Genomic DNA, 115,343 nt, shown 5'->3' with positions numbered 1-115,343 from the left:
GGCAGACACCGTCTGCCCAATTTGAGGATATGCAAGATAGAATTGACGGAACAACTTCAGGTTACGAAAACTCAGTCCGTTTGTTGCTAACTTCTCAGCTAGAACCTCTAATAAGCGATCTCCGTAAGCAGCCCTATTCGATCCTTTCTGCTCAAATTCTATAATGTAAAAACCAATTAACCAATTCCGAACTGTTATATGTCTGTTGATTGCTTTCGCAGCGCTCTGTTCCATGACGCTGTGGAGGCCTTTGATTTCGTTGATCAATGAATCGAATTGTTGCATGGGTAGAAAAGTTTGTTGAATGAATGATACTGCCGGATAATATAGGGAGGCTGATTTGCAACTGGTCAATCCACTTTTCCAATGGCACGAATTTGTTAACTATCGGGAAATAGCTCAATGCCTTTATCCCCGTAAGCATGTTTGTTCGCTTTATACTATTTCTGGTTATCATAGCCTTCGCCGTTTCCTGTAAGCCGGTGCCGGTTTCGCATTGGTTTCCTGTAACGCCGCGGGAACATTATGAGAAGGAGCTATATAAGGCTAAAATGGAGAAGACTGCGTCTGGCCAGACGTGGTTCAGCGTTGGTGAAGCTGTGTTGAATGATTCGGTGTTTTCTAATGTGCCCTATCAGGAGCGTTTTTATCTGGGTGATTCTGTCCCGGCGCAGGCAATCCGTTTGAACATTCCGGAGGGAAGGAGATTAGTCATCACGCCTTCGCGGGAGCCGGGCGACACGTCTGCACATTTCTTCATGGAACTTTATAAAATCAAGCGTAACGGCAAGCCGCAGCGACTCGACTACATTAGTGACAAGACACAATCATTAACCTATACCAACAACGACTCCGACACTTTACTTCTGCGCTTGCAAACCGGCCTGAACGAGCAAACGGCCGTTTCGCTTTCACTAACCACTGAACCCGCATTAGGCTTCCCGGTTTCCGGGCATAGCATGTCGTCTGTAATCAGTTTCTGGGGAGCCGATCGCGACGGAGGTGTGCGGTCTCACGAGGGGATTGACATCCGGGCCAAACGCGGAACGCCGGTCGTTGCGGCGCAAAATGGCTTCGTAACACAAACAGGAACCAATAATCTCGGTGGTAAAGTCGTGTTTCTCTCTTCCATGAGCAGCCCATACTCCCTATATTATGCGCATTTAGACAGTCAGCTGGTTTCGTTTGGCGAGCGCGTTGTGGTTGGGGATACACTTGGATTGGTTGGAAACACGGGAAATGCGATTACCACTGCACCACATTTGCATTTCGGGATTTATGCACGTGGCTCCGGGGCCGTTAATCCGTTACCATTCATAGACAATCGGAAAGAAAAAATTGCCGGTCTGCCCCAGCGCTCACGCTGGCTTGGCGATACGGTCCGCATTCGGCGTAAAGCCAATTTATATGTTTCACCGCAGTTTGAAAAGTCCGGTCACATTGCTTCCCTGTCCGCTAATACATTGGTCAGGATATTGGGTGAAATGGCAAAAGGTTTCAGAGTCGAAACAGAAGACGGAACAAAAGGATATATCCCTAACGTGCCACTGGAAGCTTATTCGAAAGAAATCTCTTCAATTAAATAACAAATTCCGGCACAGATAACTGGTATATCTGTGCCGGATTTTTTATTTCATGGCTATACTAAATGATGGGGGGCACTATTGCTTGTCAGCGATCATTTCAATTTCCTGATTTTCAAAAACTACAAAAATGTTCAGCTTATTGGACTTTACACTGCCCACTTTTTCGGTGCCCTCGTAAATGTCGATTCCCGTGCTTCCGGAATTTTTAAGATTTAATGTTCCCAGATCCTCATCAGGTTCAGAAACGCCGTCAATCTTGGCTTTCATTTTTGCAGTTACCACTTCGGCAGAGAACTTGTCGAGCTGAACTGTTATTACTGCTCCATTCAAGGGCTTTTTGACCCCGTCCACATTCAGCTCAGTTACTTTATACGAGCCCGCAACCTGCGCGGCCAGTTCGGGTGCCGGATCTTTGTCTTTGTCCTTTTGGCAGGCAAAAAATAATGTACTCAGGAATAAAATCAGGAAAATCTTTTTCATGGCTGTTTTAATTAATGTTTGAATAAATAAATGTCATAAAATTTCCTTTTTGACCCGACAAAGGTAGATCGGTGCAAGCCCGCCAATCAATCCTCTGAAAGTAGGATTTTCGAAAAATCATGCTTTTAGAGGATATTATTGAAAGGTTTTATTTAGGAATTTTACACCCGTAATTTTCAAGTCAAAACTCCTCTACGATCGATGAAATTAGTTTTTACGACGGCTTTATTCATTCTTATTTATGCTCATGCAAGCGCGCAAAGCGGTGATGCAAATTCGATTTTAAAGAAGATCAGGGAGAGTAAGGAGGATACAAACCGCGTGCTGGCTTACATTGAATATGGTAATCTGCTCGAAAACCAGAACATCGACAGCGCCGGCAAATATTATCTCAAAGCAGAAGCATTAAGTCAAAAGCTGGATTATAACATTGGAAAATTCAAATTCCGCTCCAACTACACTTATATACTGAACCTGCAAGGCAAGTTTGAGCAAGGACTTAAATTGAATAAGGAGAGCCTGAAAATTGCAACAGACATGAAACATCAGGTGAACATTGGTAAAAGTATGGCCAATATTGCCACCAGTTACGTCTATATGGGCAATTTTACCGAAGCTATTAAATATTACCAACGCTCAGCGGATCAGTTTGAAAAGCTGGGAATGAAGGAATTTTTGCCCAGACTTTACATCAGCATCGGCTCCGCATTTGAGCACGCCAATCTTTTCAATAAATCATTGGTATACAAACAAAAAGCATTGCAGCTCGCCCGTCCAATGAAGGACAGCCTGCAACTGGCCGACATCCTGACCAACCTTGGCGGCAACTATTTCAACTTAAAGCGCTACAAAGAAGGTTTGGCAGTTTATACTGAGGGACTTGCTGTGGCTCAAAAAATCAAATCGGACATTTTCATCGTGCAAGCTTACGGCGGGCTTTGCCGGGTGAACCGGGGGCTGAAAAAGTTGGACATTGCCCGGGAATATGGAGAAAAAGGATTGGCCCTCGCCAGAAAAACGGGCAATGTGTTTCTGGAAATGGAGTGCCTGCGAGCGCTAATGTTCGTTGCAGAGGATTATAATGACACTGCCCTATCCGCCAAATACACCCGGGAGGCCCTCAAAATTGCAGAAGCTAATGAAATGACAGACCATTTGGTGGAGCTGTACGAGGATTACGCAACCGATCTGGCGCGGGAAAACAACTATAAAGGCGCCTATGATTATCTGATGAAATACAACCTCATGAATGATTCAATCCAGGGTCTTGACGTGCAAAAACAATTACAGGAACTGGACACAAAGTATCTGACGGCCCAAAAAGAAAAGCAGATCGTGACATTAGAAAAGGAAAAACAAACCCGCAACACACTAATTTACAGCCTCGTAGGAGGATTTATCGCATTCATTATTATAGCAGTTTTGATTTACAGGAACATTGCGATCCGCAAGCGGATCGCTGAGCAGGAGGTTTTACAATTACAACAGGAAAAACAGCTGGTAGCCACAAACTCGATTTTGAAGGGCCAGGAAGAGGAACGCACCCGCGTAGCCAGGGACTTGCACGACGGTCTCGGCGGATTATTATCTGGTATTAAATTAACTTTAAATTCCGTGAAAGGAAATGTAATTCTTCCCGAGGAAAGCGCTATGACCTTTACCCGGGCAATCACACAACTGGATGGCGCCATCAGCGAAATGCGCCGCGTAGCACACAGCATGATGCCTGAAACGCTGGTCAGGTTTGGCCTGATCGAAGCCCTCAGCGATTTCTGCGAAGGGATCAGCGCATCCGGACAGTTAAAAGTAACAATGCAGGACTTCGGCTTCGAAGAGCGCCTGGATTCATCCATCGAAATCGTGCTCTACCGCGTCGTACAGGAGCTTTTGAACAATGTTCTAAAATACGCCGAAGCAACCGAAGCGCAGGTGCAGCTTACCAGGATAGGCAGCAATGTAAGCCTTACCGTGGAAGATAATGGTAAAGGTTTTGATGTCAGAAGCCTGGAAACCAGCAAAGGCGCTGGATTCAGGAATGTTCAGGCACGGGTGGATTATCTCAATGGTAAGCTCGACATTCAATCCAAGCCCGAAGAAGGCACGTCGGTGCTGGTAGAAATTGAAGTATAAAGTGCTTTTAGCAAAAAGAACGTAACCCAAATTTGCCTCAACTTATGAGCACCAAAATCCTGATTGTAGATGACCACCCAATGGTGTTGGAAGGCCTGAAATCCCTTTTATCTGAAAGCGAGGGGATATCGGTCGTAGGCACCGCCTCTAATGCCATCGACGCCATTGCATTTCTGAAATCCAACGAAGTAGATATCGCTTTTCTGGACATTAACCTGCCCGATATCAGCGGTATTGAGCTTTGTAAGAAGGTTAAGGATCAATTCCCGGAAGTGAAGACGCTTGCATTGAGCACATTCAGTGAACGCGCTTACGTGTCGCGCATGATCCAGAACGGGGCTTCGGGATATCTCATTAAAAGTTCGAGCAAGGAAGAAATCCTGGAAGCGATTCAGCAAGTGCAAGCCGGTGGGTATTTTATGAATGTCAATTTCGATCAGGCCGCAGCAACACCAACGCCCAAAACAATCCCATTCCTGACCCGCCGCGAAAAAGAGGTCCTTCTCCTCATCGCCGAAGGTCTCACCAACCCCCAAATCGCCGACAAACTCTTCATCAGCGTAACCACCGTAAACAGCCACCGCCAAAATCTGCTAATGAAATTCGAAGTTTCCAACACAGCCTCGCTTATTAAGCTTGCAGCTGGGCTGGGGCTGATTTGAGGAAAAAGTCATTTTAGACGTATACTGGCAAGGATTTTTTATTCCTGTTAAGAATATTTATCCTATCCACATGATAAAAACGATTTACTACTTCTTCTTTGCACTAATTTTTTCAGCGACGAGCTCTTTTGCGCAGCTTACTATTTTTAATGTTTCCTCGTCTGAGATTACGGAAAAGAATAAGCTTAGTTTTCAGCAGCAATTTGAAATCCAGGACGTTATTAATTCCACAACCACTGCAACTTACGGGCTTGGGAAATTTTGGGAAGTGGGGGTCAATGTGTTTAATGTAAATTATGAACGGGCTTCACATCACTTTGTCCGCAACGATTCCAGTGTAGTTGAGCCTTATGCGCCTTTGCTTCTCGTCAATACGCAGAAGTTATTTAAGATTAACAAAGTGCTGGGAATCGGAATTGGGGGATTGATCGGGACAAATCTTGCCCATAAGAAGCATTTGGTTTATTTTACATATACCAATCTTGCGGCATCGCTTGCAGATGACCATTATAAATTAGCGGCGGGCGGCTATCTGGCAAACAATGGCTACCTGGGTGAAGGCCCGATCGAGGGTGTGCAGCTGGGACTTGACGCCGGCATTTGGTATGAAAAAATACATTTACTCGCCGACTGGCTTTCCGGCTCGCATTCCAAGGGGCAGCTTTCCACAGGCGTCGGCATCTATTTTCTGAAACATTTACCCGTATCCGTTGGCTGGCAACGCTCCAACGCCGACGGCTCCCAAGGCTGGGTCCTGCAAGTGACTTACGTTCCCTGAATTTATTTAGCGTAATGAAAACGGCATTGAATAATGCTCAGCTTGTCATTCATTCGTCACCAGGCTCCCAAACGGGAATAATGCAGATGACACGTGTGCTTTGTTCATGATCTGGCCTAGCTCTTTTGCTTTTTCCGGGAATTGAGGGGTTAGGTTTGTGGTTTCGCCTGGATCTTTGGAGAGGTCGTAGAGTTCCACCAATGCGTCCGGGTTCCCGGCAGCTTTTAACCTGATGGCTTTCCAGGTTCCTTGCCTCACAGCCTGCCTGCCGCCTTGCTCGTGGAATTCCCAATATAAATAATCGTGCTTTCTCTGGGTAGGCTTGCCTTTTAGTGCATCTGTGAAGGAAATGCCGTCAATGTTTCGCGGCGTTTGTGCCTGGGCGAGTTCGGTGAAGGTGGGCAGAATGTCCCAGAATGCGCCTATAAAATCACTTTTCGAACCGGGTTTGATTACGCCCGGCCAGCGTGCGGCGAACGGCTCCCTAACCCCACCCTCGTACAAATCACGCTTTACACCCCGGAAACCGCCACTGCTCCTGAAAAATTTGGGATCAGCACCGCCTTCTACATGCGGACCATTGTCGCTCGTGAATATGACAAGCGTATTCTTATCCAGTCCTTTTTCTTTTAATTTATCCAAAACCTGCCCCACATAAAGATCCAGACGCGTGACCATGGCAGCGAATGTGGCGCGGGGAAATTCCTGAGACGTATACCCGCCACTTTTTGCATTGGAGCCATAATCTGCTCCACGGTGAAATTTCTCTTCAAACTTGCCTTTATATGATTGAAAAATACTGTCGTCGGGCACAATCAGCTCTGCATGAGGCAGAATATATGGTAAGAACAGGAAAAACGGCTGTTTACCGTCTCTGGTATCCATAAAATCCAATGCCTTTTTCTGGATCAGATCGGGTGCGTATTCCTTATTATATAGCAGGTCTTTGTTTGCCTCAAGAACAATTTTTTTAGCATTGTCCCAAAGATGGTCCGGGTAGTAGCGATGCGCCAGACTTTGGCAATTATAGCCGTAGAACTGATTAAAACCCTGTTTGTTAGGATCTCCCTCGGAGCCGACTGGCCCAAGCCCCCACTTACCGAATGCACCGGTGACGTAACCGGCTTTTTGCAAAATTTCGGCTACGGTCAGTACGGAATCGGCGATGGGCTGCTGTCCTTCGGGTAAAACGGATTTGTTTCCTCTGATATAGGTATGCCCGGTATGCTGGCCGGTCAACAAGGAAGATCGGGAAGGTGCGCAGACGGAAGTTCCTGCATAAAATTGATTAAAAATCATCCCTTCGCGGGCCAGCCGGTCAATGTTCGGGGTTCGGATGAGTTTTTGTCCGTTAAACCCGACGTCGCCATAACCTAGGTCATCGGCGAGGATGAAAATGATATTTGGCCGAACTGTTTTTGTAGCTGGTGTCTGGGCTTGTAAATGCGCTCCCGGGAATAAAACTAGCAAGCAGCAAAACAGTGCAATAACGTTTTTCATTATTTACTCCTATATTTGATATACTCCAAAAGACATTGCAACCGCTGGAATACTTGAAAATCGGCGGCTATCTTTGCCCTGATACCCTACGACAGCACAGACGACTGGCATGAATTGACAACCACCGAAAATTCCGGCAAGTCGGACCTGAGCTGTCTCATAGGGTATCAGGGTTCAATAACATCTATCCTGAATGCGACCTTGAAAGTATAATCTACTTACTTGATAGACAAAATAAAGATATTAAAATCAAACAAACAACAGGCGAAAGCAATAATACTTAATCAACAGGTAGATTTTTTGAAATAAAACTTCTTTGCACATCTACCAATAGTTAACTTCCGGGATGGAGAAAGACAATACTTATTTCGGCGTGAAGGAAATCGCGCGGCGGGCCAATGTTTCGATTGCAACAGTAGACAGGGTCATTCACAACCGCACCGGCGTTTCTGAAAAAACCAAAAAGAAGATCAATGAGATCATTAAAGAACTTGATTATCAACCTAATATATTAGCAAGCCGCCTGGCTTCACGCAAAATCATTTCCCTGGCTGTGCTGCTTCCGAAGGTTTCTGCCGAGACAGACTTCTGGGAGGCGCCGCTTAAAGGGATCGTCCGGGCGCAGCAGGAGATCAAGAAATATGGCGTTCAGGTGAGCACATTTCTTTTTGATTTAAATGACCATAATTCTTTCAACGAACAGACGAAATTAATTCTGGCGGGCACTTTTCATGGTGTTTTGCTTGCTCCTTCCTTCGTAGACGAAGCGCGAGAGTTTGCCACTGAATGTACCAAACTGAAAATCCCGTTTGCCTTCATCGATTCCGACATTCCGGACCAGGATAACCTGACCTATATCGGCCCTCATTTATTCCAAAGTGGCTATGTAGGGGCCAAATTGCTGACTTACCGCTTAAAAGAAAATCACAAAGTGCTGGTTGTCAATATTTCGAAAGACACGGATACTTACAATTATTTGCAGATCGAAGAGGGTTTCAGGTCTTATTTCAAAGATCATAACTTGCCCGGTGAGATCATTCGGATGGACATTAAGGATACGGATAACCTTTCCGTGACAAGAGATCTGAAACGCATGCTGCACACGCACGAGCATATTGAGGCTATTTTTGTAACCAATTCGCGCGTTTCCGCCGTGGCTTCCTTTCTCGAAAAAGACAATCGAAAAGACATCTCTTTAATTGGCTATGATTTCCTTAAAGAGAATATTCGCTTTTTGAATGAAGGGTTGATTGATTTTCTGATCTGTCACAAACCTGAGGAGCAGGGTTACCGGGGGTTAATGGCCTTATACCAAACTTTGGTGCTCGGCGCGCCTGTTGAAAAAATGCATTTTATGCCCATTGACATCATTACAAAAGAGAACCAGGCATTTTATCAGAATTGATCGCTATTCAGCCAAACACAGTATAAAACCTTTCATTTTCTAACTTGTTCAAAATAATTTATAATCAAATTGAACAGTAAGTTGTTAATAAAAATATGTTTGTATATTTACGGGTACGTGCCCGAAATCACTTTTTCGGACTGACTATTCCTAAACACTTTATAATAAGTATATGCATTTGAGCAGAAGAAACTTCATTCTCAAATCCGTCGCGACCGGTGCGGGACTCGGATTACTGGAATATTTACCTGCCATTGCCAGGCCTGCTGATGGAAAACGGGTGGGTATTATCGGCCTGGACACCTCTCACAGCATTGCATTTACAAAGGCGCTAAATGCTGCCACGCCGGACCCAGTTTATGACGGCTACAAGGTCACAGCAGCCTATCCGCAAGGAAGTAAGGACATTGAATCCAGCACCAAACGCATCCCGGGTTACATTGAAGAAGTGAAAAAGCTCGGTGTCAAAATCACTGGCTCGATCCGGGAATTACTAGCAGAAACGGATGTGATCCTTCTGGAAACGAATGATGGCCGGTTGCACCTGGAACAAGCATTGGAAGTTTTCAAAGCTGGCAAAAGAATGTTCATCGACAAACCAGTAGCAGGCTCATTATCAGACACTATTGCGATTTATAATGCTGCTGAAAAATACAAGATCCCTGTTTTCTCGGCTTCTTCCCTACGTTATATCAAAGGACTTGAAAATATAGACAAAGCCAAGGTTTTGGGCGCTGACACTTACAGCCCTGCGGTTTTGGAAAAAACACACCCTGACTTTTTCTGGTATGGCGTTCATGGTGTCGAAACGCTTTACACCGTCATGGGACCAGGCTGCAAAAGCGTAACCCGCGTAAGCACACCCAACACCGACATTGTGGTAGGCATATGGGGCGATGGCCGCACCGGCACATTCCGGGGAACGCGGACTGGCAAACACGACTACGGCGGGACGGTTTTTACAGAAGACGGCAATAAGGTTTTAGGCCCATATGCAGGTTATGAGCCACTTTTGGTGGACATTATTAAGTATTTCAAAACGGGTGAAATGCCTGTTACACCTCAGGAAACCATTGAAATTTTCGCATTTATGGAAGCTGCGGATGAAAGCAAGCGCCAGGGTGGAAAAAGCGTTATGTTGGAAAGTGTGCTGAATAAAGCCCGGAAGTCTGCTAAGTAACCGAGCCAAATCCCCTAATCATCAATATGATATGAAAAATATTCCTAACGAAAGAAGAGATTTTTTGAAGAAAACACTCGCAGGAAGCGCATTACTGACCGTGGGTGGCATTCTGCCGGGTTTCAGCCCGAAAAGTTATGCAAAGATCATTGGCGCAAATGAGAAAGTTCGCGTGGGCGTTATGGGCGTAAACAGTCGTGGACTGGCGCTTGCTTCCAACTATGCATTGCAGCCAAACTGTGAGGTTGTCTCAATTTCGGATGTCGATTCGAGAGCCGCAGAAAAGTGCATCAACACGGTCAACGACATTCAAAAATCAAAGCCTGCGAACACGCCTGACTTCCGGAAAGCACTGGAAAATAAGGATATGGACGCATTGGTGATTGCTGCTCCCGACCATTGGCATGCGCCTGCGGCTATCCTAGCTTCCAAAGCGGGAAAGCATGTTTACCTCGAAAAACCTTGCAGCCACAATCCCCACGAAGGTGAAATGCTGATTAAGGCCGCAAAAAAATACAAGAATGTGATTCAAATGGGCAACCAGCGCCGTTCGTGGCCAAATGTGATGGCTGCGATTAAGGAAGTGCATAGCGGTGCGATTGGCCGTACGTATTTTGTGAAGGGTTGGTATACAAATAACAGGGCGTCCATTGGCGTAGGAAAAGAAACTGCCGTGCCGTCGTGGCTGGATTATGAGTTATGGCAAGGCCCTGCGCCGCGGCGCGCTTATAAGGATAATCTGATCCATTACAACTGGCACTGGCTTTGGAACTGGGGCACTGGCGAAGCGCTTAACAACGGCACCCATATGCTGGATTTGATGCGCTGGGGATTACAGGTTGAGTATCCTAATCGCGTAACATCCTCAGGCGGACGTTATCGTTACAAGGATGACTGGGAAACACCTGATACGCAGATTATTAACCTTCAATTTGACAATAACACTGCGATGTCGTGGGAAGGCAGAAGCTGCAATGGGCGAACCAACGAAGGTAGCAGCGTTGGAGTGATTTTCTATGGAGAAACGGGCTCATTGCAAATTGGGGAAGGCAACACTTACACCATTTACGGGCTGGATAACAAAGTAATTAAGGAAGTTAAAAATGACTTTGTAATTGATCCGAGAAATAAGATGAACCCGTCGCAGGGACTGGATGCATTGCACATTCAGAACTTCTTTGATGCCATTAAAAAAGGGACACCGCTGGCTTCCGAAATTGTTGGCGGCCACCAAAGCACATTGCTCGCGCAACTCGGCAACATTGCCTACCGCTCCGAAGGCACATTGCATATAGATTCCACAAACGGCCACATTAAAAATAACAAAGAAGCCGAAAAGCTTTGGAAAAGAGAATATCAAAAAGGCTGGGAACCAACTATTTAAGATCCCAGAACAAAATCTGAGATTATTAAGCCCCCAGATTAAAATGAGATTATTAAGCCCCCAAATTAAATCTAAGATTATTAAGCCCCCAGATTAAAATCTGGGGCAATCAAATAAAATCCCCTGACGGGGATAATGGCAATAATCCCCGTCAGGGGAGAAGCATAACTAGCCCCAGATTTCAATCTGGGGTTTAAAAGATCAAAATCAAGGAGAATAGAAAGGGTTCCCATCAGAAGATCAAGATTTTATTACCCCGGACCTCAGTCCAGGCCCTAACGCCAACGAACACATGAGCAGCGCCTCCGTAGCAATAAAGGTAGAGAACCTGACGAAGCGGGAAACGATGATCTCGATCTTTCTGATCGGGCTGATGTTTTTCATCTTTGGGTTTGTTTCCTGGGTGAATTCCATCCTTATTCCGTATTTCAAAATCGCTTGCGAACTGACTAGTTTCCAGGCTTACCTCGTCGCTTTTGCTTTTTACATTGCCTATTTTGTGATGTCGGTGCCTTCTTCTTATTTGCTCAGGTCGGTGGGTTTTAAGAAGGGAATGATGTTCGGATTTTGGGCGATGGCTTTGGGCGCATTCATTTTTGTGCCTGCGGCTATGTCGCGGACTTACGAAATATTTCTGCTGGGATTGTTTACGATTGGCATTGGGCTAGCTATTTTACAAACTGCTGCTAATCCCTACATTACCATTCTCGGAGCAAAAGAACGGGCAGCGCAGCGGATCAGCATCATGGGGATTTGTAACAAAGCGGCCGGGATTTTGTCTCCCATCGTTTTTGCAGCCGTTATCCTCCGTCCTACCGACACGGCGATGTTCCAGCAGCTGAGCTCGATGACCGACATTGAACGAAGCGCCGCATTGGACGAGTTGATCCGCCGGGTCATTAATCCTTACATTGGGCTGGGAAGTTTTCTTTTTATTCTTGGTTTTTTGGTTTACAAATCACCTTTGCCAGAGATTGACACCGAGCATGAAAGCGAACATTTGGCCACTGCGAATGCGGGTAAAACAAGCATTTTTCAGTTCCCACACCTCATTCTGGGCGCATTAGCGATTTTTTTGCACGTGGGAACGCAGGTGATCGCCATTGACACCATTATTGGTTATGCCAATTCAATGGGCATTGATCTGCTGGAAGCAAAGGTTTTCCCTTCCTACACGCTTTTTTGCACCATTTGCGGGTATCTGATCGGGATCACCGTCATTCCGAAATACATTAGTCAGGTTACGGCGCTTCGGATCTGCACATTGCTGGGAACCATTTTTACGCTACTGATCATTTTTGCCAAAGGTGAATTGGTATTCCTGGGGCATACGGTGGACATTTCCATCTGGTTTGTGGTGCTGCTAGGGTTGGCAAATTCGCTTGTTTGGGCAGGAATATGGCCGCTGGCGCTGGATGATCTGGGAAGATTTACCAAGCTCGGCGCTTCCATCATGATCATGGGATTGTGCGGAAACGCCATTATGCCCCTTTTCTACGGCTATTTTGCAGATATGCTGAATGTGCGTCAGGCTTACTGGGTGCTGCTGCCTTGCTATTTGTATCTCGTTTTTTATGCAGTCAAAGGGCATAAGCTGAGGAGATGGGGATTTTAAAATCTCCTGACAGGAAATAACACATTGCTTATGAAATTGAAAATAACAAACGGCCACATTATCACGCCATTCCGCTACATCCGGAACGGAACATTGCTGGTTGAAGATGGTGTGATACTAGGCATACAAGAAGGAAATGTCGATTTTCCGGATGCGGAGATCGTTGATGCGGGAGGAAATTACATTGCGCCGGGCTTCATTGACCTGCACATTCACGGCGGCGGCGGTTATGATTTTATGGATGGGACCGTGCATGCTTTTTTACGCATTGCCGAAACCCATGCCAAATACGGAACCACAGCGCTGGTTCCCACTACATTAACCAGTGAAAAAGAAGATCTGCTGCAAACGCTGGACAATTACGAAGAGGCCAATGCGACGAACTTGAAAGGCGCGCAATTTCTCGGAATGCATCTGGAAGGGCCATATTTCGCTTTAAGCCAGCGCGGTGCGCAGGACCCGCGTTACATCCGCAATCCCGACCCCAAGGAATATGAAGAAGTGCTGGCTTACTCCTCGTCGATCACGCGGTGGAGCGCTGCGCCGGAGCTTCCCGGAGCCATTGATTTTGGCAAAAGATTAAAACAAAAAGGCATTCTGGCAGCCGTAGCGCATACAGATGCTATTTATGAGGAAGTGCTGGATGCTTATGAAAACGGTTACACGTTAGCAACGCACTTATATTCAGCCATGTCCGGCGTGACACGCAAGAATGCGTTTCGTTATGCGGGCACCATTGAAAGCGCTTTTTTGCTCGATATGGACGTGGAGATCATTGCCGACGGCGTGCATTTGCCCGCACCGCTTTTGAAATTGATATACAAAATAAAAGGCCCTGACCGCATCGCATTAATCACCGACGCCATGCGCGCCGCCGGAATGCCTGAGGGCGATAGCACATTAGGCTCCCTGAAAAACGGCCTGAAAGTGATTGTAGAAGACGGCGTCGCCAAATTACCCGACCGCACCTCGTTCGCAGGAAGCGTATCCACGACGGACCGACTGGTTAGAAATATGGTGCAAATGGCCGATGTTTCGCTCCTCGATTCGGTGCGGATGATGACGGCCACGCCTGCACGAATCATGGGCGTGGATCACAAAAAAGGCACATTGGTGGCTGGCAAAGATGCGGATATCGTGATTTTCGACGGTGATATCAACATTCAAAAGACAATAGTAAGAGGCAGGGTTATATACGACAAGCAATTTTAACGAACACAGATTATGAAGGTTGACGATTTGGAAATAAAAATTTTCGACACCAGACAGGAAATGGGACTCAATGCGGCCAGAATGGTTGCTGATAAAATCCGTGAATTGCAACAAACCAAAGATTCGGTCAATATCATTTTTGCTTCTGCACCATCCCAAAATGAGTTTTTGGCAGCATTGAAAGAAGAAAAGGACATTACGTGGGAGAAAATTAATGCTTTTCACATGGACGAATATGTAGGCCTGCCGGACGATGCTCCCCAGAATTTCGGAAATTTCCTGAAAGTCATATTATTTGATTTTGTGCCGTTGAAATCGGTTAACTATCTGAACGGCAATGCTGAAAATATAGAAGCCGAGTGCAACCGCTATGCGCTGCTATTGGAAGAGAATCCGATTGACATTGTTTGCCTGGGCATTGGAGAGAATGGACATTTGGCATTTAATGATCCGCATGTGGCGTTTTTTGATGATCCGCTGATTGTAAAACAGGTGGACCTGGACCAGGCTTGTCGTCAGCAGCAAGTGAACGATGCTTGTTTCGAAACATTTGATGAAGTGCCGCAAACTGCATTAACATTAACAATCCCTACATTAATGAAGGCAAAATATGCTTATGCGATGGTTCCGGGCGAGAAAAAAGCGCAGGCCATTTATCACACCGTTGCCGAAGAAATTCAGGAAGAATATCCATCCACAATCCTCCGCAAGCATCCCCATGCGATTTTGTTTATTGATAAAGCCAGTTCAGGGAAGCTGAAAGAAATTTCGTCTTACAGTCAGGCGTAACATCATTTTTGGGCCTATCTTGCATTATTACCTCAATCCACCAACATGAGAAACAAACTCTTGACAATCGCTTTCATGAGCGCAATGGCATTAAATCAGGGATGTGATACGAAAAAAGAAGAAGCCAAAGACGAGACAACGAAAAAACCATTAAGCCTTATTGTGGTTGAACCGGGGCATTTTCATGCTGCTTTGGTTCAGAAATCCATGTATCCGGATGTCGATTCGGTCGTGCATGTGTATGCGTCCGAAGGCCCGGATGTGAAGGCGTATCTGGATAAAGTGGAGAAATACAATGCAAGCCCGAAAGACCCGACCCGCTGGAAAGAGGAAGTGTATACGGGTTCTGATTTTCTTGAAAAAATGCTTTCGGAAAAGAAGGGAAATGTGGTCATACTGGCTGGAAACAACCAAAAGAAGACCGATTATATCAAGCAATCGGTAGATGCGGGACTAAATGTGCTTGCGGACAAACCCATGGCCATCGACGCGGCTGGTTTTGAAAAACTAAAAGAAGCATTTGCAAGTGCAGAAAAGAACAAAGTGCTCCTTTACGACATCATGACCGAGCGTTATGAGATCACCAACGCATTACAGCGCGAACTGGCCAATATGCCCGACATTTTCGGAGAACTGCAAAAAGGAACAGCAGAAAACCCAGCCGTTGCCAAGGAAAGTGTGCACCATTTTTTCAAATACATTTCCGGCGAACCGCTCGTGCGCCCGACCTGGTTTTTCGATGTAAAACAACAAGGCGAAGGAATGGTTGACGTCACCACGCACTTGGTAGATCTCGTACAATGGAGCTGCTTTCCGAACACGGAATTGGATTACAAAAAAGACATTAAACTCCTCTCCGCAAAACGCACCGCGACGAAGCTCACCAAATCTCAATTCAAGCTCGTAACCAAAAGCGATAGCTTCCCCGACTTCCTCAGCAAAGACGTAAAGGACACAACATTAAGCGTTTATGCAAACGGCGCAATGAATTACACAGTGAAAGGTGTGCACGCAAAAGTATCAGTACTCTGGAATTTCCAAGCCCCCGAAGGCACCGGCGACACGCACTACTCAATCATGAAAGGCTCAAAAGCCAACCTCATCGTCCGCCAGGGCAAGGACCAGAAATACAAACCAGTCCTTTACATTGAAACCATCGATAAATCAAAAGCCTACGAAGATGCCGTAGCCGAAAGCTTCAAAAAAGTGCAGGGCAAATATCCCGGTATCGAGCTGAAAAAGAATGCCGCCGGCTGGGAACTATCCATCCCTGCAAAATATGATAATGGCCATGAGGCGCATTTCGCACAGGTTGCTAATAAGTATATGGAGTATTTGAAAGCCGGGCAGCTGCCTAGGTGGGAAGTTCCGAATATGATTGCGAAGTATTATTTGACAACGCTGGCTTTGAAGGAGGCTAAGTGATAGATGCTATTAAACACTGCCAAATGCATTCTAGCTGCAATGTTAACTAACCCTGTCAGCCTGAGCGGAGCCGAAGGCACGCTACTCCTTGGTAACGTGCCTTCGGCTCCGCTCAGGCTGACAGGGTTAGTTACGATTTGCTAGTTTTCTTTCGGAAGTAGGTAGTTACTAGTTACCAGCCCGAAACAACACAAAAGCCACCTTACCAACAGCACCCCTACTCGTTATCCCCGTTCCGGTCCTTTCTCGTTTCGCGGAAGTTAAGTCCTGCCGATACTCCACCGAAACACTCAGCCTTTGCCATTTCGCTCCTATTGAACCGGATGCAATCAATCTCTTCCATACTCTAACTGAATGCCTAATTCCCAACGTGCCTGTGCCTGGGTTTGTAGTGAAGTGCAAATGGTTAAAAGGAAAACAAAGGTTATCGATTTCATAACATTCGAGGGATTGGATTAACTAGGATGAAACAGCTTATGCTATGTAATCCTATTTCTCGAATAAAAGCATCCAGACTTTCCTGCCGGCGCAAGTGAATGAACGAATGGTTTATCACTACATCCCACCCCTAAACAAAGCAAAACCCACCTTCCCAAAGACACCCCTCCCCGAAACCTCACTCATTCCACCGATCCGTTTTGACACCGTCAAATCATCCCGATATTCTGCGGAGACGGTTAGCCGTGACCATTTAATTCCCAATGATGCAGATGCAACGGGCGCGACGCGTTGGAAGCCGAAGACATTGCCGCGAACGATTCTGCCGAGGGTGCGTTCATGCTGGACAACAGACATAAAAACAATTGCACCCAACTTTCCATCCACAAACAAGAGGATCTTGGACTGGGGATTGGGATACAGTCGGAAACCAGCGTCAACGGCACTCCTGTGATGCACTTCGCGTAACAAATGTTGCGATGCAGTTTGATTGTACTCATGAAAAAGCTGCGGAGGCACCTTCTTTTGCGCATAACCCACTTGGCCCAGCACAGACCACCGTGGATTCAACGATCGCTCAAAATAAAACCCCGCACCCCAAGAGCGGCTTGAAGAAAAATCAATGTTCGAACCCTCATAAGAGCCCATAGGTGCAGCTTCTTTATGATAATAATCCCGTCCATACTCGGCTTGAATACCAAATTCCCAGCTTGGAGCGTGTGTTTGGGCAAGTGCCGGAAAATAAGTCAGAATCGACCCCAGAAATAAAATTGCAATTCTCATAACATGTATTTGGTATAGTGATAGCAATACGTTACTCATTACTAACCAACAAGTTACTTAAATTTAATTTTTCAGAAAGAAAAATTATTCACCCCGCCCTAATCCTCTAAACCTTCTCAAAAAATTCCAGCAATTCCTTAAACGAAAAGAACGTATTACTCAAATTCTCCGCACGGCCCATTTCATTTTGGGCCAGCATGAAGCCGCTGAACATGGTCCAGAGCTCACGGTTCCAGCTTTCGGCGGTGCTGCTGCTGAGGAGGTCGCTTACTGCTTTTCCATAGGCGATCCATTTTGCGTCGGGCGACTCGCTAGAGTGCGTTTTTGTTTGCATTTTTATGTTTTTAATGTGTGATGAGCGCCGCGCTTTGCGGCTTCCCGTTTGTGTTGTGGCAAATCACGGAATTCCGGCTAACTTAATGCCATGCATCCAGCCCGTATCGTACGCCGAAATGCTTGTAAAATACTCGGAAACTTCCCGATAGATTTATCTAAATTGCCTTTTTAACCAACCACCTTCCCGCATGACACATACTACACCCAACCCCAAGATCCACGAAGGCCGCAATCTGAAACGCTTCCGCGAAATGCTCGGAATGAAACAAGACGTCCTCGCCATGGAGCTCGGCAGCGATTGGAACCAGCAAAAGGTTTCCTTACTAGAACAAAAAGAAAGGATCGATTCTGACATTTTGGAGCAGGTTTCAGCAATATTAAAGATGCCCGTCGAGGCGATAAGGAATTATGATGAAGAGCAGGCTGTGAATATTATTGCGAATACGTTTAATGACAGCTCAATGTTGAATGCTGTCAATAATAACCCGACATTTCATCCTATTGACAAACTCATTCAGCTTCATGAGGAGAAGATCGCTTTGTATGAGCGGATGTTGAAGGAGAAGGATGAGATGATGGGGCGATTGGAGCGGTTGATTGAGGGGAAGTAGCATTATAACAACCGTAATTCGTAAATTATAGTGGCTAGTAAAAACTTATACATCATTGCAGGTCCTAATGGAGCTGGTAAGACCTCAGCTTCATTTACTATCTTACCAGAAATTATTCAATGCAAAGAGTTTGTCAATGCAGATGAAATCGCAAAGGGGATATCACCGTTTCAACCTGAAAAAGTTGCAGTGGAGGCCGGGAGAATTATGTTGAAAAGGGTAAATGAGCTCCTGCACAATAATGAAAGTTTTGCATTTGAAACAACATTGTCTAGCAGAACATATAAGTCAAAAGTTGAAGAAGCAAAAAAGCAAGGATACACAGCAACATTGATTTTCTTGTGGCTCAAAAGTATTGACTTGGCAAAGCTGCGTGTCGAAACGAGAGTTGCTGAGGGTGGACACAACATAGAGCCTGATGTTATTGAACGCAGATACATAAAAGGAATAAAGAATCTGTTCGATATTTACATGCCAGTTGTACACGGTGCATTTATCTTTGATAACTCACTTGGAATACCTGAGATTATTGCACAAAAGACACTAGAATCTGAATTAGAAATTATTGATACAAATAAATATACTCAACTGAGAAAAATTTATGACAACAATTAAAGAACAGTTGGAACTTAGGGAAAAAATTATTTTTGGTCTGAAAAAGACTTACGAAAATGTCGTAGAATTTAAGAAGCAAAAGAATAGCGCGCTAGTTGTTATGAGGGATAACAAAATTGTAAAGATCAAACCTTGGGAAAAATAAAAATGCTTTTTTTAGCTTAAAGCTTCTAGCCATTTAAATAACTTAAATAGTTGGATTGGTTTAAATAATACAAATCTCTAATAGCAAAGCTTTATACGACCACAAAGTAAACACTGATATGCATTCGGCTGTGTCGTACACCGAAATGCATTTAAAGTACTCTGAAACGTCCCGATAGATTTATCTAAATTGCCTTTTTAACCAACCACCTTCCCGCATGACACATACTACACCCAACCCTAAGATCCACGAAGGCCGCAACCTGAAACGCTTCCGCGAAATGCTCGGAATGAAGCAAGACGTCCTCGCCATGGAACTGGGCAGCGATTGGAACCAGCAAAAGGTTTCCTTACTCGAACAAAAAGAAAGGATCGGTTCCGACATTTTAGAGCAGGTTTCAGCAATATTAAAGATACCCGTCGAGGCGATAAGGAATTTTGATGAGGATCTGGCTATTAACATTATTTCAAATACATTTAACGATCAAGCGTATTTAGGAAATCCGCATTCGACTTTTAATGTCAATCCAATAGCAGAAATTAACAGATTGCATGAAGAGAAAATGGGCCTTTATGAGCGAATGTTGAAGGAAAAGGATGAGATGATGGGGCGGTTGGAACGGATGATTGGAGATAGGTAGATGTCGAGCTTGAAATGGCTGGAAAACTATCGAGCCGAAATCGACACGCTTTGTAAAACTTACAAAGTTAAAAGCCTGTATACATTTGGATCAGTCTTGACCGAAAAATTCAACGACGAAAGTGACATCGATTTAATTGTTGACTTCTTAGATATGGAAGTTGAGGATTACGCGGATAATTATTTTGACTTCAAGTTTGCGTTGCAAGATGTATTTGGGCGGCAGATTGATTTGTTGGAGGAGCGAGGGATTAAAAATCATCGCTTTAAAGAAAGTGTGAGCTTACGCAAACGACTATTATTCGAAACCTAGTAAAATAGGTTGTATTGCCGTTAAATAAATTATTCGATCCAGCTAAGCAAACAATTAAAAAATTGACTTTTTTAGCTAGAATCTATAACTTATTCTATCCATGAGCTTTCAATTCAAAAATTTGACAGACGAAACAAGGGAACTGATGAAGTCAGAGGTATCATCAGACATTCAAAGCAAGCTACTCTATTATAGTAAAAGATTTTGTGAAGCAGGACACCTTCTCTATGCGGAATTACTGGTAGAATCAATCAAGAAAGGAAATGAACAAAGCTTGGCCGCCGCCTTAAAGGAGAAAAAGTGCTTTGCTGACACCGAACCTCGAAATACAAAAAAAGGGATCGTTCCTTAGAAAATAACGGAAGATGCCAATCAGATACTTGCAGAAAGCGAATTTAACAGATTCTATATGAGGGCTCTTGCCCTACAAGCTATCCAAACTAATCTTACCTTAACTGTCTATCATGCAAGAGCATCTGACAACCCCAGGCCGGAGTCTGAAATGTTAGGTGGAAAGCAAATCGATCCGTCTAAACTATTAGATGATTTGAGAAAGAATATAGGACTTGATACATTACTAGGACTACCTCCCGCGCCAAATAGCGGTTTATCAGTAAAATTTTGAATACCAATTACCTTAATATGTATTCCTCTCTATTGTAGACCATAGGCAATCTACTGTCTACAATAGTTACTATCTACTCTTAAATATCATGGTAAGCAAAATAAAAATTCATAAAGTAGCCAGCTTTAAAAACTTAGCTTTAATTGAATCAGACAAGAAAGTAAATCTTATCTATGGTTTGAATGGCACTGGAAAAAGCACCATATCCAATCTTTTCTATAAACCCAGCCATTTCAACTTTAAAGATTGTTCGATTGAAGGGATTGAAGATGTTGATGTTTTGGTCTACAATCAAACATTCATTCAGGAAAATTTTTTCGAAACAGAAAACTTAAATGGGATTTTTACACTGTCCCAAGCAAATAAGGATGCGGAATTAGAGATTACCAAATCGGAAAAAGCACTTGAAATACTGGAACAACAAAAAGCTGGTTCTGAGATTTATAAAATGGAATTAAAGACTCAGCTCGACATAAAAATAAATAATGCTAAAAGTAGAATCTGGGAAATTAAGACAAAATATAGCGGTGGTGATCGAGTACTTGAATTCTGTTTAGAAGGACTTAAAAGCGATGGAACTAAACTTTTAGCATATCTTGAATCAATCAAAAAGGGCGAAAATAGACCAAGCTCTACAATAGAATCTGTTAAGGAAGAGGTTAATTCTCTTATAGGTGATCAGGCTCAAAAATACGAAAAGATCGAACTTACAATGCCAATACCTGACAATTTAGAGATTAACCCAATTTTTAAAAAACAAATTGTTGGCAATAATAATAGCTCCGTTTCTGAATTTATTGCAAGATTAAATAATTCTGATTGGATTCTTGCTGGTTTAAATTATCTACCTGATACAATTAATGATGAAAATCAGATGTGCCCATTCTGTCAAGAGAAAACAATATCTAACAGATTAATTAACAGCATTAAAGATTATTTTGACGAAGAATATGAAAATGATGTCAATAATCTTAAAACTGCATTAAAAAAATACAGTGATGCTACTAGCTCAGTTTTAGATAAGACCGTTTTTGACGAAAATCCAAAATGCGAAAGCTTTAAAAAAGACATAGAACTAATTTTTAGCGAATTTTCAAGTATCGTAAGTGAAAATATCCGACTAATCGAACAGAAGGTACAATCTCCTAGTATAGTAATTAGCCTAACCTCAACCAGACCTGTATTTACAAAACTTGCCAAGATCGTCGAAGCTGTTAATGGGTTAGTAGAAGAACACAATGAGAAGATTGAAAGCAAAGGCAAAGCCCTTTCAAATTTAAAAAATACCTTCTGGCAAATAAATCGATGGGACTATGATAAAACTTTGTCTAATCTAACCGAAGAAAAAGAGGCATTTGATTCCAAGAATCTGGAAATTGAAAAATCAATCGACGATCTGATAAAAGGTATAATATTACATAAGAATAATATTTTAAACCAGCAAAAAAAGACAATCAATATAGAGCAAGCTATAACAAATATAAACAACTCCCTTGTTGATCTCGGTATTGACGGTTTTAGCATAGTCAAACATTCGGATATACTTTATAAAATCAAAAGGCAGGATGGAGATAGCAAAATCTTTCACTCTCTGAGTGAGGGAGAAAAAATGATAATAAGCTTCCTTTACTTTCTGGAATTATGTCGCGGAAGGCGAAACTCAACTGCCGTCGCTCGAAAAAAGATAGTTGTCATTGATGACCCTATATCTAGTCTATCGCATATTTATGTATTCAATATAGGCAGATTAATCCTTAACGAGTTTTTATTGAGCAGTAAATACGAACAGGTATTTATACTAACTCACAGCCTTTATTTCTTTTATGAACTTACTGATACAAAGAAAGAGCGACGTGATCAAAATCAAAAATTATTTAGACTCAGAAAAAATGAAAATGGAAGTGAAATTTTGGTGATGAAGTATGAAGAGATACAAAATGACTATCAATCATATTGGCATATAGTAAATGACAAAGATCAGCCGCCAGCCTTGATAGCAAATTGTATGAGAAATATTATTGAATATTTCTACAACTTCGTTGAAAAAAGCGATTTGAATGTCGTATTTCAGAAACGTGAAATGCAGGAAATTAGATTCCAGGCTTTCAACAGATATATCAATCGAGAATCGCATTCCCTAGGGCAAAACATATTTGATATTAAAGAATTTAATTATGATCATTTCCGTGAGGCCTTTGCTAACATATTTAAAATTAGCGGATATGAGGACCATTACAAAAAAATGGCAAGATAGATTACATCGATTATTTGAACATTATTCTGGCGGTGCGTTGTGCCTTGGATTTATACATCTTGCTCTCTTCGTATAAATCTTACAGCGCTGCTTAGATGGAGGTCGATGGGTATAGCCTACGCTGTCGTAAATTGGTTGGCGCTTACTTAGAAAAAGAAAAGAAACCTTCAAAGCTTAAATCTTCATCGAGTTTTTCCCAATGAATTCCGAACGGGGATAATTCGTAGCGTTCCCTTTCATCGTTAGACACATTTAATAATCTGGGAAACCACTTTAAAGGATGGCTACGCTCCTCGCCATTTACAGTTTGGATAAATATATTGTCGTCCTTGAACCAAATTTTTTTTACTTCAATTTCCATGATACTCTTTCCATTTAGCAATGATGATTTCCTTATTTTCTTCGATTAGGGATTAAAATGAACATGAATCGGAATTTACTTAATTCCTCTCACCGTTCCCATTCCAACTCAACCCCCTCCCCCACCAAAAACCCCTGAAACCCACTCAACAACTCCTTATCTTCTCTCACTCTTCGTGGAGTAACTTGCTTACTAGAAGCAAACTTCACCAACAACCCCACAGCCTCCCCAATGCTCCACTCAACCGGATGCAGGCGATAACAACCATTCGTAATGTGCGTAGTGCCAATGTTCTTGTTAGCCGGAAGCAGGTTTCCCATGCGCACGGGCAGCAGTGCGCCTAGCGGGATCTGGAATGGCAGTGAGGCGAAATCAATGTAGTTATCGCCCGTGTTGCTGGGGTGCAGGTCTATGTGGTAATAGCCTATGCCGACGCTGTCGTGGAAGTGGGCGGCTTTTTCTTTGGGGCCTGAGGCGCCGTTGGTGATGGCGCCGGTTGCGCCACGTTCCGCGGCTAGGGCGCGGTTTTCGGCTCCTACGTGTTCTTCTTTGATGGTGAAGAGAGCTTTGATGCGGCGGGATTCGCGGACGTAGGGATATTTGGCGAGGCCGTCTTCGGTTCCCATAATGTCTTTACGGAGGCGGATTTCGGGCCAGCCTTTGCCGCCGTCCGGGCGCGGGGCCTCGGTTTGAAGCCAGTATAGCAGGGATAGGCTGAGCTGTTTGGCTCTGTTGACGTGCTTTTGGAAATCCTTTTCGCTGGCTCCAATAAGATTGCCCAGGAAATAGTCGTTTTGGGGCCAGTTGACAATGGTAATGTCGCCTGCGTACGTTCCGGGTTTGAAATTGTCTTTGCTGATGATCCGGCGGTAATTCCAGAGATTCAGCATATCTCCCGTTTTGATGCCAGCCGGATGGAATCCCAGCTGTTTCGGTTCCAATGTTTTGGGATTGGAATAAGACAGATCCAGCAGCTTTCCAGACCAGGGTTTTGCCATTTTTGGAATAAAATCCTTCCAGAATGCATATTCAGTCGGCTTTTCGATCACGTGGTTTTCGCCCGGCCGGTAATCGATGGCGAAGCAGACTGTGAATGCCTGGTTATTGTCGGGATTGCCTTTTTCGGGTGCATGAAGCTCGTTGGTTTCGGCTTTGGATTCGGTGCCGGTTACGAATTCGGTTCCGGTTATGGGCAGCAGATCGCCCAGTTCGGTTGCATCGACGAAGTAGGGTGCTGAGAGTTGAGAGCGGGTTTTTGTTTTGACATGCACCACTTCCAGGGACTGGACTTTATTTCCTTTCACCTCGGCAGTAACGGCCTTATGCTCCATCAACAGCGTCAATTTGCCGGAGCTGATGTAAGGCATGAACATTTCAATGAGAACGGCTACCGCTACACGCGGCTCGTGGCAGAGGCGCGAAACGGCACCATCGCCAGGGTTCAAATGCTTCCTGCTTTTAGCTTCTTCGGTAAGCGGGTAATGTTTGATATAATATTGCCTGATCGCAGTCCGGAAATCGCGGTAAAGCTGTGTGGCACCATGGGTTTCGATCCATTGATGCTCATCCGGTGGAACGCCTTGCTGGGAAAGCTGGCCGCCGAGCCAGTCGGTTTCCTCGGTCAGGATTACGGACAAGCCGTTGCGCAATGCGGCCAATGCTGCCGCGCAACCGCCCAGCCCGCCACCGGCGACGACCAGATCAGCCTCAAAAAAAAGATTCTTTGCCATGTCTTTCGACTGCAAAGAATCTGTGTTTTGTATTTCTGCTTTATTCGTTAGCAAGCTGCCTGTGAAGGCAATGCTTCCGAGGAAGTTTCTACGCTTCATTTTGTTTAAACGACTTTCCCCATCACATACATTTCCTCCATGGTTGGAGTGGGATTACCGCCTTCTTTTTCTAATGTAATAGCGAAAGCGACTGCGCCTGGTTTCGTATTTTTCATTTTAAGGACCCTTCCAGCAAATTCATTGTCGATCATTCCCATGTCAACAGGCTTGTTGTCCACAATGCTCCAAAGCTGATATTGCTTCCCGGTAGGCGGTTTCGGCAGGTTTTGGATATCCAGCAAAACCTGATTCGTTGCGGTGTGCCAGAATGCTGAAACAGAGCTTTGCGGCGATTTTTCTAATCCCGCCAAATGCACGGTTTTGTACTCAGGATTGCGGTAAAGACTGGCGAGCGACTGGGCATATCCAAACTCTTTTTCCATCGTTCCCATTTTTGATGCCATTTCCTCATTGTCCTTTTTTGCTTTGGACATTTGGGTAGCAGACCAGCCTGCGAATAATGCCAGCAAAATAGATGCTGCAACGGCGAGTTTCGCCCATACGGGCGTCACAACTTTCGTTTCCACGCTATTGAAAGCATTATCAATCACACGTGGCTCATCCTGCGGAACAGGGCGCATTGTGCTGATCACGGTTGCTGGTTCGCTGTCTGTAATCTCTGATTGCTGTTCGTCGGCGTTTGTATCTTCTATTTCCTGTACGGAATCAAAATTCATTTTGGCAAAAAGCGATTCTTTCAAAGAAGCGGGCGGTGGTGTCTGATGTTTCAGTGCATATTCTTCCAATGCGCTTTCAGTCCGTAGCAGCTCTTCTTTTATCTCAGGGTAAATGTGAGACATGCACTCCACTTCCTGTTTTTCCTGAGGAGAAACAGTGCCCAATACATATTCCTCTAATATACCGGACTCTATGTAGGCTTGGATATTCATACTGCAAAGTATTGTTTTAACTCTTGTAATGCTGTTCGGATCCTTGATTTCACAGTTCCCAACGGGATACTCAGCTCCTCGGATATTTCTTCATGCGTGTATCCCTGAAAATAGGCCATGTCAATGAGGATCTTCCTTTCGGGCCTCAGCATATTCACAATGGCTTTCATCTCCGAACTTGATGTCAGCGAATCTTCATATACGTCCCTTTCATTCTGGACTGCCTTGTTGTCGATATCATCCATTGCTGGTTTTCTTCCCTCAACCCTTGCCGCATCGATCGCACCGTTCCGTGCAATGTTCATGATCCATGTAAACAGCCTTCCTTTTTCCGGATTATAAGAAGCTATATTCTTCCAGATTTTTAAAAAAGACTCTTGCAATACATCTGCGGCGCGCTCCTCATCCCTCAACGTTTTTGAAATGATATTAAACAAAGCTCCCGAGTAATGGTCGTACAGGAATTCAAAAGCTGTTCGCTCATTTCTTTTCAGAGCCAACACCAATTCCTCTTCCGAGTATTTTAACTTACTAGTCGCCAAGAGTTGCTTAACATTTAATTGTATGTTACTAAATGGCAATCTAACGAATTTTCGGAAGAACCGGTCACGGCTATTATAAATTATTGTGTCCTGGCTCCAGCCGTCAAAAACTGTGGTTAGCTGCGGTAATGAGGGTATCCCGATAGGGGCATAAGTTACATTCATGATAGTGTGTTTTTTCTTGATATACGAACAACACACCGGAAAAGATCAATGAAGGACTAACTCTTGCCGAAACCGCTTTAAAATCGTCTATTTCCTTATCTTTTCGATCCTTATATAGGCAAGAGACAGGAACAAAGCCATGAGGCTGAGGAGATAAATAATGTTTCGCGAATCGACAAGGCCTTTTCCCAACGCAAGATACTGCTGATCCAGTGCTCCCCAATTAAGTAACTCGGAGGCAATTCCTACTCCTGCAAGTTGTGCCAATGCAGTAAAACCTACATACCAGACGAATGCGATAAAGACACATGCAATGAATGCGACGATCTGATTATCGGTCAGCGAGGACGTCCAGATCCCCATGGAAACCAGCACGCCGCAGAACAGCAGAAGGCCGATATAGGAACCGAAAACGGCAGCAGAATCCACGTTGCCCTCGGGGTTGCCCAGCTTGTAAACGCTGTAATAATAAATGAGTGTAGGCAAAAGGGTGATGGCCACGAGAACCCAGTTTGCAAAAAACTTGCCCAGCACAAGCTCAATGTTGCGCAATGGCTTGGTTAGCAGCAGTTCCAATGTCCCGTTCCTGGCTTCTTCCGAAATCGAGCGCATCGTAATAGCGGGAATCAGAAAAAGCAGCACATACGGAGCCAGTTGGAAAAATGAGCCCAGATCGGCATAACCGTAATCAAGAATATTGGAATCAGGAAAAACCCAGACAATGAGACCAACCGCGGTCAGGAAAGCGGCCATCACAATGTAGGCGATCAGGGAATTGAAAAAGCTCCCTATTTCCTTTTGAAAAATTGCAAACACATTGAAAAAATTTAAACCGAAACTGCTGCGGATTATTCAAACACCGGCTTTTCCCTGCGGATAATGGCTGCCACGACCAATGAAATGATCAGTCCCATTACAATATAACCAAACACACCTATCGCAAAAACCACCCCGGGCGACATTACTTTCTGAGAAAGCTCCATAGCCTGGTCAATCTGCGAATCGTCCAGCCCTCTTCGTTCCATATCCTCACGCACCTGGTCCATTCCCTGCGTAAGCAGTGTATTATCAATAAACTGCATGTAAAACATCGAAAAAGCTGAACTCAACAAGCCCATTACGGCTGAGACCAACGTCCCCAGGCCCAACCCCTCGCCGTACGTCATGTAACCACGGTTTTTTTCCCTGAAGTTTTTCATCGCCAGCACAATGGCTACCACCATGAACACGAACGACAAAGAAGACAACATCTTGTTCTGGGACAACCCGGCAATATTGATGATTGTCGAGTAGATCATGATCACCACGGACGCCAGCACGCCATATTTCAGGGCCACACGAGCGGTTGACGCTTGTTCTTCCATTTTTTAAGATTGTTTAGGTAAGGCAAATACTTGGTGATCAAATTTAAGCTTTATTATGAAACACACCGTAATCCTGCTTTCTGAAAATAAGCGAAATAACGAGGATCGGGATGATCGCCATCACGGTTTTCTTGCTTACCTCATCCATAATGATCTCGGAACGCTCCATGCTCCCCACGCCATTGTACATTTTGGTAAATTCAGCTTCACCAATGTTCTTGACCAACTCCGCTTTGCCTTCGAGCATTAGAGTCTTCATTTCGGCCAGATAGTTGGTGAAAACGGATGGATCTGCATAGGTCACGAAGAAGTAAATCAGCCAGCCGGCTATCAGCGCGCCCAGGGTGTTCACTACATAACCGATCGTTAATGCTTCCCACAAATGCAAAAAGCCGTTTCCGACATATTTCCGGTAATACCAGCAAGCGCCGCCTATCAGGATAATGTGTATACCAAAATCGAGGATCTTGTTGTTTCCCAATGGCACAATGTCCATGAAGTAAAGTCCCAGAAAGAAAAGGAAAACGAGCACTCCGGTGATCAGCCCAAAGATCAGGGAGACTTTTAAAAGGGGTTTGTTAAAATATTCGATTATTGATTTCATAGATACCATTCCTGTTTTCCATTATTGACAACGCCTCTCACTTTTCCACGCAGCTCTTGTCCCAGAAATGGTGTATTTTTTGATTTCGAAAAGCTTTTATTAAATGTCCAGTTCGTGTCCTTTTCAAAGAAAGTGAGGTTCGCCAGCGCGCCTTCTTCCAGCAAAGGGTCCTGTAATCTCAAAACCCGGCGCGGTCCTGAAGTGAATTTTTCAATGATGTCCTCCACACCTAATCCGCTGTACATTAATGCAAGCGAAAAGGCAGTTTCCAGGCCGGTCATACCGAAATCCGCATGGTCAAATTCAAGATTCTTACTCTCCTCGTCATGTGGGTTATGATCCGAAACAATGGCGTCGATGGTCCCGTCAGCAAGTGCTTCCTTAATTGCCTCCACATCTGCCGCGGAACGGAATGGAGGGTTCACTTTCAGGTTTGTATCAAAATTAATCAGATCGCCGTCCGTAAAAGCGACCTGGTGCGCGGCGATGTCGCAGGAAACGGGCAAACCATTCTTTTTCGCTTCCCGGATCAGTTCTACGGCTCTTTTTGTAGAGATTAATGAGATGTGTAATGCGGGGGAATCAGATTTATACATGCTTTTTTCAAGCGCGTATTCCAGCAATTTCAGGTCCCGGTTCAGCATCATTTCTTCTGCCAGGGAAGGAATGCCTTTCATGCCGATCAATGTGCTTGTCAGGCCCTCATGCATCTGCCCGTAAAGCGTCAGTTGCCTGTCTTCCGGCCGGTTCATCAGCAACGCATTGAGCGGTTGCAGATATAATATGGTTTTCAAAAACAAGTCTGCATTCTGCACCGGATGTTCGCCGTCGGTAAACGCTATGGCGCCCGCCTCATGCAGATCGATCATTTCAGTGAAGTCAACGCCCTCGGCCTTCCGTGTTACCGACGCGGCCACATGCAGCTTCACCAGCCCGCCCGAGCCCGATTGGCGAATGTAATTCAATGTATCCTTGCTATGAACGACAGGTTCAGTATTGGGCAGCAGCACAATTTCCGTAAAACCGCCATGCGAAGCCGCAGCGCGTACAGATACGAGATCTTCTTTATGCTCAAACCCCGGATCACGCGAAGCCACGCGCATATCCACCCAGCCTGCGGACACATATAGTCCATTACCTTCAACCACCTCCGCACCATCTGCGTCCAGGTGGTCTCCTATCGATTTAATGTTTTTGCCTTCAATCAGAATGTCCTTAATCTGGCCGTTGAACGGAGATTTTTTATCAATGATCTGAACTGAACGGATTAATAATTTCATATATGAGTATTCAAAACAAAAAAAAAGCTCCAAAACGGAGCTTCAACCTTAATATCAGGCACCTATAAACTTTTCGTATTCTTCGGCGGACATTAAACCTTCCTGATCGTCGGGATTGGTCAAGCTGATTTTCACCATCCAGCCACGACCGTAAGGATCCGTATTTACAAGTTCAGGCTCTCCGTCCAATTCTTCATTCACTTCCAGCACTGTTCCTGCAACCGGGATAAACAGGTCAGAAACCGTCTTAACCGCTTCCACTGACCCAAAAACCTCTCCTTTTCCCACTGCATCTCCCACCGTGTTGATGTCGACGTACACAATGTCACCCAATTCATTCTGCGCATGGTCCGTAATGCCAATGGTCGCTGTATCGCCATCGATGCGAATCCATTCGTGATCCTCTGTATACTTAAGTTCTGCCGGGAAATTCATGGTTTAATCAGGTAAGTTGTAAACATCTTTAGTAACGCAAATTACAGGATGTCGGTCGTATTTTCCAAATCAAAAAGTTATTCAGCCAAATTGAATTTCAACTGCACACCACCGGACGTGCTTGCCCGGTAAAAGGAATTGGAAACCAATGGATCGTTAAATGTCCTGTCGAAATAAAACTGCACGCTCAAACGATTGTTAACCATGTAATTAACCGTGGGGCGGAGCTGGAAGTTGATGTTACCGGCAATGGGAATGTTCTCACCGTCAAACTTCCGCTGTATGGACCTCGTATCGCGGAAAGTAAGGCCCAGCTGCATCGTCATATCATTCTTCAGTTTCTTCTTAACCCCATTGATCTTGAACGGAATGGCCACATTGTTTTTGGTAAAACCAATATTCACCGTTACATCCTGGTTGAACAGTTCCGCCATCTGCGAATTGGACAGGTTCAACGCAATGGTGCGGTCCCGGTTGTATTCGATCCTGGCAGTAACCCTGCTCTGCGTCCTGAATTCAACTCCCACAAGCGGCTGGAACTTCTCCGACAATGTGATCGTGCTCATGGAAAACACCGGAATGTATTGTCCGAGCTCATTCAATCTTTGTGAAAGAGGGTAACCCGTTACCGACAAGTTCACATAAAGTGCCTCATAATCCAGCGAAGATGTAAAGTTCCCAACGCTGTACTGCGACATGTATTTATGCCGCAAAGTGAACGAGCTGAAAAGTCGCTTAAAGCCCGCAAGCTGCGAAAGGCCGTTGTAACTCAGATCCCAGTTCGGCATCGGGAATTTCAGGAACGGGTTTGTCCGCACGGTCTGCGGATCCTTGCCTGTATAAGCTGCAAAGAATGACGAAATCAAAACGTCCTGTGAAGTTTCATTATACTCTCCGCCACTCTGGTTTTCCGCATTCAGACGATCCCTCAAAATAGCACGGTAAGCTCTGAATTTATCAAAAACAGGAGAAGAATTATCCCGTTTCATTTTGGCAAAAGCCGTTCTGAACGACAAGAACGACATACTGAACTGTCCATTCCGCAACGGGCTTTGCGACACAAAGTTACCTGATGCATCGGGCCGGTAAAATTCCTGATAAGCATCCTGCCGCGTGAGCCGCGCTTCAACGATCAGCCTGAAATCCTTGAACGGTTCCAATGTGGTGTTGGCGGAAAAGGTCTTTGCAATGGTCTGCTGGAAAGGCATATTCTGCTGCTCACTTTTCGTGATCCAGCCTTTTTCAGCGGCCTTGATCTGGAAATTCCGGTCTTGCTGCCCAAGGACAAATGGCAGTCCGGGTGCATTGGTGTTATCGATTCCAAAATAGCTCGGTGCGCGCAGGTAACCCGGAAGCGCCGTTGTTTCCTGAATCGAATAACTTACATTAATCCCCCGAACGGTCATTAAGGCACGCGTAACGCTTTTCAGAATGTCCGTCGTACGCATATCGATTTCCTCAATATCACCGGGGCTTCTTGCAAAATTCTTGCGTCCCGCCGAAGGTGTGTTGGCAAATTTCAAATAGCGCAGTTTGTTATAAAGCAGCACAAAATCCACCTTACCGGTAACCCCACGGTCTTTACTGTTACGGATAATGTCCCCGAATGGCAAGCCTAATGTGTCTTTTAACCCAAATGCATTGGCTTGGTATTGATAGGCAACCGAATGTTTGTAATCGGCTGTCATCCAGTCCAGAAGCGGAATTTTATCCAGAGGCAAGCGATAAGTCAGATCAATCTTTTGGTCAAAATTCTTCATCCTGCCCAGTTTCTTGAAATTGGTCCAGAGCGAGTCTTTTTTCTCAGCAGAGTTAATGTCGCCCATCGGCTCGTCGATGATCGAGTTGGCCGTTGAGTTGTAGCTCAATGTCATATTCCGGGTCAGGTTCCAGCTCAGGTCATAATAGCGGTTGAACCAGAAATATTTTTCATACAAAGGCTGAATGCCGTCCGTCGTCAGATCCGCATTCCGAAGCTGTGTTTTAAGGAACCGCCGGTCAACATCTGTACGGATCGAGACCATGTTAGGCAGCAATGTCAGGTTTACATCCTTGATGATATCGGCCCAACGGCTGGTCGCTTTCCAGTTTTTGAATGGCTCCATAGGCTTCGGCTGACTGCTGTACACGTAAGAAATGCCGCCCCGGTAATTGCGTTGCGCATATTCCTGGGTAAGAATGTTCCTCCGCTTGTCATCACTGAATGCATATGTAAACGAGAAGTTCTCAAAATCATAGAAGTGATTCCGTGCTCCGGGCTTGGTCTTGATCTTCCTGACATTGGAAAAATTAATCCCGCGTTTGATGGCATTTTCCTCCACCATACGCCGGTAACCATCCCGTTCTTCATCCGATTGCAAATTTCCCAGCGAAGTTTCGAGCGGCGTATCCGGGTCGAGCGGATTAAAATGCGGCTTTACATTTCGCCGGTCATAGCTCAGGAACAGCGGAATGCTGAAACCCCAGCTTGCGGGCAGCAGTTTATCCAATGCCACGTTGGTAGACACGCCATATTCTGTCGTAAAATTACGGGAACGCTCGCCTATCCGCTGTTGCACGCTTCCAAAACCGAATGTTTCCAGCCTTCCGGAAGCAGTTAATGTTGCAAAATCTGCGAGTTTCGCATTCAATTGCGCAATGGCCGCAACGCCGCCTGTGTCGTCAAAGCCCTCTACGTGCATTTCATCCACCCAAATACAGAAGCTTTTCGGGCGTTCGTCCTGGGATTTGGGGTTGCGCATCCCGATCATCATGACGCGCACCGAACTTAGATCCGGGTTACCGACCACGGTTAATTTGTATCTGCCGTCGGCTGTCGTGATCGTGTAAGGCACGCTCAGGTTTCTGTCCAGCTGGCGGTTGCGTTGTGCTTTGGCTTCGATCAGATCAGCCAGGGCAATGTTCAGTTCGTTCTCTTCCGGCCAAACTTCCCGATCAGCTGACTGGCCCGGCAATGTTGCTTTCAGGCCGGAAAGGTCTATTTCGTAGTAATTTTGTGTAAGGTCTGTACCAATCCGCATAAATGCGCCCACCATACGATCTTCACTCAGCTCATTCTGCATGTGCACATACATGCGCAGCCTTTTGCGGAACAATAAATCCAGGTTCACATTTTTGAAAACCGCTCTGGAATCGCCATCGCGCAAATCTGTCACGCATAAGCTCATCGATTGTTCATTCAACAAGAGCGGGGGACGCTGCGTGTTATCCTGATCGCGCTTCCAGTCTGGCGGAATGGCGTAAACGTATTTATTTGTAGCGTCTGTCTGCTCCTGACCATTCTCTTCAATGCTAACCGTTCCGACAGTGAATTTAGCATCATAAGGTTCAGGAACTTCCTGTAAGCCAGGCGCGTCCAGGTTAGCTGTATATTTTCTGTATTGCTGACCAACCATTTGCAACTGCGCAAACCGCAATACGACAGGCTGCTGGAAATCAGTCAGATACATGCGCATAAAACGGATCGACTTAAAGCCGTTCATATTGCCTATCACTCCTGAAAACTCCTTGATAGGAACCCGGAAAAGATACCAGGTTTGCTGATCGGCTGTATTAACTGTTTTATCAACAATATATCCGTTTCCAACCGCCAGCTGGTTTGGTTTCAGGTCAATTTCGTATTCATAATAAGACTCGTTGTCATTGATCGTGTTATCCACGTTCATATCCTCGCCATCCGGCACATTGGTTGAAGCAGGCGTCACATCGGCGTTTCTGCCAAGGCTTTCGGGAGAGTTGTTCTCCATACCAATGTAATTCTTGTAACGCTGCAGAACTTTTAGATTGGCACTATCCAGACTTGCTCCCAGGAAGAACTGGAAATCATCCCCGGAAGGGTCACCCAAAATCTGCTCGCGTGCTTGGGCGGTCAGGTTAGCCGGTAATCGATCAATGAATGGTTTGAAAAAACGACGCTCCTCTTCATTATTCAATCCATCCAAACCCACATCCTGCCGCTCACGCGCACCGGATTCGTTACTGAATGCATTAATCAGATATTGCGACTTCGTTACGTAACCCCAGGCCGTAGAATCAACATTCACGCCAACTTGTTTGGGCACAATAGGAAGCCCGTTCTCAAAATTGTAACGCTCGTCAGGAATAACATCTTCTGAAATATCACCCAGGTTGAAAACCAGTTTCCCACCGGTTGTGTTGGGTTTTTCATCTCCGCTCCCATCCCGAACTTTCCCAAGTTCATTGTTAATGAAAGGGTCCAGCATCCAGAATTCGATGCTTTCAATGTTCGCATTATCAAAGTCATTATCCGAAGTGATCGCTCTGCTGATCGCACCAAAATTTTGTCTTGGGTTTTTCAAACGACCATTAGGCAGCAGGTCAACATTGTAGTTGTACATGCCGCGCTCGCTTGGGTAATAAGCAATGTCGAGGACATTTTGCGGATAAGATACCAGTCCGGCAATCGCACGACGCGGGAAAATTTCATTGGGTAAATAAAGTCTCTCGTAGTAGTAGCTGCGATCCTGGTCGTCCAGGTTGCCCGGCGGATCGTAGCCGCCGCCCAGCCCTTGAGCACCGCCGAATATGTTGTCCACTGTATAAGCAGAGATTTTCGCGCGCCTGTAAGCATAATCCAATGTCTTACCATCCGTTCCCTGCCTGAACTTTGGCGGAACACCTGCCAGCCGCCATTTCTGTGGTTGCCTTGAAAGGTCATAAATGGTTCTGGTCGCTTCAAAATCGTCCACCAGCGAACGGTTATTGACGTCTTTCGAAACACCGGGTAGAATTTTGGCAAATTCACCCTTGAACTGAATGCTCGATATTTCTTTGGTCTGGATCAAGGGTAATGCATCCAGCCATTTGGTCAGGAAAGGCACGTCTTTTCTGAAATTGATATCAAAACCGAGCATTGTATTGTTAACCGGTTCATTTCCGATGGACACCCTCGTTAAGAAACCAGCAGGACGTTCCCTGTATTTCATAATCGTGGCGCCAATGCTCATATCGCGGCTTACGACGTAATCCAGGCGCGTTCCCAGCAAGGACCGGATCTGGTTCTGGAACATATCGGGCCGTTCGTATTCAATAACGATCTCCCTGCCCGAGTTCATCACGCTGCCATTAAGGATACGGACCCGGCCGATTTGCGCTTCAACAATATAATCTGAGCCCGGTGAAAGAGGGACGCCGCCGGAAGTGACGGTAACCGAAGTTTCCAGAACACCGAACGGAAGCTGGACTTCTGCGCCACCGCTGGATTGATACGAACCTTTAATGAAAAATTTATTGCGCTCAGAAACCTGCTGCGCATCGATCATAGTCGTGGAATACAGCTCACCGAACACATATTTGTTTCTGAACTGCTCTTCGCCGGCACCAAATTTCTTGGATAGATTGCTTCCAAACGGCTCCAAAACCGGGAAGATAATGCGGCCCGATTTACTATCCACCGTAATCCCGTCCACAAAATCGAAGTTTCCGTCGGGCTGCAGATCATTAACCGGGTTCAGCCTGTCGAGGCCCATCAAGCGGATCAATGGAATGTTGGCAATGCTGCTTTCCTGCAAGTTTGGGTTATCAATTCCGGTTTGGTCATCCTTATAAATGATCCGTAACTGAAAACCCTGCTTATCCATCTGGCTGGTTCCCAGTGCATAAATGTTTTTCATCATCAGGTTCCACATAGGAAGCTTTGTGTTGTTCCTGATCGTGGATGATTTCAGCAGTTTTAATGCAATAACCTCATTATCCCGGCGTGCCTGATAATCCTCGGTAAGCTCACCCACTTTAAATGCCCTGCCGTTCAATGTATATTCGTAAGAAACGGCCAGCACTTCGTCGTTTCTCAATGCATTGGTTAAGGAGATGTAACCAAGCTGTGGGTGAAATGTGTAGTCACGATCAGCGATCAGCCTTTTGGCTCCTCTCAGCAATTCATAATCAACCGCTTTTTCCAGTCCCAGGCTCGTAATCGCACTATTGGTGTTATCAACCTGCCGGAACGACTCATTAGTTGTCAATGATTTATAAAGACCATTGGCCGCATTGTCAGCAGGCGAAGTAGAACGGATAGGCTGTAAACTTGGATTAGCCGACTTATAGGGAGCAGGTTCTCCCAAATCCGCGAAACCGACAACGTTTCTGAGCGATTCCGTTGTGGTGGTGCGGTTAGTAACATACACCTCCATACGCGTAACCGTCACGCCCGATGTAATGGTTGGCGTGTTCTTCAACGAGCTCTCGTAAATGTTCCGGAAATATTGCGACAGGAAGAAATTTCGGTTTTCGTCGTAAGTATCGGCACGTAACTCAAAATCCCTGCTTTGCGCCCCTCCTCTTAAAACAATTCTCTCTTTACTGGATTTCTGCTGCGAGGCTACAACAGTTGCGCTTAACCGGCCGAATTGAAGGTCCGTTTTCAAACCAAAAAGGTTCTGAACGCCGGGAATCAGCTGGCTGTTAATGGCCCAGTTGATGTTACCTGCTTCAATTTTCCGGATAAAACTTTCTTCCGGGTTCTTATAATTCAGCTTAATGGCATTTTCAAAGTTGAAATTAGCCTTTGTATCAAAGTTGGTTTGGAAACCAAGCTGATCACCTAGCCTTGCATCAAAATTAATGCTGATCTGCTCATTAAAAATGAACTGCGTATTCCTGCGTTGCCGTATCGGGATGGCCGGGTTATCAAGGAACTGGTGCATTAAGCCCAAATCCAGCGACACAAAACCGGTGGGTTTGAAATTGATAAAATCATCTCCCAGCAACTTGGAAAGTCCAGGCGGAATGTCCAGTTTAGGCAATAGCCCCCGCGAACCCATGGCACTTTTTCCATCCTGCCTGCCAGCATATTCGCGCAGCAGACTTTTGAATGCGCGATCTTCCTGAATCTTGTCATAAGTGGAAAGATCCATCCGTTCCGGCGCCCGGTAATTGAAGTTACCAGTCGGGGTTTGGATGCTTTCGGAAACGGCTACTTTACCAGCGCTGTCCAGTTGAATGGATACATTGGCCGGATCACGGAGATAAAACGGGGAGCGTGGCCTTGGTTCAGCAATGCGGTTGGAATAAAAATCTTTCCAACGCATAATAAGCTGACTACCAGACCTATCTATTTTCTTTTTGGAAGTATCTTCTCTTACAGTATCGGCAATAATTGCCCAGTCCTGCGCCTGCCCGGAATAAGGTTCGTCCATATCAACGGATACATTCGCTAACAGAACAGCGCCTGTTGATATGGTTAATGCCTTAAAAAGAAAGGAGTAAATCGTTGATGACAAGGTATTATACTTATTTAGAGAAGGTTGCAGCTACAATCAAATCCATCAAAACGACTTTACTATCGTAAATTTTTTTACCAAATATCATTACAGTTCGGTTATCGAAGTGCCAACTTAATAAGATTCTCAACGGTGACCGCCTGACCTTCACGCTTGATGATAGCGTCAAGACTTTTTTCTGCGGTGGCTTTGGGAATTCCCAATGTAACCAGTGCAGCAAGCGCCTCACTTTTCACAGTGCCGGAAGGATTGTCTATGGTCCTCGGACCGGTAGACACCAGATCTTCCTTGCGAATTTTATCCCTTAATTCAAGTATTACGCGCTGAGCAGTTTTGGACCCGATGCCTTTAATTGACTGGATCAATCGCAGGTCTTCATCTATTATTCCTTGTCGTATTTCCGATGAAGAAAGCGACGATAACATAACCAGGGCCGTTGATGGCCCTACACCCGAAATGCCTATCAGGTCTAGGAAAAGCTTTTTCTCATCACTTCCCCAAAACCCGTATAGTATGTGGGCGTCTTCCCGTATATTCAGGTACGTTACAAGTTTGCAACGCTCGCCCAGTTCAGGCAGTGAAGTATAGGTTTGTAATGAAATCCGAACTTCATAGCCTAAACCGTTTACATCAATAATGGCATAAGCCGGATCTTTGTAGACTACAGTTCCGTTAACGTAGGCAATCATATAAATAGTATGTGTAATTGACTCTTGTTCACTAGCTGGAAACGATCAGTTTTTGGCCTGGTTTTATCGCATTTCCTCTGATTCTGTTTTTCTTTTTCAATTGTCCTATTTCCAGTCCGTAACGTTGGGAAATAATCCAGAGCGTATCTCCTTTCTGAACTGTATGGTAACGCTTTTTAGTATGCCTGTCATTTCTTACAATTTCCTTTTTAACCGCAGGAGTCGAATTTGCTGCAACTCTCGAAGCGCGAACGGGCTCTTTCACTTCTTTCAGAATCACCAGACGCTGACCCCTGGCAATGTTGGTGCGGCGTAAATGATTCCATTTTTTAAGCTCGGAAACCGACACCCTGTATTTCTTTGAGATCGAGTTTAAACTCTCTCCTCTTCTAACGGTGTGTGTAGCTCTTTTTGTACGTGTCTTTTGTAAAACTATTTCGTCATGCTCTTCATCCAGATCTTCGTCGTACTCCGAAGTTGATTGCTGGCTAACCATTGTGGCATAAGGAAAAGCAGGATTTTTACCCATCGAGTCCAATGCAGTGCTATCCAGCTTTGCAACCATTACATTCGGTTGAAGAAGCAATCTGCGGGTGCAGGAATCCATGATGGAGTTCCGGTTGCTAACCAGGTAAGTATATTGCATACTTGGCACTTTGAGTACGAAATCCCGGGTCTGGTCCGGCAGGGACGTTTTGGTGATTTGCGGGTTTAATTTCTTAATGTCATCAAAATTAATGTTGCTGTTCTTGCAGAATGCCAGCAAATCAATATAGCCGTTGATATGAATGGTGTCGTTGGGGATCTGAAACTCGGTTTGGGCCGGGTAAATACCGTGGTCGTTACCATAGTTCATCATATAGTTCATCGCAACGTATTGCGGAACATATGAGCGGGTTTCGCGGGGAAGGACATTATAGATGGTCCAGAACGTGGTTCCGCGTGAGCGGCGCATGGCGCGTTTCACATTGCCCGGGCCTGTGTTATAGGAAGCCAATGCAAGCTCCCAGTCACCAAAAATATTGTAAAGTTGTTTCAGATAACGGCAGGCAGCCTCGGTCGCTTTCACAGGCTCGAAGCGTTCGTCAATGTATTTGTCCTGATAAAGACCAAATTCACGGCCGGTCGCCGGCATGAACTGCCACAAACCGCCTGCTCTTGCATGAGAGATCACGGTTGGGTTAAGCCCCGACTCGATCATTGACAGATATTTAAGTTCTGTCGGCAAACCGTGCTTGGCCAGCGTTTTTTCAAAAATGGGGAAGTAGAGCGGCATCTTCTCCATCATTGTCTGAGTGAATTCTGCCTTTTTGTAAATAAAATACTCTACAAACTCGTGGGAAGTTTTGTGGTAAGTAAGGGGAATTGATTTTTCCAGTTTGGCAAACCGCTCTTTCAACAGTTCTTCCGGAATTGCCGGTGTATTCCCAAATTCTTCAACAGCGGGCAGAGCGGGGATCGCCATTTCTTCTGCTGCAACTATTTTCTCCAGTGTATCCTGCTCGAATGCTAACTTCTCTTGTGGAATTATTGCCATAGCCGGCACGTATCCAAATCCTACACACATGGCTCCGAGCCACAATACTTTTTTCGAAATCCTCATCAATAAATGTTTTTTGAAGGTTAATCAATTCCCGGTTTTCAATGGCTACTATTTGTAAATCAACTGTTACAAATAAAATTTCCTTGTTAAGATTTCCAACGTTCTGAAAATCTGCCTGATGAACTAGAATAATCTCTAATACATTTTACGCTTTACTCACAAAATTCCGCTTCGGAACAACAAATCTCAAACCGCCTGTTATCCCGGCACGATTTTTTACTACTTAACATGGATACAGATACAAACACTGCTTAACAAATGTGAAAATAAAAAAAATGCAAAAGCATTTACTTGATTCTCAATGATTTGTATCCGATCTCAATGCCGAATTTTTATTCAAATCGGTTAAATAATTGGCAAAAGCCAGCATTTTCAACTCACCAAAATAAGGAGCCATTATCTGAATTCCAATAGGCATCCCGTTTTCGTCCAGCCCGTTAGGGATCGCAACAGCCGGATTCCCAACCACATTTGCCTGCACTGTAAAAATATCAGCGAGATACATTTGTAACGGATTTTCGGTTTTTTCACCAATTGTAAAAGCGGTAGTTGGCGTTACCGGTGTAATCAGAAAATCAAACTGATCGAAAAACCGGTTCGTTTCCTCCTGCACCAATCTTCTAACGCGTTGCGCTTTGGTATAGTATGCGTCATAATAATTTGCGCTCAGAACAAAAGTACCCAATAGTATCCTTCTCCTCACCTCTTCACCAAAAGCTTCCGTGCGTGTCTTTTTATACAAGCTTTCCAGATCCGTCGCTTCCGCACTTCTATGACCGTAACGGACACCGTCGAAGCGGGATAAATTGGAACTGGCTTCGGCCGTTGTCAATATATAATAAGTAGGCAGCAGCGAATCGAGCAATGGAATTTCTACCGGCGTTACTTCGTGCCCTTCGGCGCGCAGACGGTTCAACACTTCCAGCGTTTGCTGGCGGATTTCCAAAGAAATCGCCTCGCTCTCAACACTCTCCCGGATATAACCGACTTTGGCTTTGCCGGACCATTCCAGATTTTTAGAATATGCAGGCACTTCTTTGTTAGAAACCGTGCTGTCAAAATTATCCGGACCAGCCATGATTTCGATCAGCAACGCGGCGTCCTCAACACTTTTGGTAATGGGGCCGATGCAGTCGAAAGACGATGCATAGGCGATGAGACCGTATCTGGAAATCCGGCCGTAAGATGGCTTTACGCCCACAACACCGCAGAAAGCTGCGGGTTGCCTTACAGAACCGCCCGTATCACTTCCGAGAGACGCATGGCAAAGGCCAGCTTGCACCGCCACCGCAGAACCGCCTGAAGAACCGCCCGGAACTTTGGTGTTATCCGCAGCATTCAAAACCGGCCCGAATGATGAATTTTCATTGGACGAACCCATTGCGAATTCATCGCAGTTTTGCCGCCCGATCACAATAGCGTCTTCATCCAGCAATCGCTGAACCGCCGTTGCAGTATAAGGAGCAATGTATGTATTAAGGATTTGACTGGCGGCTTGTAAACCGTGTCCTTTGTGCGAAAGCACATCTTTGAGTCCGATCACCATTCCGGCTAGCCTTCCGGCAGTTCCGCTGGCCAATTTTTCATCAACGGCAATGGCTGCTTTCCTGGCTTCATCCGCATAAACTTCAACGAATGCATTCAGGTGTTGATTAGCCTCTATATTCTGCAAATAATGACTCACTAACTCGACGCACGTCAAATTGCCTCCACGCAAATCTTCCTGAATCCCGGCCAGCGTCAGATACTCTTTCAATGTAATTTCTTTGTGGGGTTGTAAATAAAGAATCAGAGCCAATAAGTATACCTTAGAGGCTCTGTGTTATAACTTTCAATAAGATGGAAGCGTTATTTGGGGTCTTCCATGCTTTTTTCAATATTTTCCTTAACGTCTTTAGTAGCGTTCTTGAATTCATTGATACCCTGCCCCAAACCGCGCATCAACTCAGGAATTTTCTTCGCACCGAAGAATAGTAAAACGAACAAGGCAACCAAAAAGATCTCTTGTCCACCTAATCCCATAAATGCCAAAACGGTTACTGATTCCATGTCTGTTTCTTTTTTAATGTTTACAAAAATAAAAATTCTTTTCTACAGAAACTACTAAACGGTTCTGTTTTATCCTATGTTAATCGTTTTTTCACTCTTTTCCCACTGGCTGAATTTTGCAATATCACTGCCCAGTGTCTTGATCAGCCAAGCGATCAATGCGACGTCGTCTGCGATGCCAATTACGGGCAGAAAGTCAGGAATCAGGTCAATAGGTGATACAAAATAGATCAGCACCGCAACCACCGAAATTAGACTTTTCCATGGCAAGCCCTTATATTCTCCGGAAGCATAAGCCCGAACCATCCGGATCAGGACTTGAACGCTGCCAGCCACTTCGGCCAGGCCGCCTTTGAACCCAACCTGATTCATTTTGCCCATTACATCCTTCGCAAGTTCAAACAGCCGCGCAGAATTGTGCACATAACGGCCGGCCTTTCCGGTTGCCTTCTTGAAAAAAATTGACTTTAATATTCTAGATATCATTGACTCGTTGCTCATCGTATACAGCAAGAAAAAGTGGTTAATAATGCCGATATAACTATTAAGATACGTAAAAAATTGCATTTCGGATCGAGCCCCGGACTTTTCCGGCAAAAAATTACATTCCGCTTGGTTTAAACAAATTATGTGTCCTACTTTTAGGAGAAAATTTAAAAAGCATTAATTTCTATACAATTAACCATATTTCTTTATGAAGATTACTGTTGTGGGAGCAGGCGCCGTTGGTGCAACTACTGCCGATAATATTATTCGTCGTGAGTTGGCTGAGGAGGTCGTTCTACTGGATATAAAAGAAGGTGTAAGCGAAGGAAAATCACTGGATATGTACCAAACAGCAGCTTTGCTGGGCTTCAATACCAAACCCGTAGGGTCAACCAACGACTATGAAAAAACCAAGGGTTCTGATGTCGTTGTAATCACTTCCGGTCTGCCGCGCAAGCCTGGTATGACACGTGAAGAGCTGATCGGAATCAATGCAGGAATCGTAAAAGGAGTTACTGAAAATATTCTAAAATATTCGCCTGATGCCATCATCATCGTTGTTTCCAACCCTATGGATACAATGACTTACCTGGCACTGAAAGAATCGGGCATAGCAAAAGAAAAACTAATCGGAATGGGCGGTGCCCTGGATAGCGCACGTTTCAAAACGTATCTGGCATTGGCTATGAACGTTTCTCCGCTGGATATCCACGGAATGGTGATCGGTGGTCACGGCGATACCACAATGATCCCGTTGACAAGGATGGCGACTTACAATGGTCTTCCGGTAAGCAATTTTCTTTCTACTGACGAACTGGAAAAAGTGGCAGCTGACACGATGGTAGGCGGCGCAACATTGACCAAACTGATCGGAACTTCGGCATGGTACGCGCCGGGTGCAGCAACATTGCTTTTGGTTGAAAGCATCGTGCGCGACCAAAAACGCATTGTTCCATGCAGCGTTTATCTGGAAGGCGAATATGGCCAGAATGATATCTGTATGGGCGTGCCTGTTGTTTTAGGTAGAAAAGGCTGGGAAAAGATCATCCCGCTCGAACTAACCGATTCAGAAAAAGCTGCTTTTGAAAAATCAGCAGAGGCAGTTAGATCCATGAATGGAGCATTAAATTTATAATGCCAAAAAATAAATAATATTTTTTGACATTTCCGCCATCTTAAGATGACGGGTAATTTTTTGGGGATGTCATCAATGCGGGGATTGGTTTCTGCATTGATGACATTTTTTTTATTTGAGACACATTAGATAGAGATCTGATATTGCAGCACGAATGTTCCTCTGCGCGTGTACGCAGCGAGCTCGTTGGCAACCGTGCTGGCTTGGTAAACCGGCCGGTTTTCGTAGTTGAGTGAGATTTTACCGGTGTGTCCTTTGATAAGCCAGTTTACACCAATATTATATACGTTCAAAGCATCCTGCAAACGTTCATAATCAGAATGTTGCAGGGAAGCATACGGCATTAATGTGCCCTGACTTCCCAGTAATCCATCCCTAAATTTATATCCTGCCTGCGCATACACGACGCTCCCTGTCCCAAACATCGGGTAAGCATTACCATGCGTAGCGCCCGCGCCCGGAATGGCCTGCGTTGTGCCCGTTGCAGGGTTCATAATCCCATTGTAACGCAGGTAACCTTTGCCATAATCCGTATTAAAATAGCCCAGATATGCCGAAACAGCCGTTCCTTTATCTTTATTCAAAGGCATATCCATAAATGCGGCCACAGACCACAGCGTCATGTTATTGTAAACTGTATCCGCATTTTCCCTGCGCCACGTCGCATTCTTTTGAGAAATAATACCCGCTTCAATGTTCAGAACTTTGCGCTTGCCGAGGTATGTCCCGGTCATATATCCCGGTGTGGTGTTGTCCTCTGTGTCAAAAATGTTATAAATTAATAAACCCTGGAACTGCTTGTGGTTTTTACGTTGTGCAAAAACGGAATTCAAGCCCGGAGCTGGCGGAACGGCACCATTGGTTTCGATAGGAAACGGATCCGCAACGTCTACGCGGTAATTCAACTTGCCGATCTGCCCTCGGCTGTAAACGCTAAGTTTCCTCGCAAACTGATCCGTTTGATCCACTGTTGCCTGTGCGAAAACAGGAACATCCATGGTCATGATGGTCCCGATGCTTGGCTGGGAAAAACGGGAAAGACCATTCACAACGGTCAGCCCGCCACCGAAACGGATGAAGTTGGTGCCCTTTCGCTGCACTTCATATTCTCCCAAAGCATCGTGGAAGAAAGCGGCAATTTTCCGGTTGCTGGGTGTTCCTGCATTATTATAGGCCGGGAATGCGCTCACTTTATTAAAATTGTTCATTCCAAACTGCGTGTAGAAAAATATCCGGTCGGTGACCTGGCCGAAAAGCTGCACACGCGTCCGGCGCAGGCCGATGTCGAATGTGTTGGATTTGGGATCGCCTAAAACGGTGGTTCCGGGGTTGCTTTCGTCGAACCGGAGCCAGGTTTGGTTGGTAAAAGTGAATTTGACGTAATGTGAGCCGGAATCATTAAGATTGTAGCGGATATCGTTCCTTGTATTGTCGTCGGTTGGCTTTACTTGCGCCGTGGTTACTGACGCGCTGAGCAAGATGAGAGAGAGTACTTTTTTCATTAATTGACGTTATAGTTTCCAATAGCGAATAGCACGTTAAAAAGATGACACACTACCCTTTTTTATATTTAACTAAAAATCATAAGGCTGCATTGTGGAAGGCTTTACTCCTTTTTTTTGCAATCATATTCGCCGCGAAGGCCCAGGAAACCCCGCCTCTGATCAATTATTCGTCGGCAATTTACAAGGCGCACAATCAGAATTGGGCCATTGACCAGACTTCCGATCAGATCATTTATGCGGCCAATTCGGATGGCCTTATGGAATACGATGGCGCTGCATGGAAGCTCTATCCGTTGCCCGACAGACAGATAGTGCGGACCGTACTCTGCGATGAAACCGTTCCGAACACGCTTATGGGCAAAGTTTTCAACCAAAATAGTCCCAAAGAACAACGGATCTATGTCGGTGGCTTTTCAGAGTTTGGTTATTGGAAAAAAGAATTCGATGGCCAGCTGAAATATCACTCCCTCAGCAAGAGCGCCAACTTCGCCAGCCTGAAAACAGAAGAGATCTGGCACATTACCAAAACGCCTACACACATTTACTTCCAATCCTTTTCAAGGATTTACCGGTACGATGGCCAGAACATTACGGAGTTGAGCACGCCGGGGAATTTTATGTTTTTAAGATTTGTACAAAACCGGCTGTTCCTGCCAACAATTGGTAAAGGGATTTATGAGTTAAAAGGCAAGAAATTTGAAAAGCTGGCCGGTACGGAACCACTTTCGGCTGTGATCGTTTCAGCCATATTACCATTCTCGAATGGCCAGATCCTGATCACAACATTCAAACACGGCTTGTTTTTTTGGAAAGATGGATTGCTTAGTCCCTGGAAAATACCGTTTTCGGAAGAACTTAAAACAAACATTATCAACAGGGCAGTAATGCTCAGACAGGACAGCAGCCTGGTTTTCGGCACGATTCAGTCGGGCGTTTATGTAATTGAGAAAAATGGCAAGCTGAAATATCATTTCAACAAAGAGACCGGCCTTCAAAACAACACCGTTCTGGCATTGACGGAGGACCGCCGCAATCAGCTCTGGATCGGTCTGGATCAGGGAATTGATATGCTCAAAATGTCGTCACCCGTCATTTCCTACCAGACCAATGATAATCCGCTCGGTTCGACGTATGCTGCTGCCATCTGGCGGGGTAAATTATATGTGGGCTCCAATAAGGGTGTTTTTGTAAAAAAATGGCTTTCTACCGAGCCTTTCCAGCCTGTTCCCGGCCTGGAAGGCCAGACCTGGAACCTGCAAGTTTTTGATGACCAGCTCCTTTGCGGGCATAACGATGCAACTTACCGCATTAATGAACAAGGCATTACGAAGCTTTCCAACATTACAGGAGGTTGGGTAATGCTGCCCATTCAATCTGGTCAGGAAACACTTTTATTGCAAGGTTCTTACAATGGATTGCATGTTTACAAAAAGAACAGTAGCCAGCAATGGGCCTATGCATATCCCATTAAAGGCATCTCCCCGATTCCCGTCAAGCAGATCGTCCGGGACGAAAAAGGCGCTTTCTGGCTCGGACATGCATACAGAGGTTTATTCATGGCTAAACTCACGCCCGCGCTGGATTCCGCTTACCAGTGTAAAGAATTCAAGGCGCCTGCCGATTTGCCCGGTGAATTCGCAGTGGAGATCATGAAATGGAGAAAGCGCTTATACGTTCGTTCAGGCTCCGTTTTCCTGCAACCTGATGCGAACGACAAATTGCAGGTCTCCACTGATTTCGCGCAGCATAGTGAAGACGAAGCATTCAAGATCCGTACGGGCGTGAATGGTGATTGGTTCAAAGTGTTCATTAACCGGATCACATATTACGCTTCGGATAACCAGGTCCACAACCTGCCGCTGGCGCTGATCCGCAACAGTGAAACCATTATTCCAGTCTCTAAGGACTATTATTTCTTCTGTCTGGACAATGGCTATGCCCTTTATAACAGAACTTCCGGCGCAAAAAACGTTGAGCCGCCAGCTTCGCCCATCGTCAGAAAGGTTGCTAACCTCAGGAATTTATCGCAATCATTCAGCATTTTGGGAAAGCCCGCGCTTCCTTCTAATGTGCGCTCGTTACGAATCAATTTTGCATTGCCGGTGTATGGGCAGAGCACACAATATAAATACCGCCTTCGCGGACTGTCGGATCAATGGTCGGAATGGACAGACCAGAATTTTGTGGAGTTTACAAATCTCGAATCCACGAGATACACATTTGAAGTAAAAAGCAACCTGAATGATCGTGTTACAGCATATCAGTTCAGTGTTCAGCCTTACTGGCGCGAGACATTAATCGCTAAGATCGTTTTCATAACATTGATAGGGCTCGTATTTGTAGGGCTGATCCTTTACCAGGAAGAACGCTTGCGCCGGCATCGGAACAGGCTTATGCGGGAGCAGGAAGAGAAACTCCGCCAGCAACAGCTTGCCAACGAAAGGCAAATCATGCAGATCCAGAATGAGAAATTGCAGAGCGACATTCAAGGTAAAAGCCAGCAGCTCAGCAACATTGCCATTAATGTTGTACGGAAAAATGAAATTCTGGAAGAAATACGGGATGAATTAAAGCAAGTTAAAGCCGAAATGGGCCAGCAGCTCCCGAATATTCATTATCAGAAACTATTGAATAGCATTGAGCGAAATGTGGCCGGAAAGGACGACTGGATGCTTTTCGAGCAAAATTTCGACGAGGTCCATGAACAATTCTTCAAACGCCTACGTCAAATCGCTCCCACAATTTCCCCCTCTGAGCTCCGCCTGGCGGCGTGCCTTCGTATGAATCTTTCGACCAAAGAGATGGCGCCTGTTCTGGGAATTTCAATCCGGGGTGTGGAAATAAAGCGCTACCGGCTACGCAAAAAATTGGGATTAGGTACGGATGGCAATCTCGTTCAGTTCATGATGGATATTTAGCCACATTGTACTAATCCTTCACAAACCTAAGTTACAGGCCTAAATCCTTGCATTATTCTCATTGATGTAGTGGTGATGTAGTGCTTTATTTGATTACTGGCTGTCTTGGAACTTAAATTTGAAGACAATTAAATCTTATAATAATTCAATCAACCAAATTATAACCTAAATGAAAACTATTGTACGATTACTGTACATGATGGTTTTCCTGTCCGTCAGCCTCATCAGCTATGGTCAGGAAATTAGTGTGTCAGGAAAAGTCACGTCAAGTTCTGACGGCTCCATTCTTCCCGGGGCCAGTGTTCTCATCAAAGGAACAACCACAGGAGTGCCGACCGATGCCGAGGGGAATTACGCTATTTCAGTTCCGTCTGCTCAGTCGGTCCTGGTCTTTTCAATGATTGGTATGACGGCGCAAGAAGTTACGGTTGGCACACAAACGACCATTAATGTGGCATTGGTAGAAGATGCAAAAGCACTGGGTGAAGTTGTTGTGATCGGATATGGTACAGCCAGTAAAAGGGACCTGACCGGATCCATTGTAACGATCAAAGGCGCTGAAATCGCCGATAAGCCTTCTGCTAACCCAATCACTTCACTGCAAGGAAAAGTGGCCGGTTTGTCCGTTGTGAATTCAGGCCGCCCCGGCGAAGAACCGGATGTGCGGATCAGGGGAACGAACTCTATTAATGGTGTAAAGCCTGTTTACATCGTGGACGGGATTTTGAATGATAACATTAACTTTATTAACCCTGCTGATATCGAGTCCATTGAGGTTCTAAAAGACCCGTCATCACTGGCTATTTTCGGGGTAAGGGGCGCTAACGGTGCCATTGCTGTAACCACGAAAAAAGCTAAGGCGGGGCAATTGAATGTTAATTTCAACTCATCCGTAGGCTTCAAGCAAGTTGCCGACCGCATTAGCATGACCAATGCGGCCCAATTCAAAGAGCTTTATAATGAACAGCTTGCAAATCAGGGCAGCGCGCCATACAACTACACAAACTGGACGGGCGACACCGATTGGCAGGATCAGATCTTCCAGAGCGGCTTTTTGAACTACAATAACATCAGCATATCCGGCGCGACAGAAAAGAACCGCTTCTATATGGGCATCGGAACGGTGCAGGAAGAAGGAAATATCAAGCACGAAAAATACGGAAAACTGACTCTGAACATCAACGACGAACTTCAAGTCAACAAAAACCTGAAATTCGGGCTAACGTTCAGCGGCTACCGCGCTACGCCATTTGGCGATAAAAAGAAGAATGTAGGCGGCGCGATCCTGGCTGCACCAATTGCACCGGTGTTCAACGACCAATACGGCCTGTATCACACATTGCCTGATTTTCAGCGTGCACAGGTGAATAACCCGCTTGTAGATGTTGAATTGCAGAAACGCACGGAGATTTTAAGAGAATATCGCGCAGTTGGAAGCATTTACGGCGAACTTACTTTCCTTAAAGATTTCACATTCAGGGCTTCTTTATATGCGGATTATGGCTTCAACACCATTCGCAACTACCAGCCGCTGGTGAACACATATAATCCCGAGATCGTAGGTGAGGACAAAACGGATGCCGTTGTCAGACAGACCGTTGTGAACCAGAAGCAAAACATTTTCCCAAAACTGCAACAAGACTATCTGCTAACCTACAAAAAAGCATTCGGCGACCACGACCTGACTGTTTTGGGTGGTATAACGACTTATTACCGAAGCTTTGAAGAAACTGCCTCCACAGTAAGACAAGGAAGCAGCTTTGCCATTCCGAATGATCCGCGTTTCTGGTATACGGATAATGTGGGTGATGCAGCAACCAGGACCGGTTCCGGTTCTGCCTGGGAATCAGCTACATTATCCTATCTGGGACGTATTCTTTACAACTACAAATCAAAATATCTGGTTAACGCCTCTTACCGGAGGGACGGAAGCTCCGCTTTTCTCGGCAAAGGCAGATGGCAGGATTTCGGCGCAGTTGGTTTAGGATGGGTTGTTAGTGAGGAGGATTTTTTCAAAAATCAAAGTGTTTTCGACTACTTGAAAGTGAAAGGTTCTTACGGGATTTTGGGTAATCAAAATATCGATGACAAGTATCGCTATCCCGCCTACCCTACGCTTACGGCGGCCAATTCGGGTGTTTTTGGAGAAAATATCGTAGCCGGGCTTCAAAACGAATACATTGCCGATCCGAACCTGCACTGGGAAAAAGTGCTTGCCTACGAAGGCGGCGTCGAGTTTAATATGCTGAAAAATCGCTTGACGGTTGAAGCAAATTACTACAACAAACTTACAAAAGACATTCTGGTGCTTGTGCCCGGAATCGCAGGCACAATTCCCGGTTTGAGTAACCTCGGCGAGGTTAGAAACCATGGATTTGAATTCGCTGCAACCTGGAACCAGGATGTAACAGACGACTTCTCCTACTCTATCAGTGGTAACCTAACCACCATTAACAACAAGGTACAGAAGCTTTCTACCAAAGGCTACGACATCATCAACGGTGCATCACGGACAACGGAAGGCTTCCCGATCGGTTATTTCTGGGGTTACGTGCATGACGGAATTTACCAGTCAGAAGCTGAATTCATCAAATCTCCTGTCAGTACAATCGGAGAAGTTTCACCCGGCGACATTAAATACAAGGATGTTAATGGTGACGGATCTATCACAGAAGCTGACCGAACATTGATCGGGAACCCAACGCCTGATTTCACCTATGGCGCTTCCGTTTCTGCTAAATACAAAGGTTTTGATGTGGGTATTGATTTGAATGGTGTTTATGGAAATGAAATTTTCCGTCAGTGGAACCGTGGCACATTCGCGCAATTCAATTACCAAACCGAAAGAATGGACCGTTGGAACGGGCCGGGTACTTCAAACTGGGAGCCTGTTTTGAACACGTCACGTGCCAATAACTATCTTCCTTCGTCATACTGGATCGAAGACGGCAGTTTCTTCCGCATCAGAAATGTGCAGCTTGGTTACAATTTCACCTCTCAGACATTGAAAAGTCTCCGTCTGAAATCCCTGCGCTTGTATGTGAATGCGCAAAACTTAAAAACGTTCACGAACAGCACTGGATTTACGCCCGAAATTGGCGGTAACACTACTGCTTTTGGTGTGGACAACGGAACCTATCCTGTGCCTGTCATTTATACATTCGGCATCAACCTGAATTTCTAAAAATCTTATCTCATTGAAATATGAAAAGTGAATTCATAAATAAAATCTCTATCCTGACGGTTTTCAGCCTGCTGGTTCTGTCCGGTTGCAGCGACTTCCTGGATCGCGAGCCGTTGGGAAGATATGTCGAAAAAGACATTCCCGCAGGTTCATTTGATAGCCAGGTTTTTGGTGTGTATGCCAAAATGCGTGCCTTCGGCGTTTCCTCTATGCCTTATCTTGCCATCCATAATTTCCGGTCAGATGACGCCGACAAAGGCAGCTCGACAACGGATGGCGTAGCACAGGAAAGTTTCTATGACAATTTCCAATATACACAGGATGAATGGCTTTTAAACAGCTATTGGTCAGACCACTATGCGTTGATCATTGCAGCAAACGCAGTTATTTCCGACATCGATTCAGTGGGTGCGCAAGATGCCGGAACCATGGTTAATAAGGCGGAAGCGAAATTCATGCGCGCATATGCCTACTTCAATCTGGCAAGAACCTACGGCGATGTTCCAAAAATTGACTTCAAAGTCCGGGAATCGTCCGAAGCGAATATCCCGAAGTCCCCGGTAAATGAAATTTTCGCGCTCATTGATGCTGATTTGACAGAAGCCTCTGCATTGCTGCCGGTGACGTGGGAATCTAAATACATTGGAAGACTTACCAGCGGTGCGGCGCATGCATTGCATGCCAAGACTCACCTTTGGCGAAGAAACTGGCCGGCTGCGCTGGCAGCTGCCAAACAGGTCATCACATCCGGCAAATATTCGCTGGTGAGTGATTATGCCAGCAATTTCAGGGAAACAGGAGAGAATAATTCGGAGTCGGTTTTTGAGCTGCAGGCATTTTATTCCATTACACAAACTTCGCTAGGAATAGATAACGCAATGCACCAGGGCGTGAGAGGTTCGGGAGCTTGGGATTTGGGCTGGGGCTGGAATACGCCGAACAAGTCACTAGCAGATGCATTTGAAAAAGGCGACCCAAGAAAAGACGCCACCCTGCTTTATTCAGGTCAGGTGAATACCCCTTATAATGAGAGTGTGCCACCTGCTACAACAAGCATTCCGAGAGCCTACTGGAACAAGAAAGCATACACCAATCCAGCAACGAGAGAAGCAACCGCAAGCCGCTTCGGACAATGGATGAATGTACGCGTTATCCGTTATGCTGACGTGTTACTGATGGCTGCCGAAGCTGCAAACGAAGTGGATGGCGAGCAAAACATCACGGATGCACTGGCTTGGCTGGAAATGGTTCGCGGCCGGGCTCGTGGAACGAATGCAGCGATTTTACCGAAAGTTGTTACCAGAAATCAGGCGCAGCTTAGAACGGCGATCCGTCAGGAAAGACGCGTGGAGCTGGGGATGGAAAATGAGCGGTTCTTTGACATTGTCCGCTGGGGAATTGCGGAAGACGTCTTGCATGCTGCCGGAAAAAATCTTTACCAAAACCGCCATCGCTACCTGCCGATCCCGCGCCCTGAAATTGACAAATCGGGTGGCGTGCTTGTGCAAAATCCTGAGTATTGATAGTCGAGCCATTATTTTTTGATCAACATTAAACGCATTGAAATGAAAAATATAACATCCCGGCTATGGATACTTGGTTTAGCCGTTTCAATTTTTTCCTGCCAAAATTTTGAAAGGCCGGAGCTGGTCTTGATTTCCGATGACGACCCGTCATTGAACGGTCCTTTACAGCGTCTGTGGGCTTTTGAAGGCGTTGCTACGGATAGCATCTGGGGCAGCCGGGGCGTCGCCAACGGGGTTTCCTATGTAGAGGGAATCAGCGGAAAAGCTTATCAGGGTTCTCCCACCGGGCAAATTGAATATTCATCTGCCGGCAAGCTGGCAACCATGGAAAGCTTTACCATTGCTTTTTGGATGAACACGGCCAAACATGACGGTGGCGCGCAAAGTGTCTTTATGCTGCCCAATACGGAAGACTTCTGGGGTAACACCTTCATGCTTATTGAAGGGAATACTTCCAAAAGCGACTCGATGCTGGTAAAATTCAACTTTGCAGGAAACTGGATCACATTTGATCAAACGAAAAATGCAAACGGCCTGAACAAATGGCCAAATGCTTATGGCAAATGGAAGCACGTTGCGTACACTTATGATGGAACGACCTCGAAATTCGCTGCTTATGTGGATGGGAAGAAATTACCGCTCGCTGAGTCTGTTACCAACATTGTGAAGGACAAAGCACCTTTGGGACCATTGAAAATGACCAATGCTTCAAAATTTGTTATCGGCGGATTTCAGCAACACATTGGCATAAAAGCACCTGCGGATGCGTGGATGCTGCATTATACCGGAAAGCTTGATCAGTTCAGGGTTTACACCAAAGCCCTGAACGACGCTGAGATCACGGAAATCTACAATAAGAAAATGTAATGTCGCCGGGAGTGAAGTCGACGACTTCACTCCCTTTTGTTTTCTCAACCGATGCTATTATGACCAAAGGCTTTTTGAAGCACGGATTTTTATTGCTTATACTTTTTGTATCCGGTTGCGATAAAAAGAATTCGTCCGGATCGGTAACCGCACCCGAATCAGTAGATTCGACCGATAAATTTCCAGTAATATCTGACGATGAGCTCCTTACCCTTGTTCAGAAGCAAACATTCAAGTATTTCTGGGATTTTGGACATCCCGTCAGCGGACTTGCCCGCGAGCGGAATTCTTCGGGCGATGTGGTCACTTCGGGCGGCAGCGGCTTCGGCATAATGACCATTCCAATCGCAATTGAGCGGCAGTTTATCACGCGGGAACAAGGATTGGAAAGAATCCGGAAAATCGTAACATTCCTGAAAGACAAGTCACAGAAATTCCATGGCGCATTTCCACATTGGCTCAATGGCGCAACGGGCGTTGCTGTGCCTTTCAGTCAAAAAGACAATGGGGCTGATCTGGTTGAAACTTCTTTCCTGATTCAGGGCTTGCTAACGGCGCGACAGTATTTTTCCGCGTCGACGCCTGCTGAAACGGCTTTGAGGAAAGACATTAACACAATTTGGGAAGGTGTGGAATGGGATTGGTTCAGGAAAGGCAGCGAAAATGTACTTTACTGGCATTGGAGCCCGGATTATCAGTGGGAAATGAACCATCAGATCAAAGGATGGAATGAATGCCTGATTACATATGCGCTCGCCGCCTCGTCGCCGACACATGCAATCCCTAAAATAGTTTATGACAAAGGATGGACCAATGACGGCAGTTTTGTGAATGGAAGCTCCTACTACGGACTCACTCTTCCGCTTGGCGAGCCGTCCGGCGGGCCGCTTTTCTTCTCGCATTATTCTTTTCTGGGATTGAACCCAACGGAGCTCACAGATCAATACACCAACTATTTTACCCAAAATAAGGCGCACGCCTTGATCAATTATAATTACTGTAAAGCAGATCCAAATGATTACGGATACAGTGACCGATGCTGGGGATTAACCGCATGCGACATTCCAAACGGCTATAATGCCAATTCCCCAACCAATGACAAAAGTGTTATAGCGCCCACAGCCGCACTTTCCTCGTTCCCCTACACGCCCGACGAGTCTATGCAGGCTTTGAAATACTTTTATTACAAACTGGGCGATCAGCTTTGGCGTGACTATGGATTTTATGATTCATTTTCAATAAAAGAGCAATGGGTAGCCGATTCCTATCTTGCTATCGATCAGGGGCCGATCATTATCATGATTGAAAACCATCGGAGTGGCCTTCCGTGGAAGCTTTTTATGAGCACGCCGGAAATTAAGTCCGGGATGAAAAAATTGGGGTTTAGCAGTCCAAACCTCAATTAGTAAATTATTTAATCAACGAAATCATGAAGATATCCTATTATTACCTTACCTGCGTGTGCCTTTTCCTCTTGCTTACAATAGACGGTTTTGGACAAAAGAAAAAAAGTAATGTTACCAAGCCTGCGGTTTTCAATCCGGCAGACAGACCTAAAAACTTGTCCGACACCGCATTGCTTGAATTAGTACAAAAACAAACATTTCGCTATTTCTGGGAATTCGGGCACCCGGTCAGCGGCATGTCACGCGAACGGAGCAACATTGCTTTCGATTATGGGGATGAAGTGGTAACGACCGGCGGAACAGGATTCGGCATTATGGCCATGATCGTTGCAGCGGAAAGAGGATGGCAGCCACGAGATTCCGTTTCGGCAAGACTTCTGAAAATGATGAAATTTTTAGCCAAAGCCGATCATTACCACGGCATTTTCCCGCACTGGCTCAATGGTGCAACGGGCAAAATTGTGCCGTTTGGCCGTAAGGATGACGGTGGCGATTTGGTGGAAAGCTCCTTCCTTTTCCAGGGAATGTTAGCCGCCAGGCAATATTTTGACCGGGATAACGATGTGGAAAGAGATCTCCGGAACCGCATTCAGTGGATATGGAATGAGGCAGAGTGGGATTGGTATACAAGAGGAAATCCCAACCAACTTTACTGGCATTGGAGCCCAAACAATGGTTGGGCCATGAATTTCGAGCTTAGGGGTTATAACGAGACATTGATCACATATGTGATGGCTGCCTCTTCGCCCCGTTACCCAATTACCGCGCAGGTTTACAATAAATGCTGGGCACAAAGCGATCATTTTAAAAATGGAAAGGAATACTATGGTGTGAAACTTCCGCTGGGTTTTGATTATGGGGGGCCGCTTTTCTTTGCACATTATTCATTCCTCGGCCTGGATCCAAGGAAATTAAAAGACCAGTATGCCGATTACTGGGAGCAGAATGTGAACCACTCGCTGATTAATTACAAACACTGCGTTGCCAATCCAGGCAAGTTCAGAGGTTACGGGGAAAACAGCTGGGGACTGACTGCGAGCGACACCTACAACGGCTATAATGCACATTCTCCGACCAACGATTTTGGCACCATTACACCGACCGCAGCGCTTTCTTCATTTCCTTACACGCCGGAGCAATCAATGAAAGCATTGCATCATTTCTATGACGATTTGGGTGACAAAATTTGGAGCGAATATGGGTTTACGGATGCATTCAATGAGAGTCAGAACTGGTATGCCAAATCACATCTGGCCATTGACCAGGGACCAATCATTGTGATGATCGAAAATTACAGGACGGGCTTGCTCTGGAAATTATTTATGAAAGATCCCGATGTTCAAAACGGGCTCAAAAAGCTGGGTTTTGAAAGTCCTGCACTAGAAATAAGCAGCAAAAATTAACCCCTTATTTACTAAAATTGACAGAAAGACCGGCCCTATGCTGGTCTTTCTGTTTTATAAAATATGTTTGTACCTTGATGCATATTTCCGACCAGGCATTTGTTCAGAAAATATCCCTTACCCACATCAAAAGCGAATAAAATGAGCTCAAAATTAAGAACCCCGATATTTCTGATTGCCTTAATCCTCCTTATCCTCCCTGCATATGCACAGATATGGAAGGTTTCCGAGCCCGAGAATCTTCCCGAAAAGAGGCACGAAAATGCAATGGCAACGGCGAATGGAAAACTCTATCTTTTGGGTGGCCGCGGCGTGAAGCCCGTTGACGAATATGACTTCAAAAAAGATTCCTGGTCACATTTGAAAGAGACACCGCTGGAAATGAGCCATTTTCAAGCTGTTACTTATAAGAATGAAATTTACGTTTTGGGCGCATTTACAGGCGGTTATCCACACGAAACGCCAATTCCTAACATTTACATCTTTAATCCCATCAAAAATGAATGGCGAAAAGGCGCTGCCATTCCGGAAAATCGTTTGCGCGGCGCCGCGGGGGCCTTTGTTTTAAATGATAAAATCTATCTCGTTTGCGGAATTCAGGATGGACATTGGGACGGACAGGTCACCTGGTTTGACGAATTCGACCCGGCTACAAACACCTGGAAAACACTCCCCGATGCGCCCCGGCCAAGAGATCATGTACAAGTGGCTGTTTATGAAAATAAATTATATGTTGCCGGCGGGCGATTGTCAACTGCGCGCATTAACCAGGTTTTGAACACGGTGATCAAGGAAGTGGATGTATATGATTTCAAAACGGGCAAATGGTCGACATTGGATGAGTCTAATAATTTGCCAACATTAAGAGCGGGCAACACGACCGTGGTTTACGGAAACAAAATCCTGATTATCGGCGGAGAAAGTGACGCGCATGTGGAGGCGCATAAGGAAGTCGAAGCTTTCAATACACAAACCCAAAAATGGGAAAAACTGCCATCCTTGCACCAGGGACGCCATGGAACGCAGGCTGTTTCGTTGAATAAGAAAATATTTATTGCGGCTGGATCAGCTAACAGGGGCGGCGGTCCGGAACTGAACGACATGGAAGTTCTGGACAAATAACATTGCAATTAAACTCGATAAGAAAACATTTTTAGATGCGGAAAATACTGGCTTGCTTCTTCCTGCTGGCTGCTAACATCAGTTGGGCCCAGAACACAAAATTCACCCACGCCGACACGTTAAGAGGCTCGATAACACCTGAAAGGGTTTGGTGGGATTTGACTTATTACCATTTAAGTGTGCGCCCCAACGCCCAGGACAGCACATTAACAGGCTCAACAAAAGTAGTCTACAAGGTTCTCAAACCGTATCAAACCCTGCAAATCGATTTGCAGGAACCGCTACAAATTACCAAGGTCACGCAGGATGGCGAGTCGCTCACTTACAAGCGCGATGGAGACGCTTTCTTCATTGCATTAGCCAAAAAGCAAGAAGCCGGCAAAACGGAATCGATTGAAGTGTTTTATTCAGGTAAGCCAAGATTAGCAAAACGCCCGCCGTGGGACGGAGGCGTGCAATGGGTGCCGGACGGAAAAGGAAACACCATCATTTCGACTTCCTGCCAGGGTCTGGGATCCAGCGTCTGGTGGCCTTGCAAGGACCACATGTATGACGAGCCCGACAGCATGCTCATCAGCATCACGGTCCCCAAAAACATGATGGACGTTTCAAATGGAAACCTGAGGTCGGTTATAGAGAACAATGATGATTCGCATACATTCAATTGGGCGGTCCAAAATCCGATCAACAATTATGGTGTAAATATGAATGTGGCCAATTATGTGAGTTGGAAAGAAACATTCAAAGGTGAAAAAGGAGATTTGGCACTGAGTTATTATGTGTTGCCCCAAAATCTGGAAAAAGCGAAGGAGCAATTTAAGCAAGCGCCTAAGATGTTGAAGGCTTTTGAACATTGGTTTGGGCCCTATCCATTTTATGAAGATGGTTACAAACTGGTGGAAGTGCCGTATCTGGGGATGGAACATCAGAGTTCCGTCACTTATGGCAATGGTTATAAGATGGGTTATCTGGGTAAGGACCTGTCCAACACGGGCTGGGGCTTGAAATGGGATTTTATTATTATTCATGAAAGCGGTCATGAATGGTTTGCCAACAACATTACTTATAAGGATGTGGCCGATATGTGGGTCCATGAAAGTTTCACAAACTATTCTGAAAACCTTTACACGGAATTCTATTTCGGGAAAGAAGCCGGTGCTGATTATGTGATTGGAACTCGGGCTTTAATTGCTAATGACAGTCCCATTATTGGCACCTATGGAGTGAATAAGGAAGGGTCAAGGGATATGTATTACAAAGGTGGCAACATGTTGCATACGATCCGGCAGGTTGTGAATGATGATGAAAAATGGCGTCAGATCCTCCGGGGTTTGAATAAAACATTTTATCACCAGACTGTCGACGGGTCACAAATTGAGGCTTATGTAAGTAATCATGCGGGTAGGAACATTAGCAAGATTTTCGATCAGTATCTGCGTGATACGCGGATCCCTGTTTTTGAATATTCATTTGGAAATAAAGGGCTTCAATATCGCTGGGCCAATGTTGTAGAAGGTTTTGACATGCCCGTTAAAGTAAAAATAGGCGGCAAAGACGAATTCCTTTACCCGACAGGCAATTGGCAAAGTTTCAAAGCAAAAGGGATAAAGACGCTGGTTGTCGATAAGAATTTTTATGTAGAATCAAAAGAAACGAAGCCGGCATCAATGTAGGTCCCAGCATTCCATAATCAAAAGGTCTCCCTTTTTGGCCGAAACCCTGACCATTCCATCCACCTCAGCCTCGTTGCTGTTTCCGGTGCGATGACCCAAAGTCAGGGTTTCGTTATGTAAATTGTATTTCAATCCGCTAGTTTCAATGCCTCCGACTGCACCGACCGGAATCAACGAAATGGGTGTTCCGGCAACATACCATTTTTCAAATGTGCCGGACAGCGGAAAAATCTTCGAATAATCATCAAACATGACTAACCTGATCTGGTCTTTGTAGCGGACCATATTAGTAATGTTAGTGATGGCATGATCTGCTCGGCGACCAGTTGCCCAAACAATGTTAGCAGCCGGGAAACCTCTGCCTATTAAGAAATCAATCGCTTTTTCAAGATCTGTCTTCTCCTGATCGGGTGTACTGATGATCTCAATCGGGTGTTGTCTTTCGGAGATTGCATCAAAGTCATGCTGCTGATCGAAGTCACCCATCCACACATCGACTTTAATCCCCAAATCAAGGACCCGGTAAATGGCATGATCCAAAACAACAATGAATGGGCTCCATTCGAGCAATTGGCCCAACAGTTCGGGAGAACAGGCTTCCCCGTTAGCAATAATTAAAGCAGGCTCCTGCTTCTCCCGAACGATGTGGTGAGATGACATTAATTACAATTTATTCTTAACAAGGGTTACAAGCTCCGCAAGGACGCCATGAAGTTGCACAAAATGCTGGTCAACCTGCTTAAAGCGCTGATCCACCTGCTCAAAACGCTGATCAATCTGTTCGAAACGCTGATCAATCTGTTCGAAACGCTCATCAATACGATCAAATCGTTTGTCGTGTTCAATAAGTTTTGTTTCGATACGTCCTACCCTGCCCTCTAGTTGTGAAAAACGGTGGTCGACTTTTCCAAATTCTTCCCTTACTTCCGAGAAACCGCGATCTACGCGGCTTGTCAATGTTGCTAATCCCTCTGCTACCATTTCGATTTGCTTTCCGTGCCCGCTAGTCACGTTTTCCAATTGTGCCAGTCTTTCTTCTACGTACATAAAAATCTCGTTATATGTTAAACAATGAATGCGACACTACAACTTATAGCGCGCCGTCTGTTTAGACGTCCATTAATTAAAAAAGTAACGAGAAACGTGAGTAAATTAAATCTTGATCGCCTTAGCTTCGTTCCAATATACATCCATTTCTTCCAATGTCATATCAGATAATGACTTGCCTTTTGCACGGGCTGTCTCTTCCAAATATTGAAAACGCCTGATAAACTTCTTATTCGTGCGTTCCAGCGCTGTTTCAGGGTTAATGTCGACGAATCTTGAATAGTTAACCAAAGAAAACAAAAGATCCCCAAACTCTCCTTCCGCTTCTTTCTGATCTATAACCTCGTCATTTTCAATGTTGAAATTTTCTTTGAATTCCTGCAACTCCTCCTGAACCTTATCCCAAACCTGCTGCTTTTCATCCCAGTCAAAACCAACACCTCTTGCTTTTTCCTGAATTCGCATGGCCTTAACCAATGCTGGCAAAGAAGCAGGCACACCTCCCAGAACAGACTTGTTGCCTTCTTTTAATTTCAACTTTTCCCAGTTTTGCTTCACAGCTTCCTCATCCTCCGCCACGAAATCTCCATAAATATGCGGATGCCGCGAGATCAGCTTGTCAGCAATGCCATCCAGGACATCCTTAATGTCGAACTGAATCCCCTCGTCTCTCTTTTCAGAACCGATTTTGGCATAAAAAACAATGTGCAGCAAAACATCCCCCAGCTCCTTTTTGATTTCCGGCAAATCATTTTCCAAAATTGCATCGGACAACTCGTAGGTTTCTTCGATAGTCAAATGGCGTAATGTGTCCATGGTTTGTTTCCGGTCCCATGGGCATTGTTCACGCAGCTCGTCCATAATGGTCAACAGCCGGTCGAAGGCCATTAATTGCTCCTGGCGGCGAACAGGCAGATCATTAAATTGCTTTTCCATAACACAAAGATATGTTGCCTGAACATTACCCGGCAGACGGGGACGGAATTTTAAAACCGGTTTGGATCATGTTACTCGTGCATTTGGCGACGATCCGGCCATCTTCTTTGAAAATCTTGCCCTCTACATGGATAATATTTTTCCCCTTGCGCACCACCGTTGACTTTGCTGTAAGCACGTCACCCGGGAAAGCCGGATTCAGGAAATCGCAATTCAGATTCACGGAAGTAAATGCAAATTCACCTCCCAGCGCATACACCATTGTGCCAACAATATCATCCAGAATAGTAGACGCGATTCCGCCATGCAGGGTGCGCATTGGGTTACACATATCCTCGCGGACTTCGTACTCGATTTCCAGGGCGCCCTCCGAAGCATCGATCAGTTTTCCGTTCAGCCACTTTGCAACAGGCGAAAAGTTGCCGGCCATGTGTTTTCCTTTCCACTGAAGTAATAGATCAATCCGACTTTCCGGCAGTAAGTTGGAAGGATTAGCTTGTGAATCCATTTAAATTTATAAGTTGACAGTTTGCAATGAAATATTTTAAAAATAGTAATTATCATAGAAAGATACATGGAAAAGACTCAATGATGTGGATTTTATTGCGACGTATCAAAGGTAATTGCTACCTTTGCCGAAGTTTTTGCCAGAGATAAAAGCATACCCATATATGAATTTTACGTTATCGCAAGTTCCTGCCCGTTCTGAAAAGCCCAGGAAAAAAGGGATCACCATGGTAATGGATAAAGGACTGAGTGTCAGGGAAACAGAAGATATGCTATCCATTGCATCCCCCTATATTGATATCGTAAAACTAGGTTGGGCGACCTCTTTCGTAAGCCCGAATCTCAACGAAAAACTGGCGGTCTATAAAAACGCAAACATTCCGGTCTACTTCGGCGGGACGCTTTTTGAGGCTTTTGTGGTAAGAAACCAGTTTGACGATTACCGGAAGCTGCTCGACAAGTATGACCTCAAATATGCAGAGGTTTCGGATGGTTCCATTGAAATGAACCAGGATGTAAAATGTGAGTTCATTCGCACGCTGGCCCAGCAGGTTACGGTCCTTTCTGAGGTGGGTTCAAAGGATGAGAATAAAATTATCCCTCCTTACAAATGGATCCAGCTGATCAAATCTGAATTGCAGGCGGGTGCGTGGAAAGTGATCGGAGAGGCGCGCGAGTCTGGTAATGTTGGTTTATTCCGTGCCAGTGGCGAAGTTCGCCAGGGTTTGGTAGAAGAGATCCTCACCGAGATTGCATTCGAAGATATGCTTTGGGAGGCGCCCCAAAAATCACAGCAGGTTTGGTTTGTGAAACTCCTGGGTGCCAATGTAAATTTAGGAAACATTGCTCCAAGCGAGCTAATTCCACTCGAAACAATCCGCCTTGGATTGCGTGGTGATACATTCAATCACTTTCTGAATGCAAAGACCAAACAGAAATGGAAAATTGATTCCAAGTAGTTTCTGCGCCTTTCAAAATATTTAGTCCACCAAAACATACCTATGGAATTTTTAACGCAATTCGTCGATTTCTTCCTGCATCTCGACAAGCATTTATTCAACATTGTTGAGGAATACGGAACATTAACTTACGTAATTCTTTTCCTCATTGTCTTCACAGAAACTGGCCTTGTAATTATGCCATTGCTGCCAGGTGATTCACTTTTATTTGCTGCGGGCGCCATTGCTGCCAACGAAGGGACCGGCCTGAATGTCTGGCTGATCATTATCATTCTAATCGTTGCGGCGCTTTTAGGAGACAATCTCAATTATTTCATGGGGAAAAAATTTGGGGGAGAAATCAAGAAGCGGGAACGCATTCTATTCCTGAAAAGGGAATATCTTGAAAAAACCGAAGCATTCTATGAAAAACATGGCGGAAGCACGGTGATCATGGCACGTTTCATCCCGATCGTTCGTACAGTAGCGCCTTTCGTGGCTGGTGCGGGAAGCATGAATTATTCAAAATACATCGTTTACTGCGTAATCGGAGCGATTCTTTGGGTTCCTTCACTTACATTGCTGGGCTATTTCTTCGGCAATATGGAGATTGTTAAAAAGAACTTCGAACTGGTTATCTTCGGAATTATCGGATTCTCAATCCTCCCAATGATATATCAATATCTGAAAAGCAGATTTGCAAAACCGAATGTAGCGTAACTAGCTTTCTCTTTTTTTGAGATAAAATAAACATAAAAAACGCCTCGTAACATTTTGTCACGAGGCGTTTTCATGTTATGTCAATCCTACTAAATGCTTACGATTTCGAGGAATAATTCGGTGCTTCTTTCTGGATCATCACATCGTGCGGATGGCTTTCTCTCACGCCGGCTGATGTGATTTTTACGAATTGTGCTTTTTGCAATGATGCAATGTCGCCCGCTCCGCAGTAACCCATTCCCGCTTTCAAGCCTCCAACCATTTGATATACAATCTCGGAAACCTTGCCTTTGAAAGGAACGCGACCCACAATGCCTTCCGGAACCAGTTTTTTCACATCATCCTCAGCATCCTGGAAATAACGGTCTTTCGATCCATCTTCCATGGCTTCCACTGATCCCATTCCGCGGTATGCTTTAAATTTCCGTCCCTCGTAAATCACGATTTCGCCCGGTGCTTCGTCGCTTCCTGCAAGCATGGAACCGATCATAATGGTGCTTGCGCCGCCTGCCAATGCTTTCGTCATATCCCCGGAGAAACGAATTCCGCCATCCGCGATAACGGGAACATCCGTGTCTTTCAATGCCTCAGCTGCCCACATAACCGCCGTAAGCTGCGGAACGCCGATTCCGGCAATGATACGGGTTGTGCAAATACTGCCAGGTCCAACGCCTACTTTCACCGCGTCTGCACCAGCGTCTGCAAGTGCCTTGGCAGCTGCGCCTGTGGCCACATTACCAGCAATTACATCCAGTTTAGGGAATTGTGCTTTCACAGATTTCAAAGCTTCGATTACGCCCAAGGAATGTCCGTGAGCCGTGTCGAGGCTGATCACATCCACACCGGCTTTAACCAATGCTTCGACGCGTTTCAACAAATCGGCCGTAACACCAACCGCAGCGCCTACGCGCAAACGACCATATTCGTCTTTACATGCATTCGGGTGCGATTTACGTTTCAGGATATCCTTATAAGTGATTAATCCCGTCAGTCTGTACTCTGAATCTACGATCGGCAGTTTTTCAATTTTGTATTCCTGAAGGATTTTTTCGGCGTCATCCAGTGACAGGCCATCCGAAGCGGTGATGAGCTTGTCTTTGGTCATAATCTCTGTCACAGGCTTGTTCATTTCTCTTTCGAAACGCAAGTCCCTGTTTGTCAGGATGCCGATAAGCTTATGGTCTTTGTCGATAACGGGAATCCCGCCGATCTTGAACTCGCGCATGATCTGGTGCGCGTCACCTAATGTCGCTGTGTCAGAAAGGGTGATCGGGTCGAGGATCATGCCGCTTTCGGAGCGTTTCACTTTCCTAACCTGCTCAGCCTGAGCTTCGAGAGACATATTTTTGTGAATAATCCCGATCCCTCCTTCTTGCGCCATGGCAATCGCCAGGTCGAATTCGGTAACGGTATCCATTGCAGCGGAAACAAGCGGAATGTTCAGCTCAATGTTACGGGTTAGCTTGGTTTTTGTTGTTGTGTTGCGAGGCAGAATTTCTGAATAACCAGGTATTAGAAGAACGTCGTCGTACGTTAGCGCCTCGAAGAGGACTTTGGATGGGTCTGTGCTCATAGCAAATAAACTATTGTTATTTGCCGGGCAAAATTAAGAATAAGTTTGATGCCGAGCAAACATTTTGTCAAATGCCAAATATTAATTTTTTAAGAATCCAAAATCCCCTTTTGCCCCAGGCGCCTTCCATTCCGGGAAACACCAATCTCACCATGTGAATAAAACGATCTGCGAAATGCGTATTTTTAAAAATTATTAAAAATATGATAAAATGGTTTAGGGATAATTGCAGGTTGCTTGACTATAACTTTGCAGCCACAAATCCAGGCCACATTAAAGGTTCAGATGAAGCCAACATTTACCGATGAACAACTGGTCGTTCAGCTTTCCGAAAGCAATAAACGCGCTTTTGAGGAGATCTATGACCGTTATTGGTATAAGTTGTACTGCATTTCATTTCACCAGACCGGATCTAAAGAAGAGGCAGAAGAACTGGTGCACGACTTGTTTGAAAGCCTTTGGAAGAGAAGGCTGGAAAGCAACATTAATCACCTGAGTTCCTATCTCGTGATCGCATTGAAATACTTGGTCGTTAATCACATCAAATCGCAGATTACCTGGCGGAAATACCAGGAATATGTGCTTCTGAACAAGATGCACGAGATTTCGACGACGGAGGAGAACATTGAATTCAATGATCTTTCCGAAGCCATTGATAAGGCGATGAAAAAATTGCCGGAGAAAACGAGCCGCGTGTTTCAGCTTAGCCGCTTTGAAAATCGGTCTGTTAAGAACATTGCCAAAGAACTCCACATTTCTGAAAAAGCTGTGGAATATCACATTACCAAGTCCCTGAAAGTCCTGAAAGACAATCTTTGGATTTATCAGACAGATAATTGAGACCTTACCCCTAAAAAATGAATCAATACGATTTCCAGAAAACCCTGAAAAAATATCTTGCCGGGCAACAAACCCAGGAAGAAGAGGATTTCATTCTGGAACATTTAAAAAATAACCCTTTGAACAAAACACCCGTTTTTGAGGACGAAAAGGCGGTTATAGGGAAGAGAATTAAGAAAAAACTGGTTGCTAACACGATCGCTGAGCCCATTTTTGTCCGTTTGAGGCCCTATCTGGCTGCTGCGGCTTCGGTGCTGGTTGTGATCGGGTTCTGGTATTTTTTTACAAATAAAAATACGCCTGAAACCACTGCTGCACTGGATTTCTTACCTGATGACAGCGTTATTGAAATTAAAAATACATCAGGCAAATCCCAAAATGTGCCGTTGGAAGATGGCAGCATTGTGATTTTGCAAAAGAACAGCAGCATTAGTTACCCCGAACATTTCGGCAAGAAAAACAGGCTTGTTTACTTACACGGTGAAGCTTTTTTTCAAATAAAACGAAATCCTGCAAAGCCATTTATCGTCTCGACGGGCACATTGGTTACGAAAGTGCTGGGAACCAGTTTTACGGTTAAATCCTATGACGAATCTGCGTCTGTGGAAGTGCAGGTGAAGACGGGCCGCGTGTCCGTTTACGAAGGAATGGCTAAGAATGTGGTTAATCGTAACGGCGTGATCCTGACACCAAATCAGCGCATTGTTTTTGATAAAAAATCGAAGAAAATAGAGTTGTCCATCATTGAAAACCCGATGCTGGTCATTCCGGTCAGCGAAACCGAACATGGCTTCACGTTCTCCGAAGTCCCGGTGAAAAATGTATTCTCAGCCCTCGAAAAATCTTACGGAATTGATATCGTGCTCGAAAACGATTCAACCGATTCCTGCCTTTTTACAGGCGATTTGAATGGCTTAACACTGTTCCAGCAGCTGGATCTGATCTGCCAGTCGGCCAACATTACTTACGAAAGACGCGGAACGGCCCTGTTTGTCCAGGGTGCGGGATGCGACATTTAGTAAGCAAAAAATGGCGATGATGCTCGAACATCACCGCCACCATTACGCTGTTGTTACCAACAGTTTCATTTGATTGTCTTTGCGTTTGCGTTCACAAAAACCTCTAAAAATATGCATAAAAAAATACCCCTCAAAAGGGTTGTTTACAAGGTCATGAGTACTACGGCTAAACAACTGATTATCGCCATATTATGCTGCGGCATGTCGTTCGCGCATACACTTCACGGGCAGGAATTGCTGAATAAGGAGATTTCACTGAAAGTGGAATCGCTGGAAGTGAAAAAGGTGCTCCAAATGATCGAAAAGCAGGCGGACGTGAAGTTCGTATATAGCACATCGAGTATTCAGAATTCGCAAAATACAAGTCTGAAAGAGGTTAAAGGAACCTTGAACAAGGTCTTGGATCAATTGCTGACGCCTTTGAATGTGTCCTATGAAGTGGTTGGCAACTCGCGGATCCTGCTCAGAAAAAAGCCCTTAGCTCCGACCGGGAACGAACAAACATTGCAAAACCAGGGGATCACAGCGGAGCGTAACATTACAGGAAAAGTGCTGGACGAAAAAGGCGCCGGTCTTCCGGGCGTAAACATCCTGCTTGTAGGCACGCAACAGGGAACTTCCACGGATGAAAATGGTGATTTTCGCATAGCAGTGCCCGATCAGAATGCCACTTTAAAATTCTCCTTCATCGGCTATGTAAGTCAGGAAGTGCCTGTGGATAAGGAGATTATCAACGTAACACTTGCTCCCGACGTAAGCGCGCTGAAAGAAGTGGTTGTGGTGGGTTATGGAACGCAGGAAAAGAAAGATGTGACTGGCGCGGTGTCATCTGTGAAAGGCGCGGATTTTCAAAATCTGCCTTCCGGCGGCGCACAGCAGGCATTGCAAGGCCGTGCTGCGGGTGTGAACATTGTCCGCAACGGCGGTGCTCCGGGTGATGCGGGTTCCATTCAGATCCGTGGTTTTGGAACGGTTAACAACTCTTCTCCATTGGTGGTGATCGACGGCGTTCCGGCTGGCACAATGAATGACGTGAACCCGAATGACATTGAATCCATTGAAATTCTGAAAGATGCATCTGCTTCCGCTATCTATGGAACGAGGGCGGCAAATGGCGTTATCCTGATCACGACCAAACGTGGGAAATTCGATAATCCACTGTCTGTCACCGTGAATGCTTATGTAGGCGTTACGAACCGGATCAAATCCCTGGATGTGCTTACCGCGCCTCAATTAGCTGAAATGAAGCAAAAAGCATACACCAATGACAAGCTGGACATTCCGGCGATCTGGGAAGATAAACAATATCAAACGCAGCTTACCAACTGGCAGGACGAACTTTTAAAGCAGGGCGTTACCCGCAATTACGACGCATCGCTGCGTGGTGGCGGTAAATATTCGACTTTTGCGATTTCGGGAGGTTATTATAATGAGGACGGGATAATCGGGAAATCAAACTATACGCGGTATACATTCCGGATCAATTCGGACCATAAGGTGGGTTCGCGGATTAAAATCGGGCAGAATTTCCAGTATACCAACACGCATAATTCAGGTCCGGACACGCAATCTTCACAAACTGGCCTGCTGTTCACCGCTATCCGTTTCCATCCTGGTTTGCCGGTCCGCAATGCCAATGGCTCCTATGGTTCAACCGACGGATTGGGTGCATTCGGAGACTTGAACAACCCCATTTTTACAGTTGATACACAGGATAAAAATAATATCCGAAACCGCTTTCTTGGCAACCTTACCGGCGAACTTGAAATTGTGAACGGATTGAAATTGCGTGCAAACCTGGCCATGGACGGTACGTTTTCAGACAGCCAGACATTTGATATAAAAGTCAACGACCAATTCCGTAAAAATTCCTACAATCAGTTGAGCGTGGGGCGTGATAAAACGTGGTCCTTCTTGCAGGAATATTTCCTTTCTTACGACAAGGCATTCGGCAAAAATTCGCTGAGTGTGGTCGGCGGTTATACTTCGCAGACATTCAAAAGCATTTATGCTAATCAATGGGGACGTGAGTTTGCGAGTGAAGATCCTTCGTTGCGTTACATGCAGTATGCGGGGATCATCGTTTCGGTTCCTTTGGCGAACGGCGGCAACGGCGGCCGCAGTTATGACGCGCTTGGGTCGTGGTTTGGAAGGGTTAATTATTCCTTTAATGACCGTTATCTGTTTACGGCAACTATGCGGAGTGACGGATCTTCCAAGTTTGCTCCCGGAAATCAGTGGGGCATTTTTCCGGCATTCTCGCTGGGATGGAGACTTTCGGAAGAAGATTTTTTCAAAAATGCACTGCCTGTTTTCAGCAATTTCAAGCTGACGGGTGGCTGGGGACAGCTGGGTAACCAGAATGTGGCTTCCCTGCAATATCTGGCTTTGATCAACTCAACATTCCGTTATGCATTCGGAAATGGTGGGGTGCAAAATCAGGTTTCAGGCGCTGCTCAGAGCAGGCTGGCCAATTTGAACATTGGCTGGGAAACGGCGGAAATGAGCAACTTCGGCCTGGAAGCAGGTTTGTTTAAAAACAGCCTCTATCTGTCTGCAAACTATTTTATTAAGGATACCAAAAAAATGCTGCTTGCGCCGCCATCAGTCGGCACAATCGGCAGCGCCACTATTCCTGACCAGAATGTGGGACAGCTCAGAAACCAGGGCTTAGAGCTGGAAGCTTCCTATAAGCATACAGTTGGTGCGGTAACATTCAATGTGAGTGGTAATGCGACTTTTATTAAAAACAGAATTACCAAACTGGCCACGCCAGGCGGTTTCCTGGCAACACAGCTTTACGGAAGGGGCCAGCAGGAAATTGTAAGAACGTATGAAGGACAGCCATATGGCACTTTTTATGGCTATAAAACGGATGGAATTTACCAGAATACCAATGAAATTGATGGCGATGCTAACATTTCAAACGATCCGCGCCGTGCAGACGGACAGATTGTGCCGGGCGATGTGCGTTTCCTGGATTTGAACAACGACGGCATTGTGGATGATGATGACAGAACGATCATCGGCAGCCCGCAGCCAAAAATTAACTACGGATTTTCTGCGGGTGCTAACTATAAAGGGTTTGACTTCACATTGTTCTTCGTGGGTGTAGGCGGCGTTTCTATTTACAATGCTGACCGCATGCAAGGGCTTGACGCAAGCTATCCTTTCAACCTCTATGCCGATGCTTTGAACAGCTGGAACGGCGAGGGATCGAGCAACACCATTCCCCGGATGAGCATTAACAACACGAACCGGAATTTCAGGCCTTCCGACCTTTTTGTGGAAAAAGGAGATTATCTGCGTTTGAAAAACATGACCCTTGGATATGCTATTCCAAAGAATGCGATCAGCAAACTAAAAATGTCACAGGCGCGGATTTATGTGACAGGGCAAAACTTGTTGACCTTCACGAAATATTCCGGCCTGAATCCGGAGCTGGGATATGTAGGAAGCGGCGGCACTTACAATCAGCTGAACGTGGATTATGCGCAATATCCGCTGGCCCGCACGTGGACGATTGGCGCCACCATTTCTTTCTAAAACCCACTCAGACCAAAACTGAAAGAATTTATTTATGAAAAAGATAACAATACTATCCGGTTATATCATGCTGGCAATGCTCACAGGCTGTGATGATTTGCTGGAAACGACGCCTTACGGACAGGTGACTTCCCAACAATACTGGCGAAGCGGCGATGATGTGGTGGCGGCAGTGAATGCAGTTTACGCGCCATTGCTTGAAGAAGACGGTTTTGCCCACACAGAATACACATTCGACAACTGCTCGGATGACATGAACCGCGCGGGCGACCATTCGGATGAAACGGCTTTGGAAATGTTCACTTTCGATGCTTCCAACTCGCACATTCTGGCTACATGGAAAACCAAATACGAAGTCATTTCCAGGGCAAATGCTGTGCTGATTAACGCCCCAAAAGTTGACATGGACGAAACATTGCGCAACCGCAGCATGGGTGAAGCCTACTTTTTGAGAGGTTTTATCTATTGGAGACTATCGCTCATTTACGGTGAAGTGCCCATTTTACTTGAAGAGGACGCATTAGCATTGAATTTTAATAAGCCAAAATCAACATTGGCAGAAGTCCGCGCACAAGCTGAGGCCGACTTCATAAAGGCTGCTTCATTATTGCCCGTATCGCATTCAGATGGTGATGCAGGCCGCGTTACCCAAGGTTCTGCGAATGGGTTTTTGACCAAATTATACGTGTATCAGGAACAATGGGCGAAAGCAATTGAGGCGAGCACGAAAGTGACATCAAATGCTGCCTACAAGCTGGCCACTGGCTTCAACCAGAATTTTGAGCTGGCCACAGAAAACAATCCCGAAATCTTGTTTTCGCTGCAATACGAAACCGGCTGGACGGCCGACAACTCCCCTACTTTCTACCATACGCCGCAGGCATTCGGCGGCTGGGGCTTCCATGAGCCAATCGCGGATCTTGTTCAGGAATATGAAAAAGGCGATACCCGCAAAGCATCTTCCATTTTTAGTCCGGGTGATAAGGTGGATCGCAATGAAGCTGGCGTGGAAACGTTCGACGCAAAGATGACGCGTGTGACAGGTTATGCATTCAAAAAATATACACAGTTCGCTGAAAACGGCGATATGAGCCAGAGTTTGAATGCGCCGTTTTTGAGAACTGCTGATGTTTATCTGCTAGCTGCCGAGGCAAAGATTCGCTCGGGTGCAAATGGTGACGCAGAATTGAATGTCGTGAGAAAACGCGCAGGATTGGCTGCTATCACGGGTGCAACCATGAAAAACATCATGCACGAAAGGCGCGTGGAACTGGCTGGCGAAAACGAAAGACATCAGGATCTGATGCGTTGGGACAAAGCCGGATTGATCGACATTGTAGCACATTATAAGATCAACCGTGGCCCGAACAAGCCCAGCCGCAATTTCGTTAAGCCAAAACATTACTATTTCCCGTTGCCGCAGCGCGAGGTGGATTTGAGTAACGGCGTTTTAATCCAGAACAGCAATTATTAAGTTTTGATCAAAAAAGGAATTTCATTGATCTGCCTGCTTGTCTTTTTTACGGGATGCTCGTCCCGTGAAAAAGACATCGTAGGTTTATGGCGAACCGATTCCATTTCCAATTATGTAAATGGTTTCAGCTTTACCAACAATACAAAAGATGCACATTGGTCCTACTTCGACTATCGGGCCGATGGAACATTGTTCGAAAGAAGAAAAGGAGAATACCGCAAATCGCGCTATCAGCTAGCCTCCGCCGATTCACTCTTTTACACGGATTCGACGGGCAAAGTCTTGTCAGGCTATAAAATCCTGGATCTCAACGACAAGATTATGGTTTTAAAAATGTCGCAGAAGCCTTATTTGTCTGGAAAAAATCAGGAATTGAACGAAATAAGATATTTTTCAAAAGCAGTTCCAAAAGGCAAATAAGCTATCCAACCAACACCCTTACCTTCTTAATCCGCTTCTTATCAGCTGATTGCACTTTAAAAGTCACTTCCCGGTGTGTCGCCATTTCGCCTGTGCGCGGCAATCTTGAAAACAATTCGAGGAGCAAGCCTGCTAATGACTCATTATTGCCCCTTACTTCGTCAAAATAATCCGTTTCCAGGTTCAGAAGTCGACAAAGGTCGCTGATAGAAACTTTTCCTTCGAAAACGTAAGTGTTATCGTCTACCTGCGTGTAATTCACTTCATCATCCTCATCATATTCATCATTGATATCACCAAAAATCTCTTCAATAATGTCCTCTAATGTGATTAATCCGCTCGTCCCGCCATATTCGTCCACGACAATGGCCATATGCACACGGCGATTCTGAAATTCCTTCATCAGATCATCCAAATGCTTGCTTTCCGGGATGAAATAAACCGGGCGCAACAATTTTTGCCAGTTGAAATGTTCGTCTAAATGAATGTGCGGCAACAAATCCTTCACATTCAAAATCCCCTCAATGTGGTCCAGGTCATCCCGGTAAACCGGCACCCGCGAGTAACCCGATTTATTGATTTTATCCATCAATTCATGGAAATCCAGCTCAATATCAAATGCTGTAATGTGCAGACGCGCCTGCATGGCCTTCTTAGAATTGGTCTGACGGAAATTGGCCAGTCCCCTTAAAAGGTCGGTTTCCTCTTCACTTTCCGCTTTTGCTTCCAGTCGCTCGGTTGTGATTTCGGCTCCTTCCGGCGTAAGCACGCCAAATGAATAGCCGAGCTTCATAATGGGCTGCGCAAGTGGCTGACAAATCTTGATCAGGAAATTGGTAACGCCCGAGATCTTCGGAATAAATTCCAATGCACGTCGCGCGGCATGGTAACGAACCATTGCATCCAGCCAGATCCATAGCGCAAGACAGCCAATGGAAATCCACTTGTAAACATTGTTCGGGTCGTCCTGAATGTGAATCCAGGCAATGCGTGCTGCCAAAAGCAGGGCGAGCATCGTGATCCCACGCTGGATCAGCGAAAGGGCAAGCTGCTGAATGCGGTTTGGGAGCGTGCTTTCGGTGTCACTTTTTCGTTCCCAGGGATTTTCCAATGCACCGGAGGCAGCATATGCGGCGCGGACGCCGGAGAGAAACAGGGAAACCAGGAAGAGGAATATAACCAGGATGAGGTCGTAAGGCGCAAGGAAATCAGTGGGTATAATGACTCCTGCAAATAAAGTTTGCGTACATCTTTGGGGGACGGTAATCCCCGTACGCGTTCGGGCAAGCGGATCGTCGCTGTCTGCTGTTTCTTTCACGAATAGGTTTGGAAAAGTTTGCAATAAACTTTCGTTTAAATAAATGTAGCGATTCTGTTCAAAAATATTATTCCAATGTGCTCTAAATGTCGAAATAAATACTTTTGAACAGAATAGCTGGCAAATGTAGCTGATCAGAATGGCAGATCGTCATCATCATTCCCGGCTGCCAGTGATGGCGGGATCGGGTCGGATGATCGAGGTGATTGCTGTGCTCTGGGTTGTGAAGATTGTTGTGCATAGCCGCCGCTGCTCTCGCCGCCGCCAGACCCAGGTGCGCCCGGACCACCCAGCAATGTCATGCTGTTTGCGCGGATCGTAACGCCGGTTCTTTGCTGTCCTTCTTTATCAGTCCAGCTGTCGGTGCGGATGCGGCCTTCAATGTAAACCTGGTTTCCTTTTTTCAGATATTTCTCCGCCACTTTGGCCAATCCTTCCCAAAGCTCAATGCGGTGCCACTCCGTATTATCGACGCGTTCGCCACTTTTGTTGGTGTATGATTCTGTTGTTGCAATGTTGAATTTGGCCACTGCCGAGCCGCTTTCCAGATATCTAACTTCGGGATCGCTGCCCAGATTGCCTATCAAAATGACCTTGTTAACGCTTCCTGCCATGATTTCTAATTGTGGATGATTTGTTTAAGTTAATATTAAAGATACGGATGTAAAAGCACTTTTAAATATCCTGTTCGCTGATTTTGCCCGTAATTTTATGTTTCAAAATTAATTTATTCCGCCCGTCATGCGTCATTTCCTGTTTGATCAAATAATATTCGTCATTATAGGAAGTGTAGTTTGAAGGTTTGGTCACGCCTTCCTGTCCGCGCCAGACCGGCAGTTCCACTTTTTCCCAAAGCTTGGTTTTCGCCGATTTGTAAGCTGCATCAATCACTGCATTCACAACATAGCCATCATAAAATGTTTCCGCCGCTTCCCTGCCATTTTCCACGGCATTGAACATATCGGTGAACATATGGTTGTAGCCCAGATCATTCACCTCGTCCCCCACCGGAAACAGCCAGCCTGTATTGCTTTCGGCCTTTTCGGCTACGTAATCCTCTCCTTTTCCATCTGCATTCTGCCCTGTTGTGAACATTTCAAAACCCGTCCGCAGGAAGTTATTGATCCAGATCGTGCCTTCGGTTCCCATGACTTCGTCGCGCAGGTCCATGCCGCCACGAAAAGTCCAGCTCACTTCAAACTGCCCGATTGCGCCGTTTTCGTATTTTACTAATGCAATAGCATGATCCTCAGCATCAATGGGTTTTACCTGTGTATCGGCCCAGCACATGACTTCAACGGGCTTAATGTCCTTACCAATAAAATTGCGTGATATTTCAATGCAATGACAGCCCAAATCCAGGATGCAGCCGCCGCCGGCCTGCTCAATGTCCCAGAACCATTCACTATGCGGACCAGGATGCGCTTCACGTGATTTCGCCCAGATTATCCTTCCTAATGAGCCGTTTTTGACACTTTCGAGCGATTTTAAAAACTTGGGCGTGTAACAAAGATCTTCAAGATAACCCGCAAAAATTCCCGCTTCCTCTGTCGCCGTCATCATACGCAATGCTTCCGCCGCATTACGCCCGAGTGGTTTGGTAGAAATAACAGCCTTTTTATGTTTCACGCAAAGCTTAACTGCCTCTTCATGAACATTATTAGGCAACGCAATGCACACCATATTCACATCCGGGTGCGCAATCACTTCTTCCATACTGGACGACCAGAAATCGCAGCCATAGTCTTTGGCGAACTTTTGGGCACTTTCATCACGCCGTGCGTAAATGGCAACCACCCTATCCCGGCCCCGCTGCCCGTGAATGGATTCAGCATAAAATCGTCCGATAAAACCGGAACCTAACATCGCAATTTTCTGCATAATCTTATTTTGAAGTTGTTTAGGAATAAATTCAAATGGCCCGTTTTGTTGAATGGCCGTGGTTAAAAGTCCTTACTAGTTGGTCTTCACTTCACTCTCCCAGCCAGTTGTTTTCAGCGCCGGATCATCTTCTTTTTTAAGAAAATCGGCATCGCCAAAGGATGAAGCATCCCATTCGAGCAAAGCCCGGTCAGGAACTACGGAAACCGGAACACGCCAGGATGTGGAAGTTTCGGCGTAAGCAATGTTGGATTGTGAATTATAACATGAGATCAGCGACCAGCGAGGATGATCGGACAAATTTGCTTCCGACCTGTGCATGAGGTTACTATGAAAGAATAATGCGTCGCCCGGCTCGATTTCGCAATAAACCAGCTCCATCGTTTTCAATGCATGGTTCACCATTTCCATATCCGCGCCCACCTGCTCACCCGCAAAACCATGATTGACACGGCCCATTTTATGAGAGCCCTTAATGACTTGCAAACAACCATTTTCCTTGTTTGCAGGCGTCAGGGCGATCATTACACTCATCAACTGATCCGGGAATATAAACTGATTTTTATACCAATAACCATAATCCTGATGCCACTCCCAGGCACCGCCGACCTTCGGTTCTTTCTGCATTAACTTGGTATGAAAATGACAAACCGGACTTTCCTGCCCCAGCAACTGCCAAACCGAATTGACCATGCGTTCGCTGCGGATCAGATAACCAAAAACGTCATCACCCGGCGTAAACCAGAGCGAAAGCTTCGTCTTCTTCCCCGACTGGTCATTCAGGTCCATCGCATTTTTCTGCATCACCGAATTTTCAATCGCCGTCCGATATAATTTATTCGTCTCTTCTTCCGAAAACAGCCCTTTCACGACCACATAACCGTCTTCATGGAATGTCTTAATCTGGCTTGTATTTAAACTAAAACTTGTCATAACTCATCCGTTTTACGTGTTTAGTACAAAAATATATTACTTAAAATACAATTCCTCGCAGATTACGAAGATTAAAACCATTTAGACGTGAAGGTTTAGAAATGGTCACAAATATTTTTCTTCTTTTAAAACTGTATCGATCAAAATCGGCTTTGGGAGCGCCTCAACCTCGTTTTTGGAGAAAAAATAAATATTTGGGGGAAGGTCAACTGGCTCGCTTTCGGGGATTGTCAACCACCAGAACTGCACGTGAAGCTTCTGATGGGTCAGCAAGTGAATGTATAATTTCGGCACCTGGCGGATAGTCCCTTTTTTCATTAATACCAGCAACATTGCGTTATCAGCCAGCTCTTCGGGCGAATCGACGTGGGCAGCGGATTCAATTAAGAGAAAATCATATAGTCCTTTCCAGATGTCCTTTGTGTTCCGCTCCTGCATGGCCAGCTTATCACCTTGTTGTATGATAAAATAATTCAGGAAACGGTTTTTCACTTTCAGCTTTTTGGCCTTCACCGGAAGTTCATTCTGCACATTGAATGCATAGGCATAGCAAATGTCATTGAACGGACAAATGCTGCAATTGGGCGAAACAGGCACACATTGCAGCGCACCGAACTCGATCATTGCCTGGTTGTAAGTTGCCGGATCTTCGTGTGAAATCAGCGTTTTCGCGACTTGGGCAAACTCCTTTTTCCCTTCATTGGAAAGCATATCCGCCTTGATCCCGAAAATCCGAGACATGACCCGGTACACATTCCCGTCAATCGCCGCAACGGCCTCGCCGAAAGCGAAAGATGCAATCGCTGCGGCTGTGTAATTCCCCAAACCTTTTAGTTTCGAGAGGGTTAATGCTGTTTCCGGAAACCTGCCTTCAAATTCGCTGACGATCTGCCGCGCCGTGTAATGCATATTTCTCGCCCTGGAATAGTAACCTAAGCCCTGCCAGAGGCGCAGCACATCGCGTTCATCGGCATTGGCGAGGTCGAAAACAGTGGGATAATTTTCCAGAAACTTCTCATAATAAGGCGTTCCCTGGGCGACTCTGGTTTGCTGGAGAATGATTTCTGATAACCATATTTTATAGGGGTCCGTCGTTTGTCGCCAGAGCAAAGGGCGGTGGTTTTTGAGATACCAGGATTTAAGTTTTTTGTTAAAATCATCTACCTGTAAAGGGTCTGATATCATAATGTTTGTCCTTATGTACGCTGTTATTTAACCAATTAGAAAAAAAATGAAAACGCCTTCCTTTTAAATCTTGGTAAAATTAGCGTACCTTTGTGTTCCCAAAATTTAGAGGAGTAAGTAAATAAATGAAATAATATCCACTTAAAGTAAACAATCAAAGTGACTAAGGCAGACGTAATCGCACAGATTTCTGAGAAAACAGGTGTAGACAAGGGCGATGTTCAGCAAACGCTAGAATCGTTCTTCACCGTGGTAAAGGACTCACTTTCTGAGGGAGAGAACCTTTATGTAAGAGGTTTTGGTAGTTTCATCAATAAAAAACGTGCGCGTAAAGTTGCCCGTAATATTTCGAAGGGAACTTCAATGATCATTGACGAGCACTTTGTACCGAGCTTCAAACCTGCAAAAGTATTTGTAGAGCAGGTAAAAGAAAGTGACAAATTGAAAGCTGTCGCTGAAAAGTAATTTACCTGAAAAGGTTTGGGTTATAACAGTATGAAAAAGTCTATTTTCCTTTCTTGTGTGCTTGCAGTTGCTCTTGTCGGAACGCTTTTCAGCCTTCCCAAGGTGGTTGTTAATACCAAAGGCAAGGAAGTAGGCAACGAGAGAAACCAGTCTCAGGCAGCTGCTACGGCGGCTGCTCCGGACTCTTCCGTTCAATCGTCATCACATGAAGCCACCATCGCGCCGGATCAGCAAAAAATTGTCGATCAGCTCAGAAATGGCTTTGAGAATGCGAATGATAAGGAAAAGGTTGCAGCGGGCTTGAAGTTGTCCGACAAATTTGCTCAATTGCAAAAATTCGACAGCGCAGCATTTTATGCTGAAAAAGCAGCACTTTTGTCTCCCAGCATTGAAAATCTTGTCAGGACCGGCGATCGTTATTACGAAGCTTATGGTTTTGCCATTGATGATCAGAAAGCAAAAAACCTGGGAACAAAAACCCGCGAATATTACCAAAAAGCACTTGACCAGAATCCTGGCCTGTTAGCTGCAAAAGCCAACATGGCAATGACTTACGTGAATACAGAAAACCCTATGCAGGGAATTTTAATGTTGCGCGAAGTGATTGACACCGATCCTACCAACGAATTGGCATTGTTCAATTTAGGGATCTTGTCCATGAGATCTAACCAATATTCAAAAGCTGCCGACAGGTTCAGACAGATTTTGACCAACAATCCGGCCAATACAAAAGCGAAGTTCTATTTAGGATTGACGCTCGTGGAACTGGGAAACAAGGAAGAGGCCCGCAAGGTCCTTTCCGAAGTTAAAAAGGAGGAAAAAGATCCTGTAATCCAGCAAGCGATTGGCGAATTGGAAGGTCGTCTGAACAATTGATAAGCAGAAAAAACAATCAATTTTTATTTTAAACGACATAAAACATGCCTTGCGGAAAAAAGAGAAAGAGACATAAGATTTCCACTCACAAGAGAAAGAAAAGACTTAGAAAAAACAGACATAAGAAGAAATAATATACCATGACCGGATTTTCAAAAAAGTCCGGTCATGCCTTCTTCCCCTCGTATGTATTGCCCCTTTCATTCTGAAAGAGGAGGTTAAGTATCAACATTATATAGCCATTCAGTTGGTTGAACATTGAGTAACGAATTACTAATCAATTCTACTCAAAAGGGAGAACGTATAGCCCTTTTGCAGGATAAACGTCTTTTAGAATATCACGTCGAAACACCGGATCAAAGCTTTACCGTGGGGGATATTTACCTCGGTACGGTCAGGAAGCTGGTAGCGGGGCTTAATGCCGCGTTTGTTGATGTCGGTTTTGAAAAAGATGCGTTTCTGCATTATCTTGATTTAGGGCCGAATATCAATTCCCTCAACAAACTGACCAAGGACGTAATATCGAAGCGTCAGACTTCGGGCAAATTGAATAACTTCAAGATGGAGCCCGAAATCGAAAAGCTTGGTAAAATTGATAAGGTACTTTCCAAAAACCAGCCTATACTTGTTCAGATCGTTAAGGAGCCTATTTCTACAAAAGGCCCAAGGCTTTCCTGCGACATTTCGATTGCCGGCCGCTATATTGTGCTGGTGCCGTTTTCAAATTCTGTAAACCTTTCCAAAAAGATCACTGACAAAGCGGAGCGTAACCGCCTGCAGCGTCTGATGTCGTCCATTAAGCCTGCCAACTTCGGTGTCATTATCCGCACCGTTGCAACTGGGAAGGATGTGGATGAGCTGAATAAGGATTTGCAGGATTGCCTCGACAAGTGGGAAAACGGGATCAAAGCATTGAAAGATGCCAAGCCCCGCGACCGGGTTATAGGCGAGATGAACCGCGCTTCTTCCATCATCCGCGACATGCTGAATGAATCATTCGACAGCATTACAGTTGATTCCAAAGAGGTTTACGACGATATTAAGGCTTACATTCACAACATTGCGCCGGATAAGGAGAACATTCTGAAACTGCACAATGGTAAGAATAAAATCTTCGAACAATTTGGTCTTGAGAAGCAGATCAAATCCCTTTTCGGACGTTCTGTAAGCTTGCCAAATGGCGGTTACCTGATTATAGAACATACTGAGGCGCTGCACGTTATCGACGTGAACAGCGGTAACAAGTCCAACTCGGAAGAAGATCAGGAAGCGACTGCATTGAGCGTCAACCTCGAAGCAGCCAAAGAAATTGCCCGTCAGTTGCGCCTTCGCGATATGGGCGGGATTATCGTTGTCGATTTTATCGATATGAAGAAAGCGGAAAACAAACGCGTTCTTTTCGATACAATGCGCGACGAGATGAAAGGCGACCGGTCGAAATACACCATTCTGCCACTTTCGAAATTTGGTCTGCTGCAAATTACACGTCAGCGTGTAAGGCCTGAAATGAACATTGTAACCCGTGAAACATGCCCTACTTGCGGCGGAACGGGCACAATTCAGGCGAGTATTTTAGTTTCGGATGTGATTGCCAATAACCTGGATTACATTCTGACCAAGCAAAATGAGCGTGGGATTACCATTTCACTTCATCCATTCCTGCATTCTTATTTTACAAAGGGATTAATCTCAGAGCAAGTAAAGTGGCTTTTCCATTACAAAACTTGGGTGAAGCTGATCAAAGATACTTCGCTGGGTGTGGTCGACTTCAAATTCCACAACCGTTACGGCGAGGAAATTGAGATTGTTCCGGGTAACTAACAGCCTAATTTAAATCTCAGCATTCACTGTCATTTCCCTTTCCAGTTCGGGCTTCTTTTTTCTTTAAAAGCCAGCACACCTTCTTTTGCATCTTCGGAAGCAAGAATTTGATCCAATTCTGCTTTGAGGAAACTATGCTTTTCGCTTTCCGGCATTTGCTTCAACTTTTGAAAAGCTTTCATGCCCTGGTGAATTGCGTAAGGAGCATCCCCGCAAATTTGCGCAGCCATTTCCTGAACTTCCTGGACAATGCTTTCGGCTTCTGCAATGTGGGTTACCAGGCCCAATTCAAGCGCTTCATCAGCATTGTAGCTTTTGCCTGTGATGCACATTTCCAACATCTTCCGCGGAGGGACAATCTGGCTAAGTGAGGCCATAACCTGCATGGGCCATATGCCACGCTTAACTTCCGGCAAGCTGAAAACCGCATCATTTACACTAAAAACGAATGTGCAGCCACAAATGATCAGGAAGCCGCCCGCCAAAACCGGACCTTCAACCTGTGCAATAATGGGCTTAAAAATTTCATTAAATGCATCCCCTAACTTCGCCTCTTCGCTGATTGGCGGCAATGTAGGATTCTTGATGTCTGCGGAAACGTTATGGAAAGCATTTAAATCGGCACCTGCACAGAAAACGGAACCTTCTGCATTGATTATCAGGCATCGCACGTCATTGTGATAATGTGCATATGCCAATGCGAAGACGATTTCCTCCGCCATACCCGGCGTGAACGCATTGCGCTTTTCAGGACGGCTTAGCGTGATGGTGAATATATGATTGGCAAATGAAGTATTGATATACAAAAACTTCACCGAATCGAAATGCTGGACGTCGTCTTCTGAATAAAACCGCATACAGGCGCTTGTTAGCGTTATGGAATAGCGGAATGTTTGTTAAGCCTTATTTACGACACCTTCGAGCATCGTTATATATTGCTTGATTCCCGCCTCGATCTCATGAAGATAGATAAATTCATCCGCACTATGCGAGCGTCCCGAATGTCCGGGGCCCATTTTCAATGATGGGCAATCGAGTAATGCCTGGTCGGAAGTCGTAGGCGAACCGTATGCTTCTCTTCCCAGCTTCAAGCCTTCCAGTACAATCGGATGATCCATTGGAATGCTCGAAGGCCGCAAACGGATCGATCTTGCAGAAACCTCGGATTGAATGTTGGCCTGAATGACTTCAATGACCTCTTCCAATGTATATTGATCCGTTACACGCACGTCGATTGTGAAGTTGCAGGCGTCGGGAACGACATTATGCTGTGTTCCTGCATTAATGATCGTTACCGACATTTTCACGGGTCCTAATGTTGGTGAAACCTTTGGGAGTTTGTATTCCTGAATCCAGTTAATGTCTTTTAGCGCCTTGTAAATAGCATTCTCCCCTTCTTCGCGCGCCGCGTGACCGGATTTTCCTTTTGCGGTGCAATCCAAAACCAGCAATCCTTTTTCAGCAACTGCCAGATGCATTTCAGTTGGTTCTCCGACAATGGCGAATGTGATTTCAGGCAATTCCGGAACGACGATTTCGAGCCCTTCTTTTCCGGAAATTTCCTCTTCGGCAGTTGTGGCAATGGCAATGTTGTAAGCAAGATCTGTTTTATCAAAAAAGTAACAGAAGGTGGCAATCAGTGAAACCAGGCAACCGCCGGCATCATTACTGCCTAATCCGAACAGCTTATCGTCTTCCACAATCGCCTTGAAAGGGTCTAATGTCCAGGATTTGTTAGGCTTGACCGTATCATGGTGAGAGTTCAAAAGCAATGTTGGCTTATGCTTATCAAAATGGCGGTTATAGGCCCACAGATTGTTCTTTTTTTGTTGAAACGGAATGTTTTTTGATTCAAAATATGCTGCAATCAGTTGCGCAGTTTTGTCTTCTTCCTTACTGAATGAAGGTGTTTCGATCAGGCTTTTCAGCAGCGCAATCGCCTCATTTGTCAATGTTTGTATGTTTTCCAATGCGCTTACCATCTTACTTGCCCGTCACCTTTAACAATCCATTTTTCGGTCACGAGCTTTTCCAATGCGAAAGGTCCGCGTGCGTGCAGTTTTTGTGTAGATATGCCTATTTCTGCACCTAATGCGAAAACAGCGCCGTCCGTAAAACGGGTAGAAGCATTGGCATAAACAGCAGCCGCATCCACTTCTCTTAAAAACCGCTCAATCTTGGCTTCGTCCTTTGAAATGATTGCCTCAGAATGTCTTGAAGAATGTGCCCTGATATGCTCCAAAGCCTCATCTAAACCATTTACAACCTTAACCGAACATTTGTAATCCAAAAATTCCCTCCCAAAATCTTCTTCCTCCGCATGCTGTAGCATTGGATAACCATCTTCTTTAAAGATCGCATAAGAAGTGTCGTCGGCAAAAATCTCAACATTCCACTTGATAAAATCAGCTTTCAGCTTCGGTAACAGTTCAGCTGCCACTTCCCTGTCCACTAAAATCGTATCCAGAGAATTGCAAACCGATGGCCGGGACACCTTTGCATTCACCACAATCGCAGCTGCTTTGTCGAGATCACCCGTTTTTTCAATATATGTATGACAAACGCCTGCGCCCGTTTCAATAGTCGGAACGAGCGAGTTCTCACGCACAAACTTGATCAGACTTTCCGATCCTCTTGGGATGATAATGTCTACAAATCGCGTTGCAGTAAGCAGCTCGGTTACAAACTTTCTATCCGTGGGAAGTAACATTACCGCCGCAGGATCAATATCAAATTCTATTAATGCGCGGTGGATCAAACCCACCAGAAACAAGTTCGAGTAATGCGCTTCCTTGCCTCCTTTTAACACACACGCATTGCCCGAACGCAGGCATAGCGACGCCACGTCCAGCGTAACATTGGGCCGCGATTCGTAAATAACCCCCACTACACCCAGCGGAACTGCTATTTTACGCAGCGACAAACCCTGCTCAATCGTACGCTCCAACAGCACTTCACCGCTTGGATCCGGTAAAGCCGCCACATCACGCAGACTTTGCGCCAGTGCCTGAATCCTTTGTTCGTTCAATAACAGCCGGTCCTTTTTCGGGTCGGCGTCGTCCATCACATCAAGGTCTCTCTGATTGGCTGCGATAATGTTGGCAACATTGGCCTGCACCTGAGCAGCAATGTTCAACAAAAGGTCCGACCGCTGCTGGCCCGTCAGGTTCCTGACTGAGGCGGCTGCCTTTTGGGTTTGTTCTAAAAGAGGTAAAATGGATTCCATTATAATAGTACGATGTCGTTGGCATGCGCCACTTCAAAATTCATTGTCTTCAAATTGGCCCGGATAGCGGCCGAATTTTCCCTGGCGCGCGCAACAGCGACCATTTCGCCGGCTGCTGTGTAAATTTCGATGATTTCACCGGCCTCAAATTCGCCCGTTACTTCCATCACGCCCACGGCCAGTAAGCTTTTTCTTTTTAGTAATGCTTTTGACGCGCCTTCGTCGATCTGCAATGTTCCGGAAACGAGCCCGCCGCTTCCTAACCACCTGTTTCGGGCAGAAAGTGTGCTTTTGCCGGGGTTTATCAATGTTCCCGCGTTTCCTCTCAATGCTTCGAGCAGTTCGTTTTCCTGCTTCATTCCAAAAATAACGACCTTAATCGCCATTCTTGCGGCCAGTTTCGCGAATGTCAGCTTCGAGGCCATTCCACCCAGACCGAGGAATGATTTATCAGTCCTTACGAATTTGAAAACCTCGTTCACATTGGATACGTTCCTGAGAATGTTGCCGTGCTCGTCCAGCAAACCGCCCACCGACGTGCAAAACATCAGCGATTCGGCGCCAAAACCGACCGCAAGCAATGTTGCCAGCTCATCATTATCCGAAAATTTCAATTCACGGTCACTCACAACGTCGTTCTCATTCACGATCGGAATAATGTTGTTTTCCCACAACTCCTCGAACGTTTCTTTCAATTGCAAAAACTTGGCGCGGTTGGCAAAATGCTGCCTTTCGCACAGACTTTGGGCAATATAAATTTTATTTGGCGCAAAATAAGATGCGTACAAACCCACCAGAAGCGGATTTCCAACAGACGCGGCTGCTTTCCGCTGCGTCATGGTGCCTTTGTAATCCTGTATATAAGCCTTCCCCGCACCCACGGCGCCCGAAGAAACAATGATAATCCTGTATTGCGAATGGATCTCCGAGACCTGCCGCGCTATTTCCGAAATGATCCTGACGTCAGGTTCACCCGAGGGAAGGGTTATGGAGGCAGTCCCGAATTTGATTACGAGTATTGGTTTTGACACTTTAAAATAGGGCTTGAACGGGACGCAAGCCAAAGGGCGGTCCCAAGTCTGAAATCTGAGCCTAAAAGTAGAAAATTATTCAAAGAATGTCTTCCAGCACTTTGCCGTTGAAACGTCTTTTCAGCTTTAAAGCATTTTCCAGCTGGTGCAGATAGTGCTCACGCGGAATTTCAATAGCACCATAACGCAGCACATTGTCATTGATAAACTGCGTATCGAGCAATGCAAAGCGGTTCATCCGCAGAATTTGGATCAGATAATGGAATGCGACTTTTGAAGCGTTGCTTTCATAGGAAAACATCGATTCACCAAAGAAAACGCCATTGATCGAAACGCCGTAAAGTCCTCCTACGAGCTTGTTTTCGCGATAAGTCTCCACGCTGTGCGCATAACCGAGCTCGTGCAGCGCGGTGTAGGACGCAATGATCTCCTCAGAAATCCACGTTCCCGGCTCCGTAGCCCGTGGCGCTGAGCAGCCGCGCATCACGCCTTCAAAATCCCAGTTAACCCTGATATCAAAGTATTTTTTATTCAAAACAGGCCGAAGGGATTTGGAAGGTTTATAGGTGTCAATGGGAATAATGGCCCGGGGGTTTGGCGAATACCAATAAATGGTCCCGTCCGCTTCGGCCATTGGGAAAATCCCATTTATATATCCGTTCAAAAGGTCATCTGTACTGATTGCTGACATGAAAGTCATATTTTAAAAATGGGTATGCCTCGGTTTTGTACAAAACGCAAGCGGGTAAGTAATAAAAACTTTTATTCAAAATCGAACCATAAAAATATATCTTCTGTTTCTTTGGAGTGACAATTTTTTTTTCAAAATTTGCAGCCTCTTAGACGCATTAGCAAGTCAATGAACGACAACGGCATACATACTGTTCTTCATACTACGCCTTTTCGATTCAGGTCCCCCCGGACCGCATAATTTCTTTTTACCTACGTGGTAAAACTTTTATACCCACCAACTTTTCCAATTTTCAAAACGTCCCATCGTTTTCTCTGGGTGTAATAATTATTGTTTCGAACATTTTTGTCAGAATCGCCATCAATGAAAAATACCGAAGTAGTGGGCAGTAAGTTTATAGTGCAGACTGCCAATGAAAATCATCTTCACTTTGCGGATACAATTTGCGCAGAGATGGAAGAGAGCGCCAAAAAGCGTGGTACTGGTATCGCCAAACGTTCTCCTGTATATATAATGGAAAAAATGGTGGAAGGGAAAGCGATTATCGCAACTACCGACACCGGCGAATGGGTAGGTTTTTGTTACATTGAAACGTGGGAACACGGCAAATTTGTGGCGAATTCGGGCTTAATCGTACATCCTGATTTCCGTAACAGCGGAATGGCAAAGGCTATCAAGCAGAAAGCTTTTGAATTATCGCGCCAAAAATATCCTGATGCAAAGATCATTGGCATTACAACCAGTTTGCCCGTGATGAAAATCAATTCCGACCTGGGTTACGAGCCTGTGACTTTCAGTGAGTTACCTGCTGATGACGCTTTCTGGAAAGGGTGTGCAAGCTGTGTTAATTACGATGTATTGACCCGGACCGGCAGAAAACATTGCCTATGCACAGGAATGATGTATAATCCTGAGGATAAAAAGAAAGAGGAAGTGGCAGTTACGGTTGGCGTGGAGCCAGAAAAACATTCCTGGGATTTCCTGAAAGAATCGAGCTTGTACGAGCGCTGGATGCGCATTAAGCAACGCATTTTGTTGCGAAGGGAAGAACGCGCTAAAAAGAAAAACGCCGGCACATTGCTCGTACATTAAAGTACAGCCTTTATTTACAGATTTATATATCTCTTAAATACCTCGCCCGGCAGCCGTTTTTTGGCCCGAAGCGAGGTATTTTTTTGTTACTTTTGTACTCCAATTTAAGCATTTAGTCAGAATCAGATTTTAATATAATGTCACAACCCAAAGTAGTATTAGCGTTCAGCGGTGGATTAGACACCTCTTTTTGTGTAAAATATTTAGCCGAAGACAAAGGTTACGAAGTCCATTCGGTTTTGGTTGATACAGGCGGTTTTTCGGATGAAGAACTGAAAACTATCGAGGCCAATGCGTATGCTTTGGGCGTGAAACAGCATGCAACGATCACAAAAACAAGTGACTACTACAATGACTGCATTAAATATCTGATTTTCGGAAATATCCTTAAAAACAACACATATCCGCTTTCTGTAAGCGCTGAGCGTGTTTTTCAGGCTGTTGCGGTTGCTGAATATGCAAAGGAAATCGGGGCTAATGCGATTGCGCATGGTAGCACCGGAGCTGGAAATGATCAGGTTCGTTTTGACATGGCTTTTCGCATTATCATTCCTGAGGCTGAGATCATTACACCTATCCGCGACCTGAAACTCTCACGCGAGGCAGAAATTGAATATTTAACAAATAAAGGCGTTGGCCGTGAATGGGCTAAGGCTGCATATAGCATTAACAAAGGCCTTTGGGGCACTTCGGTTGGTGGAAAAGAGACATTAACCTCTGATCAATATCTGCCGGAATCGGCTTGGCCTACGCAAATTACCAAAACGGAGCCTGAGACCATTACGCTTGAATTTGTGGAAGGTGAATTGAAAGGCGTCGCGGGCGAAAGTTTTGAAAATCCGGTTCAGGCCATTCAAAAATTAGCCGCCATCGCACAGCCTTTCGGGATTGGACGTGACATTCACGTGGGAGATACGATTATCGGGATTAAAGGTCGCGTTGGTTTTGAAGCTGCGGCTCCATTGATCATTATTAAGGCACATCATACTCTGGAAAAACACGTGCTGAGCGAGCAGCAGCTTTATTGGAAAGAACAACTTTCTAACTGGTATGGCAGCTTGCTTCACAAAGGTCAGTTCGTAGAGCCGGTGATGCGTAACATTGAAACGTTCCTTACTGATACACAGTCACATGTAACCGGAAAAGTGCACGTCCACCTTGCACCTTACCGCTTCCACGTGGAAGGAATCGAATCACCATTTGACCTGATGTCGTCGAAATTCGGCAGCTACGGTGAAATGAACAACGCCTGGACCGGCGACGACGTAAGAGGATTTTCAAAAGTGGCTTCCAACCAGGTGATGATCTACCAGAAGGTGAGTGAGTCAGCCGGAATCTAAATAGTGCATACCAAATCATTGTGTTATGACTAAGATCGAGTTGCAAAGTCAAATTCAGCGAAAAGCGCAGGAATTACCCTTGGATTTACTTCAAGAGGTTTATGACTATATGGAATTCATTTTAGAAAAACGCAAAAGGAAGCCTTATTCAAAAACAGAAGACCTGGAAAACTGGTGGCAAAACATCTCTAATTTTTCCGGAGACTTTATGCAAAAACGGGATCAGCCGCCACTTGACAAGAATGAAAATCTTTTTGAATGAAATATCTGCTGGACACGAACATTGTTGCTTACATCATTAAAAGAAAACCTGTCGAGGTTTTTGAGAAATTGTCGGCTGTTCATTGGGATGAAATAAGCATCTCTTCGATTGTAGTGGCTGAACTTTGGTATGGTGTTGCAAAAAGTCAGTATAAAGAGCGGAATAAAATGGCCTTGGAAAATTTTTTAGCGCCATTTACGATTCTTGACTTTGATGCTCAGGCTGCTGAAAAATATGCTTTGGTTAGGGCCGACCTCGAAGCAAAAGGAACAATTATCGGAGCAAATGATTTGTTAATTGCTGCCCACGCGCTGAGTCACGACTTAATTTTGGTGACAAATAATGTCAATGAATTCGAGCGGGTAGAAAATTTGAAAATTGAAAATTGGGTTACGGAATGAACAACATTAACATAGGAATAATAGGCGCGGCGGGTTACACGGGTGGAGAACTGATCAGAATATTGCTGAATCACCCGAATGTGGACATTGCTTTCGCGCATAGCAAAAGCCAGGTTGGAAAGCCTGTTTATGCAACGCATACGGATTTACTTGGAGATACGGAGCTTACATTTTCTGGTGATGACATTCAGACGCTTTTGAATCAAACGGATCTTCATGTGATTTTCCTTTGCTCAGGACATGGCGAATCACAGAAGTTTCTGAATGAGTATAATGTTCCGGAATCTGTTAAGATCATTGACCTGAGCACGGATTTCCGTGATGAGTCAAATGGCTTCGTTTACGGATTGCCAGAGTTGCAACGGGAAAAGATTAAGACAGCAACGAAAGTGGCCAATCCCGGTTGCTTTGCTACAAGCATTCAACTCGCAATTTTGCCGTTGGCTGAGGCTGGATTGATTAAAGACGACATTCATGTGAGCGCGGTCACGGGCAGCACAGGCGCAGGTCAGGCATTGAGTGCGACTACGCATTTTTCTTGGAGGAGCAATAATATCTCCATTTACAAAGCATTCACGCATCAGCATTTGACTGAGATCAAAATGAGTTTAGGCAAGCTGCAGGATGGTTTTGATAAAGCAATCAACTTCGTTCCTTATCGCGGCGATTATACGCGTGGCATTATGGCTAATGTTTATACAGCTTATGAAGGGACATTGGAAGAAGCAAAAAGCATTTACAAAAGCTTCTACGCTTCACACCCGTTCACGCACGTAAGCGACGCTCCGATTGATTTGAAACAAGTTGTAAACACCAACAAATGCTTCATCAATCTGGAAGTGCATGACGGACAGTTACTCATAAGCAGCATTATCGATAATCTCACAAAAGGCGCTTCGGGACAAGCGGTGCAGAATATGAATCTGCTCTTTGATTTGCCGGAGGATGCGGGGTTGAGGTTGAAAGCGCCGGCGTTTTAACATTATCTTTTGTAAATCGTAAACTCCATTGCCATGAACGATTTGATGCAAACATTCAATCAACTTAGCGAGTCTCAGCAGAAACAGCTGCTGGCATATGCGGATGGACTTTTGCTGCAACAAAAAGCAAAGAAGTCTGATGGTAATCTTACGATTTGGAAAGAAAAAATTCTGAATGTGTCAACTTGGAGCGAAGGTGACATTACAGCATTGGAAGAAAATATAAAAGGCATGGACAATTGGAAAGCCCCACAATGGTAATCGATACAGGCATATTCATCGAGCATTTGCGGAAACCAGACAAGTCCAGAACAATATTGGCGTCTCTACCAAATGACATTTCGATCTTTGTATCGGCTGTGACAGTCTATGAGCTAATGATGGGCGCCACAGACAATCAGAAAAAAACGGATGTCGAAATGCTGTTGAATGGGTTGCCTATTTTGCCTTTTAATGAGGAGGTTTCGTTGAAGGCTGCTGAGATTTATCATAACCTGCGAAGGCGGAACTCGCTGATCGAATTCCGGGATATTTTCATAGCGGCAACAGCGCTAACATTTCAATTACCAATCAAAACATTAAACCAGGGACATTTTCAACGGATTGAAAATCTTGAACTTGCCTGATAAACGATATTTAACATGTCACACTTATTCGACGTTTACCCCATCTACGATATAGAGCCGGTTAAGGCTGAGGGGAGTTATTTGTGGGACCAGCATGGGACCAAGTATCTCGACCTTTATGGCGGGCATGCGGTGATCTCGGTTGGGCATTGCCATCCTTATTATGTGGATATGCTCACGAAGCAGCTGAATGCGATTAGTTTTTATTCGAATTCGGTGAAGATTTCCTTGCAGGAGGAATTGGCTGAGAAGCTGGGCGAACTCTCGGGCTATCCGGATTATAAACTGTTTTTATGCAACTCTGGCGCTGAGGCGAATGAGAATGCGTTGAAGCTGGCTTCTTTCCATAACGGTCGCAAGAAGGTTATTTCGTTTACAAAATCGTTTCATGGCCGGACGGCTGGTGCGGTCGCGGCGACGGATAATCCTTCTATTGTTGCGCCGGTTAACTATAAAGAACATGTAACATTCCTGCCGTTTAATGATGTGCAGGCTGCGGAAAGCGGCATTACGGATGAAGTTTGCGCAGTGATCGTGGAAGGAATTCAAGGCGTTGGCGGGATTAATGTGAGCTCGGATGAATTCTTGCAAACATTAAGACGCAAATGTGACGAAACCGGCGCTGTGCTGATTTTGGACAGCGTTCAATGTGGTTACGGACGGACTGGAAAGTTCTTCTCGCACCAGTTCAGCGGCATTGACCCGGATATAATCTCCATGGCCAAAGGCATGGGCAATGGCTTCCCAATTGGCGGAATCCTGATTTCTCCAAAGTTCAAAGCGAGTTATGGCATGCTGGGAACCACTTTTGGCGGGAATCACCTGGCTTGTGCAGCTGGCGTCGCGGTCCTGGATATCATGAAGGATGAAAACTTGCTGGATAACGCCGCGGAAATCGGCGATTATCTTTTGAAAGGAATCGAAGAAATTGGCGGATATAAAGAGCTGAGGGGACGCGGGTTAATGATCGGGATTGAGTATGATTTCCCGGTGAAGGACCTTCGCAACAAACTTTTGTTCGACTATAAAATGTTCACAGGAGTGGCGGGCGCCAACACCATTCGTTTGCTGCCTTCGCTTGCCTTGGGCAAAGAAGAGGCCGATCAATTCCTGGAAGCATTAAAAAAAGAGACTTCCGTTGCCATTTAATATAACCTAAACGCCGCAGAAATTACCGAACTGAATGAAACACTTTCTTTCCATTAACGACGTAACCGACCTGAACCAGCTGATCTCAAATGGCATCGCCGCCAAGCGTAACCCATTTGCAGACATTGAGTTAGGGAAAAACAAAACCATCGGACTGCTATTTTTCAATTCAAGTTTGAGAACGAGGATCAGCACGCAGAAAGCTGCGCAAAACCTTGGGCTTAATGTGATTATGATGAATGTTGGCCAGGATGGATGGGGTTTGGAAATGGAGGATGGCGTGATCATGAACGGTGATAAGGCCGAGCACGTGAAGGAAGCTGCGGCTGTAATCGGCAGTTATTGCGATATTATCGGAATCCGCTCGTTTGCCGGATTGCAGGACCGGGAGAAGGATTATGCCGAGATCGTTTTTCAGCAATTTAAAAAATACGCTGACGTTCCGATCATTAACCTGGAATCGGCCACAAGGCATCCGTTACAATCCCTTGCAGACTGCATTACCATTGAAGAATTTAAGATCAAACAGCGCCCTAAGGTCGTTTTGACGTGGTTACCCCATTTCAAAGCATTGCCGCAGGCCGTAGCCAATTCGTTTTGCGAATGGATGAACCCGATGGACGTGGAACTTGTGATCACGCATCCCGAAGGCTACGATCTTGCACCGGAATTTGTTGGAAAAGGTCAGGTGATTTATGATCAGGATAAGGCTTTGGAAGGTGCGGACTTCGTTTATGGCAAAAACTGGTCGTCCTACCAGCACTATGGACAGGTTTTGACGAGCGATCCTTCCTGGATGATTACGGAAGCAAAAATGTCCCGGACGGATAATGGTAAATTCATGCATTGCCTACCATTGCGTCGGAATATGAAGGTGGCGGATGAGGTTTTGGATGGACCAAGATCATTGGTGATTGAACAAGCGGCAAACCGCGAATGGTCTGCGCAGGCGGCGTTACGCGAGGTTTTGCTACATATTTGAAATGATTGAAAGAATGACTACGGAAACATTGGCACAGCCAGACAGCTCAATAAACATGAAATCGGTCCGCAAAACGGGCGTCCTGATCGTAAATCTGGGAACGCCGGATAGCCCGTCCGTGCCGGATGTGCGCAAATATCTGCGTGAGTTCCTGATGGACGAGCGCGTGATAGACATTCCATACGTTAACCGCTGGATGCTGATTAACCTCATAATCGCACCATTCAGGGCTCCAAAATCGGCCAAGGTTTACAAGCAGCTTTGGAGACCGGACGGATCTCCTTTGAAGATTTACGGCTTTTCGGTTAAGGAAAAATTGCAGCGCGTGCTCGGTGATGATTATGTTGTAGAACTTGCGATGCGTTACCAAAGCCCGAGCATTGAAAACGGTTTGAAAGAATTAAGAAAGCAAACACTTTCTGAAATCATTGTCGTTCCGTTTTTCCCTCAATATGCCTCAGCTTCAACAGGTTCTGTATACAAAGAAGTGATGCGCGTGGTGCAGGACTGGGAAGTTTTGCCTGAGATTAAATTCATAAACCGCTTCCTGGATCATCCTAAATTCATTGAGGGCTTTGTGAATCTTGGCAAGAAATACATGGCGCAGCAGCATTATGACCATGTTGTTTTCAGTTACCACGGATTGCCTGAAAGACAAATCACAAAAGGCGATGTAACAGGCAGTTTCTGCCAATTCGGATCCTGCTGCGATCATTTGGATGCAAGAAACCAACATTGCTATCGTGCGCAATGCTTTGAAACGACTCGTTTGCTGGTAAAAGGCTTAGGCTTGAAAGAAGGCACTTATACAACTTGCTTTCAATCCAGATTGGGCAAAAATCCCTGGATAAAGCCTTATACAGATGAAGTAATTCCTGAATTGACCAAAAAAGGTGTAAAAAGCGTCCTTGCATTTTCGCCCGCATTCGTTGCCGATTGTCTGGAAACGACGATTGAAGTTGGTGAAGAATATAAAGAGATTTTTGAGAAAGAAGGCGGTCAGCACTGGCAGCTGGTGGAGAGCTTGAATGACAGTGACATCTGGATCGAAACTTTGGAAGACATCATAAAAAAAGCGGTTTGATAACCGCTTTTTTGCTTTATAAAACTACACTTTCCTTTTTATATAATTCCGCCAGCGTATGCACGGCATAATCAATCTCCTCTTCCGTATTATATTTTCCAAAAGAGAAACGAACATTAGCGCGGTTCTCATCAATTTTCAGCTCCGTCAGCACGTGTGAGCCGATTTCCGTTCCACTGGCACAAGCGCTTCCTCCTGAGACTGCGACGCCTGCAATATCCAGGTTAAAAAGTAGCATATCACTAATATCAGAAGGCGGCAAGCTGACATTCAGCACAGTGTAAAGACTTTTGTCCAAATCCGCCGAATTGCCGTTGAATGTAATGCCTTCAATGCTGTTCGTCAATTTGCCTATCATGCGCAGTTTCAGGCTTTCAATGTGCCTGCGGTGCGCATCCATGTCGCGGTAGGCGATTTCCAATGCTTTCGCTAAGCCCACAATGCCGTAAATGTTTTCCGTTCCGCCACGCATGTTACGCTCCTGCGCGCCTCCGTGTACGAAGGGAGCAATTTTAATTCCCGGACGCATGTAAAGGAAACCAACGCCTTTCGGACCATTGAATTTATGGGCTGCACCGACGATGAAATGGGTTTTCAACTTTTGAAGATCATGTTTATAATGACCCATCGTCTGAACCGTGTCACTGTGAAAAACAGCATTGTATTTTTCGCAAATGTCGCCTACTGCTTCCAGATCGAGCAAATTACCTATTTCGTTGTTGCCATGCATTAACGAAACCAGTGAGCGGGAATTGGATTGCAGCAATGTTTCCAGATGCTGTAAATCAACCTCTCCTTTTTCGTTAAGGTTAACAAAACTCAGCTGAATTTGTCCCGACTTTTGAAGATGTTCGAGCGTGTGCAAAACGGCATGATGCTCGATGCGGGACGTGATAGCGTGTTTTAATCCAAGTGTTTCAATACTGGAACGGATCGCTGTGTTATCTGCTTCCGTGCCGCCTGATGTAAAGAATATTTCCGCAGGAGCTGCATTTAAAATCCCTGCAATGCTTTTTCTGGCTTTTTCAATAGATGACCTGACTGCCCTCCCAAAGGAATGTATGGAAGAAGGATTGCCGAATTGCTCGGTCATAAGCGGCAACATAACCTCCAACACTTCCGGATCAAGGCGCGTAGTAGCAGCGTTGTCCAAATAAACTTTCATTGTTGCCTGTTTTTTGGCTCAGAGATGATCTCCTTAATGTCTGAAATGATCTTGTTCGCAAGGTTAATGGCAGTCGTTTGCGTTTCCGACTCTGAGTAAATGCGAATAATCGGCTCAGTATTCGACTTGCGCAAATGCACCCATTCCCTGTCGAATTCAATGCGCACACCATCAATTGTGTTCAATGGCTGCTTGGAATAACGCGTTTGAATGCGGCTTAGAATGTTGTCCACATTGATATCCGGCGTCAGCTCGATCTTATTTTTTGAAATATAATAACTTGGGTATGAGCGGCGTAGCACAGAAGCAGTTTTGCCAAACTTGGCCAAATGCGTCAGAAATAAAGCAATTCCAACCAAAGCATCACGTCCGTAATGGCTTTCAGGATAGATCACCCCGCCATTTCCTTCACCACCAATAATCGCCTGGTTCGCTTTCATCATATTTACAACATTTACCTCGCCTACTGCCGAAGCGAAATATTTTCCTCCTGCCTTAATCGTCACATCACGCAATGCGGCCGTGGACGACAAGTTGGAAACCGTGTTACCAGGTGTGTTTTTAAGCACATAATCTGCAACGGCCACCAATGTATATTCTTCACCAAACGGTGTTCCGTCTTCGCACATCAGCGCCAGACGATCCACATCCGGATCCACGACAATGCCGAGATTGAAAGAACCATCATTCAGTTCCTTGCTGATTTCACGCAAATGTTCAGGAAGTGGCTCCGGATTGTGTGCGAAATTGCCCGTAGGCTCGCAATTTAACTTCTTAATGTTCTTTGTAGAAACACCTAACGCTTCCAGGAGCATCGGAACAACGATCCCGCCCGTAGAATTGACAGCATCAACAACGATCCTGAAATTTGCATTCGTAATGGCTTCCACATCCACCAATGGAAGTGCAAGAACCTGATCTATATGCTTTTGTAAATATGTATCATCCGCAGTGTAGCTTCCCAATTTTTTAACGTCAACAAAAACAAAATCTTCCTCATCGGCAATCCGCAAAACTTCTGCACCTTCTTCTTCGGAAATAAATTCTCCGTCGTGGTTCAGCAGTTTCAGCGCATTCCATTGAATCGGGTTGTGGCTTGCTGTTAAAATAATCCCTCCTGCTGCTCCTTCGGCCGTAACGGCAATCTCAACAGTAGGCGTAGTGGATAGGCCAAGATCAGTTACATGAAGCCCGACTCCCTGCAATGTCCCGGCAACAAGGCGGCTCACCATTTCACCGGATAAGCGTGCGTCCCTGCCAATAATAACCTTTAAATTTTGTGGATTTGTACGCCTCAGCCATGTCCCGTAAGCCGCTGCAAACTTAACAACATCAATCGGAGTCAGCGCCTCACCCGATTTTCCACCCACGATACCTCTGATTCCTGAGATAGATTTAATTAACGTCACGATCTAGAATTCCTCTTTTTGTTTGGTTGCAAAAATACTAAATTTCCCTCTCTACTGTCCGATTTTTCTTGAAACAAAAGTAACATTTGACTTAGCGTTGGTGCTAGCCTTATAGTAACTCAATGTCTACATTGGTCGTAAGCCAGGAGCTTGTATAGCCTAAAAATGAACCCATCACGGGCGCCAGCTGGTCGTAATCCGCGGATGTTCCCATACTGATATGATTGTTTATCACAGCTTTACCTTCCGTGGGGTCAAATCCCCGCCATCCTGCGCCGGGCAGAAAGACTTCCGCCCATGCATGCAATTCGTGTGCCTGCTGAGGGTTTCCGTATAAATATCCGCTCACGAATCTTGCCGCAATTCCCAGGCTCCTGCAAGCGCCAATGAACAAACGGGCGTATTCACGGCATGACCCGCTCCTGTCCCGCAATGTATCATCAGGAGGATAAGCATTGCCATATTCACGTTGCTGATACACAAAGTTTTGGCTGATATACTGGCTCATTTCCACCAGGAAAGGAATGGTTGCATAGTTAACATGCGCGGCGATTTTCCGGGCAAACTGCTCCACTTGCTGCGTTGCATCCGTTTTGTCCAGATAGGGGATCAGGTATTTGTAAATCCGGTTATCGTATAAAAAAGGGATTTTGCTGGTCTCGAAAGGATAAAACACAAAGTCGAAAACATTGACAGGCTCCGAACTCACGGTTATGGATGCTTCTACAAAAAGCCTGCTGTAAGGTTGATTATAGAAGTAAATCAAATGCTGAACATTGCCTTCGACATCTACGTTTTTAACGATTTTAGATGGTTGCGGATCAATGGACAGGTTATATTCCAGCAATCGCTGGTGCGGATAAGATCTTGGATACAAATACAAGGTGTGCATTTCCAAGACCACCGGAGCATTATACTGATATTCCAGAGCGTGCCGGACTTTTAAATTCATAAACTTTCCGGTCAGTTAGTTGTGATGATTTGGTCAATTCATCCACTGGGTTTTGAATTGCCCGGATGATTGGCTTTGCGTCTGACTCTGTGAATTCCCCTGGGACTGGCTTTGAGACTGACCTTTTTCCAGTCCGAAATACATGTCGAAAATCGCGTTGTCTACTTCGTTGTTCTTAGTCTGAAATTTATCCAGATATTCATGAAGGCCCATTTTAAAAACGTCTTCCACGTCTGTAAATTCCAGTTCTGTCCGGATTTTGCTTAATACACGTTCAGCAGGATCGGTGTGGCCGCGTTCGGGAATCGATCCGGCAATCGCGTACAAGGAAAGCTCGGCCTGCCGCACGCAGTAAGCAATGGATCTCGGGAAGAGCTTATCGAGAATAAGAAAAGCCACAATGTTCATCGGCGTGAGCGCACGGTGCGTCTGCCTGTACATATTATATGCGCTTACCGATTTCAAAACCGCCGTCCAGAGCATCAAATCAAGCGTAGAGCCCGAGGTTCCTGAATCTTGTAGTAATGTAAAATACTTTACATCAAGAAAACGCGAGCATTTATCTGCGCGCTCTATGTGCCTGCCCAGGCGACCAAAATGCCATGCCTCATTGCGCGTGATGGACGAATCCACAACTCCGTGAAAAAGCTGGCAGCTTTTACGGATATCCGTAAAATAAGACTGCATATGGTCCATATTCCGGAAATTGTCCGGGTTCGTGCTGCGGATCGAGAGATAAAAAGTATTGATACTCTCCCACATTTCCTTCGAAATCGTTTCCCTTATCGTACGCGCATTTTCACGCGCCTCGTATAAGCAGCTGATAATGGAATTAGGATTTCTCTTATCAAACGTCATAAAATGTATAACGTCCTCTTTTGTAGGCTTTTCGTAGTATTTATAAAACAAATAATGATCAGCAGTTGCAATCAGAAGCGGTTCCCATTGCTCATCCACGTCGGGCGGCAGGTCCAATGCCAGATTAAAATTAACTCCCACAAACCGAGCGTAGTTTTCAACCCGTTCTATGTAACGATTCATCCAGTATATTGAATTGGCAACTCGGCTAAGCATAAATTGAAATTGTTGTCTTTAAAATGTTTAATCAGAATAATTGCTAAGTAATCATACCAAAATACCTAATAAAATTTTGCAAATACAATAACCTACGAAAAGTAATATAAGTTCTCGAAAGATTATTATAACAAGAAAATAAGGGGCGATTGTGTGAAAACTTCCTGAAACATTTAATTTTTGTAAATTAACAATCCATAAACATAACCTTTATTCCCGTGTCAAAAAAAGAACAATTTGTTGCAGCTATCCAAAAATCCTACCGAACCGACAAACCTGTGATCCATTTGGGTTCCGCCATCCTGGACGGCGAAATCCTTGGAGAAGCACAGGTTAATCTGCCTTTGCGCATGATGAACCGGCATGGATTGGTGGCTGGCGCAACGGGATCGGGAAAAACGCGGACGTTGCAAGTGCTTGCGGAACAGCTTTCTGCCGCCGGTGTGCCGGTTTTTATGTCGGATATAAAAGGCGATTTATCGGGCATTGCGCAGGCGGGACAAACCAATGCTGCATTGCAGGAAAGGTCAGCAGCGTTGGGAACGGTGTTCGAACCGAAAGGTTATCCGGTTGAACTCTATTCTTTAAGCGGCCAGAAAGGCGCGCAGATGCGGGCAACGATCCTGGAATTCGGGCCGATATTGCTTTCCAAAATATTTGAATTAAATGACACACAATCAGGCGTTTTGGCCATTCTTTTCAAATATGCCGATGACAAAGATCTTCCTATGGTGGATCTGAATGACCTGAAAAAAATGCTGAACTATCTTTCCGAAGGACCGGGAGCGGCAGAAATTAAATCAGATTATGGGAGCATTTCAACTTCCACAGCGGGGACTATTCTGCGGAAAATTGTTGCATTGGAACAACAGGGCGTAGGGACAATTTTTGGTGAAAAATCCTTTGATATTACGGATCTTATCAGCCGCGTCGACGGCCAGGGCGTGATCAGCTTGCTCAACATTTCAGATGTTCAGGACAATCCTGCATTGTTTTCAACATTCATGCTCAGTCTGTTGGCCGAGCTTTATACCAAATTGCCTGAGGCGGGAGACCTCGATAAACCGAAGCTGGTTTTCTTCCTCGACGAAGCACATTTGCTGTTCAAAGATGCCCCCAAAGCATTCTTAGATCAAATTGAGCAGGTTGTGCGGCTTATCCGATCGAAGGGTGTGGGAATTTTCTTCTGTACACAAATGGCCCAGGACGTTCCGGTGTCGGTTTTATCCCAATTAGGAAACCGTGTGCAGCATGTTTTGAGAGCATTTACGCCGCAGGATGCCGACGCGCTGAAACAAACGGTTAAGACATATCCGAAATCTGATTTTTATGCAATAGACCAGATCCTGACCACATTAGGGATCGGCCAGGCATTGATTACGGTTTTGAATGAAAAAGGAATCCCGACAGAAGTGGCGGCAACGCATTTACTTCCGCCTAACTCGGTCATGGGGCCAATGGTGCAGGCAGATTACGATAATCACGTCCGACAATCAGACGTTTACCTGAAATACAAAGATCCTATCGATCCTGAAAGTGCTTATGAAATGCTTACCAAGCGGATGGAAGCGCATGCACAGGTGGAAGCAAAAGCCCAGGAAGAAGTTGCCGAAGTAAAAAAAGGAAAGGAAGAAAAAGGAATGCTCTCCGAAGCACTTAACTCACCATTGGCCAAACAAATTGGCCGGGAAGTGGTCAGGGGCGTTTTCGGAATGTTATTTGGTAAAAAAACAACAAGTACCCGCAAGAAAAGCGGCGGGTTTTTTGGCTTCTAGTCTGTAAGCTTCACATTAATTTTCTGTCCCGGATCTTTGAAAACGAATTCACAATCTTCAAATTTCGGGGCAGAAAACTTTGGTCGGAAGTTCTTGCTGAAACCGTATGGTTCTTTGGGAATCCCGACAAAGTTTTTATCCAGCACACCATTGCTGTTCAGGTCGTGGTAAACAGCCAACGCATAGCGGCCAGGAGCGAGGTCAAATGCGACAAGCTGAGGTGCAGCACCTTTTACGTCAACGATCCTGTAAATTTTAGGCTTTTCCTTACTGGCAAACTTCTCCTCCGGCTTGTAAATGGCTATCCAAAGTTTACCCTGGCCTTTTTTTATATTGGTAAACTCAATGTTCAATGTCATTGCCGGTTCCACAAACCAGCCTAGCAGGCAACTCACAATCCATACAAGCATAATCATCTTTATTTATCTGTTTCCCAACCAATTACACAGCGCTGATTCGATAGCTTGTGCAAATTATCCTGCACATCCATTCTTGTTTTTGCATTATCAAATGCATCCTTATAATTCTCTTTTAATTCACGACGTTTGATTGCTTCCAGAAACCTGCGGGCATCATCCTCCGTTTCAAGCAGTAACTCAGGCACAACTGTAGGTTTATCATCGTCTCCCTTCGCCACCATTGTCACATAGGAAGTATTTGTATGCCTTTGTGTTCCGTTTTTAACATTTTCCGCAATCACCCGGATCCCAATCACCAGCGACGTCCTGCCAACATAATTGACGGACGCGTGCAGCGAAACCAGATCCCCAACTTCCACCGGCTCTAAAAAATCCACGCCATCAACTGAAACCGTCACGCAGTAAGTGCCTGCATGTCGCGCTGCACACGCATAAGCGACCTTGTCAATCAACGATAATAGGATGCCTCCATGTATTTTTCCGCCGAAATTAGCGTAGGACGGAATCATGAGTTCCGTTAATGTGGTCTGTGAAAATCGAACTGAGCGAGGTTCCAAATGCTTAATGTTAGGTTATTTCTTCAAATAAACGGTTTTTCCTGATTTGGCGGACTCTTTTGCCGTTTCTAATATTTCAACGACCGTAACATTGACCGGCAATCCATAGAGATCATTCTTTTCAAGCTTCAATCTGCCCTGGACCACATCAGCCAACACAGAGAACGGATCGGTGAACGGAGCAGGGCGCGGATCGAGCTTGATCGTTTCTTCCGGCGTCTTTTCTGCAAGGCGCTGCCGCACGGTTGTGGGACTCACAGCAACTGCATAACCCTTGTTTCCAAACACTTCCATGTCCTTCCGCGCGAAAGACCAGTTCCACGAACCCTGAATGACACATTGTGCCTTAGGATATTGCAAAATGATGGTGGCCTCATCATCCACTTCTTTGTAAATGTCCGGCTTGTTCTGGTGCGTAACCGCAGTAACGGACAGCGGGCGTTCACCCTTCAACAGCCAAGTCATCAAGTTGGCTCCATAGCAGCCAAAATCCACCAATGCTCCTGCGCCGTTTTTCACAGGATCGGTGAGAATGGCCAGAAATTCTTTGCTCACACCAATCTCTTTCGGTCCCTGGTGACCATCATTCACCATTACTTTCCTGATCTCGCCCAGTTTCCCTTGTTCCACCAAATCCCGGACATGCTGATTGCTCGCATACCAGGATGTTTCATAATTGGTCAGCACCTGGATGCCATTCTGATCCGCCAGTTTCTGAATTTCCTTTGCATCTGCAAATGTAGTTGCCAGTGGCTTTTCCACCATTACGTGGATTTTTTTGGGCGCACAGGCGCGTACGATGGCAATGTGTTCATTTATTGCCCCAAATGCCGAAACCGCTTCCGGCTTGGCCTCTTCCAGCATTTTATTCAAGTCTGTAAAAAAGAGCTTTTTATCCAGCTTGTATTTGGTCATGAACAAGTTAACAAGGTCCGGGTTTGTTTCGTAAATACCCACAATCTCAATATCCTTCTTGTCTGAACGGTTGAAAATCCAGCCGACATGGCCGTGACTTAAACCGGCAACCGCGATTTTCAAAGGTGCTTGTGCCATAGATTGAATGCTAAAAAGCGCTAGTAAACAAAGCAGCAATGTTTTCATATTCGATTTGGTTTAGGATAACTTATCAATAATGTCTTTGATCACCTCTTGCAAATAAGCACCATTATAAGGGCCATACCAACTCATGGTTTTGGTTTCGTAAAGGTCTTTATCAAAATGCTTATCATGCGTAATGTAGCCGATATAACCACCGTTGAAGCTGGTAACCATCAAATTGAGACCTTTTGTCTTGGCATAAGCATCCAGTCCCGCAACGAGCTCCCCCGAAAAATCACACGGCATCCCCACCATGAGAATGTTCCCGATCCGTAACGCTTTTACAAACACCGGATAATCTCCGAAAGCCTTCTTAAACACCCAAGAACGAAGGTTAATGCGCATTGTGAGCCTGGGCGACGGGTCGCGCAAGGGCAAAGGCAATGTGATGGCCTGCAACATAGCGCCGCTAGACTTTTCCTTTATCGCTGAATCAGATAACAATGCTTTTTGGACACCATATGCCTGATTTTTCAACTCATCAAAATCGTCGGAACCCTTCTCGATAGGCCCCATGCTGCCCACAGCGCCAGCCATGTACATAGCAAAATCGTATCGACCTTTTTCAAGCGAATCCACCAGAATGCCGGGATAATCCCTTGACAAAACAATATTGCCCGAATTCAAAATCGTTGAATGTGCCGCATAGGAGCTTAAAATCGCCTTTTTCCCACTGTTTGTAACGAATGCCGCAGAACGGATCTCAGGATCGACCTCTCCTTCCTCTCCTACCAGCCTGTTCCGGATATCCACTTTGTCAATCGATTCCATGTAAGTCAGTGAGACAGGTTCCAGCTTTGCTTTGGCTTGTACGATGGCTTGAAAAATAGCATCTGCAAGACGTTCTACCGTGGCTGGATTGTATTTTCCTGAAAAAAACAAAGAAGAGATCCCCGTTCCCCAACCACCTACACTATTATGGCTATGCGTTGCCCCGAAAAAGACCTGATTGAACGGAATTTCCTTTTCAGTAAGCCTTGCTTGTAACAGCTTGATCACCGTAGGGGGCACAATCAGCAGGTCAGCGGCAATGATTGCGGCTTGCGTCCCGCCATTGTCTATGACCATTGCACGCACATAAACAGAGTCGTGAACGGCCGTGTACAACTTGCCCTTGCGCTTGCCATAACCTGCTGTGGGTGTGGGTGATGGCGGCGTAATGTTCACTTTGGCCCAGCCCGCCCGCAGCTGCCCGGAAGCGCTCGTTGTATCTTTCTTAACGTTACTAATCTGCTTTTTCCATTGACCATAATAGGGCATTTCCTTATATGGCGTATCGTCCATTGTCGTGATCATCGTAGCAATGGTCAGTATCAAGAGCAGTACGATCACCCCGATGATGCGCAGGAAAATTCGAAGGAATCTCATTAATTGAATGTGGGAGGTTAGGTTACCAATATGCAAAAGGAGCAAACATTTGTTTTATCCTCATTATAAAAAAACCCGACATTCCGTGACGGCTGATGTCGGGCATTGTCCCGGACTAACCGGGTAAATTGTATGATTTAAGATTGTTTAACCAATTGAATGTTGGCAATCAGCTTTACATCTTCTCCGATGACCAATCCTCCGGAATCGGTCAGTTGCATGTAATTAAGGCCGAATTCCTGACGGCTGATCCTGCCTTCCACTTCAAAACCAATCCTGAGTTTCCCATCCGCATCACGCTCGGCACCGCCATATTCTGCATCCAGCTCGATAGGCTTTGTAATGCCTTTTAATGTAAGCAACCCGGAGAGCTTGTAATTATCGCCTTTCACCTTATGAAAGTAATTGGACTGAAAAGTGATATGCGGGAATTGTTCTGCATCAAAAAAATCTGCCGACCTTAAATGCGCATCGCGCAGATCAACCTTCGTGTCGATACTGCTCACATCCAGCGAGAAGTGAATTTCAGCGTTTTCGAAGTTATTCAGGTCCGAAGTTGCGCCGCCTTCGAAGTTGTTAAAGGAGCCTGTAATGGTGGAAATGACGAGGTGTTTAATCTTAAACTGTACTTCCGAATGTACCGGGTCTACGATCCATTTTGTAACTGACATAGATAAAGAATTTAGATTCTACAAAAACTGCAGACGGGAACGTCCCGGTGCTGTTATTAATCCTAAAATTAGCATTCCTGACGTATAAACGTCCATTAAAATGTTTTAATTCAGACCGTAATGCATGTTTAAACGAAAATAATGGCACGTAATTTTTAACTCACTCGTTGTCATAACATTTACCAAATATATTAAATCGACTCATACATGAAAATGAAGGGAAGAAGCATATTCACGTATGACGTGTATGCGCCCACAACCGTAACGACCATGTTACGCCCCCGCAGACAAGAAGGCCAGTCTATCATTCAGGAAGGTTTCAACATTGAGCCGTCCGTTCCTTTTTCAGAATACACCGATATATACGGCAATCCGTGCCAGCGTACAATCCTGCCGGTAGGCAGGGTGACCATTACCACAGAAGTTCAGGCACAGGTGAGCGCAACGAAGTCCATTCCAAGTCCGCCGCCAACATTCATGCTGGTTGGCGATTTGCCTGACGAAGTGATGCATTACATCCTGCCAAGCCGTTATTGCGAGTCGGACCTGCACGAAATCAATATGCTTGTGATGAACATTGCCGGCAACCTGGCACCTGGTTATGAGCAAGTTGAAGCGATCCGGACCTGGATTCACCAGAATGTGAAATATCAGTACGGCGTAACCGATTCCAGCACGACAGCATTGGATGTGGCGCGAAACCGCATTGGCGTATGCCGCGACTTCACACACCTGGCCATCGCCTTGTGCCGTAACCTATGCATCCCGGCCAGAATGACCGTTGGCTATCTCGACAGGCTTAAAGTAATGGACTTGCACGCCTGGTTCGACGTGTACATCGGTGGACAATGGTATACATTCGACGCGGTGCAGGAAAAAACAGATGGATACAGAATCGAAATCGCCCACGGCCGCGACGCCGCGGATGTAGCGATGGTAACGCAGTACGGCAATGCTACATTGCAATCGCTGCATGTGGAAACGGAGCTTTTGGAGCCGGAGCCGGGTAACTAATAATTTCCACCCCCCCCTCCCCCGGCGGGGCCCGGGGCCGCCCGGCGGCCCGGTCCGCTCAGGGTGACAGGGGATGTTATCTTTATATAACCCCCAACCCCTCCCCTACCTTCGTAAACGCCGCCACGGCCTTTTCCAGATGTTCCTGCTCGTGCCCGGCGGAAATCTGCACGCGGATGCGGGCTTTTCCCTGCGGCACGACGGGATAGAAGAAGCCGATCACGTAAATGCCTTCTTCCAATAATTGCGAAGCGAATTCCTGCGCAAGTTTCGCATCGTAAAGCATGATTGGTACGATCGGATGTTCCCCTGGTAAGATATCGAAACCGGCCTCTGTCATGGCTTTGCGGAAATAGGCTGTGTTTTTTTCCAGCTTATCGCGCAGTGCCGTTGATGAAGAAAGCAGATCCAGCACTTTGATGGATGCGCCAACAATGGATGGTGCAAGTGTATTGGAGAATAAATAAGGCCTTGAACGCTGGCGCAGAATCTCAACAATTTCCTTTTTAGCGGCTGTAAAACCACCCGACGCACCGCCCAACGCTTTTCCGTATGTGCCGGTAATGATGTCAATCCGGCCCATAACATTGCGGAATTCGTGCGAGCCGCGGCCCGTTTTACCCATAAAACCCGATGCGTGACATTCGTCGATCATGACCATGGCATTGTTTGCCTCGGCCAGGTCGCAGATCTTGTCGAGCTGCGCGATGGTTCCGTCCATGGAGAATACGCCGTCAGTTACGATCAGGATTCTGCGGCTTCCGGCTGCGTCTTTAAGTTGCTGTTCCAAATCGGCCATATCATTGTGCTTGTAGCGAAAACGTTTCGCTTTACACAGCCTGATGCCGTCAATTAAGGAAGCGTGATTCAGTTCGTCGGAGATTATAGCGTCTTTTTCGTTTAGCAATGGTTCAAAAACGCCGCCGTTGGCGTCGAATGCTGCTGCGTAGAGAATGCAGTCTTCCATGCCTAAAAAAGCAGCGGTTTTGCTCTCCAACTCTTTATGAATGTCCTGCGTTCCGCAAATAAAACGAACCGATGACATACCAAATCCGTGTGTGTTAATGGCTTCTATACCGGCCTTAATCACCTCAGGATGAGAAGAAAGTCCCAGGTAATTGTTTGCACAAAAATTTAGCACATCCTTTCCGTCGGTTGCTATCTTAGCGGCCTGGGGCGTGGTGATAACTCTTTCTTTTTTGTATAAACCGGCTGCCTTAATGGCTTCCAGCTCCTGATGCAGTTCTTCCTGAATGCTAGCGTTCATAAATCTGATTTTTTAATGTTGATATGTAATCGCTTCTCAGCTTTTGACGGATTGGTACTTTTTCTTCAATTCAAAAATCATTTCCTCCGTCATTTTATCCAAATTATAAGCCGGACGCCAGCCCCAGTCTTTCCTGGCTTGCGAATCGTCAATTTGTGCAGGCCATGATTCGGCGATCTTCTGGCGGAAATCAGGCTTGTAGGAAATTTTAAAATCCGGGATAATCTTGCCAATGCTTTCTGCTACTTCTTCCGGGGAAAAACTGATTCCAGCGAGATTGTAACTCGTTCGTACCGTGATTTTATCCTTAGGTGCTTCCATTAGCCGCACGGTTGCGTCCATTGCATCACTAATGTAGATCATCGGAAGTGTTGTTTTAGCTTCCAGAAAACATTCAAACGCTTCTCCCTGAACGGCCTTGTGGTAAATGTCAACGGCATAATCCGTGGTCCCGCCGCCCGGCATAGACTGGTAACCGATGATGCCCGGATATCTCAGCGACCGGATATCCATTCCATATCTTTGAAAATAATAATTCGACCAGTTTTCACCGGCCGCTTTGCTAATTCCGTAAACCGTCGCCGGATCCAGATAAGACCATTGCTCTGCCTTTGTATCCACATTATCTCCAAAAACCGCGATAGAACTTGGGTAAAAAACCTTTGCAACATTATTTTCCCGAGCCACTTCCAGCACATTAAAATAGGTTTGCATGTTGATATGCCACGTTTTCAATGGCTCCTGCTCACCCTTCGCAGACAGGATTGCAGCCAGGTGATAGATCTGGGTGACCTTGTATTTTTTTACCAATGCAGCCAGGGCATTGCCATCTGTTGCATCCAGTTTTTCGAAAAGCCCGGTTTCATGCTCGGGCAGCCTGATATCTGAGGCAACTACTTTTTCAACTCCGTAAATCTCTCTTAAATATTCTACAAGCACCGAACCAATTTGTCCGTTCGCACCGATCACTAGTATGCATTCTGATTTCATGACAAGCCTGTTTTGATAAAGCATTAATCACTTGCAATTTCCCGAATTCGGATAATAAACTCAATGTTTGACCCTATTGACAGGAAATGTTCCTGCACTATCATAGATTCAAAGAAAATATTACTTTTAAACTTCACTAAGCTTTCGGCTCACAGTAAATATTCTTGCACCATGGAACAGTTGGACAAAATTGATACCAAGATCCTGCGCATCTTGCAAAAAGACGCGAAAAAGACGACAAAAGAAATCGCTACAATGTTAAATCTGACTGTGTCGCCGATCTATGAAAGGATAAGGAGATTGGAAAGCCTGGGATATATCAAACATTACGTGGCGATCCTGGACAAGAAGCTGATCAACCGGCAGGTAACGACGATCTGCCAGGTTTCCATGCGTTACCACAATGAGGCTTTTATCGAAAAATTCGAGCAGGAAATCCAGAATCTGCAGGAAGTTCAGGAATGTTATCATATGGCCGGACAAGTTGACTTTTTGTTAAAAATCAATGTCGCCAGCCTGGACGATTACCACGACTTCGTCAAATACAAACTATCCAAAATCGACAACATTGGCGTGCTTAACAGCACATTTGTACTCAAAGAAATCAAGCATACATCAGAATTTTACATCTGATCAAAGGCTGCTTTTGCCAACGTTGAAAGAAAGTGTTTTGCTTCCTGAAACTCCGGAAGGCGTAATACCCTGGATTACAACCTGATAACGCCCAGTCTGATCGGAAGTGTAGAAATCTAGCTTTGCCTTTCCGGAAGCGTCCGTGGTAATGTTCGGTGCCCAATGTAAAAGGTTTCTGAAATCCGGAATGCGGCTGTCGGCATTGCCTTTGTCGTACCGGGGCGAATAAAATTCGCGTTGCACCTGTACGCCTTCGTAAGGGATAACTGTCACTTTGGGATCGAGTTCAAAGCCCGCCAGATCATTGCGATAAGTCGAAAAGCTGGCAATTCCGGTAAAAGTCATCGGCCCAAGGAAGTAGCGGGAGTTCAAAACTTCTATTTTTTTGATCTTCAAAGGATCCATTTCCATGATCTTGTCTGTGTCGAAGATCGGAATGCCGTCCAGCAACACCAGCGGATCGGTGGTGTAAAATGTGTTCGGAAGCAGCTTATCCACCATTCGGAAATGGAATTCCTTTTGTCTCTTTCTAACAAGCACACCACGTACATATTCCCTCAAAACCTCCTCCATAGTAGGGAAACGGGTGAAATCATCGAGGAAATACTTTTCATCCGGCACGCCGAAAAACGCAACAGAATCGGCTAATGTTGCTTTTTGTTCCACCACCACCGGCGGCAGGAACACATTGGCCGTCTGCATGTTAATGGCCCGGGTAAGCAGCTGATTTTCCCAGGTTTTGCTAAAAACGAACGGCGCCAGCGGCCTGGTTGCAAATTGTTTGAAAAATGGACTCGCTATCTCGATACGATGAGTGGAGTCCATATTCAGGTTGGTCTGCAGAGTAATTTCTTTTGGCCCTGTGAATTTCCTGACTTCATACATAACATTGCCTTTCTGATCACTTTGGGCAACATATAACCGCGCCGGAAAGTCGAGCGCTGCGAGATATGTGTCAACGCCTTTGGCGGGAGTGCTGTCAATTTTGTTGATAACCCTGCCCTGGATCAAATGACCATCAAACTCCGGCAGGAATTCGAACGGAACGGCCTGGCCTACGAACACATTTTCCCACTTAAACCGGCGCCAGCCGTGTGTGAGCATTAAGTTGTCCAGCTGCCTGTCCGTATCGGCATTGTTGTTTGAAAAATAATATTCGGGAGATTCGACACTGCCTTTTAAGTCCGAAGAAAGCCACAAATGACTGGTAATGTCCGATTGCGGCTGGCTAACGATGGAATCTGCCAAATAAACGGCGACAGAGACATTGGCCAGTTCCGATGCTCTGGCGGAAGAGACGGCCGCTGAAATGTCCATATTCACTTTTTCCCTTGTTACAAAGGCATTTTTAATCGTTGCTTCAATGGCCAGCTCTTTCGCCGGTCTTTTGAAATACAACCTTTCACAAAGTGGTTTCAGTTTTTCATTGAAGATCGTAATGTGCGAAATCCCTTCTCCGAGTTTGGATTTGTCCAGAACAAAAACTGCCTTGTTATTTTTCAGATATTTCCTGTCCGCAGATGCATTAAGCTGCCGAGTGTGGCTCATGAGATAAACCGGCACGGGCTCATCGCTTACAACCGTTGCCGTTACAGTGACTTTCAGCAATTTATTGGTAGAATCTTTCAGCTGCATAACATATCCCCTTTCCTCCGCTTTGGGCAGCGGGAAAGTGAACTGCTGTCCCTTACCATCTTTTATGACTGCATTGTAAGTGGTGCCTGATTCGGGTTTTAATGTAAAAAACCCAATCCCATTCTTTTCAGGCTGAAACTTGGTAATGCTTTCGTTCTGGCTGTTGACAATGTCGCCTATGAAGCTGATGCCAGTGCCCTCTTTTCCAATGGCCCTGAATGCGACTTTACTTTCAATTCCCTGGACTAAATATCCGCCTTCGGGAAAAAACTGCACGTCATATTTTTCGGCTTCTTTTGCCAACCTGTCCGGATCGAAGCGCACAAATGGATTCACGATGGAGATGGAAGATTCAAAGAAATATTCAGGACCGTAATTCTTCATCCAGTTAGTATAGCAACGCACTTTATATTTTCCGCTCGCGATTGTAGACGGGATGAGGATAGAGCCATCTCCTTTGCCCTCGGCTAATGAGAATTTCGTTTGTATCAATGCATTGTTTTCAGCATCAAGTACTTCCAGATATGCGACTTTGCTCACATCCACAAACTGATGCGAGGATGCATTTAAATTATAAGCCTTAAACCAGATCGTTTCCCCGATCAGATACAAAGGGCGATCGAGATGGACATACATTTTTTCCTGCAACGCCTTTTCGGCATATAAGCCAAACCTATACTGAATCGACTTGACCATAGCGTCGTCCTGCGCCTTTGCGGATAAAGCGGCACAGAGCAGCATACAGCAATAGAATAAAATCCTTTTCATAAAATTATATGATCATTAAAATATCATTTCCAGAAAGATGGTCTTGTGGTTGTTCCACCTTGTGCCCGGCAATCGGCACAATCTTCGGAAGAACTTAAAATAAAAGTGCTTCCGCCTGCATCTATATATGAATTCAGCAGCACACCGTAGGATTTGTAAGCATCGTCTGGCGTGAGCGTATCGGGCGCAAGGCACATCGGCGAACGACCGAGTGCGGGCGTCATAAAAATGCGCTGTTTCTGTTCTGTAACCGCGCTGAAATAACCAAAAACCAGCTCCTTGGGATCTCCTGTATTCTTAATGTTGCCTGTAACCTGCGAAGGTTGTGGGTCAAAAAGACTTCCGGTTCCCTGCGTTGTCTTTGAAAGATCTGTCCAATATTCAAATGCCTCCCGTGACAATGCATACTGCCTGACCAGAATGCTGTACTTAATAAAGAGCTTATTTGTAGAGATATCAATGATATTGATCGGCAGATCTTTGATTATATCCTGATTCAACTTTATTGTTGAACCCAATTTAATGTCCCTGGATTCCAGTGTGTTCCAGCATGTACTGATATCGTCCCGCCGCGGAATAATTTCGCCTGCCTCCGTATCACGCACTAAACCTGAAAAATAAGCACTCTTGTACTCAAAAGTTTCTTCAAATTTCCACCGGTAAAACCGCGTGTTGTTTGCAGGATCGTGTGTGTTTACATAAATGATCATTGCATTTCTTCTCAAATCCAGCTTGTAGGTCAAACTGTCAATAGGAGGTGTTTGCGTCACAACCACATAATCGGATAAATATTCTCTGCCGTTCGACCGGCGAATGTGCAGGCGATATTTGGTGGTCATGTTAAAATTTACCGGCGGCAAAAGATAAACACCTTGCCCTTTTTCTTCAAATTCATATTTTTCACCACTTTCCGCATCCACTGAAATCCGCGCGCCGCCTTCCACAACAGGCCGTGTATCATCATTTGTATTCTGCGTGTTCCGTAATGTGATCCTGCTGGTGTCACTTCCCACATTAAGAAATCCGTCGACAACCAGAAAACTCTCTGTATTAGTGACTTCCGGCGGAGAAAACGGCTCAATGCAGCCGTATATAACCAGGATCGATGCAAGAAAAACCGCAGACTGATAACCCCAATGCATTTTTTTAACAGAAAACCATTTCCGTGTGACCATGTTAAAATCTGAAATTATAAGTGATGGTCGGGATAGGTTGTCCAAAAATAGAAAGCTGGTAACCGCTTACTTTGCCGCCGACGGTCTGGAAATAAACGGAGGTTGGATTTTTGCGGCCCAGTACATTGTATACGGCCAGCGTCCACGAACTGTGTGCCAGCTTTTTAATCCTGTGATTGCCTTCCAGGTTCAGCGAGACGTCTGTACGGTAATAATCCGGGATCCGGAACTGGTTTCTGTCTGCATAATAAACGCGTTGCGATCCATCGATCAGGTATTTCCCGATCGGCGGCGTGTACGGCCTTCCTGTGCTGTATGTAAAATTGAATGAAAAGCTTACACGGTGCGAGAACCTGTAATTGGAAATCAATGTAAAATCGTGCGGCTTATCATAGTTACTTGGATAGAAATTGCCATCATTAGGCGCATCCGGGGAATCGCGGTCAATGGCCCGCAGCAATGTCCGGGCGTATGTATAGCCCAGCCAGCCATTGAGCTTACCGGTCATTTTCTTGATCATAAATTCAACCCCATATGCCTTGGCTTTAGTATTCAGCACGGCGGCTTCAATGTTGTGATTCATAATCAGCGAATCTCCGCCTTTGTAATCCAGGAAGTTTTGAATGTTTTTATAATAACCTTCGAGTGAAACCTCGATCTTATTCCCCCTGAAATTCCGATATAACCCCACCGAGATCTGATCGCCGATTTGTGGCTTTACATAATTATCGCTGAGCTTCCAGATGTCCGTCGGCGAAACCGTCATGGTGTTGGTCAGCAAGTGGATATACTGGCGCAATGTATTGTAACTCACTTTCAACGAAAGATTATCAAATACGCTGTAACGCACCGAAGCACGATATTCCGGGCCGCCGTAGGACTTGATCTTCTTACCCGAGCCATATTCCTTTACACCATTCTGATAAATATATTCAATCGGAAGGCCTGGCACATAAGTATTTACATTTCTTGGCCCCAAATATTGGTAAAATGAATAACGGATCCCGGCAGTGATCGACAGCCTTGGGTTAACCTCAAATTTATCTTCAATGTAAATGGCGCTTTCGGTGCCCTGCTCGGCTTCCAGCACATCCGGAACGATCAGTGATTCAGTTCCTTTTGGTTGGAATGAGCCAGGATGCAGCTTGTAGTAAATGGTGCTCAGTCCAAAATCCAATGTATGTTTAGGATGCAGGACATAGCTCAGATCGGCCTTGAAATTGGATTGATTAATGTCAAATTTGAGATCAAAAGAATTAAGCGGCAGACCCGCAGCGCCCATTGCATACTGGTATTTTGTGTGAGCAGCCGTGAAAACACTGTATAACCTGTTATTAAATGTATGTTTCCATTTCAATGATCCCAGCTGGTTCTGATACGTGTAAAGTGTATCGCCATACAGCCTAAACCGGTCGTCGCTAATGTATCCGGTCAGAAATAAGCTGTTCTTTTCATTGATTTCGTGGCTTATATGGAGGTTTACATCATAAAAAGAAGCCGAGCTCTTATTATAATTCTCATTATCCAACCTCTTGATCAGCCAGCTGCTATAAGTGGACCGGCCGCCGAGTAAGAAGGAGGTTTTGTCTTTAACCAATGGCCCTTCCAATGTTAACCGGCCTGTTACCAAGCCAATTCCACCCGATGCCATAAACTTTTTCTTATTCCCATCCCGGCTGCTGATATCCAGAACCGACGCCAGCCTTCCCCCGAACTTGGCAGGGATCGTGCTTTTGTAAAGCTCCACGTCTTTTAATACATCCGGGTTAAATGCGGAGAAAAACCCGAAAAGGTGGGACGGATTATAGATAACGGCATCATTATACTGGATCAGATTCTGATCCGTTGAGCCACCGCGAACATTCAGTCCTGTGCTGTTTTCACCCACCGACTTGATACCCGGCAATGTCAGCACTGTACGCAACAGATCCGTTTCCCCAAACACGGTTGGTACTTGTTTCAGGTTTTTAATGGTCAGCTTAACCGTTCCCATTTGTGTCCCCACAACATTCTTATCCATCCCCGCTTTCACGGAAACTTCCTTCAACGCGATCACACTTTCACGCATTTCGACATCCAGTTTTCCATCAGAATACAGCATGACCTGGCGCTGCGTTTCCCGCATTCCGGTGCTCTTAATGTGTACAATCTGCTTTCCACGCGGGATGGTGAGCGCGTACAGGCCGAGCGCATCCGTAGTAACACCGATGGAAGGTGATGTGATAAATACTGCCGCACCGATGACCGGCTCGCCGGTTACAGCATTCCGCACATAGCCGGTTATGGTTGAGTTTCCAGGGGTTATGCGGTGTTTTTTGATGCCTATCTCGTGTAATTTGCTTTCAGCGGTTGAGAGCAGTCGTTCTTTCGCATCGTTTTCCGGACCGGAATAAGCGATGGTTCCGTTGTCACCAGCCAGATCCGGCTCGAAAAGTCCGGGCGTGAGTTGCGTAATGATCCGCTGGCCCTGGGTAATGTAAATGCGTTTTTGCGCATCAATGGAATATTCAAATTCCGAGCCTTTAAAAACCTGGTCGAGCACTTCGCGGATGGCGAGATCTTTAACGTTGAGATCCAGCGTAAGGCTGTCGAATTTGGAGGCGTCGTAGTAAAAATAGTAGCCCGTTTGGCTCTCGACCTGTTTTACGAAGTCATTGAAGCGCGCTGAATCCAGGCGCATGGTGATTTTCTTTTCCGGTGCCGACTGTGCGTAAGCATCTCTGGAAAACAACCCGACACTGAATAAGATCATTAAGGGTAAAAGTATTTTCATTGTTTGGCTAGTTTGTCGTAAGTGTCGACAATGGTGACGATGGCAGTTTCCCTGTTTTTCCTGAACTTAATTCTTTGATCTTTAAGCACTTTACGCAACTCCCTTTTGTATTCAGGAAACAGATTCAGCGCCGACTTTTTGGAACTGACGCCATAGTAACGGTCGCCTTTCCTGATGAAGAAGTTGTTTTTCTGGGGATATAATGCGATCACCATTTTATCCACGATCTTTTCCTGGCGCTGTTTTACCCGGCGGACGATTGTGCGCGATTTCCCTTCGTACAAGACATCATAAAATCCGGTGCGCATTTGTTCATTAATGTCCTTACCGGCCTCATATCGCACAAAATTGTGGTTGTCTACTTTGAAATAGTCAACCTTTTCGGATTGCAAAAGGATGTGATCGCCGTTGAAATGTTTGATTATGAGCTCATCTTTAAAGATGTCGTAAAGCATAGGGATGCTGTCAAAGCGCTGGCCGTCGTACATGATGACGCCGTTGTGCCATTTTCTGAACTCAAAAAACTGATGTTCTTCCGACCGGTTGTCGTAAACGTAATATTGCCGGCCGTTGTAGAGGTTCTGAGACTGGCTGGTCGCCTCCTTGTACATGGCGATCGGATATGCGGTCTCTTTGGCCTCGGCTACGCCACCATTTTGCCCGAAAGACTGGAATGCGAGACAGGAAAGAAGAAAAATAGTAAAGGTACAAATGCGCATGTATGGCCGGTTTGTTATGCTTAGTACGAAGTAGAGCTAACGAATTGTTGCAGTGGAGTATGCTGAAAAGGATGTGAACATAAGTTACATACTACATTCCAAATTTATTCAAATTAATTAGATTTCGATGTTATACATAACAAGTTTTAAATATAAATATTCCTGGCAAATTTATCCGTTCTTATGGAATCTCCTAACTTTGGAAACAGTTTACTTCCACACTTTCTGCTTACACATAAAATCGCTTTATGAAAATTTTAATTACCGGAGGAGCCGGTTTCGTAGGTTCCGCATTAGCCATATCCCTGAAAGTTAATTATCCTGATTACCAGGTTT

General features: G+C 45.3%; 101 protein-coding genes (2 of these 101 only partly in view). 50 read left to right on the top strand and 51 right to left on the bottom strand.

The features are described 5' to 3' along the window. Positions 1-285, bottom strand: the 5' end (the start) of a protein-coding gene (locus L0660_RS01715) for a DUF1016 N-terminal domain-containing protein (protein WP_235157204.1). It extends 393 nt beyond the left edge of the window; 285 of the gene's 678 nt are visible here — the first part of the coding sequence; its start codon is at positions 283-285; its stop codon lies beyond the left edge, outside the window. Between the two features lie 137 nt (positions 286-422). Here L0660_RS01715 and L0660_RS01710 point away from each other — a divergent pair, with 137 nt between their 5' ends. Then, positions 423-1,586, top strand: coding sequence for a M23 family metallopeptidase (locus L0660_RS01710; RefSeq protein WP_235157202.1), 1,164 nt, complete (start codon positions 423-425; stop codon positions 1,584-1,586). Between the two features lie 75 nt (positions 1,587-1,661). Here the strand turns inward: L0660_RS01710 and L0660_RS01705 are convergent, their stop codons facing one another. Further along, complete coding sequence (locus L0660_RS01705) at positions 1,662-2,066, bottom strand: hypothetical protein (RefSeq protein WP_235157201.1); 405 nt, start codon at positions 2,064-2,066, stop codon at positions 1,662-1,664. A 201-nt stretch (positions 2,067-2,267) separates the two neighbouring features. Here L0660_RS01705 and L0660_RS01700 point away from each other — a divergent pair, with 201 nt between their 5' ends. From L0660_RS01700 to L0660_RS01690, 3 genes are all read left to right on the top strand, one after another. Beyond that, positions 2,268-4,196, top strand: a complete 1,929-nt coding sequence (locus L0660_RS01700; RefSeq protein WP_235157200.1) for a sensor histidine kinase — start codon at positions 2,268-2,270, stop codon at positions 4,194-4,196. Between the two features lie 44 nt (positions 4,197-4,240). After that, positions 4,241-4,858: a response regulator transcription factor gene (locus L0660_RS01695; RefSeq protein ID WP_026630505.1), complete on the top strand. Its 618-nt coding sequence runs from the start codon at positions 4,241-4,243 to the stop codon at positions 4,856-4,858. Between the two features lie 70 nt (positions 4,859-4,928). Then, the gene (locus L0660_RS01690) at positions 4,929-5,636 is read left to right on the top strand and encodes a hypothetical protein (RefSeq protein ID WP_235157197.1); all 708 of its coding nucleotides are present in this window, start codon (positions 4,929-4,931) and stop codon (positions 5,634-5,636) included. Positions 5,637-5,681: 45 nt separating this feature from the next. Here L0660_RS01690 and L0660_RS01685 read toward each other — a convergent pair whose 3' ends face one another. Further along, positions 5,682-7,136 carry an arylsulfatase gene (locus L0660_RS01685; protein ID WP_235157194.1) on the bottom strand — a complete coding sequence of 485 codons (1,455 nt, stop codon included), beginning with the start codon at positions 7,134-7,136 and terminating at the stop codon, positions 5,682-5,684. A 346-nt stretch (positions 7,137-7,482) separates the two neighbouring features. Between L0660_RS01685 and L0660_RS01680 the strand changes: the two genes are divergently transcribed. The 7 genes from L0660_RS01680 to L0660_RS01650 all read left to right on the top strand — a co-directional run bounded on the left by L0660_RS01680 (position 7,483) and on the right by L0660_RS01650 (position 16,146). Further along, on the top strand, positions 7,483-8,541 hold the full coding sequence (locus tag L0660_RS01680; protein ID WP_235157191.1) for a LacI family DNA-binding transcriptional regulator: 1,059 nt from the start codon (positions 7,483-7,485) through the stop codon (positions 8,539-8,541). A 172-nt stretch (positions 8,542-8,713) separates the two neighbouring features. Then, entirely contained in the window at positions 8,714-9,721 is a 1,008-nt protein-coding gene (locus L0660_RS01675) for a Gfo/Idh/MocA family protein (protein WP_235157188.1), read from the top strand. 31 nt (positions 9,722-9,752) lie between these two features. After that, positions 9,753-11,105 carry a Gfo/Idh/MocA family protein gene (locus L0660_RS01670; protein WP_235157185.1) on the top strand — a complete coding sequence of 451 codons (1,353 nt, stop codon included), beginning with the start codon at positions 9,753-9,755 and terminating at the stop codon, positions 11,103-11,105. Between the two features lie 292 nt (positions 11,106-11,397). Then, positions 11,398-12,720: a sugar MFS transporter gene (locus L0660_RS01665; RefSeq protein WP_235157183.1), complete on the top strand. Its 1,323-nt coding sequence runs from the start codon at positions 11,398-11,400 to the stop codon at positions 12,718-12,720. 30 nt (positions 12,721-12,750) lie between these two features. Further along, the gene (nagA, locus tag L0660_RS01660; protein ID WP_235157179.1) at positions 12,751-13,932 is read left to right on the top strand and encodes an N-acetylglucosamine-6-phosphate deacetylase; all 1,182 of its coding nucleotides are present in this window, start codon (positions 12,751-12,753) and stop codon (positions 13,930-13,932) included. Positions 13,933-13,944: 12 nt separating this feature from the next. Continuing rightward, on the top strand, positions 13,945-14,721 hold the full coding sequence (locus tag L0660_RS01655; RefSeq protein WP_235157169.1) for a glucosamine-6-phosphate deaminase: 777 nt from the start codon (positions 13,945-13,947) through the stop codon (positions 14,719-14,721). A 45-nt stretch (positions 14,722-14,766) separates the two neighbouring features. Next, a complete protein-coding gene (locus L0660_RS01650; protein ID WP_235157167.1) occupies positions 14,767-16,146 on the top strand; it encodes a putative oxidoreductase C-terminal domain-containing protein in 1,380 nt (459 codons plus the stop codon). 555 nt (positions 16,147-16,701) lie between these two features. Here L0660_RS01650 and L0660_RS01645 read toward each other — a convergent pair. After that, positions 16,702-17,367, bottom strand: coding sequence for a hypothetical protein (locus L0660_RS01645; protein WP_235157164.1), 666 nt, complete (start codon positions 17,365-17,367; stop codon positions 16,702-16,704). 106 nt (positions 17,368-17,473) lie between these two features. Next, entirely contained in the window at positions 17,474-17,701 is a 228-nt protein-coding gene (locus L0660_RS01640) for a hypothetical protein (RefSeq protein WP_235157162.1), read from the bottom strand. 190 nt (positions 17,702-17,891) lie between these two features. Here L0660_RS01640 and L0660_RS01635 point away from each other — a divergent pair, with 190 nt between their 5' ends. From L0660_RS01635 to L0660_RS01610, 6 genes are all read left to right on the top strand, one after another. After that, positions 17,892-18,314, top strand: a complete 423-nt coding sequence (locus L0660_RS01635; RefSeq protein WP_235157161.1) for a helix-turn-helix transcriptional regulator — start codon at positions 17,892-17,894, stop codon at positions 18,312-18,314. Between the two features lie 30 nt (positions 18,315-18,344). Next, positions 18,345-18,929: a zeta toxin family protein gene (locus L0660_RS01630; protein ID WP_235157158.1), complete on the top strand. Its 585-nt coding sequence runs from the start codon at positions 18,345-18,347 to the stop codon at positions 18,927-18,929. A gap of 362 nt (positions 18,930-19,291) precedes the next feature. Further along, positions 19,292-19,714, top strand: a complete 423-nt coding sequence (locus L0660_RS01625; protein ID WP_235157157.1) for a helix-turn-helix transcriptional regulator — start codon at positions 19,292-19,294, stop codon at positions 19,712-19,714. Positions 19,715-19,723: 9 nt separating this feature from the next. Continuing rightward, on the top strand, positions 19,724-20,026 hold the full coding sequence (locus L0660_RS01620; protein ID WP_235157156.1) for a nucleotidyltransferase family protein: 303 nt from the start codon (positions 19,724-19,726) through the stop codon (positions 20,024-20,026). A 100-nt stretch (positions 20,027-20,126) separates the two neighbouring features. Then, positions 20,127-20,378, top strand: a complete 252-nt coding sequence (locus L0660_RS01615; RefSeq protein ID WP_235157153.1) for a hypothetical protein — start codon at positions 20,127-20,129, stop codon at positions 20,376-20,378. Positions 20,379-20,739: 361 nt separating this feature from the next. Further along, complete coding sequence (locus L0660_RS01610; RefSeq protein WP_235157152.1) at positions 20,740-22,905, top strand: AAA family ATPase; 2,166 nt, start codon at positions 20,740-20,742, stop codon at positions 22,903-22,905. 142 nt (positions 22,906-23,047) lie between these two features. Here the strand turns inward: L0660_RS01610 and L0660_RS01605 are convergent, their stop codons facing one another. The 15 genes from L0660_RS01605 to L0660_RS01535 form a co-directional block, all read right to left on the bottom strand. Continuing rightward, complete coding sequence (locus L0660_RS01605; RefSeq protein ID WP_235157150.1) at positions 23,048-23,266, bottom strand: DUF2442 domain-containing protein; 219 nt, start codon at positions 23,264-23,266, stop codon at positions 23,048-23,050. Between the two features lie 89 nt (positions 23,267-23,355). Continuing rightward, the gene (locus L0660_RS01600) at positions 23,356-25,095 is read right to left on the bottom strand and encodes an FAD-dependent oxidoreductase (RefSeq protein WP_235157148.1); all 1,740 of its coding nucleotides are present in this window, start codon (positions 25,093-25,095) and stop codon (positions 23,356-23,358) included. Positions 25,096-25,100: 5 nt separating this feature from the next. After that, complete coding sequence (locus L0660_RS01595; RefSeq protein ID WP_235157145.1) at positions 25,101-25,985, bottom strand: anti-sigma factor domain-containing protein; 885 nt, start codon at positions 25,983-25,985, stop codon at positions 25,101-25,103. Next, positions 25,982-26,527, bottom strand: a complete 546-nt coding sequence (locus L0660_RS01590; RefSeq protein WP_026631344.1) for an RNA polymerase sigma factor — start codon at positions 26,525-26,527, stop codon at positions 25,982-25,984. The genes L0660_RS01595 and L0660_RS01590 overlap by 4 nt, the downstream gene beginning before the upstream one ends. A gap of 252 nt (positions 26,528-26,779) precedes the next feature. Next, the gene (gene gldF / locus L0660_RS01585; protein ID WP_233795240.1) at positions 26,780-27,508 is read right to left on the bottom strand and encodes a gliding motility-associated ABC transporter permease subunit GldF; all 729 of its coding nucleotides are present in this window, start codon (positions 27,506-27,508) and stop codon (positions 26,780-26,782) included. A gap of 32 nt (positions 27,509-27,540) precedes the next feature. After that, a complete protein-coding gene (locus L0660_RS01580; RefSeq protein ID WP_233795239.1) occupies positions 27,541-28,056 on the bottom strand; it encodes a DUF4199 domain-containing protein in 516 nt (171 codons plus the stop codon). 43 nt (positions 28,057-28,099) lie between these two features. Then, positions 28,100-28,660 (bottom strand): DUF4199 domain-containing protein, encoded by a 561-nt coding sequence (locus L0660_RS01575; RefSeq protein WP_235157142.1) that lies wholly within the window; start codon positions 28,658-28,660, stop codon positions 28,100-28,102. Beyond that, positions 28,657-29,940 carry a dihydroorotase family protein gene (locus L0660_RS01570; RefSeq protein ID WP_235157141.1) on the bottom strand — a complete coding sequence of 428 codons (1,284 nt, stop codon included), beginning with the start codon at positions 29,938-29,940 and terminating at the stop codon, positions 28,657-28,659. The genes L0660_RS01575 and L0660_RS01570 overlap by 4 nt, the downstream gene beginning before the upstream one ends. A gap of 54 nt (positions 29,941-29,994) precedes the next feature. Next, the gene (gene gcvH, locus L0660_RS01565) at positions 29,995-30,375 is read right to left on the bottom strand and encodes a glycine cleavage system protein GcvH (protein ID WP_233795237.1); all 381 of its coding nucleotides are present in this window, start codon (positions 30,373-30,375) and stop codon (positions 29,995-29,997) included. Positions 30,376-30,452: 77 nt separating this feature from the next. Continuing rightward, positions 30,453-37,616: a cell surface protein SprA gene (gene sprA, locus L0660_RS01560; RefSeq protein WP_235157137.1), complete on the bottom strand. Its 7,164-nt coding sequence runs from the start codon at positions 37,614-37,616 to the stop codon at positions 30,453-30,455. Between the two features lie 98 nt (positions 37,617-37,714). Continuing rightward, positions 37,715-38,305 (bottom strand): Holliday junction branch migration protein RuvA, encoded by a 591-nt coding sequence (gene ruvA, locus L0660_RS01555; protein WP_026631337.1) that lies wholly within the window; start codon positions 38,303-38,305, stop codon positions 37,715-37,717. Positions 38,306-38,336: 31 nt separating this feature from the next. Further along, positions 38,337-39,908, bottom strand: coding sequence for a lytic transglycosylase domain-containing protein (locus L0660_RS01550; RefSeq protein ID WP_235157136.1), 1,572 nt, complete (start codon positions 39,906-39,908; stop codon positions 38,337-38,339). A gap of 298 nt (positions 39,909-40,206) precedes the next feature. Then, the gene (gene gatA, locus L0660_RS01545; RefSeq protein ID WP_235157131.1) at positions 40,207-41,664 is read right to left on the bottom strand and encodes an Asp-tRNA(Asn)/Glu-tRNA(Gln) amidotransferase subunit GatA; all 1,458 of its coding nucleotides are present in this window, start codon (positions 41,662-41,664) and stop codon (positions 40,207-40,209) included. A 92-nt stretch (positions 41,665-41,756) separates the two neighbouring features. Continuing rightward, positions 41,757-41,957, bottom strand: coding sequence for a twin-arginine translocase TatA/TatE family subunit (locus L0660_RS01540; protein ID WP_026631334.1), 201 nt, complete (start codon positions 41,955-41,957; stop codon positions 41,757-41,759). A gap of 69 nt (positions 41,958-42,026) precedes the next feature. Beyond that, positions 42,027-42,443 carry a YkvA family protein gene (locus L0660_RS01535; protein ID WP_026631333.1) on the bottom strand — a complete coding sequence of 139 codons (417 nt, stop codon included), beginning with the start codon at positions 42,441-42,443 and terminating at the stop codon, positions 42,027-42,029. 208 nt (positions 42,444-42,651) lie between these two features. On the opposite strand from L0660_RS01535, the gene mdh reads away from it, so the two are divergent. Next, the gene (mdh, locus tag L0660_RS01530) at positions 42,652-43,578 is read left to right on the top strand and encodes a malate dehydrogenase (protein WP_235157125.1); all 927 of its coding nucleotides are present in this window, start codon (positions 42,652-42,654) and stop codon (positions 43,576-43,578) included. A 125-nt stretch (positions 43,579-43,703) separates the two neighbouring features. Here mdh and L0660_RS01525 read toward each other — a convergent pair whose 3' ends face one another. Next, positions 43,704-45,080 (bottom strand): hypothetical protein, encoded by a 1,377-nt coding sequence (locus L0660_RS01525; RefSeq protein WP_235157123.1) that lies wholly within the window; start codon positions 45,078-45,080, stop codon positions 43,704-43,706. Positions 45,081-45,172: 92 nt separating this feature from the next. Here L0660_RS01525 and L0660_RS01520 point away from each other — a divergent pair, with 92 nt between their 5' ends. From L0660_RS01520 to L0660_RS01485, 8 genes are all read left to right on the top strand, one after another. Further along, entirely contained in the window at positions 45,173-48,001 is a 2,829-nt protein-coding gene (locus L0660_RS01520) for a triple tyrosine motif-containing protein (protein WP_235157120.1), read from the top strand. Positions 48,002-48,170: 169 nt separating this feature from the next. Further along, positions 48,171-51,185 (top strand): TonB-dependent receptor, encoded by a 3,015-nt coding sequence (locus L0660_RS01515; RefSeq protein ID WP_235157119.1) that lies wholly within the window; start codon positions 48,171-48,173, stop codon positions 51,183-51,185. Positions 51,186-51,205: 20 nt separating this feature from the next. Beyond that, positions 51,206-52,708, top strand: a complete 1,503-nt coding sequence (locus L0660_RS01510; RefSeq protein ID WP_235157118.1) for a RagB/SusD family nutrient uptake outer membrane protein — start codon at positions 51,206-51,208, stop codon at positions 52,706-52,708. A gap of 42 nt (positions 52,709-52,750) precedes the next feature. Next, positions 52,751-53,578: a LamG domain-containing protein gene (locus L0660_RS01505; RefSeq protein ID WP_235157115.1), complete on the top strand. Its 828-nt coding sequence runs from the start codon at positions 52,751-52,753 to the stop codon at positions 53,576-53,578. 59 nt (positions 53,579-53,637) lie between these two features. Continuing rightward, a complete protein-coding gene (locus L0660_RS01500) occupies positions 53,638-54,984 on the top strand; it encodes a glucoamylase family protein (protein WP_310589617.1) in 1,347 nt (448 codons plus the stop codon). Positions 54,985-55,007: 23 nt separating this feature from the next. Then, the gene (locus L0660_RS01495; RefSeq protein WP_235157114.1) at positions 55,008-56,387 is read left to right on the top strand and encodes a glucoamylase family protein; all 1,380 of its coding nucleotides are present in this window, start codon (positions 55,008-55,010) and stop codon (positions 56,385-56,387) included. A 141-nt stretch (positions 56,388-56,528) separates the two neighbouring features. Beyond that, the gene (locus L0660_RS01490) at positions 56,529-57,509 is read left to right on the top strand and encodes a kelch repeat-containing protein (RefSeq protein WP_235157112.1); all 981 of its coding nucleotides are present in this window, start codon (positions 56,529-56,531) and stop codon (positions 57,507-57,509) included. A gap of 35 nt (positions 57,510-57,544) precedes the next feature. Beyond that, positions 57,545-59,182, top strand: a complete 1,638-nt coding sequence (locus tag L0660_RS01485) for a M1 family metallopeptidase (protein WP_235157111.1) — start codon at positions 57,545-57,547, stop codon at positions 59,180-59,182. Here L0660_RS01485 and L0660_RS01480 read toward each other — a convergent pair. The 4 genes from L0660_RS01480 to L0660_RS01465 form a co-directional block, all read right to left on the bottom strand. After that, positions 59,174-59,842 (bottom strand): thiamine diphosphokinase, encoded by a 669-nt coding sequence (locus L0660_RS01480; RefSeq protein WP_235157110.1) that lies wholly within the window; start codon positions 59,840-59,842, stop codon positions 59,174-59,176. The two genes, L0660_RS01485 and L0660_RS01480, sit on opposite strands and share 9 nt — an antisense overlap. 3 nt (positions 59,843-59,845) lie before the next feature. Next, a complete protein-coding gene (locus tag L0660_RS01475; protein ID WP_235157087.1) occupies positions 59,846-60,229 on the bottom strand; it encodes a DUF1664 domain-containing protein in 384 nt (127 codons plus the stop codon). A gap of 105 nt (positions 60,230-60,334) precedes the next feature. After that, positions 60,335-61,165, bottom strand: coding sequence for a nucleoside triphosphate pyrophosphohydrolase (mazG, locus tag L0660_RS01470; protein WP_235157084.1), 831 nt, complete (start codon positions 61,163-61,165; stop codon positions 60,335-60,337). Positions 61,166-61,190: 25 nt separating this feature from the next. Continuing rightward, positions 61,191-61,673, bottom strand: coding sequence for a PaaI family thioesterase (locus tag L0660_RS01465; protein ID WP_235157079.1), 483 nt, complete (start codon positions 61,671-61,673; stop codon positions 61,191-61,193). A 163-nt stretch (positions 61,674-61,836) separates the two neighbouring features. On the opposite strand from L0660_RS01465, the gene L0660_RS01460 reads away from it, so the two are divergent. Further along, entirely contained in the window at positions 61,837-62,631 is a 795-nt protein-coding gene (locus tag L0660_RS01460) for a phosphosulfolactate synthase (protein WP_026631322.1), read from the top strand. Positions 62,632-62,673: 42 nt separating this feature from the next. Next, positions 62,674-63,330, top strand: a complete 657-nt coding sequence (locus L0660_RS01455) for a DedA family protein (RefSeq protein WP_026631321.1) — start codon at positions 62,674-62,676, stop codon at positions 63,328-63,330. A gap of 97 nt (positions 63,331-63,427) precedes the next feature. Here L0660_RS01455 and guaB read toward each other — a convergent pair whose 3' ends face one another. Continuing rightward, positions 63,428-64,903 (bottom strand): IMP dehydrogenase, encoded by a 1,476-nt coding sequence (guaB, locus tag L0660_RS01450; RefSeq protein WP_233795219.1) that lies wholly within the window; start codon positions 64,901-64,903, stop codon positions 63,428-63,430. 237 nt (positions 64,904-65,140) lie between these two features. On the opposite strand from guaB, the gene L0660_RS01445 reads away from it, so the two are divergent. The 5 genes from L0660_RS01445 to L0660_RS01425 all read left to right on the top strand — a co-directional run bounded on the left by L0660_RS01445 (position 65,141) and on the right by L0660_RS01425 (position 72,202). After that, entirely contained in the window at positions 65,141-65,743 is a 603-nt protein-coding gene (locus L0660_RS01445) for an RNA polymerase sigma factor (protein WP_235157076.1), read from the top strand. Between the two features lie 17 nt (positions 65,744-65,760). After that, positions 65,761-66,762: a FecR family protein gene (locus L0660_RS01440; RefSeq protein WP_235157073.1), complete on the top strand. Its 1,002-nt coding sequence runs from the start codon at positions 65,761-65,763 to the stop codon at positions 66,760-66,762. A 111-nt stretch (positions 66,763-66,873) separates the two neighbouring features. Further along, positions 66,874-70,308, top strand: coding sequence for a TonB-dependent receptor (locus tag L0660_RS01435; protein ID WP_235157066.1), 3,435 nt, complete (start codon positions 66,874-66,876; stop codon positions 70,306-70,308). A 34-nt stretch (positions 70,309-70,342) separates the two neighbouring features. Further along, positions 70,343-71,782, top strand: a complete 1,440-nt coding sequence (locus L0660_RS01430) for a RagB/SusD family nutrient uptake outer membrane protein (RefSeq protein ID WP_235157064.1) — start codon at positions 70,343-70,345, stop codon at positions 71,780-71,782. Positions 71,783-71,785: 3 nt separating this feature from the next. Beyond that, the gene (locus L0660_RS01425; protein ID WP_235157060.1) at positions 71,786-72,202 is read left to right on the top strand and encodes a hypothetical protein; all 417 of its coding nucleotides are present in this window, start codon (positions 71,786-71,788) and stop codon (positions 72,200-72,202) included. A 1-nt stretch (position 72,203) separates the two neighbouring features. On the opposite strand, the gene L0660_RS26185 is transcribed toward L0660_RS01425, so the two are convergent. The 5 genes from L0660_RS26185 to mutY all read right to left on the bottom strand — a co-directional run bounded on the left by L0660_RS26185 (position 72,204) and on the right by mutY (position 77,519). Next, on the bottom strand, positions 72,204-73,520 hold the full coding sequence (locus L0660_RS26185; protein ID WP_235157058.1) for a transporter associated domain-containing protein: 1,317 nt from the start codon (positions 73,518-73,520) through the stop codon (positions 72,204-72,206). 134 nt (positions 73,521-73,654) lie between these two features. After that, complete coding sequence (locus L0660_RS01415; RefSeq protein ID WP_255698926.1) at positions 73,655-74,134, bottom strand: single-stranded DNA-binding protein; 480 nt, start codon at positions 74,132-74,134, stop codon at positions 73,655-73,657. A 61-nt stretch (positions 74,135-74,195) separates the two neighbouring features. Further along, a complete protein-coding gene (locus L0660_RS01410) occupies positions 74,196-75,401 on the bottom strand; it encodes a Gfo/Idh/MocA family protein (RefSeq protein ID WP_235157055.1) in 1,206 nt (401 codons plus the stop codon). A 75-nt stretch (positions 75,402-75,476) separates the two neighbouring features. Further along, entirely contained in the window at positions 75,477-76,334 is an 858-nt protein-coding gene (locus L0660_RS01405) for a phytanoyl-CoA dioxygenase family protein (protein ID WP_235157054.1), read from the bottom strand. A 105-nt stretch (positions 76,335-76,439) separates the two neighbouring features. After that, positions 76,440-77,519 carry an A/G-specific adenine glycosylase gene (mutY, locus tag L0660_RS01400; protein ID WP_235157052.1) on the bottom strand — a complete coding sequence of 360 codons (1,080 nt, stop codon included), beginning with the start codon at positions 77,517-77,519 and terminating at the stop codon, positions 76,440-76,442. Positions 77,520-77,678: 159 nt separating this feature from the next. Here mutY and L0660_RS01395 point away from each other — a divergent pair, with 159 nt between their 5' ends. The 3 genes from L0660_RS01395 (at position 77,679) to L0660_RS01385 (ending at position 80,681) form a co-directional block, all read left to right on the top strand. Beyond that, complete coding sequence (locus L0660_RS01395) at positions 77,679-77,984, top strand: HU family DNA-binding protein (RefSeq protein WP_026631310.1); 306 nt, start codon at positions 77,679-77,681, stop codon at positions 77,982-77,984. A gap of 30 nt (positions 77,985-78,014) precedes the next feature. Then, positions 78,015-78,860 (top strand): tetratricopeptide repeat protein, encoded by an 846-nt coding sequence (locus tag L0660_RS01390; protein ID WP_235157046.1) that lies wholly within the window; start codon positions 78,015-78,017, stop codon positions 78,858-78,860. Between the two features lie 258 nt (positions 78,861-79,118). Next, on the top strand, positions 79,119-80,681 hold the full coding sequence (locus L0660_RS01385) for an Rne/Rng family ribonuclease (RefSeq protein ID WP_235157044.1): 1,563 nt from the start codon (positions 79,119-79,121) through the stop codon (positions 80,679-80,681). A 29-nt stretch (positions 80,682-80,710) separates the two neighbouring features. Here L0660_RS01385 and L0660_RS01380 read toward each other — a convergent pair whose 3' ends face one another. The 5 genes from L0660_RS01380 to aat form a co-directional block, all read right to left on the bottom strand. Beyond that, complete coding sequence (locus tag L0660_RS01380; protein WP_235157036.1) at positions 80,711-81,538, bottom strand: enoyl-CoA hydratase/isomerase family protein; 828 nt, start codon at positions 81,536-81,538, stop codon at positions 80,711-80,713. Between the two features lie 39 nt (positions 81,539-81,577). After that, a complete protein-coding gene (locus L0660_RS01375; protein ID WP_235157027.1) occupies positions 81,578-82,663 on the bottom strand; it encodes a M20 family metallo-hydrolase in 1,086 nt (361 codons plus the stop codon). Beyond that, positions 82,657-83,907 carry a glutamate-5-semialdehyde dehydrogenase gene (locus L0660_RS01370; protein ID WP_235157025.1) on the bottom strand — a complete coding sequence of 417 codons (1,251 nt, stop codon included), beginning with the start codon at positions 83,905-83,907 and terminating at the stop codon, positions 82,657-82,659. The genes L0660_RS01375 and L0660_RS01370 overlap by 7 nt, the downstream gene beginning before the upstream one ends. Continuing rightward, complete coding sequence (gene proB, locus L0660_RS01365; protein ID WP_233795204.1) at positions 83,907-84,938, bottom strand: glutamate 5-kinase; 1,032 nt, start codon at positions 84,936-84,938, stop codon at positions 83,907-83,909. Before proB ends, L0660_RS01370 begins: the two co-directional genes overlap by 1 nt. A gap of 79 nt (positions 84,939-85,017) precedes the next feature. Next, entirely contained in the window at positions 85,018-85,629 is a 612-nt protein-coding gene (aat, locus tag L0660_RS01360; RefSeq protein WP_235157022.1) for a leucyl/phenylalanyl-tRNA--protein transferase, read from the bottom strand. Between the two features lie 363 nt (positions 85,630-85,992). Here aat and L0660_RS01355 point away from each other — a divergent pair, with 363 nt between their 5' ends. The 10 genes from L0660_RS01355 to hemH all read left to right on the top strand — a co-directional run bounded on the left by L0660_RS01355 (position 85,993) and on the right by hemH (position 93,545). Beyond that, entirely contained in the window at positions 85,993-86,721 is a 729-nt protein-coding gene (locus L0660_RS01355; protein WP_233795202.1) for a GNAT family N-acetyltransferase, read from the top strand. Between the two features lie 137 nt (positions 86,722-86,858). Continuing rightward, on the top strand, positions 86,859-88,061 hold the full coding sequence (locus tag L0660_RS01350) for an argininosuccinate synthase (protein ID WP_235157014.1): 1,203 nt from the start codon (positions 86,859-86,861) through the stop codon (positions 88,059-88,061). Between the two features lie 25 nt (positions 88,062-88,086). Beyond that, a complete protein-coding gene (locus tag L0660_RS01345) occupies positions 88,087-88,323 on the top strand; it encodes a DUF2281 domain-containing protein (protein ID WP_235157006.1) in 237 nt (78 codons plus the stop codon). Continuing rightward, complete coding sequence (locus tag L0660_RS01340) at positions 88,320-88,724, top strand: type II toxin-antitoxin system VapC family toxin (RefSeq protein WP_235156997.1); 405 nt, start codon at positions 88,320-88,322, stop codon at positions 88,722-88,724. Before L0660_RS01345 ends, L0660_RS01340 begins: the two co-directional genes overlap by 4 nt. Next, entirely contained in the window at positions 88,721-89,704 is a 984-nt protein-coding gene (gene argC, locus L0660_RS01335) for an N-acetyl-gamma-glutamyl-phosphate reductase (RefSeq protein WP_235156989.1), read from the top strand. Before L0660_RS01340 ends, argC begins: the two co-directional genes overlap by 4 nt. 33 nt (positions 89,705-89,737) lie before the next feature. Beyond that, positions 89,738-89,965 (top strand): hypothetical protein, encoded by a 228-nt coding sequence (locus L0660_RS01330; RefSeq protein WP_235156987.1) that lies wholly within the window; start codon positions 89,738-89,740, stop codon positions 89,963-89,965. Further along, positions 89,944-90,330 (top strand): type II toxin-antitoxin system VapC family toxin, encoded by a 387-nt coding sequence (locus tag L0660_RS01325; RefSeq protein ID WP_235156975.1) that lies wholly within the window; start codon positions 89,944-89,946, stop codon positions 90,328-90,330. Before L0660_RS01330 ends, L0660_RS01325 begins: the two co-directional genes overlap by 22 nt. Before the next feature lie 15 nt (positions 90,331-90,345). Beyond that, positions 90,346-91,479 carry an aspartate aminotransferase family protein gene (locus tag L0660_RS01320; protein ID WP_235156967.1) on the top strand — a complete coding sequence of 378 codons (1,134 nt, stop codon included), beginning with the start codon at positions 90,346-90,348 and terminating at the stop codon, positions 91,477-91,479. 34 nt (positions 91,480-91,513) lie between these two features. Next, positions 91,514-92,461 (top strand): N-acetylornithine carbamoyltransferase, encoded by a 948-nt coding sequence (locus L0660_RS01315; protein ID WP_235156965.1) that lies wholly within the window; start codon positions 91,514-91,516, stop codon positions 92,459-92,461. Between the two features lie 13 nt (positions 92,462-92,474). After that, positions 92,475-93,545 carry a ferrochelatase gene (gene hemH / locus L0660_RS01310; protein WP_235156956.1) on the top strand — a complete coding sequence of 357 codons (1,071 nt, stop codon included), beginning with the start codon at positions 92,475-92,477 and terminating at the stop codon, positions 93,543-93,545. A 16-nt stretch (positions 93,546-93,561) separates the two neighbouring features. Here hemH and L0660_RS01305 read toward each other — a convergent pair whose 3' ends face one another. From L0660_RS01305 to L0660_RS01290, 4 genes are all read right to left on the bottom strand, one after another. Next, positions 93,562-94,710, bottom strand: coding sequence for a cysteine desulfurase family protein (locus tag L0660_RS01305; RefSeq protein ID WP_235156945.1), 1,149 nt, complete (start codon positions 94,708-94,710; stop codon positions 93,562-93,564). Beyond that, positions 94,707-96,119 carry a phosphoglucosamine mutase gene (gene glmM / locus L0660_RS01300; protein ID WP_233795192.1) on the bottom strand — a complete coding sequence of 471 codons (1,413 nt, stop codon included), beginning with the start codon at positions 96,117-96,119 and terminating at the stop codon, positions 94,707-94,709. The genes L0660_RS01305 and glmM overlap by 4 nt, the downstream gene beginning before the upstream one ends. A 109-nt stretch (positions 96,120-96,228) precedes the next feature. Beyond that, positions 96,229-97,071 (bottom strand): transglutaminase family protein, encoded by an 843-nt coding sequence (locus L0660_RS01295; protein ID WP_233795191.1) that lies wholly within the window; start codon positions 97,069-97,071, stop codon positions 96,229-96,231. 33 nt (positions 97,072-97,104) lie between these two features. Then, positions 97,105-98,145: an alpha-E domain-containing protein gene (locus L0660_RS01290; RefSeq protein ID WP_235156942.1), complete on the bottom strand. Its 1,041-nt coding sequence runs from the start codon at positions 98,143-98,145 to the stop codon at positions 97,105-97,107. A gap of 218 nt (positions 98,146-98,363) precedes the next feature. On the opposite strand from L0660_RS01290, the gene L0660_RS01285 reads away from it, so the two are divergent. Beyond that, positions 98,364-99,920 carry a helicase HerA-like domain-containing protein gene (locus L0660_RS01285; protein WP_235156941.1) on the top strand — a complete coding sequence of 519 codons (1,557 nt, stop codon included), beginning with the start codon at positions 98,364-98,366 and terminating at the stop codon, positions 99,918-99,920. On the opposite strand, the gene L0660_RS01280 is transcribed toward L0660_RS01285, so the two are convergent. From L0660_RS01280 to L0660_RS01260, 5 genes are all read right to left on the bottom strand, one after another. Then, the gene (locus L0660_RS01280) at positions 99,917-100,330 is read right to left on the bottom strand and encodes a DUF2141 domain-containing protein (protein ID WP_235156933.1); all 414 of its coding nucleotides are present in this window, start codon (positions 100,328-100,330) and stop codon (positions 99,917-99,919) included. The genes L0660_RS01285 and L0660_RS01280 overlap by 4 nt on opposite strands. 8 nt (positions 100,331-100,338) lie before the next feature. After that, positions 100,339-100,848, bottom strand: a complete 510-nt coding sequence (locus tag L0660_RS01275; protein WP_051350226.1) for an acyl-CoA thioesterase — start codon at positions 100,846-100,848, stop codon at positions 100,339-100,341. A gap of 63 nt (positions 100,849-100,911) precedes the next feature. Beyond that, a complete protein-coding gene (locus L0660_RS01270; protein ID WP_235156919.1) occupies positions 100,912-101,997 on the bottom strand; it encodes a Gfo/Idh/MocA family protein in 1,086 nt (361 codons plus the stop codon). A gap of 12 nt (positions 101,998-102,009) precedes the next feature. Then, complete coding sequence (locus L0660_RS01265) at positions 102,010-103,362, bottom strand: neutral/alkaline non-lysosomal ceramidase N-terminal domain-containing protein (RefSeq protein ID WP_235156917.1); 1,353 nt, start codon at positions 103,360-103,362, stop codon at positions 102,010-102,012. Positions 103,363-103,499: 137 nt separating this feature from the next. Next, positions 103,500-104,033, bottom strand: a complete 534-nt coding sequence (locus L0660_RS01260) for a YceI family protein (RefSeq protein ID WP_233795184.1) — start codon at positions 104,031-104,033, stop codon at positions 103,500-103,502. Positions 104,034-104,240: 207 nt separating this feature from the next. Between L0660_RS01260 and L0660_RS01255 the strand changes: the two genes are divergently transcribed. After that, positions 104,241-105,047, top strand: a complete 807-nt coding sequence (locus L0660_RS01255) for a transglutaminase family protein (protein WP_235156910.1) — start codon at positions 104,241-104,243, stop codon at positions 105,045-105,047. A gap of 82 nt (positions 105,048-105,129) precedes the next feature. Here the strand turns inward: L0660_RS01255 and kbl are convergent, their stop codons facing one another. Further along, positions 105,130-106,314: a glycine C-acetyltransferase gene (gene kbl, locus L0660_RS01250; protein WP_235156901.1), complete on the bottom strand. Its 1,185-nt coding sequence runs from the start codon at positions 106,312-106,314 to the stop codon at positions 105,130-105,132. A gap of 36 nt (positions 106,315-106,350) precedes the next feature. Then, complete coding sequence (locus L0660_RS01245; RefSeq protein ID WP_235156899.1) at positions 106,351-107,304, bottom strand: NAD-dependent epimerase/dehydratase family protein; 954 nt, start codon at positions 107,302-107,304, stop codon at positions 106,351-106,353. A 171-nt stretch (positions 107,305-107,475) separates the two neighbouring features. Here L0660_RS01245 and L0660_RS01240 point away from each other — a divergent pair, with 171 nt between their 5' ends. Beyond that, entirely contained in the window at positions 107,476-107,937 is a 462-nt protein-coding gene (locus L0660_RS01240) for an Lrp/AsnC family transcriptional regulator (protein ID WP_026631284.1), read from the top strand. On the opposite strand, the gene L0660_RS01235 is transcribed toward L0660_RS01240, so the two are convergent. The 4 genes from L0660_RS01235 to L0660_RS01220 are packed head-to-tail and all read right to left on the bottom strand — an operon-like array spanning position 107,938 to position 115,007. Beyond that, on the bottom strand, positions 107,938-110,340 hold the full coding sequence (locus L0660_RS01235; RefSeq protein ID WP_235156897.1) for a hypothetical protein: 2,403 nt from the start codon (positions 110,338-110,340) through the stop codon (positions 107,938-107,940). Between the two features lie 23 nt (positions 110,341-110,363). Beyond that, positions 110,364-111,482 (bottom strand): DUF4249 domain-containing protein, encoded by a 1,119-nt coding sequence (locus L0660_RS01230; protein ID WP_235156896.1) that lies wholly within the window; start codon positions 111,480-111,482, stop codon positions 110,364-110,366. Positions 111,483-111,516: 34 nt separating this feature from the next. After that, positions 111,517-114,288, bottom strand: a complete 2,772-nt coding sequence (locus tag L0660_RS01225) for a TonB-dependent receptor (protein ID WP_235156895.1) — start codon at positions 114,286-114,288, stop codon at positions 111,517-111,519. After that, entirely contained in the window at positions 114,285-115,007 is a 723-nt protein-coding gene (locus L0660_RS01220) for a hypothetical protein (protein WP_235156894.1), read from the bottom strand. Before L0660_RS01220 ends, L0660_RS01225 begins: the two co-directional genes overlap by 4 nt. 248 nt (positions 115,008-115,255) lie before the next feature. Here L0660_RS01220 and L0660_RS01215 point away from each other — a divergent pair, with 248 nt between their 5' ends. After that, a protein-coding gene (locus tag L0660_RS01215; RefSeq protein WP_233795176.1) for an NAD-dependent epimerase/dehydratase family protein crosses the window boundary here: on the top strand, positions 115,256-115,343 show its beginning. Its footprint extends 974 nt past the window's final position; only the first 88 of its 1,062 coding nucleotides appear in the window; it begins with the start codon at positions 115,256-115,258; its stop codon lies off the right edge, out of view.

The sequence above is a fragment of the Dyadobacter sp. CY351 genome, from assembly GCF_021502625.1.
Taxonomy (GTDB): Bacteria; Bacteroidota; Bacteroidia; order Cytophagales; family Spirosomataceae; genus Dyadobacter; species Dyadobacter chenhuakuii.
The sequence above is the reverse complement of the archived record's forward strand: the minus strand, read 5'-3'. Positions and strand labels throughout refer to the sequence as shown.

What these genes read in the sequence shown, in the direction of transcription:
- L0660_RS01710 (WP_235157202.1), top strand. Translation starts at nt 423, where the DNA reads ATGTTTGTTCGCTTTATACTATTTCTGGTTATCATAGCCTTCGCCGTT.
- L0660_RS01705 (WP_235157201.1), bottom strand. Translation starts at nt 2,066, where the DNA reads ATGAAAAAGATTTTCCTGATTTTATTCCTGAGTACATTATTTTTTGCC.
- L0660_RS01700 (WP_235157200.1), top strand. Translation starts at nt 2,268, where the DNA reads ATGAAATTAGTTTTTACGACGGCTTTATTCATTCTTATTTATGCTCAT.
- L0660_RS01695 (WP_026630505.1), top strand. Translation starts at nt 4,241, where the DNA reads ATGAGCACCAAAATCCTGATTGTAGATGACCACCCAATGGTGTTGGAA.
- L0660_RS01690 (WP_235157197.1), top strand. Translation starts at nt 4,929, where the DNA reads ATGATAAAAACGATTTACTACTTCTTCTTTGCACTAATTTTTTCAGCG.
- L0660_RS01685 (WP_235157194.1), bottom strand. Translation starts at nt 7,136, where the DNA reads ATGAAAAACGTTATTGCACTGTTTTGCTGCTTGCTAGTTTTATTCCCG.
- L0660_RS01680 (WP_235157191.1), top strand. Translation starts at nt 7,483, where the DNA reads ATGGAGAAAGACAATACTTATTTCGGCGTGAAGGAAATCGCGCGGCGG.
- L0660_RS01675 (WP_235157188.1), top strand. Translation starts at nt 8,714, where the DNA reads ATGCATTTGAGCAGAAGAAACTTCATTCTCAAATCCGTCGCGACCGGT.
- L0660_RS01670 (WP_235157185.1), top strand. Translation starts at nt 9,753, where the DNA reads ATGAAAAATATTCCTAACGAAAGAAGAGATTTTTTGAAGAAAACACTC.
- L0660_RS01665 (WP_235157183.1), top strand. Translation starts at nt 11,398, where the DNA reads ATGAGCAGCGCCTCCGTAGCAATAAAGGTAGAGAACCTGACGAAGCGG.
- nagA (WP_235157179.1), top strand. Translation starts at nt 12,751, where the DNA reads ATGAAATTGAAAATAACAAACGGCCACATTATCACGCCATTCCGCTAC.
- L0660_RS01655 (WP_235157169.1), top strand. Translation starts at nt 13,945, where the DNA reads ATGAAGGTTGACGATTTGGAAATAAAAATTTTCGACACCAGACAGGAA.
- L0660_RS01650 (WP_235157167.1), top strand. Translation starts at nt 14,767, where the DNA reads ATGAGAAACAAACTCTTGACAATCGCTTTCATGAGCGCAATGGCATTA.
- L0660_RS01645 (WP_235157164.1), bottom strand. Translation starts at nt 17,367, where the DNA reads ATGAGAATTGCAATTTTATTTCTGGGGTCGATTCTGACTTATTTTCCG.
- L0660_RS01640 (WP_235157162.1), bottom strand. Translation starts at nt 17,701, where the DNA reads ATGCAAACAAAAACGCACTCTAGCGAGTCGCCCGACGCAAAATGGATC.
- L0660_RS01635 (WP_235157161.1), top strand. Translation starts at nt 17,892, where the DNA reads ATGACACATACTACACCCAACCCCAAGATCCACGAAGGCCGCAATCTG.
- L0660_RS01625 (WP_235157157.1), top strand. Translation starts at nt 19,292, where the DNA reads ATGACACATACTACACCCAACCCTAAGATCCACGAAGGCCGCAACCTG.
- L0660_RS01615 (WP_235157153.1), top strand. Translation starts at nt 20,127, where the DNA reads ATGAGCTTTCAATTCAAAAATTTGACAGACGAAACAAGGGAACTGATG.
- L0660_RS01610 (WP_235157152.1), top strand. Translation starts at nt 20,740, where the DNA reads ATGGTAAGCAAAATAAAAATTCATAAAGTAGCCAGCTTTAAAAACTTA.
- L0660_RS01605 (WP_235157150.1), bottom strand. Translation starts at nt 23,266, where the DNA reads ATGGAAATTGAAGTAAAAAAAATTTGGTTCAAGGACGACAATATATTT.
- L0660_RS01600 (WP_235157148.1), bottom strand. Translation starts at nt 25,095, where the DNA reads ATGAAGCGTAGAAACTTCCTCGGAAGCATTGCCTTCACAGGCAGCTTG.
- L0660_RS01595 (WP_235157145.1), bottom strand. Translation starts at nt 25,985, where the DNA reads ATGAATATCCAAGCCTACATAGAGTCCGGTATATTAGAGGAATATGTA.
- L0660_RS01580 (WP_233795239.1), bottom strand. Translation starts at nt 28,056, where the DNA reads ATGGAAGAACAAGCGTCAACCGCTCGTGTGGCCCTGAAATATGGCGTG.
- L0660_RS01575 (WP_235157142.1), bottom strand. Translation starts at nt 28,660, where the DNA reads ATGAAATCAATAATCGAATATTTTAACAAACCCCTTTTAAAAGTCTCC.
- L0660_RS01570 (WP_235157141.1), bottom strand. Translation starts at nt 29,940, where the DNA reads ATGAAATTATTAATCCGTTCAGTTCAGATCATTGATAAAAAATCTCCG.
- gcvH (WP_233795237.1), bottom strand. Translation starts at nt 30,375, where the DNA reads ATGAATTTCCCGGCAGAACTTAAGTATACAGAGGATCACGAATGGATT.
- ruvA (WP_026631337.1), bottom strand. Translation starts at nt 38,305, where the DNA reads ATGATTGCCTACGTTAACGGAACTGTAGTCTACAAAGATCCGGCTTAT.
- L0660_RS01550 (WP_235157136.1), bottom strand. Translation starts at nt 39,908, where the DNA reads ATGAGGATTTCGAAAAAAGTATTGTGGCTCGGAGCCATGTGTGTAGGA.
- L0660_RS01540 (WP_026631334.1), bottom strand. Translation starts at nt 41,957, where the DNA reads ATGGAATCAGTAACCGTTTTGGCATTTATGGGATTAGGTGGACAAGAG.
- L0660_RS01535 (WP_026631333.1), bottom strand. Translation starts at nt 42,443, where the DNA reads ATGATATCTAGAATATTAAAGTCAATTTTTTTCAAGAAGGCAACCGGA.
- mdh (WP_235157125.1), top strand. Translation starts at nt 42,652, where the DNA reads ATGAAGATTACTGTTGTGGGAGCAGGCGCCGTTGGTGCAACTACTGCC.
- L0660_RS01525 (WP_235157123.1), bottom strand. Translation starts at nt 45,080, where the DNA reads ATGAAAAAAGTACTCTCTCTCATCTTGCTCAGCGCGTCAGTAACCACG.
- L0660_RS01515 (WP_235157119.1), top strand. Translation starts at nt 48,171, where the DNA reads ATGAAAACTATTGTACGATTACTGTACATGATGGTTTTCCTGTCCGTC.
- L0660_RS01510 (WP_235157118.1), top strand. Translation starts at nt 51,206, where the DNA reads ATGAAAAGTGAATTCATAAATAAAATCTCTATCCTGACGGTTTTCAGC.
- L0660_RS01505 (WP_235157115.1), top strand. Translation starts at nt 52,751, where the DNA reads ATGAAAAATATAACATCCCGGCTATGGATACTTGGTTTAGCCGTTTCA.
- L0660_RS01500 (WP_310589617.1), top strand. Translation starts at nt 53,638, where the DNA reads ATGACCAAAGGCTTTTTGAAGCACGGATTTTTATTGCTTATACTTTTT.
- L0660_RS01495 (WP_235157114.1), top strand. Translation starts at nt 55,008, where the DNA reads ATGAAGATATCCTATTATTACCTTACCTGCGTGTGCCTTTTCCTCTTG.
- L0660_RS01490 (WP_235157112.1), top strand. Translation starts at nt 56,529, where the DNA reads ATGAGCTCAAAATTAAGAACCCCGATATTTCTGATTGCCTTAATCCTC.
- L0660_RS01485 (WP_235157111.1), top strand. Translation starts at nt 57,545, where the DNA reads ATGCGGAAAATACTGGCTTGCTTCTTCCTGCTGGCTGCTAACATCAGT.
- L0660_RS01480 (WP_235157110.1), bottom strand. Translation starts at nt 59,842, where the DNA reads ATGTCATCTCACCACATCGTTCGGGAGAAGCAGGAGCCTGCTTTAATT.
- L0660_RS01475 (WP_235157087.1), bottom strand. Translation starts at nt 60,229, where the DNA reads ATGTACGTAGAAGAAAGACTGGCACAATTGGAAAACGTGACTAGCGGG.
- mazG (WP_235157084.1), bottom strand. Translation starts at nt 61,165, where the DNA reads ATGGAAAAGCAATTTAATGATCTGCCTGTTCGCCGCCAGGAGCAATTA.
- L0660_RS01465 (WP_235157079.1), bottom strand. Translation starts at nt 61,673, where the DNA reads ATGGATTCACAAGCTAATCCTTCCAACTTACTGCCGGAAAGTCGGATT.
- L0660_RS01460 (WP_026631322.1), top strand. Translation starts at nt 61,837, where the DNA reads ATGAATTTTACGTTATCGCAAGTTCCTGCCCGTTCTGAAAAGCCCAGG.
- L0660_RS01455 (WP_026631321.1), top strand. Translation starts at nt 62,674, where the DNA reads ATGGAATTTTTAACGCAATTCGTCGATTTCTTCCTGCATCTCGACAAG.
- guaB (WP_233795219.1), bottom strand. Translation starts at nt 64,903, where the DNA reads ATGAGCACAGACCCATCCAAAGTCCTCTTCGAGGCGCTAACGTACGAC.
- L0660_RS01440 (WP_235157073.1), top strand. Translation starts at nt 65,761, where the DNA reads ATGAATCAATACGATTTCCAGAAAACCCTGAAAAAATATCTTGCCGGG.
- L0660_RS01435 (WP_235157066.1), top strand. Translation starts at nt 66,874, where the DNA reads ATGCATAAAAAAATACCCCTCAAAAGGGTTGTTTACAAGGTCATGAGT.
- L0660_RS01430 (WP_235157064.1), top strand. Translation starts at nt 70,343, where the DNA reads ATGAAAAAGATAACAATACTATCCGGTTATATCATGCTGGCAATGCTC.
- L0660_RS01415 (WP_255698926.1), bottom strand. Translation starts at nt 74,134, where the DNA reads ATGGCAGGAAGCGTTAACAAGGTCATTTTGATAGGCAATCTGGGCAGC.
- L0660_RS01410 (WP_235157055.1), bottom strand. Translation starts at nt 75,401, where the DNA reads ATGCAGAAAATTGCGATGTTAGGTTCCGGTTTTATCGGACGATTTTAT.
- L0660_RS01405 (WP_235157054.1), bottom strand. Translation starts at nt 76,334, where the DNA reads ATGACAAGTTTTAGTTTAAATACAAGCCAGATTAAGACATTCCATGAA.
- mutY (WP_235157052.1), bottom strand. Translation starts at nt 77,519, where the DNA reads ATGATATCAGACCCTTTACAGGTAGATGATTTTAACAAAAAACTTAAA.
- L0660_RS01390 (WP_235157046.1), top strand. Translation starts at nt 78,015, where the DNA reads ATGAAAAAGTCTATTTTCCTTTCTTGTGTGCTTGCAGTTGCTCTTGTC.
- L0660_RS01380 (WP_235157036.1), bottom strand. Translation starts at nt 81,538, where the DNA reads ATGCGGTTTTATTCAGAAGACGACGTCCAGCATTTCGATTCGGTGAAG.
- L0660_RS01375 (WP_235157027.1), bottom strand. Translation starts at nt 82,663, where the DNA reads ATGGTAAGCGCATTGGAAAACATACAAACATTGACAAATGAGGCGATT.
- L0660_RS01370 (WP_235157025.1), bottom strand. Translation starts at nt 83,907, where the DNA reads ATGGAATCCATTTTACCTCTTTTAGAACAAACCCAAAAGGCAGCCGCC.
- aat (WP_235157022.1), bottom strand. Translation starts at nt 85,629, where the DNA reads ATGTCAGCAATCAGTACAGATGACCTTTTGAACGGATATATAAATGGG.
- L0660_RS01355 (WP_233795202.1), top strand. Translation starts at nt 85,993, where the DNA reads ATGAAAAATACCGAAGTAGTGGGCAGTAAGTTTATAGTGCAGACTGCC.
- L0660_RS01350 (WP_235157014.1), top strand. Translation starts at nt 86,859, where the DNA reads ATGTCACAACCCAAAGTAGTATTAGCGTTCAGCGGTGGATTAGACACC.
- L0660_RS01345 (WP_235157006.1), top strand. Translation starts at nt 88,087, where the DNA reads ATGACTAAGATCGAGTTGCAAAGTCAAATTCAGCGAAAAGCGCAGGAA.
- L0660_RS01340 (WP_235156997.1), top strand. Translation starts at nt 88,320, where the DNA reads ATGAAATATCTGCTGGACACGAACATTGTTGCTTACATCATTAAAAGA.
- argC (WP_235156989.1), top strand. Translation starts at nt 88,721, where the DNA reads ATGAACAACATTAACATAGGAATAATAGGCGCGGCGGGTTACACGGGT.
- L0660_RS01330 (WP_235156987.1), top strand. Translation starts at nt 89,738, where the DNA reads ATGAACGATTTGATGCAAACATTCAATCAACTTAGCGAGTCTCAGCAG.
- L0660_RS01320 (WP_235156967.1), top strand. Translation starts at nt 90,346, where the DNA reads ATGTCACACTTATTCGACGTTTACCCCATCTACGATATAGAGCCGGTT.
- L0660_RS01315 (WP_235156965.1), top strand. Translation starts at nt 91,514, where the DNA reads ATGAAACACTTTCTTTCCATTAACGACGTAACCGACCTGAACCAGCTG.
- hemH (WP_235156956.1), top strand. Translation starts at nt 92,475, where the DNA reads ATGACTACGGAAACATTGGCACAGCCAGACAGCTCAATAAACATGAAA.
- L0660_RS01305 (WP_235156945.1), bottom strand. Translation starts at nt 94,710, where the DNA reads ATGAAAGTTTATTTGGACAACGCTGCTACTACGCGCCTTGATCCGGAA.
- L0660_RS01295 (WP_233795191.1), bottom strand. Translation starts at nt 97,071, where the DNA reads ATGAATTTAAAAGTCCGGCACGCTCTGGAATATCAGTATAATGCTCCG.
- L0660_RS01290 (WP_235156942.1), bottom strand. Translation starts at nt 98,145, where the DNA reads ATGCTTAGCCGAGTTGCCAATTCAATATACTGGATGAATCGTTACATA.
- L0660_RS01280 (WP_235156933.1), bottom strand. Translation starts at nt 100,330, where the DNA reads ATGCTTGTATGGATTGTGAGTTGCCTGCTAGGCTGGTTTGTGGAACCG.
- L0660_RS01275 (WP_051350226.1), bottom strand. Translation starts at nt 100,848, where the DNA reads ATGATTCCGTCCTACGCTAATTTCGGCGGAAAAATACATGGAGGCATC.
- L0660_RS01270 (WP_235156919.1), bottom strand. Translation starts at nt 101,997, where the DNA reads ATGAAAACATTGCTGCTTTGTTTACTAGCGCTTTTTAGCATTCAATCT.
- L0660_RS01265 (WP_235156917.1), bottom strand. Translation starts at nt 103,362, where the DNA reads ATGAGATTCCTTCGAATTTTCCTGCGCATCATCGGGGTGATCGTACTG.
- L0660_RS01260 (WP_233795184.1), bottom strand. Translation starts at nt 104,033, where the DNA reads ATGTCAGTTACAAAATGGATCGTAGACCCGGTACATTCGGAAGTACAG.
- L0660_RS01255 (WP_235156910.1), top strand. Translation starts at nt 104,241, where the DNA reads ATGAAAATGAAGGGAAGAAGCATATTCACGTATGACGTGTATGCGCCC.
- kbl (WP_235156901.1), bottom strand. Translation starts at nt 106,314, where the DNA reads ATGAACGCTAGCATTCAGGAAGAACTGCATCAGGAGCTGGAAGCCATT.
- L0660_RS01245 (WP_235156899.1), bottom strand. Translation starts at nt 107,304, where the DNA reads ATGAAATCAGAATGCATACTAGTGATCGGTGCGAACGGACAAATTGGT.
- L0660_RS01240 (WP_026631284.1), top strand. Translation starts at nt 107,476, where the DNA reads ATGGAACAGTTGGACAAAATTGATACCAAGATCCTGCGCATCTTGCAA.
- L0660_RS01235 (WP_235156897.1), bottom strand. Translation starts at nt 110,340, where the DNA reads ATGAAAAGGATTTTATTCTATTGCTGTATGCTGCTCTGTGCCGCTTTA.
- L0660_RS01230 (WP_235156896.1), bottom strand. Translation starts at nt 111,482, where the DNA reads ATGCATTGGGGTTATCAGTCTGCGGTTTTTCTTGCATCGATCCTGGTT.
- L0660_RS01225 (WP_235156895.1), bottom strand. Translation starts at nt 114,288, where the DNA reads ATGAAAATACTTTTACCCTTAATGATCTTATTCAGTGTCGGGTTGTTT.
- L0660_RS01220 (WP_235156894.1), bottom strand. Translation starts at nt 115,007, where the DNA reads ATGCGCATTTGTACCTTTACTATTTTTCTTCTTTCCTGTCTCGCATTC.